Origin of the sequence: Olivibacter ginsenosidimutans (assembly GCF_039542865.1) — a bacterium.
Taxonomy (GTDB): domain Bacteria; phylum Bacteroidota; class Bacteroidia; order Sphingobacteriales; family Sphingobacteriaceae; genus Olivibacter; species Olivibacter ginsenosidimutans.
The window spans coordinates 173014-288356 of sequence record NZ_BAABIQ010000003.1 but is presented as its reverse complement, the minus strand read 5'-3'; the positions used below and the strand labels follow the sequence as shown (position 1 = coordinate 288356).

The following is a 115343-nucleotide window of genomic DNA, read 5'->3' as shown; positions in this document are numbered from 1 at the left end:
CAAAACGGACAGTTTGCATTCGCCATTAATAAGAATGTAACGCTTCTTTTGAAAACAAGCGCTGTGGGGTATAAAGGAGAGACAAGGGAAATTGCATTTAACACGAGTAAAAATGCACCGCTTAAAATCACGTTGTACGCTGATGTTATCCATTTAGAAGAAGTGTCCATAACTTCATCGAAAAATGTGTTTGAGCAACAAGCTGATCGTTTGGTGGTTAACGTTAATCAAATCCCTTCTGCATCTGGACTTTCAATCTTCGAGTTGCTAAAAAGAATTCCAGGTCTTTTAGTTTCGGACGATAAGATAGCGTTGGCCGGTACGGGAAGCGCGACCATCCTGATCAACGGCAGGGAGTCTAGATACGATAATGTCTCACAAGCGTTGAAGGGACTGAATGCGGCCAATGTTGAAAAAGTGGAAATAATCTCACACCCGGGAGCTAATTACGAAGCGGCTGGAGGAAGTATCATTAATATTATAACAAAGCGAAAGAAAGCCGATGGTTGGAGCGGAAGCTTAAATATGTTGGGAGGAACTGGTATCTATAATAAAAGAAGAGACAAGGTAGATCGAAACTTTAATACGATTAGCCCCTCTATCACTCTAAATTATAGTACCGATAAGGTAAGCTTGTATGGCTACTATAGTTATTTTTATAGTAATGTATTTGACCACAAAGCATTTGAACGAACGATAGACTCCATTTCGTTTTATCAACATTCCTATACGCCTTGGCATGCGAACAACCACCTTGTGACGTTCGGCGGGGATATCTATTTGACAAAAAGGAATACAATTCGTGTCGGTCTCAGTACACTCAATAGGGCAATAAGCAAGGAAAGCAATAATGTAACGGATGAACTGTTCGCTAATAGCGGTGCCAAAATCAGCTCGTTCAGCAGTTTAATCGATTTGAATGAAAAGCAGCAAAATACGACCGTAACGGTTGGCTGGCAATTGGATGTAGATACTGTGGGTGGGAAATTGTCTGCTGATGTGGAGTACTCCACATTTAAGATTAATAGCACAGGTGAGTACGATAACGTGCTCGATATGGGTGAGCATTATGTTAATCATCAATCGATCAGAAACCCGGTTGAGCTCTTTGTTGCCAAAACAGACTTCAAAAGAAGCGTATTTGCAGATTATGCTTTAGCAATAGGTGCAAAGACCAGTTATGCAACGATAGACAACGGCCTTCGTTTTTGGAGAAATGGTGTGATAGACAGCGAGACGAGTACAGACTTTGCCTATAAAGAAAACATCAATGCGGCCTACCTGTCCCTGGAAAGACGTTTTAAATTCGCAGAAGTGAAGTTGGGCGTACGTGCAGAGCAAACCAGGGCGACAGGAAATGAAAAAGGGACGGAGGTATTGGATCGAGATTATCTGCAATTGTTTCCTTCCTTATTTATTAAAAAAGATATTTCTAAGAAGTTTGGAACGGTATTTCAATACAGCAAACGTGTTAATCGACCAAGTTATCAGCAGCAAAACCCTTTTATACGGTACATTGATTCGCTAACCTATACGAAGGGAAATCCACTGTTGCAACCGGAGACGGCAAATCAATACCAACTTGCGCTGACATTTAGGAACCAGCCATTTTTTATGCTCTCCTACAATAACCGAAAAGATGTCATTTTTCAAAATGCACCCCAGCAAATCGGAAATATTACCTATACGATGCCGGATAATCTTGGAAGATACGAAAACTTTTCAGCGCAATTAAATTTACCCATTAGGTTTATTCCGAATACCGAAGGGTATATCAGCAATCAAATCATGTCCAATCGATATCGGGCGCATTATTTAAACGGCGTTTTCGATCAACAACGATGGAATGTTCTTTCCTTCCTACAGCTTGCTTACCGGTTCGATCGAAAATGGGTGTTTGAAGCATCTGGATATTATATCAGTACATCCTTGAATGAATTTGCATTGATCGAAAGTAAGGGCAGTTTGAATTTGAGCCTACAACGTACCGTATTGGGAGGAAAAGGAAAAATCAACTTAAATGCAAATGATATCCTTTATACCGACAAAACCCGCGCCCGGATTCATTATCAGGATATCGACATTACCTTGAGACAACGAATAGAAAGTAGGAATTTCAGGCTTTCGTTTACCTATAATTTTGGTGGAAAGGATGGAAAAACACCTCGTAAAGAAGTGGAGAAATCGGAAGAATACAATCGTGTTAAAACGGACTAGTTATGCGTAAAAAAGGAAAGATTATTCATCGGATTTTCATCATTTGGTATATGTTAGTCTTTTGGACATCCAAAGGAATAGCACAGCAAGTGGCAGACGAAAACTTTAACTATCCGATTTCTGTCCCGGTATACCCGATAGGCAGCGGTCCTCTAATCATCTTTGATGAAGCGCATCATAACGCCTCCACATTGAGGGGAGCCTATGCCGCTTTTGGTAAACTGCTCACAAGTGACGGCTATCAAGTAGTGAGCAGCAGAGAAAAGGTGACTATCGAGCGTTTAAGAGAAGCGAAGATCTACGTAACTGTAAATGCAATGTATGATATGGAAGACTGGAACCTACCAGCGAGGTCAGCTTTCTCCCAAGACGAGATCAATGCACTTTCCAATTGGGTAGCTAATGGGGGAAGCTTATTTCTTGTGACGGATCATATGCCATGTGGTGCGGCTGTCAATGATCTAGCGGGAAGATTCGGAATAAACATCATCAATGGTTTCGCTATTCGAAAGGATAGGTTGCCGGAGATATTTTCAAAGAAGCGAAAAACACTTATCCCAAATGAGATTACCGATCCTCGGGGCAAAGAGATCGACAGTATCATGTGTTGGGGAGGTACGGGTTTTATTGTTCCTTCAAATGCACACGTTATTTCATCATTAGGAGACGATTACAACATTTATCTTCCAAACAATGTTGCTCAAATAAAAAGGCCTCTACCGGACACGCTCCCCTATATTTCGGGGAGAGGTTTAGTAAACGGTGCATATTTGAATTTTGGTAAGGGTAGAATTGTCGTATTTGGGGATGGAGCACCTTTTTCTGCACAGCTCCAAGGCATTAAAAGTGAGAAAAGAGGTATGAATCATCCTTGGGCCAGACAGAATGCCCAATTTCTGCTCAATATTATGCACTGGTTAGATCGGAAATTATAGCTATGGCAGTGCTTTACAGAAACTTGATATTAATTTGCCTTTCTCATTATTTTTTAGCTTTTTTTTAATCGTATTCATTACTTTTATTCCGGTATACGTTTCACAAACCACAAGCTTTGCAATGGCCAGCTATAGTAACCTATAGCCATTTTGGTACAACAACAACTAATATGTCACACCGTCTATTAAACATTAGCCTTTTCCTGATCATGATGCATAGCATCATTGCACTTCAAGCACAAGAAGCAAAACTACCCACTCCGTGGACTGACAACGTCTTAAACGACTCCTTGCCACTTGCTGAATACCCAAGACCACAGTTGGTCCGGGAGGATTGGTTATCCCTTAATGGTTGGTGGGACTATATCGGCGGAAAAGACAAAGGAGATGCTTCAGCTCCCAATCAACCGCTATCTTTTGAACATGCCGTTGAAAAAATTAAGGTTCCTTATTGCCCTGAATCCATTCTTTCTGGAATTAACCGAAACCAGGAAATCAACATGTGGTACAAACGTGAATTTACGGTGCCAAAACATTGGGAGAAGAAACGATTATTATTGCACTTTGAAGCCGTCGACCATGATGCTACGGTGTTTATTAATGGAAAAAAAGTGGGTCATCATGCGGGAGGATATGATCATTTCACATTCGATATCAGCGACTACCTACAATCGGGTAAAAATGTCATTGTCGTTGCGGTGCGTGACTTGAATGATGGTCAAACACCTTCTGGTAAAAATGGACCACGCGGGGATTATACGTTTACTTCCGGCATATGGCAAAGCGTCTGGTTGGAGCCCGTACAAGAAACATATATCAAGAGTGTTCGTTTGCTACCTGATTTAAAAGAACATTGCCTACATATTATGGTAGATGCTGATCCCAATACCACGGTTATGGCTACGGCCTTTCAACAGCAGAAGCAAGTGGCGGAAGCGCAATCATCTGGAAAGAAAAATTTTCGTTTAACTATTGATCATCCCCAATACTGGACACCCGACACCCCTTTTCTCTACGACCTGAAATTAACGTTACGCGATGCTTCCGGAAAAATAACGGATGAGGTGAGCAGTTATTTTGGTATGCGTGATATTCGGTTGGGTAAAGTAAAAGGCGTAGTACGGCCCTTACTTAATGGAAAATTTGTGATGCAACTCGGCTTGCTTGATCAAGGTTATTGGCCAGATGGTATACTTACAGCGCCAACAGATGAAGCATTGAAATCAGATATACTTTTCACGAAAAAGGCCGGTTTCAATTTAATCCGTAAGCATATGAAAACAGAACCGAGACGTTTTTATTATTGGGCAGACAAAATAGGTTTAATGGTTTGGCAGGATATGCCGGCAATATGGTATCAGGATAAAGATACTACGGTTAACAGGCAACGTTTTCGTCGTGAACTAAAAAGCATGATCGATGAACATTACAATGCACCTAGCATCGTGGCATGGGTACCATTTAATGAAAATTGGGGTGCCTTTGATGTTCGTAACATCACCGATTGGGTAAAACAGTATGATCCTTCCCGTTTAGTGAATGGTAACTCTGGCTTTAATAATAATCCGAGTTATCAAAAAGCCTATGGAGATCCCGGAAATGGCGACTTTGTAGACACTCATCTGTATGCACGTCCTTATAAGCCTGCTATTCCAGATAGTAACCGCGCAGCGTCATTAGGCGAATTTGGCGGTATTGGCTTATTTGTACCCAACCATATGTGGCCGGTATTCAATGACGCTTATGATTATGCCGCAACACCAGCAGCCTTGACAGATCAGTATGTACTATTATTAAGTCAACTAGATCAGTTTATGCGATATAGGGGGCTAAGCGTAGCTATCTACACGCAAACAACTGATGTAGAACATGAAATCAATGGCTTACTAAGCTATGATCGTAAAGTCGAAAAAATGGATATCCCACGGGTTAAAGCAATTAACACCCTATTATTGCAAAATGCCCAAAAACTTAACCAGTAGCACCCAATCTTTTCCCATCATGACTACTAATTTTCCTAAACCTATTTCAAAATTTGATATCTTAGCGGCTTAGTAAATACCAATATGCAATTTGACTTGGTACTCCCTTTTCTATTAAATAAATTAAAGCACGAGCTACCTCCAACATTGAAATACCATAATGTTGCGCATACCGAGGATGTTTTACATGCCGCTCAGGAAATAGCACATGCTGAACAAGTGGCCGGTCAGGATTTAACCGTATTATTAACTGCCGCACTTTTTCATGATACCGGTTTTATGGTTTCAAATGTAAACCATGAACATATTTCCTGCGCTATTGCAGATAGGTATTTACCACAATTTAATTATCCGAATTCAACAATTGGCGATATAAAAACACTCATTATGGCGACGTGTGTCCCGCAAAAACCTCAAGATCATTTACAACAGATTATCTGTGACGCGGATTTAGATTATTTAGGACGTGACGACTTTTTCGCAACAAGTGAAAGACTATATGAAGAAATGTTGGCGCTACATCAGGTTTCATCCAAACGAGATTACATGAACCTACAAATCGCTTTTTTACAAGAACATCATTATTTTACGGATACATCAAAACGCTTACGTAATCCTAAAAAAGAAAAGCACCTCCAAACTATCAAGAAGAACTATTTGAACATCCCATAACAATGAATACAAAATTAACCTCCTTTATCCGTGACAGCTTATATGTTATAGCAGGTATACTGTTCTGTGGTTTTGCACTAAAAGGCTTTTTGGTCCCTAATCGTTTTTTTGACGGTGGCATAACCGGTATCTCCTTGTTGATCCACGAAATTTACCACGTTAATATAGCCTATGTTATTGTGCTGGCAAATCTCCCTCTAATTATCATGGGTGCTTTTCAGGTTAATAAAAAGTTTGCCTTAAAAACATTGCTATGTGCCATATTATTAGGCATCTGCTTATTATACGTGCCTTATCCAACAATAACATCAGACAAGCTATTGGTTTCCATTTTTGGTGGCGTATTTATGGGGGTGGGTATCGGACTTTCCATGCGGGGTGGATGTGCCTTGGATGGCATTGAAGTGCTTGCTTTATATACACTTAAACGAAGCAGTTTTACCATCAGTGAAATTATTTTAGGCATTAACATCGTTATTTTCTTAATCGCAGCCTTACACTTAGGCTTGCCAACAGCGCTATATTCCATTTTAACCTATTATACCGCTTCACGCGCGATTAATTTTGTCATCGAAGGTGTTGAAGAATATACCGCTGTGAATATCATATCCAGTCAGAGCGAATTAGTCAAAGAAAAACTGGTTAAGGAATTGGGAAAAGGAATTACCATATATAAGGGTGAACGGGGATTCTTAAAAGATAACTTTGATCTCAGTTATCCAGTAGATATCGTGTTCACCGTAGTCACTCGCTTCGAAGTGAGAAGAATGAAAAATATGGTGCATCAAATCGATCCTCAGGCATTTATGTATACCCACACTATTAAAGAAGCAGCTGGCGGAATACTGAAGAGGCGCGCTAGGGAGCACTAAAAGCAGCTCCTTACGCTATAACTTCATAAATAGCAACGGGTTTAGCCTTATTTTTTAGGCTCACTGTTCCGAGTTCAGCAAATTCGAAAGATTGCTTAACTTGTTCATAAACATGCTCGGCTACAATAATCTGACCAGCTTTAGCTACCGACTGTAAACGCTGGGCCAAATTTACGGCATCTCCAATAACGGTGTAATCTAGCCGTTTCAACGATGCGGAGCCAATATTTCCTGAGATCATTTCTCCTGAGTTTATACCGATAGAAACCTGTGGTTTAAACAGTTGTTCACCCGAGCGGATCTCTTGCAAACCAACCATATGTTCTTTTACCGCCAAAGCCGCATCAATCGCTCGATCTAAGTGATATTCCCCTCTAAATACAGCCATTACGGCATCTCCCATAAACTTATCAATATGTCCATTATAGGTCATGATTTCCTTCACCACCACATCAAACAAGTTATTGATTAGCTGCACCACCTCATCTGCTGCTACCGTTTCTGTAATGGCAGTAAAGCCACATATATCGATAAATGCCACCGTAGCATCAACCGTCTCGTTAATTAAAAGGCTTTTTTCAAATTCCTGATGCGTCATAAAGTTCAGCACATGCTCATCTACATACATCTTGAGGATATTATTTTCTTTAATAGCCTGTAGTGTATTTTTTATTTGGAGGACATGTTCTAAGGTCTTTTCAATCGTTACATCCAAATCGTCAAAATTAACGGGTTTGCAAACAAAGTCAAAAGCACCCCTATTCATGGCTGTTCGGATGTTTTCCATATCACCATAAGCAGACACCATAACTGCTTTAATAACAGGATTAGCTTCTGGTAATTTCGTAAGTAATGTTAGTCCGTCCATTCCAGGCATGTTGATATCACTTAGGATGACATCAATATCGTCCTCTTTTGTCAGCAAATCCAAGGCCTCTATACCATCTTTTGCAAAAACAAAAGAGTAGGTTTTTTCCCGAATTTTCTTCCGGAATTTTTGCCTGATCAAAAGTTCCAAGTCCGCTTCATCATCAACCACTAATATTTTAGCCATGCTGTTCCAAATTTTTCAATTTCTCTTTCAATAGATTAAAGTCCAATGGCTTCGTTAGAAAATCGTTGGCCCCTAAAGACATCGATTGTCGATAGTTTTCATCATCACCATAGGCGGTGATCATCATCACAAAAGGGGGGACATATTCATGGGTTTGCCTAATATGTTTCAACAATTCCAGTCCATTCATACCCGGCATATTCACATCCGACAGAATTAACACCACTTCGGAATCTTCCGCTGCTAAATAATTAAGGGCTTCTTCCGCAGATAATGCAAAATCAAATAATAACTCGCCGGATTTTATTTCCCTGCGAAAACGCTGCTTAAATAGCGGCTGAATATCTATCTCATCATCAACGACCAATATTTTCATCAAAATAAATTCGTTTTTATATCCCTGTAAGAGGTGTCTCAAATTAGGTTGTCATTTCGAGCAAATGCCGATGTCCAGTCTCAGGCACCGTTGAAATGACGGATAAGTTGAAATATCCTCTTCATCGCCTTATTCGGGTATGGTAATTATAAAATTAGTATATGCTCCTTCTGCTGTGCTTACCTTCATTTCACCCCTATGACCATTGGTAATGATATCATAGCTCATCGATAAACCTAAGCCTGTGCCCTGCCCTGTAGGTTTGGTGGTAAAAAAGGGTTGATATATTTTATCTAAAATATTTCCAGGAATTCCGAGACCATTATCACTGATACTAATTTCTACTGCCTGCCCACCATTAGCCATACGTACACGACGCGTAGTCACGGTTACTTTTGGTTCATAGGAAGATCCCTGCTGTTTCTTTTTCTCGCTTACTGCATAAAACGCGTTATTAAATAGATTCAAAAATACACGACCTAAGTCTTGCGGCACCACCGCTACCCGACCTAGATCAGGATCAAAATGTGTTTCCATCAGTGCGTTAAAGCTTTTATCTTTTGCCCTTAAACCGTGGTAACTCAACCGTAGATATTCATCAGCCAACGCATTGATATCTATTTCCTCTTTTTTACCGGTATTACTCCTCGAATGTTGCAGCATGCTTTTAACAATACCATCTGCACGTTTTCCATGGAAGCTTATTTTCTCTAAATTTTGTGTTAAATCACTCAAAATATCCTGTGTGTCTTCCTGAATATCGGTGGGTAACTCACGTAAAGGACCTTCCTTTAACTCTTCCAAAAGTTCTACACTAACTTCCGAGAAGTTGTTCACAAAATTCAATGGATTTTGAATCTCATGGGCAATGCCTGCGGTAAGTTCTCCCAAAGAAGCCATTTTTTCTGATTGGATTAATTGTGCTTGCGTATTTTTGAGTTCATCAAGGGCAACTTGTAATTCTTCCTTCTGCTGAACAAGTTCTGCGGTGCGCTGGGCCACTTCTTTCTCCAAATCAATTTTCATGGCAGCCATAATCCGATTTTGGGCTTCTTCCTGTTCCCTCCTCTTCCGTTCTTTCGCCAATGCCTTCCCTTGGTTATGTGCCATTAACCACATTGCGCCAAACCATAGTACACTAAATGATAGGGCATTATCAAAGTAATCCTCATACTTGTCATAGAACGTAGGTGTCACTTCCTCCAACAAACTGGCAATAAATGATAAGGCAGCGTAAGGCAGCATACCATAAACCATTCCCTTAGCGACATGCAATGCTGGCCGCTTAAACACCAGTACCATCAGTGCAACTAAATAGACTTGCGCGAACAAGGTCACGAAATAGCTGTGAACAACGATCTCAAGTATCAGAAAAGCGATACTCAAGTACATACCGAACGTTAAATATCGTGGTAAGCTATCGTTTACTTGTTGAACATTTACCCTCTTTTTTAAAGTAAGTATTAAGAGCAATGCAAATACCGACGCTAAAGTCATTTTGTTAAAATTTATCTTTGTCCTTAGGTAACGTTACTAAATGACGGTCAAACATAGATAAATTACCCATCAAATGCAACAAGGGTTTAGGCAACAACAATTTCAAGGTTCACCTGTTATTATTGAGAAATAAGTAATTGCGGACAATAAATCAATAACAGTATGCTAGAAAGATTTGCAAAATGGGCTGAGGAAATTGATCGTGAGTGGACGGGATACTCCACTACATACGACAAAGAGGCTTTTATTGTATACGACAGCCTAAAAAATGAGGTAGCACGCGTAGATTTTAATGACGGACGATACGACGTTTCGGGTACAGATGTTCCTCTGGTAGAAAAGTTAACGGCCATCACGCAGCACCGCCACTAAGTCGGTGCTGCATGATCAGCTATTTTGCCAATTTTATGGTTAACGTGAAGGGTCCATTATAGGGATCACCTGCCATTTGGTTTTCACTGATGACTAAACGATATTTCCCAGTCTGTTTCAGATCATAACTCATATCCATGCCAAATGGGCCATCAGCCGTATTATCGGGCATAAAAATTTGTGCGATCCGAACGTTACCGTTTGTTTCGTCTGGTTTTACGCTCGCCTGAAGCTTTCCTGGTTTTGGCACATCAAAGGAAAATACGATGTGCTTTCCCTTTTCCATCATTCCTTTCTGTTCCACTGCGCCATTCACTAAGGTCAATGGTATACTATCTTGAGTAGCCACTGCAGTGCCGGTATCGGTTTCTGCTACAGTAGTATCGGTATCCATTTGTGTTGTATCGGCAGTTGTATTTTGCTGTTGTTGATTATTGGAATTGCACGCTCCACAAAACAGCACAACCGTGCCCACGGTGTAAAAAAACGATTTTAAATACATATGTTTCTTAAATATATTCCGTTTAAAAACAACCGTTTTTACGCATTGTTTTTTTTTATTTCACCATTTGCATATCAACAAAAGTTTATCTAAGTTTGCCAGCACATTTGAAAATGGGGGTTTAGCTCAGCTGGCTAGAGCGCTTGCATGGCATGCAAGAGGTCACCGGTTCGACTCCGGTAATCTCCACAACCTATTGGCAAGTTACGAAGCCTCTTCTAAGAGGCTTTTTATCTTTTATAACATCCCAACTCCACTAACAGCGATCAAACCAATTGAACGGGCCCAACAAGTCCCATGGAAAACAATGGCTGTTTGGTTGTCCAACGCCTAGTAACAGGATTATCTTGGAGCGACTTGGCATAGTTTCCTAAAACCGTTGTAATTTTTATCTTGATCGTATTCTTACCTATTTTCAGCGAACCGTTAAGATCATATCGATGCTGACCGTGCCACTTGCACCCTAAAGGTATACCATTGAGCTCAACTTCAGAGATACCTCGTATTTTTCCTAAATCGAAATAGTTGTACGTCTTTACTTCTTTAATTTCCAGCTCTTTTTCATACCATATCATCCCCGCAAAAGACTGCAATTCCTGATCATCCTTAAAATCAATCAGCTGCTTTAGTTCCATGCTTTTTGTGGATCCGTCTACTTTCTGCAAGGTTAGCTGCCAAGGCCCCGTGATCGGATACGGAACAGCAATAGAGGCTTTCTTTATCGCATAAGATTCTCCCTCTTGATCAGCATCCGTAAATACAAACAATTTTGATTCAGCGGGATCAAGATCAATTCTGAGACGCTGATTGCTTACCGGATACTTGTACCGATTACCGGTCTCTGGATCCCAAAGCCAAGCAACTTTATGCTGTACGTTAAAGGTAGCTGTACAAACATGCGCTTGTTCTAAATGGTAGTTGCTGATAAAAAAAATATCTGCATCCGCAGTTTTATAATAAATTTGGCTGACATGTGCCACGGGCGAATCAAATTCAATGTAAGAAGGCAATCGATAGTTCGTGTGCACTTCCCTATACCAAGCCAAAATATCTTCCTGCGGTGCAGGGCATTTGTTAACATTTTTTGGAAAATTAGTTTGTAACGCTTCCATTGCTGTCACCACCTGCTTATCCTGTGCCGAATGTTGGTGTCTTCCTGGCGATTGACGTGGCTTTTTGCCAATAAAGAGGATTGTTCCTCCTACTGCCGCAAATCGTCTCAGACATTCAACACTTTCGGGCATGATCGTTTCTACTTCAGGCATGAGCAATACCTGATAATGTCGATCACCATAAGACATGTTACGATTTAAAAACCGGCTTTGTTGTAAAATCTGTTCATCAATATAGTCACATCCTCCACCATGCTGATGAATAGCCTCCCATAAATTAAATGCATAAGGCGGATAAACAATTTGCGGCCATTGCTGATATTGTAAACCAAACGTCGACCACATATCTGCCATGGGGAAAAGGATGGCTATGTTTGCCTGCAATGCTGCCTGCTGAAAAACAGCCGATAATCTTGCTTTGTAATCTATCCAGGTTCTCAAATAGGGCCACCACGGATTCCTTTCGTTAAAAAATGTACCATAACGTACCCAACCTGGAAAAGGAATATCTGGCGGACTGTAATTAAATCCGTGTAATATGGAATGCGTAACTCCCGAAAGATTACTCTGATCGCCCGTCACCTTAATTTCTTCTAAGGTGGCGTTAAAAACGTGGGCTGTATTAGTGATTTCTTCGCAGCTCACGATCTTTTTTCCGGTTAAGCGCGCTGCCGATGAAACAAATTTGTTAACCGGTCGATATCCTCTGCCTTTCGAAAAACTATTCGGTTGCAAATCGGTGCCCACATCGGGGTTAAGCCATGTTTCACATTCAGGAATATCAACAGACATGCTAGATTGCAATGGATAATATTCACGGCCATAAGCTTGAACCCTAGATTGCACACCGTTCTCCCGACACCACGCTGTAAAAGTCGACAAGAAGCGCTCATGAAAAAGCTCTAACCGTGTTATTTCAAAGTCATAACGAACACGGTTGATCTCTTCTTTTGCCGATGCGGAAAAGCGGGTAACCGTATCATCTTCTATTATTTGACCGCCATTATAGGTACTTGCCCGATTAATCTTGAATAAAATATACGGTAAATAGGGTTCCAAATCGTATCCTCTTCGTTGTTTAAACGCTGTTAATAGATCATCGCACCAGTTCGATCCACGCAATTCTAAGCTGTCGATAAATACCGATCTAAAATGGTCACCCATCCGACCAATCTTGGATGTCAGGGCATCAGACATGTTATTCAAATATTTTCTTACGGCAGCTTGATTATAGTGATTCAAAACCGGACCTGATGCCCCTGGAGCACCATGGGTGACAGCGGTATAGCCCGTTAGTTTTACCAAGTAATACAGTACATGCTCACCAGTAGGCAAATCAAGGGTTATTACTTCTTCGTTAAGCTTACTGTTCAAATCTGTACCGGCTTGAAACGTTTCTAGTTCAGCTGGAGCAAGACGGAGGCAAAATAGTTCTTTTATACCTTTTTTATAGGTAACCAAGGCTTCCATTTCTGCTAAGAGTTCGCTTTGCTTTATAGTATATTGGCCTGGCCCCTTCAATTTTTTGGTACCAACAGTCAGCAATTGTATCTGTTCGTCCCGCTCTAAAAAAGTTCCTCCGAAAGGCCAGCCCGAACCTACGATAATGTCACAAGTTATCTCCCGCTCTTTGGCTGCTCGTAAGGTTGTATGGAGCAAATTCAGCCATTCATCACTCAGCCATGCACAAGAGGGGTATCCATGAGCGTCATTTTCCTCCGGAAAGGCTATCGAATTGATTTCCACTCCGCCAATACCTTTATCTTTCAACAGGTCCAATTCCCGTACAAGCTCTTTTTCCGTTAAACGTAGTCCATTCCACCACCAACGCACAAAGGGTTTCGCCATATGTGGAGGATGTTTGAATTGTGCATACAATTGTTGTACGGCTAATGATTTGGGATATTTGCCAAATTGCCATGAAACAGGAACACAAAATCCCAAAGAAAGCATAGAGCTGGCTTTTACAAATGTTCTTCTATCCATAATAAATTTCTGATCAATTCGATTGACATTCTTTTTTTTAGTATTACGCGTTGCATTTCTACGATATCGCACCGTACTTAATGACCACAGGACCCAATAAACCTGAAGGCAATAGCGGATCATCTGGTTTAAAAACAATATTGGTATTGGTCAGGCGCTGCTCCTTAGGTAAAGCAGCATCGCCAATTAAACGATTGGGCCACTGATTGATCACTTCAATCGCTAATTCATTTCGTCCTGATCTTACCACGGTACTAATATCTACCTGCCAAGGCGCCGTCCAAATGACGCCTAAGTCTTTTCCGTTTACCCAAACCTGTGCTATATTTTTTACGACACCTAAGTCCAATAATAAGGTTTCGTTCGTTTTCCGTACTTTCAAATCAAATTCCGCTACGTAACTTGCTTTACCCGAATAATATTTAATTCCTTTATCTGCATGTTTACTCCAATCGATTAAGGTATCAAACACGATATGCTTAGGTCCTCCCCAAGCGGGATCAAAGGCAACTTGCCAAGGACCATTAATGGACGTTAAGGTTGATAATCTTTCCCTACCTTGCCACAGCCAGGCCTTACCACTTAGTTTTGCCCGGTTGTTGACCTTAGGAAAGACTACAAAAATCGACTGAAAAGCTTCCAACACAAAGGGTATCGCTGTCCTAGCTGCCCTTTTTTTAAATGATGGTTGCGCGAGCTGTCCGCTCACCGGATCCCATAATTCTGGGTTACAGTCTTGCACACGGAATAGTACTTCAACTTGTGCCTGCTGATTTTTTCGATTGGTTAGGAAATAAATCTCGGCTGCTGCTGTTGTTCGATGAATATAATCCAACCATACATCTGTACCTTGATATTCCACATCTGGCATTACCCCATCTTGTTGCAACACCTCCCGAATGCTTTCACCATAAATTATACGCCCCTTACCATAGCTTCGGCGTGTCATCTGTTTTCCATCCACTGCTCCCCAAACTTCCGCGCCGATGGCTTGTATTGCCTCATCACAGGTCGGATAATGAAATAAGCCCGTATCACGTTCAGGAGCCTGCCCAATAACGGTGGCCCCATCAGCCACTAATGCTTTTATTTTTTTTGCCACAGCCAACGGCATCCGCTTATCGTCGGGTAACACCAATAGCCGATAGCGCATGCCATCGGGTAATACGATCCACCCATCCTTAACCGATAAACGCGTTAACAATACTTCCTCATTGCAAACATCGTAATCGTAACCTTTGCCAAGCGCTGGATCGATATGCTTTTGTTCCACCAAGTTCGGTGCAAGGTCACCGTTATAATACAGCACATCGGCCACAAATTTTCCAGACTGTAATAAATACTGACAACGAGCAATATAGGAAAAGAAGGATGCTGATTTTTCCCACCACGTTACATTGGGATTAAAATGGGTGCCGGCACCATATTCATAACCGGGCTTTCCATCTTTTGGACGAGTGGCTGTAGAAGTATGGATGGCAATACGGTTAATCCCTTCACAATAAGCCCTATCCAGTGCCTGTTTTAGCGAGCCGGGATAATCCAACCAGTGCCGCATCGTGGTGAAGGCTTCCGCAGAAGCCGTTTGCCGCCCGTAAATATGAGCGGCTGAAGCGGTCATCTTCGTCACCTTGTTCTGCCCTTTGTCTAGACGAGAAATACCGTAGGATTTATCATCCGTCAAGGTCGACTGGTCTTCATGATTAGGGCCTAACCAAAACTCGCCCATAGGAAAATCACTACGCCCAAGGTTCTTTAGGCCATCAAGGCAAATAGTCCCTGAGCGACTGGGACCCGCAGCCTCGTTCTGCACCAATAAACCATGTTGATGGCATAAGTTGGCGAAATGGCCATAATGCTCATCTGCCATACAATCAGCAATCGTTTTTCGATAATCATTGAGAAAACGATCCGATATTTCGGCACTGCCGATCATAAAACCCGACAATACTGGTAAATAGGGCTTAGCGTCGTAACCTCTATAGTGCCTAAACTTTTCGAGAATCTTGCCTGTCCAGTTAGGGAAGCCATCTTCAAAGCTGTCATCACAGAAGTAAACGGGCTTTGCACCCACTTTTGCAGCCTCCTCCAAAAAGATTTTTCCTAAATTTTCAAATTGGAGGTCAACTCCTGCTCGGTCAAACCAGTCGATCGACAAACCGTCAGCTTCTGGCTGGGCGATCATCAATCGTGAGCCGGTCATCCGATGCCCAGTACGGACTATCGTCCAATTGCCCGGAGGCACTTCCCATTTTAAAACGCCATCGGCGGATAGGTAGGGGCTTAAATCTATTACCTGCTCTAGCGGTATCGCCTGGTCTCCCGGCTCAATTTTCCATGCTTCTCGTGTCGGAATCATGATATCCGTAGCCAACGCAAAATTACTCGCATCCTTACGGTTTGCCTTAGCTGTGAGGATGTCGCCCCTCCTGCCATTAATCCTATATTGCTCACCGTCCGGTGTCAGTAAGGCGACAACCGATGTGTCCTGATAATCCAACTGTTCCAGTGGCAAATGGAGGTATTCTTTAAAACCTGGCGGATTGAACACATGATCATAACCGTCTGCACTTCCAGGTAAAGGTAACTTAGCGGAGAACTTTTGTGGACCTTTTACGCGAAGCGTACTTTGCAAATACCAGCGTCCAGCATGTTTTGGATCAACCCACGGTCCTCCCATACACCAACCGGAACTCAAATTGATCCCAACCGCGATATCTAGTCTTTTAGCTTCTTTCATGGCATGCCGATATAAGACTTTCCATTCATCGGAAAGAAATTTGGCCCCTTGCGGGAATGGCACACCTCCCAACCCTCCGGCAGAATTTACTAAAAGTACCGCCCCCATTCCTTTTTCCCTAAATTCTTCCAGATCACGGGTGATACCTTCCTCATCCACCAAGCCGTTAAACCACCACCAATAGCAAGAAGATTTATAGGCATCCTGTGGGTTCATAAAGCCACTTAATAGCTCCTCCTTTCCGGTCTCAAATGGTTCGCTTACCAAGGTCCCCCACCAAGGATTCGTTTGGGCTGTTAACGTTAAATGGGCGCTTACGACGGTTCCTGTTTGAATAAATTTTCTACGATTCATAGTATCCTCTCCTATGGCCAAACCACTACGCTAACTGAAAAAGGTTTCAAACTGACTTGAGTAGCTGATAAATGCATTGTCGATGGTGGATTATCACCCGTTGATGTATCGACTTGATAGAGCATTGCGCCCTGTGGCAGGCTGGCGATTTTTAAATCAACCGGCTTGTTACGTTGATTAATCAGCAGAAGCTTTTTTGCTTTGGCTGTTATAAAGCCTTGTGCAGACACTTCCGGAACAGTACTACGGGTAGTAACCAATTGATCCCCCGGTCCGAAATGATCTTTAACCAACTTCAATACCCAATAACGTGCATTAGGTTTGGCATTGGTCCAATTCATCATACTCACATCGGGGAATTGAGTGGGATATCCCACTAGCTGCGATTCGCCAGCTACATCAATCCCAATTTTGGTCAATTCCAAATAAAGATAGGCATACATGGCACCTGCTAAATTCCAGTATTCGTGCGGAATGGACTCTTGATGATCATGACCTGTAAGAATATTGCCTATTTCATTGATTTGTGTAAAAGTCTGTGGCGCCAATCGTTTGCGTATATTTTCGATATACCGAACACGATCTAAGAAAGCATTTGCCTGATCAAAAAAGCTATATTGGTAATAATCCAACTCAATTTTATCTGGAGCCGGTCGACCGTAAAAATGATACGAAACACCTTCTAAAGGCACATCTGCTTGATGGTTTTTAGGATTCAGAAAATATTCAAACCATTCGGGATTGGTTTCGTGAGCTACCGAGATGCCTACAAATTTGGTTGCCGGTGCTATTTTTTTTAACGCCGTGACCACTGCGTCGTAAATTTTAGTATAATATTGTGGTGTCATACGATGTTCCAAATCGGGTTCATTCAGCACTTCCCAATAAGGAAAATCATAATGTAAGCCAGATCTATGAAATTTGCCGAGCTCATCAGTAAAACCTCCTTTGGTATACCAGCTGAATAGGCGCACATAGTAATCGGCCACTTCTTTCAAGGTAGTATCCCGTAATTCCGTTCCTTGATTATATGCCCAAAAAGGTTCGTCTGGATTACTAGGATAGACAACCTTCTCTTTAGTTTTAAACATCCATACGGGTATGGTACTGAAATTCATCACAACAGAATGTCCTCTCTGCGCCTCCATAACGTCTTTCACAATGGGGTCAATGCGACTGAAGTCCCAAAAAGTTTCCGTTGCCGTAGGTGCTTTCAGTTCCGCAACGGCTACTTGCGGATAAGGAAACCAAGGCACAAAACGTACATAATCGGCTCCCATCGCTTGCAAAGCCTGAAAAGTACCCTCATGTATAGGCGAACCTTTTTTCAACATCGGGTTATAGACCACTTGTAAAGTAGGCGTGGTCTTGGATAGGCTTGTTTTCTGATTCCATTGAACGGTAACTGAACGCTCTTGCGCCCAAACTACATTTAAGGTAGCAACGACAATAGCGATCCATCCCAGCATTTGTTTTTCTACACGTTTGCACATACTGATTTCTTTCATAATTTATTGTTTTAAGGTTATACCATAAGATAAGTTCCTGATTCAACGTCATCTCTTAACCATAGGCTGTGTTTGATTTTAACGACCATTATAAGAGGTTAGGATAATCGGAAATAATACCATCTACGCCCATTTTCTTCAGTCGGTCAATCTCTTCCTTGCTATTTACTGTCCAAGGTATAACTTTCATTTTCATCTTATGGCATGCTTCCACAAGCGCTTTGTTTACCAGAGTATAATCGGGGCTATAGATATCCGGCTGGAAGGAGAGTTTTTTAAGATTAGCTTTCAGATCTTTCTGCGAAGCGCCAACGAGATAAGCAACCTTTATTTTACCAGGATAGTCACGGTGTACCGTTTCGAGCATACCAACATCAAATGCCTGAAATATAGCACGCTTAGCGATACCTTTAGCCAAGATGATATCCATCATTTTTTTGACAAAATCAGTACGAAAAGAATCTGTTATCGTATAGGCAGGGCCCGCTTGAATATTATATTGCGGAGATCTTAAATGCTTTTTTTTAGCATACCATTCTGTTGTATCAATAAGTTCTGCAAATCGCGGTATAATGGCAGATATTTTTTTCTGCTCTGGAAATTCAGGATGCGGTTTCATTCCAATATCGTATTTTGCCACCTGCACATAAGTTAAGTTTTCCAACCGGAGTCTCTTTTCTTCCGCTTTGGTTAACGCATGGCCATTCGTATCGAGACCAAAAACGGAAGAAATATAGGGATCATGGGATACAACCAATTGTTTATCTTTGGTTATATACAGGTCCATTTCTAAGGTGCAATCCCAATCTAAGGCATTTTTCATCGCTACTATTGTATTTTCGGGCATAAATCCCCTACCTCCACGATGCGCTTGTTTATCAAATCCATGTTGTGCAAAAACGATTATTGGTGATAATATGACCAATACACTTAACACGCTTTTATGATGTGTTCTTTTCATTTTTCGTTTGGATATTCTTGTGTTTTAACCATATCCTCACAATACCGTGAAGCAACAGGAGGTACCTCCTTAGTATTGTAGATTTATGATGCTAACGGGCCCAAATAAACCCGCTGGCAGTAGTTTTCTGTTTTTCATATCCACTGGCGATTTAATCGTCCAGGTGAATCTTTTAGCTTCTGGTAAATCAGCATCGCCTATCAATCGGTTAGCCCAGGTATTGGTCACCGCAATCTTGACTTCATTTTGCCCCGGCTTCAACGCTTTGCTGATATTTACCCGATAAGGTGCCGTCCACGCCACCCCGCAATTCACGCCGTTAACGTATACTTCGGCTAAATTAGCCACCCTTCCTACATCCAACCATATATTATCCGATGCCGTATTATTTTTCCAGTCAAACTGCTGTGTATACAAGGCAGTCCCCGAATAGTACTTAATTGCCGAATCGGCATGTGTACGCCAATCCTGTAGGGTATTCAATACCACAGGTTGTGCTGGACCGCCATAGGCTGGATCAAAAGTAATTTTCCAAGGTTTGGTTAAATCCATTAGCAATTTGGCGATTGGCCAATTCGTATTTTTTTGGGCAATATGGTCATCATCATGTTTTACCACTACAAACAGAGAACCGTGAGCGTCCAATTGTAAAGGCAATACCGTGCGCCCACCTACTCGTTTCCAAGTACCTGCATCACGAATGGTAGCCGTTAAGGGATCCCATAATTGTGGTGAACCCTCCGACACGCGTAAGGATAGATTTACGATACGTTGTTCTTCCTGTTGATTTGCAACAAAATAAATATCATAATCGGTACTTGCACGATGTGTCCAGGCAATACCCGTAGCCGCACGACCTTTTTGATCGGTACAAATAATGTCACGTTGCATGTTTAACTGATTAAAATTACGATCTTGATAAACGCCAGAAAACACCTTTAAGCCCGATGTAGTGGCCAATTCTCTGATTATTTGCTTAAGGCGACTAGCGTTGTCTTGTAAGCCAGTTATTTGCTGCGGTAACTCGCCGAGAATGATTGTGGCTCCCGATTTAGCGAGCTCCAGCAGCTTTTCGGCAATTTTTACAGACATTATTCCATCAGGCGACAACGATTGTGTTCCAGGAACAACGAGTACACCATAGCTGGCACCATCAGGAAGTTCAATCCGACCATTGTTTACCTTGGCTAAGCGCAATAGTACATCGGGATTAAACGAATCGTAGGCATAACCTCTTAACGGATCTATCCAATTTTCTGGATAGGCCATATTAGCTGAGGCGGGAAATCCCTCACTGATCGTCCGTAACGGAATCCCCTCATTGTTGAGCCGTTCTTTTTCCTGCTCCACCCGTTGCTGCCCCACGATACCGGGAAGTATATTGACCAATTTTTCGGGCAAGACTGCACGTCTTGGTGTTTCTTCACCGGTAAATACCGCAACATCGACAACCGGTCTCCCTTGCTGAAGCATAAACTGACAACGCCGGATATAATCTATACACGCCCGTCCGGGTTTCCACCATGTTTGATCCCGCTGAAAATATACACCAATGCCATCCAATGTCATCCCGGGTTTACGATCCATCCATGGATTATGTGTATTGACATGCATTACATAACGGTTAATGCCCATTGCAAAACTTCTATCCGTTAATGTTTTCAACATGGCGGGGTGTTCGTCCCATAGCAAACGAAGTTCTGTAAATGCTTCGGCCTGGATAATATTTTTACCGTAAACATGGCCGCCTGATACAGCGTCCAAAATATCATTGGGCTTATCGTGCGTAGGGCTGCGATACCAAAATTCGCCCATGGGAATGTCTACTTGATCAAAATACAGCATACCATCACTAACCATGGTTGGTGCCGTTGCCTCAGCACTGAAGCTACAGTCTTTTTCGTGTGCAAGTTTGCTTAAGGTACCGAAAAAATTATCTGTGACCAGCTCCGATATGGTTTGGCGAATGTCGCTCAACACGCGTTCTGACGAGTCGGCACTTTGAATGGGTACGCCGGCCATAACAGGTAAGTAATCCAAAATATCGTAGCCACGCCTTTTTCTAAACTCGGCAGCAAACACAGTCGACCAGTTTTGACTACCGCACTCCCAGCTATCCACATGAAACATACGTATGATTTGCCTTAACTGCATCTCGCTATTTTGTGCCAACGCTTTTGCAAACCATCCGTTAAACTGTACCCTAGCCGCTTCTGGATTAAATTTATCACACTCCAGTCCTGTAGCACCACCAGCAGCAGCGTTTTGATGGCCAGTTGAGGTATGCCCCATTCGCAATATGGTCCATTTTCCCGGCGGAACTTTCCAGTGAAGGCGACCATCGACCGTTACATATTTTGAAATATTCAATAAATGATTACGAGGTACACATAGACGATCAGGCAACTGTTCTTCCGTTGTACGTTTGCTCACCCGCCAAACCGCCCCACTTTTTCCTTCAAACTGGTGAATTTTTGGTTCAGCAGAAAATGTAATTCCCCGCACACTCAACTCAGGTGCCCATTTAGCATAGTCCAGTTCTTCAGAACCGGGTTCAGAACCCGTTTTATCAAAAAGTAAGCGAAAATAACGGGCCTTTATCTGCCCAATACTATATGTCATCGGTTCATCCATATCTTGCCAACCGTGCCGAGGTGCCTCTAGTCTGCCTATTGACTTAAAGTGTTTTCCATCGTTGCTTACAGCTAACACCAGACGCATGGCCTGATAATTTTTATTTGCTCGGATAACCAGTGATCGGGCAGAGAAAGGCTGTTCAAAGGCAAACTGAATCCAGCAGTTCGTTTTACTCGTAAAATCCTTTTGGTTTTCTGTCTCGGCTAAATATTGTACGTCTACTCCCGTACTGCTGGTAATTTTCGGAATTGCCTGTAAGGCCTCTTCTCCTTGTACCGGTGAAGGGTAGGCATATACTGCGATATCCCGGTAATAGTTCTGGTATGCTTTCGGAGTGCTTAATACAACATCAACATCTCCTTCGTTAACCTCTGTTTTTGTCCATACCACACGTTGCATAGACCATTCGGGGGTAATCCAAGGGCCTCCCGCAAGCGCCCAACCATCGCAAGATGTCATCGCTAATTTTATACCAACGCGCGCTGCTTCTGCGATAGCAAAGCGAACCATTTCCCACCATTCTGTGGAAAGCGGCACAATAGGCGGGCTAATGTAAGGAGGATCAGCCGTTCCCCGAACGGTCATTAAATATGCACCTCCTATGCCCTGGGCTTTCATGGCTTCGAGATCAGCCTTAATCCCTTCCCGAGTTACGGCAGAACGCATCCAGTACCAGTACACCCAAGGCTTAGCCTCTTCCGGAGGTTCATGAAAACCTTGAGTCAAATCGGCAAAAGAAGGCGATTGTGCATACACGAATTGTTGTCCGCATAGCCCATATACCGACAATAGATAAAGGAGAATTAAACGCTTTATATCCATTATTGAATCTAAATCTTCCGGCTAATATCCTGGATTCTGTGTTAATTCAGGGTTCAATTCTCTTTCAGACTGCGGAATAGGATAAAGCAAGCGGAATGCTGTGACCTGAAACGACGTTGGCGGCAAATACGAATACTTTTGCTTCATCACTTCGCCAAAGGCCGATAGGATTTCAATGGTTTTTCCAGATCGTAATAAATCAAACCATCGGTGGTTCTCAAAAGCCAACTCTACCCGGCGTTCATGGAGAATAATCGTCTTCAGTCGTTCTGGATCCGTTTCCTGAATAGCTGCCTTACCAGCACCAAAAGCACGATCCCTTACTTGATTGAGATACGTCAATGCCTCTTGCGCTTTACCTTGTGCATTCAAAGTTTCTGCCAGCAACAACAAGGCATCAGCATAACGATAAACTGGCCAGTTATCATCTGTATTGTTCGCCGTTGTATGCGGATTAAGGTATTTTTTAATATAGGGTACACCTATTTTTCCTTCGGCTGGGGTATAATCTACAACACTTTTGTTTGCAGATATTGTGAACACATTACTTGCATTATAGGTCCCTTCAGCAATACCGATAGACGCATCCAATCGTTTATCGCCTGATTCGTATGCGGCAATCATATCATCTGTTGGTGTATTCCAGCCGCCAGTACCCGTATTGTTCGTAGCAACACCTGTTATCATTTCCGTATTGGTACTTCTTGGCAAGAACTGGTAAATGAAATTACTCTGCTGTCCACCTTGGGCACCTTCCCGATATTGTACTTCAAATATAGACTCCCGACTATTCTTGTTAGCTGTAGAAAAAACATCAGCATAATTAGCCAGCAATTGATAGCCCATTTCAGGCAGGGTTTTCAATAAGGTTTCGGCTTCACTATAGCGTTTTTGTGTGACATAAACTTCAGCTAGCAATAGCGTTGCTGATCCCTTTGTTGCGGCACCACTTTGCGGAAAACCTGCTGGTACTGCCAGTTCTTCTATCGCAGCAGATGCATCGGCAATGATCTGATTATACACTTCAGCCGCTGGCGAACGTGGCAAAAAAGCATCCTCAGCTACTTTAGTTTCTTTTAGGTACAGCGGAACATCACCAAAATAACGTACTAATCGAAAATAATTAAAAGCCCGTAAAAATTTAGCCTGCCCGTCAATGTCTTTACGTGCTGCTTCATCAATATTGGCCAATGGTAGCCGTTCAATCACAATATTAGCTCTTGAAATCCCTTTATAACAATGGAAATAAACCGCATTGGTATACGAATCATTCGTTGGATCAGTGAAATTGGCAATATTCTCTCGGTATTGATTGGCTGTACCCCGGTCTACGTCATTATACTGGTAATGGGTATTGTCTGTCCGCATTTCCGCCGTAAAATAATCGTTTGTCATTAAATCACGTAGCGGTTGATAGGCAGCAGCTAGTGCTTGCCTAAATTGATCTTCGGTTTGATAAAAGGTATTCCCCGATTGGGTGTCCTCAGGCGACAAATCGATAAAGCTTTCTTTGCAAGATGCCAAAATGAAGCACGATAGACAAAACAGATAATATATCTTTTTCATGGTTTTATTCTTATAATGTTCTATTATTTGAATGAAGTATTAATCCCTATGGCGAATGTACGGGGTATTGGATAAGCATTCTCATCAACACCGATACCATTGGTTGCGTCTAAACTATTTAAATTGATCTCCGGACTCATACCGGAATAGCCTGTGATCACAAAAGCTTGCTGAACCGAAGCATAAACCCTTAAGTTCTTTAATAAGAGCTTATTCTTAAGCGGAACGGTATAACCTAAAGAAATATTTTTCACGGTTAAGTAAGAACCATTTTCTACCCATTGGGTATTAACCGACCGACCGATAGCCGTTGTATTGCTTAACGTACGTGGGTAAATTCCTGAGCCCGGATTTTCTTCCGAACGCCAATGGTCTGACGCCGCTGCTATGAGATTTCGGGAGCCATCCATATTGGTTAAATAAGCCCATTTCACCGCATTCAATAATTTGCCACCAACAGAACCGGCAATAGAAATGCTTAAATCAAATTTTTTATAGCGGAAATTATTGGTAAAGCCAAACAAAAAATCGGGTGTGGGGTCACCAATAAAGGTACGATCATAATTATCGTCCACTACGCCGTCTGGCACGCCATCCGGACCAGAAATATCCCGCATTTTTAGCGTACCAACGGCAGAGTAATTGTTGCCCGATACATAATGGGCAGAATTCGCCAAATCGGCCTCATCTTGATAAAGGCCTTCGTAAACAAATCCATAAAACTCACCTAAATGATGCCCTTCCTGATTGCGAAAATAGTCGGAAGTCACCGTATTATTACGACGGATAAACCCAGGACTTACCAAGGATTTGATAAGGTTTCGATCAAAGGAAATATTAAAACTTGACGTCCATTCCAGTTGCCCACCGGTTAAGTTCGTTGTATTGACGCCAAATTCGTGACCCCAAAATTCGAAAACACCGATATTATATTTTATATTGGAAAAACCAGACGCCTGGGGCAGAGGCCTATCTTGGATCATACCATCAGTTATTTTATGATAATAATCGTAGGTAAAAGCGATTCGATTGTTTAATACCGTTAAATCTAACCCAATGTCAAATTGCTTATTCCGTTCCCACCGTAAGTCGGAATTTCCTAAATTTCCAATCGTATTTCCGGGAACCAAACCACCATTCAGCACATAATCATACTGGCCTAATGTGGCGATATGTACATAATTTGCGAAATCATTATTACCGGTAATACCATAGCTCATCCGAAGCTTCAGTAAATCAATGGCACCAAAGCGCTCCATAAACCGCTCATCACTGATGACCCATCCTGCTGATATCGATGGGAAATAACCATATTTCTCATTTATGCCAAAACGAGAAGAACCATCCCGTCTAACCGCTCCTGATAATAGGTATTTCCCCTTATAATTATAGTTTAAGCGCGCAATCGCCGAGAGCAAGGAATACTGCGTAGCATTACTGCTACCGCCGCTAATTTCGGTAGCCGCGCTAAGCCATTCTACATCATCACTAGGAAAATTTATCCCTGTAAGTGTATTGCTTTCCTGATCGAATTTCTGTACAGAATAACCAATCAGCGCCTCAATATGATGATCATTAAAAAACGTTTTGGTATATTGTAAATTAGCCTCTGCTGTCCAGGAATAATTATCCACCGAACTGCTGGTTCCTGAAGCAATACCAGACATGATAGCCGTAGAGGGTACAAAATAATTCCGCGTTTCAGCACCTTTATCGATGCCTAAATTGGTGTGTAAGGTCAGCCCCTCTATAAAATCATAATCCAAAAATGCATTGCCTAAAATACGAGTCGTTTTATAATCATCTTTAATTTGGGTGAATTGCGCATAAGGATTGAGATCGGTAACCATTCCCGGTGTATTTACATTAAGCGGCAGACTACCATCAGGGTTTACTGGCGGGGTAATCGGGCTAGCTTCGATCGCTTTTTGAAACAAGCCTCCAACACCGTCGGTACTTAATCGGTTATTATGGTCAATGCGATAGCTTGGCGCTACGTTAAACCCCATTCTCAATTGGTTACGTTCGCCCAACCGGAGTTCCTGATTCAGACGCAAGGAAAAAAGTCGCGTACCATTATTAATGATAACTCCTTGTTGTTCCTGATAACCGGCCATTACAGCAGAAGAAGATTTTTCGCCCCCAGAAATAATGGAAAGATCATAATTCTGGGTAGGTGCTGTTCGGGTCAGCACATCAAACCAATTCGTCCCATCACCATACTGTTCCGGATGTTGATAAACAGGATCTAATGTTCCTGTAAAGTTTTCATATTTTACCTGATCTTCATAGCGATCTTTCATAAACTGCGCAAACTCGCGGGCTGTCATCATACGAGGCACCTTATTCATGGGGATTTTCTGCACGCCATAGCTTCCGTTAAACGTAATACTGGATTCGCCCGACTTAGCGTGCTTCGTCGTAATGAGGATGACGCCATTAGCTGCCCTAGAACCGTATAGCGCCGTAGCAGAGGCATCCTTCAAAACGGTAAATGTTTCTATTTCCGATGGATTAATATTATTGATACTCCCCGTAATCGGCATACCATCGATCACAAATAAGGGCTGGTTTCCAGAAAATAAAGAAGCCGCACCTCTAATGCGAAAGGCCATACCTCTACCGGGTTGCCCACTGCTTTGCGAAATCTGTACCCCGGCAACTTTTCCCTGTAATTGTTGCGCAAATTGTCCTACCGGCATATCTTGTAAAGCGGTAGCACTAACCTCTGCTATAGAGCCCGTAACATCCCGTTTACGTTGCTTGCCATAAGCCACTTCCACCTCTTTTAACTGCACACTTCCATTCAATAAGATATCCAGCTCCTGTACTCCTCCTGCTGTTATTTTGATATTGGGATGCACTGATCGCTCATATCCTACATAACTGGCTATGATGGTATAAACTCCTGGAGCAGCACGAAGGGAATAGTTTCCCTTGGCGTCAGTTTTCACACCGATTGACGTCCCTGAAATCATAATCGAAGCTTCAGATAAAGGTCCCGATTGATCGCTGACTTTTCCTTTTAAGACACCAGTAGTTTCCTGGGAAAACACCGATAAACTACTCAATAGCATTCCGACGAACAAGAGATGAAAAAAGCTGCCTTGTCGCACAAATTGGTTGATTCTTTTTTTCATTTTAAAATGTTTGTTTTTTTAATAACAATGAAGGTTGCCTAGACTTTTACTTTTATACTTTTCTTCGTTGAAGGAGCGCTTGCTTTTGCTTCCATCAGATCATTTGTTTATGACCATCCGGTTATCCAGAACATTCAGTAAATCTACTGTATGCCCATATACATCAGAATTTCTTTATACGTTTTGCCATTATTTGTTAGTTTATATCGGTCAATCAACGAATTGGATAGGATAAAAGTAAGCGCTAGATTGGTAATGCCCGTCATGTACTGTCATGGTATTTTTAAACAAAAACAAATATATTTTAACAATATTAAATACAGTTTAACACATTATTAAACCTATTTAAATTTTTTATTAAACAGATTTAACACAAAATCAATCGCGAAAAAGGACGATTAGCGCGGATAATCACTTATATATGGGTAAAAAAACGTAAAATCGGAGCGAAAATTTGAGTACATTAGTGTAGTAAAATTTATTTAAAAATAATTTTAAATAAATTTTAATTTAACACAAGAGAAAAAAAAGCTAACTCGTGTATAAATAGGAGATGTTATTGCACCCAAAGCGCGCATATTAATGCGTTGTGAGCGGAGAGCTCACGCTGTTGCAATGTCTTCGGCTTATGTAAAGTTTGTGTTTTCAACCACCACGGTGGCCGCACCTAATAATTGTATTTCTTGTGAGGTATTGGAAACGGTAATGGAGGTTTGTTCTGCCAATCGGGGAATACAAAATTCATTAATAGCTTGATGAACCGGGGCAAGCCAAATTTTCCCAGCAGATGCCCCTCGCCCACTAAGAACGATGCGCTCTGGGTTCATAATATGAATCAGCGTAGCCAAGCCTTTTCCAATCATAAAACCACCTTCCGCTAATAAAGAGATTGCAAGTGGATCTCCACTCCTTGCCGCAGCAAGCAAGTGTTCTCCTGCTAAAGCAGATTCATCTTTAAACAACTGTTCTAGTTTAGACTTCGCTCCGAAAGACATCTCCCTATGGGCCTTGTCTACTAAAACCAACAAAGAAGCATCAACCTCTAGACACCCTCTTTTACCGCAGGAACAAAGGTTATTACTATTCGCCAACGGAATATGGCTGAATTCACCGGCATATCCATTATGGCCGCTAAATAGCATGCCATCTACAATCATTCCAAGGCCAATTCCCCAGCCGATATTGACGATCATAACATCCTTATACCCTTTCGCAGCACCAAATTTAAGTTCCGCCATAGCTATGGCACGAGAGTCATTATCGATATAAACGGGTATAGCCAATAACTCACTTAAATGGTTGGGCAAATTGGCAATATCCGGAAAAAAGGTGTGATTTATCCCTTCCTTCACGTTATATACTCCTGGCATAGCAATACCGATACCCAGAATTTCTTCCTTAGACAACTGCGCAATTTGTATGGCTTGTTGCAAGAAACCGACCAAATGATCAATAGCCGTTCGACTATCGGCTAGATCCAATGGAAAAGAATTTACGGGGACAATCAGCTCATTCAGCAAGTTGTATGCTCCTATTCGAACTTCCAATTGGTCTACCGCTGCAACTAAAATGCAGGTCCGCTTTTCTTTATTTAGAAGATACGTTATCGGGCGTCTTCCTCCGGTTGAAGGGGCCAAACCGTGTTCTTTAATATATCCTTCTTCCAATAAGGCGTTTATCGCAGAAGATACGACCGGTAAACTTTTATGAGTATGGGCACAAACATCGGCAAGTGACAAAGGTCCTTGATAATATAATTGCTTTAAGATGGCTTTTCTTAAATACTGTTGTTTTAAAAACTTAGCAGTCAACGTTGGTTAGATTTATGTAAATGACAACCTAAAATAAGCAATAAATAAGCTACTTTGCAAATTTACTTATTGCAATCAGTGCTTATCATTCAATCGCCTTGCCAAAAACACAATCTGCTATAAATGAATAAGAACCACAATGAAAGAAATACGCCAACTGTCCGTTAACGAACAGCTTTGTTCATTAATGAACAATACTTTCTTCAACTAACTGATGAAGCCCAAGCACTTCGCTGCTTTTCTTACGGGTTTCACCTGCCAATTTTGCGTCCTTTGCAAGAGACCGTCCATAAGAAGGAATCATTTCTTTAAACTTCCTTTCCCATTTTTCAGTTTTCACCTGATCGGGAAAACATTTCTGCAATAATTTAAGCATAATGGAAACGGAGGTTGACGCCCCTGGAGAAGCACCTAAAAGGGCTGATAATGACCCATCTGCGCTACTGACCACCTCTGTACCGAATTCCAAAATTCCTCCGTGTACGGGGTCCTTCTTAATCACTTGTACGCGCTGTCCAGCAATTTCGAGCTCCCAATCGGCTTTATTCGCCATTGGTACATATTCCTTTAAGGCATCAATACGATCATCCGGCGATTGACGCACCTGATCGATTAAATATTTGGTTAATTTCAAGTTATCCAAGCCTGCAGCCAACATGGGTCGGATATTATTTATTTTTATGGATGCTGGTAAATCCAGCCAAGAGCCATTTTTTAAAAATTTCGTAGAAAAACCAGCATAAGGGCCAAATAATAGTGCTTTTTTGCCATCTATTATTCGTGTATCAAGATGCGGGACAGACATGGGCGGTGAACCCACGGCAGCTTTTCCGTAAACCTTTGCTTCGTGTTTTGCGATCACATCCGGATTTACACAACGCAACCACTGCCCACTCACCGGAAAGCCTCCAAATCCTTTTCCTTCCTTAATATCTGATTTTTCGAGCAACGGCAATGCTCCTCCTCCTGCACCTATAAACACAAATTTCGCAATTAGGGTGCGCTTGTGCTTCGTGGTGCTGTTCCGTACTTCTATTTTCCATCTTCCGTCTGGCAAGCGTTCCAGATCACGCACTTCATGGGCCAACCTTAACTTGAAATGAGGTTGTTTCCGCAAAAAATCAAACAAACAACGACTTAAAGCGCCAAAATTCACATCAGTACCAATATCCATTTTAGTAGCTGCAACAGGCTGTCCAGAAGCTCGACCTTCCATCACGAGTGGAATCCATTGCTGAAGCAAGGCATGATCTTCCGAATACTCCATACCTTTAAAAAGATGGTGCTGCTGCATAGCCTCATACCGCTTTCTTAAGTAGCTCACATTTTCATCCCCCCAAACAAAACTCATATGTGGAACGCTGCGAATGAACTGTGACGGATCTTTAAGCACCCCTTCTTCCACCAAGTGTGCCCAAAATTCCTTTGAAACTTCAAATTGTTCAGCTATACTGATCGCTTTATCAATAGCCACTGAACCATCCGGTAACTGAGGGGTATAATTTAACTCGCATAAGGCCGAATGGCCAGTACCAGCATTATTCCATGCATCAGAACTTTCCGCGGCAACCTCGTCTAAGCGTTCAAAAACTTCTATGCTCGCATTTGGCAATAGCTGGTTTAACATGATGCCCAAGGTGGCGCTCATTATTCCCGCACCTATTAAAACAGCATCCCTTTCCTGAGTGGTGTTTTTGTTACTTTTAGTCATTTCAATCTGTGAGTTTGCAAAAATAACACCACGAAATGATTTTCTCTAAAAAAATGATTAAAAGAAAAGAATTATTGACATATAAAATACAAATAATATCTACCAAAAGCAGTGATTTATTCTTTTATGCCAAAAACTTATCGATTTAAACAAAATGTAAAAAGGTAGATCGCCTAGCTCGTCCGGCCTTCCTTTAATACTTCTCTGGATATCACCATCTTTTGTATTTCTGATGTCCCCTCCCCAATGGTGCATAATTTAGCATCACGATAAAATTTCTCTACCGGAAAATCTTTGGTATATCCATATCCACCAAAAATCTGTAACGCGTCTGTGGCTACGCGAACAGCTACTTCTGAGGCATAATATTTAGCCATAGCTGAAACCTTCGTTACGGGCAGACCTTTATTTTTTAAATCAGAAGCTCGTCTAATCAATAGTTCTGCGGCCTCTACTTCCGTTGCCATATCGGCTATCTTGAAGGAAATACCTTGAAAGTTGGCAATCGGCTGCCCAAATTGATGTCTTTCTTTGCTATATTTTATTGCGGCGTCTAAGGCTCCCTTCGCGATACCTAGAGCCAATGCTCCGATAGAAATCCTTCCCCCATCCAATACATACATCGCTTGCTTAAACCCCTCTCCTTCCTTTCCCAACAAATTGGCTTGAGGCACTTCCACTTGATCTAGTATGAGTTCAGTAGTTTCTGAAGCACGCATGCCCAGTTTATTTTCTTTTTTGCCAGCAGAAAAGCCCACCGCACTCTTTTCTATAATAAATGCAGACACCCCAGCAGATTCATGTTTATTTCCTGTACGAGCCATAACGATGGCTAAATCACCACTCTTACCATGGGTAATCCAGTTTTTTGTGCCGTTGATAACGTAAGACCTTCCTGTTTTTACGGCTGTGGTGTTCATTCCTAATGCATCCGAACCCGTATTGGCTTCCGTCAAAGCCCATGCGCCAATCCATTCTCCACTGGCCAATTTAGGTAGATACTTCGCTTTTTGCTCCTCATTACCGAAAGCCAATATATGGCCCGTGCAAAGCGAATTATGCGCAGCGAATGAAAGTCCTATGCCTCCGCAAATGCGCGCAATTTCAACAATGATATCCACATATTCCTGATAACCTAAACCCGCACCTCCATACGTTTGCGGAACCAATACCCCCATTAATCCTAATTCGCCCAGCTGTTTAAACAATTCTTTCGGAAAAAACTGTTGCTCATCCCAATCCATTATATAGGGCTGTATGTGCTGCCGAGCAAAATTGCGTACCATTTCCCTCATTAAGATCCGATCTTCGGAATCAGCATAAAATATTTCTTGATCAATTGACATGGTAATCTATAATATGGTTCTATACAATAATAGCCAAATTATATCTTAAAAAAGAATATAAAAACCATATTTATATCGAAGTTGTTTAAAGTTATTTTGAACATGCTTGCTGATAGTAAAAGAAGGTTTATATTCATAAACTTTGTGTTATTATAGCTGACTTACCTGGCGCTCCATACCTTTCCGTCGCTTGCCGCGACAGGGCCTTCCTTTTTTTTTCCGCAAAAAAAGGAAGCAAAAAAACTCTTCGCTTCAAAATTTACAGCAACGCCGGTGCCTCCCACTACAAGATGTAAATTTTGGAGGCGAATGAATCCGAAGGCCAACAGTAAGTACTTTAAACCGGACGTACCAACCTAACACTTTTCCCTATAGCTTACATCCATATTATGCTTGCTACCTGCTTGGCAGGGAATCTCCGTTCTGCTAAAATATCGCCTAGGAACCGTCCATGTTTAAAATTTCATTTAATCACATAAGAAAATGTAAATTTTATAACATGGTAAGCTCCATCCAGCCGATGGGAAAAATTATTTACGGATGAAATTTGCTGTTGCAGGTTGATGCACTACCCTTGTAGCAAAGTTCCAAGCGATGAGTTTATTCACCACTTGTCCACTTTAAAAAGTGTTCATGAACTCCCTTCGGTCGGTTTTGGATACTTTTTGCGGACCGCGAAGCAGCATGAGTGCCAATAAAAACAAACACTAAACGAATAAAAAAGTATCACATCATTAAAAAATATTATCTAAAACAAACCTTCTTTTTCTATGCAAATAAAAGTTTAAACAAGCTCATCATAACAAAATGGTTTTCAGTATAAATTTAGCTTTTTTCTTTAACGGAAATACTTATCTTCGTTTTTTATAAAAGTGTATCAGATAGTTTTGCCTAAACGATATTTCCTAGGTGAAAGCTGTTATGTGCATATCCATTTTATCATGCAGGTAGATTCCACCATATGAAAAGACTTCTGTTCCATTTCCTGTGCTTAGTTGGCCCCATACTTTTATCCATTTCTCCAATTGACAGCCAAGCGCAGCAATCTATTTTTTTCAAATTGAATCTTCAGCAAGGAGAAAAATATCAATTTAATATGCATACCAAACAAAAGGTACAGCAAGAAATGATGGGTAATGCGATGACCATAAATCAAGATATCGAAGTAGAATACCTCTATGATATTTTAGAAAACAATCAACAGGGTTTGCATATTAAAACAACCTACCAACGATTGGCGATGCATATGGAATTGCCACAAAAGACACTAGATTACGATTCAAAGCATGTAAATGACGAGAACAATCCCTTAAATAAATTGGGAAAAATGATGGGAAAAAGCTTTGATGTGTATATTAGTCCGGAAGGCAAAGTGACGAAAGTAGAAGGCTTACGCGCCATCATAGACAGCATCGGTAGTGACGCAGCCACTCAACAGGTGTTGGCACAACAATTTAGCGATTCTGCTTTTATCCATATGATGGACGCATCATTAAATATTTATCCAAATAAAAAGATACGTGTTGGAGAATCCTGGCAAAAAAACGTTTCTATGCCCACCGGAGGCATGATGGATATGTCTTTACAAAGCACCTATACCTTAAATAACATCGTTAATGACCAAGCACATATTCAGGTCCGATCTGATATTAAATTATCCCCCTTGGCTTCAAATGAAGTAACAAATAACATGGAATTTAATTTAACAGGTAAGCAAACTGGCGAACTTCAAACAGATATCCAAAGTGGCTTAGTTTCTTCTGGAAGCCTCCATCAGGAAATTAATGGAAACCTATCCGCTCAAGGGTTTAAAATTCCAATGACTATTATATCCGATATTACCACTACCGGCAAAAAACGATAAATATCAATAGCCGATCAGGGAAATAAGTTGCTCACTATAGGGCAATAATTGTTCTTTCCCATTTAAAAAATCCAGACTAATGATAAAACAATATCCAGCTATCGTGCCCTTTAATTTTTTCACCAATTCACTAGCCGCAGCCACTGTTCCTCCGGTGGCTAAGAGATCATCATGAATCAATACTCGACTTCCGGGTTCAAATGCATCAGCATGTATCTCCATAGTCGCATACCCATATTCCAATGCATAGGATTGCTGAATGGTTTGTGCAGGTAGCTTTCCCTGTTTTCGAATGGGGACAAAGGGAACACCGAGCTTATTTGCTAACATTAACCCAAATAAAAAACCTCTGCTTTCAATACCTGCAACGACATCAATGGATAGATCTTGTAAACGGATCATGAATGCATCGAGTATAGCGTCACAAAGCGATGGATCTTTTAAGATTGGGGTGATATCTTTAAAAATAATACCTGGTTTAGGAAAATCTACGATGTCTCGTACAGCCGTCTTAAGTAAGTGTTCAATCATCATGGAGGGTTAAATATGGGGCGATTTTACGCAAATAATCTTCATCAATCAACACGATCTGCAATAAATCTTCCAGCTGTTTAAAATGTCCATGTTGTAAACGGTATCCAACAATTCGTTTTGCATACTTGAAACCAATATAGGGATGTTTACCTAATTGTTCAATAGTAGCTGTATTAAGGTTAAGCATTGCTACCGTTGGTTCAACCAATTGGATGTGGGGCAAAAAAGCCTGATACCGCACCGAATCCATCCCGTATACCTCTAGTAGCTGCGCTGTTTTGTAAAAACCACCTAATAATTTTCGATAGCGTATTATACGGGAAGCGAACACAGGGCCAATGCCGGGCAGTTCCGTTAAGGCCGCACTATCCGCAACATTCAGATCAATGACCAGAATCGATTTTGCAGGTCTGGATGATCGTTCCACCATGCTCTGCCGAGGTTTTGAAACGTGTATCGTATCCAGCGGCTGTATTGACTTATTAAATTGCTTCCGCTCTTTTTGTTCTTGAGGAATAACGATAAACGGTGCTAGCCGTTCATAGTCGGTAGCGGAAATGGTATACAACTTTTTGAAATCTTCTTTTTTATAAAATCGCCCACCCTTACGTTCATAATTCTTGATATTCTTGATCTGCTGGCTCGTAAGTCCCAAACTTATCCAATCCGTTTCAGACAAGCCATTTGGGTTGAAAGAAAAATAGCTGGGAGATGTGTGCATCAACTTTTCATCGGCAACTAATCTTTCAAAAACAATTGGATCAGGCTTATCTAAATAGCCGTAAATAGGCGGCAAAAGCCAGACAAAAAGCATTAAAACCAATAGAACCGATATACCGTTTAGTTCTCTCCGGCTAAAACCAAAATATTTACGTAAGCGATACCACATGGCTTAGGCAATCTTTTTACCAAAGCAATAGTAAATCGGTACACCGATGAGTACAATTAGCAAACCCGGCCAAGTAAAGGTAGGTTGATAAATCAGCAGGCCTATACATATCGTTAATGCAGCCAATACGTATAAAATGGGCAATACCGGATAACCAAAAGCTTTGTAAGGTCTGGGAATATCAGGTCGTTTTTTACGTAGAATAAAAATACCAATGATCGTTAGTGCATAAAAAATAAGTACAACAAAAATGATATAATTCAGCAAATCCCCATATTTACCTGTAAGACATAACGCAGATGCCCAGATACACTGCGCCCACAATCCCCAGCTCGGCACCTTGAAACTGTTTAGCATCCCTGCGCGTTTAAAAAACAGGCCGTCATTAGCCATGGTATAATAAACCCTTGCCCCAGAGAGGATCAATCCGTTATCACACCCAAAGGTTGACACCATAATCATGATGGCAATAATCTTGGCACCGATATCTCCGAAGATCGTTTGGGAGGCAACAACCGCCACACGATCGGCCGGAGCAAAAGCAATATCGTGTATTGTTGTCGTAGCAAGATACATAACATTCGTAGAAACGTAGATCAGCGTAACAATCAGCGTACCTAAAAACAAGCTTAAGCCAATATTCCGTTCGGGTTTTCTGATTTCACCAGCAATGAACGTTACATTATTCCACGCATCACTGGAAAAAAGTGATCCAACCATCGCCGATACCAAGGCAGCAAAAAGGGCTGCGCCACCAATAGGAATAAAGGCATGCTCCTGCGCACTCCAGCTTTTTGGTGTCCAGGCATCCGTCCAATTAAGGTTCCAGACTTCCGTATGGAAGGCCGTAACCAAACCCAATACCGTTAATCCTCCTAGCGAAAGAATCTTGACAATGGTGAAAACGGTTTGCAAGATCTTTCCATTTTTGACACCCCTGGTGTTAAACCACGTAAGGACCACAATAACTGCGATCGCTAACAGCTGCGCTGCATTCAATTGAAACACCCCTTGTTGCCAAAGAATATGCTCATCGCTTACTACCGGAAACAGATACGCTGCAAACTTAGCAAAGGCCACTCCCACCGCCGCGATTGTGCCCGTTTGAATGACGGCAAACAATGCCCAGCCATAGAGAAATGCAACTAAACGGTTATAGGCCTCGCGAAGATAAACGTATTGGCCGCCAGCGTTTGGAAACATTGCCGAGAGCTCGCCATAGCTTAAAGCAGCTGTTAAGGTAACCAATCCGGTGAGTAGCCAAATGATCAACAGCCAACCGGCGCTTCCTACATACCGCACGATATCGGCACTAACAATAAAAATCCCAGAGCCTATCATGGAGCCAACAACTAACATGGTGCCGTCTAGCAGTCCCAACTCCTTTTTCATCTGAACTTCTGGTTGATTTGTCATAAGCGGGCTTGATGGTAAAGAAAACGAATGTATAAAAATAAACCGAAAAATCAGCAGAAAACACCCGTCACCAAAACATTTTATCACTTTTAACTAAAATAAATTTGATTATATCAATAACCCTCATTATTTTGGCATGAACCATTATAAAAAAATGGCTATTGGATAAATTATTTGAAAGACAACTCGACTGAACTACGTTTCGATCGATACGACATACTCATCTTTTAGATAAAAACCAATGTCATAAAATAAAATAAACCCTTAACAATAAAAACGCAAACGAAGAATTATGGACTTTCTACACAGCAATCTCATTTACCTCATTCCGGTGTTTGGTATCATTGGCATATTAATTATGTTGGCAAAATCAAGTTGGGTAAGCAAGCAAGATGCCGGGGATACCAATATGCAAGAATTAGCGGGCCATATTGCCAATGGCGCGATGGCATTTCTTAAAGCAGAATGGAAAATACTTTCCTATTTTGTTGTCATTGCAGGCGTATTATTGGCATGGTCTGGCACTCTTAGTCCATATTCCAGTTGGGTAATTGCGCTATCGTTTATTATCGGCGCCGTAACTTCTGCTTTTGCAGGCTACATTGGCATGCGCATCGCCACCAAGGCGAATGTACGCACAACCCAAGCAGCACGTACCAGTTTGGCTAAAGCACTAAAAGTTTCCTTCACTGGAGGCACGGTTATGGGACTGGGCGTTGCTGGATTGGCGGTATTCGGCTTAGGCACTTTGTTTATCCTATTTTATCACCTATATGTTATCAGCACCAATGGTGAGATCAATGGCCTGGAAATGGAAAGAGCACTAGAAGTATTGGCTGGCTTTTCTTTGGGAGCAGAATCTATTGCCTTATTTGCACGTGTAGGCGGAGGGATCTATACCAAAGCAGCGGATGTTGGCGCTGATTTGGTAGGTAAGGTAGAAGCAGGTATACCAGAAGATGACGTACGTAATCCGGCCACCATCGCTGATAATGTTGGAGACAACGTTGGGGATGTGGCGGGCATGGGTGCCGATTTATTCGGCTCCTATGTGGCTACCATTCTGGCCACAATGGTTTTGGGAAGGGAAATCGTTTCTAATGATAATTTTGGTGGCATTGCGCCCATATTACTTCCCATGCTAATTGCTGGCTTAGGCTTGATCTTTTCCATTATTGGTGCTTCTTTGGTTAAGATTACCAACGAACAGGGAAGCGTACAAAAAGCACTCAATTTGGGTAATTGGACTTCGATTATTTTAACGGCAATTGCTTCCTTTTTCGCAGTAAAATGGTTATTACCGGAGACCATGAATATTAGGGGATTTGAATTTACCAAGACGGATACTTATCTAGCAATTGTTGTCGGACTGGTTGTTGGTGCACTCATGAGCATTATTACCGAATATTATACTGCTATGGGTAAACGCCCTGTGCAATCTATTGTACAACAGTCAATCACTGGGCATGCCACGAATATCATCGGTGGTTTAGCCGTGGGTATGGAGTCTACCGTGTTGCCCATATTGGTGTTGGCTTCGGGCATTTATGGTTCCTACCATTTCGCTGGACTCTATGGTGTGGCTATAGCAGCCGCTGGAATGATGGCAACTACTGCAATGCAATTAGCCATTGATGCCTTTGGACCTATTGCCGATAACGCCGGAGGGATTGCTGAAATGAGCCAGTTACCGGAAGAAGTTAGGGGCCGTACCGATAACTTAGATGCTGTTGGTAATACCACTGCTGCTACCGGTAAAGGTTTCGCCATTGCATCTGCTGCCTTAACATCCTTAGCCTTATTCGCCGCCTTTGTTGGTGTCGCTGGTATCGACAGCATTGATATTTATCATGCCAACGTGTTGGCTGGACTATTTGTTGGCGGTATGATCCCATTTATTTTCTCCGCACTGTGTATCTCAGCGGTGGGACGTGCCGCAATGGATATGGTGCAGGAAGTAAGAAGACAATTTCGGGAGATTCCGGGCATTATGGAGTATCAAGCAAAACCGGAATATAGTAAATGTGTTGAGATTTCTACCAAAGCATCTATTCGAGAAATGATGCTTCCGGGCGCTATTGCGCTGATTGTACCCATTATTGTTGGTTTCGGTTTTGGCCCGGAAGTGCTCGGCGGACTATTAGCGGGCGTTACCGTATCGGGTGTATTGATGGGCATGTTTCAATCCAATGCTGGCGGAGCTTGGGATAATGCTAAAAAATCATTCGAAAAAGGTGCTAAAATTAACGGCGAAATCTATTATAAAAAATCAGAACCGCACAAAGCTTCCGTTACTGGCGATACGGTTGGCGATCCATTTAAAGATACTTCAGGTCCATCGATGAACATCTTAATCAAATTAATGTCTATTGTATCCTTAATTATCGCACCCCATATCAATGCACACCAGTCCGAACCCAACCAAACGAAGAACATTCCTAAAACGGAACAGTTTCAACAGCAGCGGACGAATCAAAAGGCTAGTTATATCCAAAAAGAACGGGCATATACAACTACAAAGGCGCTAAATTAATAGCGCCTTCTTTATTTATCAAATAAAAATTGTAGGTTTGGTTTTCTTTTGCTAAAAGAAAACATTATTTCATTCAAAAAATGATTAAAATTCACATGCCACATACGCTTATCAAACAAAAAGTGGTTATTTTTTAAATAAATTCAAATCAAAACCACCAAAACAAAATTACCTACTATGTTTTACAAGAAATCGATCCCATTACTTATTAAAGAAGCACAAGAAAGTGGAGAAGGAACCCTAAAACGCACCTTAGGCAGTTATCATTTGGTAGCGTTAGGCATTGGAGCTATTATAGGAGCCGGCTTATTCTCCCTTACAGGAATTGCTGCTGCAGACAATGCCGGGCCAGCGGTTATTCTATCCTTCATCGTTGCTGCTATCGGCTGTGGCTTCGCTGGCTTGTGTTACGCAGAATTCGCCTCGATGATCCCTGTAGCAGGAAGTGCTTATACCTACTCTTACGCAACCATGGGAGAATTTGTTGCCTGGGTCATTGGATGGGATTTGGTGTTAGAATATGCGTTGGGTGCCTCCACCGTAGCTGTCAGCTGGTCACAATATTTTGCTCAGTTTTTGGAGGAGCTTGGCGTTCATATCCCTGCGCAATTCCTGCACGGCCCTTGGGAAGGTGGTATGATTAATTTACCGGCGATCTTTATTACCTGTCTGCTTTCCTTATTGTTGATCAAAGGGACACAAGACTCCTCCTTTGTTAATAATATTTTAGTCATTGTCAAGGTAGCTGTTGTCCTTATTTTTATAGCATTAGGCTGGAGCTTTATCAACCCTGCCAACCATAGTCCTTTTATTCCCGAGAATATCGGCGAAACAGCACTTAAACAAGGAAAAATAGGATTTTTCGATTTCTTCACCGGACCAGAGTTTGGGCACTTCGGATTAAGTGGCGTATTGAGGGGTGCTGGTGTGGTATTCTTTGCTTTTATTGGTTTCGATGCCGTAAGTACCGCAGCCCAAGAGGCTAAAAACCCGCAAAAGGGAATGCCTATCGGTATCATTGGCTCATTGGTCATCTGCACACTCTTATATGTGTTATTTTCTTATGTATTAACCGGATTAGAAAATTATACTGCCTTTAAAGGGGATGCTAAACCGGTTGCTACTGCTTTTGCACAAACAGGTTATACCTTTCTGAATATGGCACTTATGATTGCTATTTTAGCCGGGTATACCTCCGTTATTTTAGTGATGCTTTTAGGTCAAAGTCGGGTTTTTTATACCATGAGCAAGGATGGTTTATTGCCCAAGTTCTTTTCCGATTTATCTAAAAACCAAACACCCTGGAAGACCAATGTGCTGTTTATGATTTTTGGAAGTATTTTCTCTGGACTAGTACCCATTTCAGATTTAGGTCATATGGTGAGTATCGGAACCTTGTTTGCGTTTACGCTGGTATGCATTGGCGTGCTTATTCTTAGAAAAAAAGAACCGCAGTTAGAACGTCCTTTCAAAACACCTTGGGTACCCTTCGTACCCATCATGGGTATTATCATTTGTGTGACCATGATGGCCGGATTACCTAAAGAAAGTTGGGAACGTTTAGCCATTTGGATGATCATAGGCATCGTTATTTACTTTGCTTATAGCAAATCGCATAGTTTGATCCGCAATGCTGTTCAAAAAGACGTAAAACCGGAGTAAATCTTTACAGGCATATAAAACCGGAAGGGGCTTCGCGCCCCTTTTTTTAATAGCCAACTTTGGATATCCGAGCGTTTTTACTAATTTGGCAATCGCATATTAATTTAATACCGTAGCCCATATGTTCTTCAACTTCAAGGAAATTGCATCCATAACGATGATTCTTTTCGCAATCATCGACATCTTGGGCTCCATTCCCGTCATTATCGATTTACGCCAGAAAGCAGGTAAGATTGAGTCTGGAAAAGCGAGTATCGTTGCATTAGTGCTGATGATCGCTTTTTTGTTTGTAGGAGAAAGCATGCTCAAGCTCATTGGGATCGATATCGCTTCCTTTGCCATCGCAGGCTCGCTGGTTATCTTCTTTATTGCTATGGAAATGGTACTTGGCGTTAGTTTTTTCAAAGACGATTCTTTCGAAACAGCCTCCATCGTACCATTGGCTTTTCCCCTTATTGCCGGCGCAGGTACCATGACCACCATCCTATCCTTAAAATCAGAATACGCAACACAAAATATCATCGTTGGTATTCTAATCAATATTGCAATTATCTATATCGTTTTAAAAAACACCTACCGCCTCGAAAAAATTCTCGGCCGAACGGGTCTCGCCGTATTGCGTAAAGCTTTTGGTGTTATCCTGCTGGCAATTGCCATTAAACTGTTCAGGAGTAATACCGGGTTGTAATTAGCCAATCGTTCAATTAGCCAATTAGCTAATTATCGTATTGGCTAATTAACCAATTTTATTTGTATATTTACAGGAATACAAAATTTTATATGGAATTATACTACTCATTTTCTGTACTTATTGTCTTATCTGCCATTTTTTCCTACTTGAATGAACGCTTTTTAAAGCTTCCTTCAACCATAGGCGTTATGGTCATTGCGTTATTGGTTTCCTTAGGGCTTATCCTTACCGATAAACTATTTCCCCATACCTTTCAGGAGTTTTCCAGGTTTATTTCGTCTGTCGATTTTACAGAAGTACTCATGGGAGCGATGCTTAACTTTCTTCTCTTCGCTGGTGCTATCCATATTCGACTAAGCGACTTGAAAGAACAAAAGGCACCGGTAATCATCTTTTCAACAGTGAGTGTCATCATATCCACCTTTGTGGTAGGTTTTTTATTTTATCACCTCCTACAAGCATTACATATGGAAATTCCTTTTATCCAGTGTTTGCTTTTTGGTGCCCTCATCTCTCCTACCGATCCAATAGCTGTTCTCGGTATATTAAAACAAGCTGGGGTTCCCAAATCGCTCGAAACAAAAGTTGCTGGTGAATCGCTATTTAATGATGGTATTGCGGTTGTTGTATTCGTCATATTGCTCAGCTTGGCTCAAGGCAAGGATGTCGATCTATCTTTTGGAAATATTTCGTGGCTACTGGCTAAGGAAGCCTTGGGTGGTATTGGTCTCGGACTCCTATTAGGTTATATCGCTTCAAAAGCAATCGGTAGAATAGATAACTATAAAATTGAAGTGTTAATTACCTTAGCGGTAGTGATGGGTGGGCATTTAGTGGCCACCAGTGTACATATGTCTGGCCCATTGGCTATGGTTTCCGCGGGATTAGTTATTGGAAATTACGGAAGGGCATTCGCATTGAGTGAAGTCTCGAAAGAGTATCTAGATAAGTTTTGGGAGTTAATCGATGAAATCATGAATGCGATATTGTTTTTAATCATTGGCTTTGAGCTGATTATTATCAATAACATAAGCGACTACTGGCTGATTGGGATTATTAGTATACTGCTGGTTTTATTTGCCCGTTTGGTATCCATTTGGCTTCCGGTAAATGTTATACCGATGAAAACCAAATTCAATAAAGCAACCATTACGATTTTAGTATGGGGTGGCTTGAGAGGAGGAGTATCCGTTGCCTTGGCTTTATCCATTGATAACCATCTGCATAAAGATTTACTACTGGCTACGACCTATTACGTGGTATTATTCTCTATCTTAGTACAGGGCTTAACTATTGGTAAATTAACCAATAAAGCAAAACAGATTGCAGCAAATACGGTTAAAGCCTAATTTTTCTTTTTTCCCGCAAAAAAGAAACAAAAAGCTCGTCGCTTCAAAATTTACAGGAACGCTGGTGCATCCCACTGCATCTTGTAAATTTTGGAGGCGACAATTTTTGGCGACCAACAGCAGGTGCTTTTAATCAAACATGTCGTATTATCTGTCTTTTCAATAATTGGCACCATAATTTATACTTTCCATTTGCTTGGTAGAACATCTCCGTTCTGTTTAAAATATCGCATAGGAACCGTCCATGTTTAAAATTTCATTTAATCACATAAGAAAATGTAAATTTTATAACATGGTAAGCTCCATCCAGCCGATGGGAAAAATTATTTACGGATGAAATTTGCGGTATGCACGATGCTGCACTACCCTTGCAGCAAAGTTCCAAGCGATGAGTCTTTGATTAATTTTTCATGATGCGTTTGCTTTTAAAGGTATTCAAGCTACTTCGTGGTCTGCGGAAGAAAGTAATATAAAAAGCTTAAGGTGCTAATAGCCGGGCAACAAACATTGTATCTGCACGATGTTCATAGCCCTTAAGCAATTCCATTTGCGCGACGCGCAATCCTATAGACTCCAAATAGGCTACCTGCTCCTCGTTCTCGTTAGCAAAGATCGAGCAGGTAATATAAATTAAGGGTGCATTGGGTTTGAGATAACGCACCACTTGACGAAGGATGCTTCGCTGTAATTCCACAAAATAGGCGAGTTTCTGCTGATCAAACAGTTGCATCATTTCGGGTGTTCTTCCCCATGTTCCTGATCCAGAGCAGGGAATATCCATAATAATCCCGTCAAACCGTTCATTCCCTAGAATGACTGACGGATCTTTCGTTAAGTCGATTAGCTTTCTTCGATAATGTTTAATACCAGCCTGATCAAACCGCTCATCAAGATTACGTAAAATACTGTTTCTGATATCGCTCACCAGTAACTTCACTCCCGGAAAAGTTTGCCATAATAACAAAGATTTCCCTCCGGAAGCAGCACAGGCATCCCACCAAGATTCGCCATCATGAGCTTTAAAATAATGAGCCGTTTGCTGCGAAGAAAGATCTTGCACCTGAATCTTACCTACTAATTCGGGATATTGACTCATATTGGTACCATTTGGTAAAGCAATAGTCGTTGGGCTAATCTCTTGATAGGTTAATTGATGCTTGTCCAACTGTTGCCGTACCTCCTTTATGTATGGTGGCGAAATTCGAATAAAAAGATCCGGTTGCTGAAGCAAACTTTCCAAGAATAAGGAAATGGCTAAGGCGGGTGAGGCTAACCGTACCAAGGGGAAAATATGGTCAAGCTCAAAACCGTAGTCCTGTGCCAAGCGATCGATTTTTACCGATAAAGGAGCATCCAATGTTGTACGTAACGCCGGTGCCTGCACGCTGACCAGGTCACTCTCCTTACTACACAGGTACTCGGCCAATGTCAAACGCTCCACCGTAGGCAAATCGGCAAGCGCTTTTCCTATACGGAAATAATGGTATGACCAACGGGATAAGGTACGCCGATCGTTGGCACCCATTTGGCGGTTTTCTTTAAAAAAATGCGTTAGAAACTTTGCCAACGGTTGCTTGAGGTCATAATCGGCCAGAAGACGCTCAAAACTACGTAATTGCTGTGTAATCCGTTTTGGGTTCATGAATTAGGGTAGTGGCCGATACGCTCTTCTGTTGAACCGTAATAGGCGCACGCTATTATTGACATAGCCCGTGGTTGGATTAAAAACAAATGCAAAACCGATGGCTACGCCTTTATGTTTTTCTTTAACCAAGTGTTCTACATAATCTTTGGGATACTTTGCCAATAGTTTCGCAAAAAACACACCCGTATCATACCCTTTATACGCAAACTCTGATGGAGCGACATTAAACGCCTTAACATAATTTGCCCGGAAAACACCCGTAGCGGTACTGTTTTCATCGACATAATAGGAAGAGCTGATGCAGGTATTTAACGTTTCCAAGTGATCCGGATTCAAGTCTAGCTTATTCCAATTGGGATGCCCAATCAGGGTGATGTCATAACTTTGTTCCGTTTTTAAGCGTGCAAGATCTGCTAATAATGGTGCAACAAAAAACTGATTGGTAGATGCATTGATCACTACATTTTTACCTATAGCACCCAAGCTTGTTTCCATATCTCCTAATTCATTAATTTCAACATAATGAACATTCAATTGGTCTAAAACAGCCTTAAGGGGATCCAATAATTTCCGGCTATCCTCGTCATTATTATTGAAGATGACGACATGATCGGCTGCGCTACCATATTGTTTGGCCACATAATGACCAATAACGTCAGCATGTACCGCGATGGTTGGCGTTACCGTAACCAGATTATTGACTTGATTGCCGACCGGACTGCTTGCCGCTAAAGGTGAAATCTGCAACTTACCCGACAAGTTTGCCCGTCCACTAAACGCATTGATCTCGGTAGGGAATACTGGTCCGACAACAATTTGGGCTGCGCTAATGTTGGTATCCACAGCAATCTTCTGCACTTCCAATATATTATCGCGGGTATCCAAGACATGAAGTTTAAAATTATCTCCTGCCTTGGCCACTTGGTCAAGCCCCAACTTAAATCCTTGATAAAAATCCAAGGCTAGGGCAGAACGTTCCACATCTCGACTATTTGGAAGCGAGTCGATCACCTTGTCTAGCTGAAAAGGCAATAACAAGGCAATATTATTGAATTGAATAGGAGCTTTTGCTTCTTTTTTCTCTTCCGGCTTTTCCTCTTTCTTAGTCGGACTTTCTTTGCTCGGCTCCTTTGGTCCTTTCCCGCCTGGACGAAGTATTTTAGGTGCACAAGCGCCTAAAAAACCACAAAGAAACAGAACGGCTAATAACTTACTCCCACTCGATAGTAGCCGGTGGTTTTGAACTAATATCATAAACAACTCGGTTTATCCCTTTTACGTGATTAATAATTTCATTCGAGATTTTTGCCAACAGCTCATACGGTAAATGGATCCAATCTGCCGTCATCCCATCTAATGATCCCACTGCCCGAAGTGCAATGACATATTCATACGTCCGCTCATCCCCCATCACACCTACGGATTGTACCGGTAAGAAAATGGCCCCTGCTTGCCAAACCTTATTATACCAGCCCGATTCACGCAAGTTACGAATGTAAATATCGTCTGCTTGCTGTAAAATATGTACTTTTTCGGCGGTTATTTCGCCCAAAATTCGGATACCTAAACCTGGTCCCGGAAAGGGATGTCTACCTAAAATCAAGGGATCAATCCCTAAAGCAGCACCCACCCGACGTACTTCATCTTTAAATAAGGTATTTAAGGGTTCTACCACCTTAAGTTTCATAAAATCTGGCAAACCACCGACGTTATGATGTGACTTAATGGTTGCTGATGGTCCCTTTACAGAAACCGATTCGATTACGTCAGGATAAATGGTTCCTTGTCCAAGCCATTTCACCTCTACGCCTGCAGGTAGCTCCTGCTGTACGGCATGTGCGGCCTCATCAAACACATCAATAAAAGAAGCACCAATAACTTTGCGTTTGCGCTCTGGATCAGTTATTCCTTTTAATTGACCATAAAAGCGTTCTTTAGCGTCTATCCCTTTAATATTGAGCCCCATGTGCTTGTAGGAGTCCAATACTTGCTCAAATTCATGTTTACGCAACAAACCATTATCTACAAAAATGCAGTGTAAGTTCTTCCCGATAGCCTGATGTAAAAGCACCGCAGCAACGGAAGAATCCACCCCTCCTGAAAGCGCTAAAATGACATGATCATTTTTTACTAGCTCGCGTAATGCGGCTATAGTCGTTTCAATAAACGTATCGGGTGTCCAATCCTGTTGACATCCGCAGATATGGATAACGAAATTCTTGATCAATTGTTGTCCATCCAAGCTATGCGTAACCTCCGGATGAAATTGAATACCATACGTTTGCGAGTCCTTAATGTGATATGCGGCCACCTGAACTTTATCGGTACTCGCGATAATCTCAAAACCTTCGGGCACGTATTTAATCGTATCGCCATGCGACATCCATACTTGCGCGTCTAACGGAATCCCTTTCAGTAAAGCATTTTCTTGATTGACAAATAACAAATTTGCCCGCCCGTATTCACGGATTTCTGAAGGACTCACTTCGCCACCCGAGTGCTGTGCGATATACTGTGCACCATAACATACACCTAATACTGGGATCTTTCCATGGAATTGTTGAAGGTCTATTTGGGGTGCATCAGCCTGCCTGACAGAGTAAGGGCTGCCGGAAAGAATGACTCCTTTTACCGATGCATCAAACGAAGGAAGGTGATTAAAGGGATGTATTTCACAATATACATTTAACTCTCTGACCCGGCGAGCGATCAACTGTGTGTACTGCGATCCAAAGTCAAGAATAATGATTTTTTCTTGCATGGGCCAAACTTAGATAAATTGCCTTTTATATGCAAATAACATTGAAGGCATATAAAAGAAAATTTTATCGATCTCTCACCGGCCTTTAAAAAACAAATCATTTCGGTGAAACGTAGGGATTTTTTTTACTTTCTTCCGAAGAATTCACAAAACCGACCGTAGAAAACTATCCATCGGTGAGGGATATGAAATCCACATTTCAACCCTTCAACCGATGGACATGCATCTTAATGCGTTTACTTTTCAAAAACCGGTTTCGGAGCTCCCATTTGCGGACTTCCTCCCTCAACATAAGGCCAGCCTTCCTCATCCCATTTGATCTGGCTCATCATCAAGAAACGATCCCATTGACCGGGAGACGAAGCCAATTCAAAACCGTGGTACAACATCCAGTCGTTACCCGCATCATCCTGCACAATCTGGGAATTATGTCCATTACCGACAAAACGGCTATTGTTATCGATCAATGTTTCAAAGTGATTATCCAGCAAGGATTCGCCTCGTTTGTTAACGTAGGGACCAAACAAAGATTCCGATCGTCCGTATACTACATGATAGGTACTCTTCGCTCCTTCACAGCAGGTTCCTGTTGATCCAAAGTAGTAATAATACTTACCCTTTTTATAGACGTAAGAGCCTTCATATGCAGACCCGACCAGTTGTTTTTTTGCTGCACCGGGTTTTATTGACAGACCATCATCGCTCAGTTCAATGATATATATTCCATTAAAACTACCCCATATCAGGTACTTCTTTCCGCCATCTTCCATATAGGCCTGGTCAATGGAATTTTTCACACCGATACTCTGGCTGTCAAACATTTTACCTAAATCCTGGAACGGTCCCAATGGTGAATCCGAAACGGCCACACCGATTCCCGCCTTCCACTCTCCTCCCCAGGTACTCATAGCATAATAAAGCACGTACTTCCCATCGATATAATTGATCTCTGGAGCCCATACCGCTCCATCTTCTACAAAGTGCGGACGGGTGTCATCTGTAAACGCATTTCCAGCTTGCCGCCAATCAACCAGATCTTTCGATTTCCATATAGGCACATTACCGGCCGTTGCATAAACATAAAACCAGCCATCATCTGCGTGAATAACGGTCGGATCCGCTAAGGCTACCCGCACCAATGGATTATCAAAGGTTTGCTTTTTTTCTTCTTTTTTCTCCGTATCCGGATTTTTCTGCTGCTTGCTACAATCGGAAAACAATAGCAATAAAACCATTAAACTAGCATACATATTGATCAACATATCGTATTAGATTAATAGATGATTCGATTACCATCCTGGATTTTGGACCAAAGATGGTGTTTTATTTAATTCGCCCTGTGGTATCGGCCACAAGTAATGTTTCTGTTTATCGAACACACGTTTTTTCATAAACGTACGGACATAAAACGCATCGTCTGTTAAGGAATTTCCTTTGTCTATGCTCATCCGATAGAAATCACCTCCATCGGTTTCTGCTGCAATCTTCCAGCGCCTAGTATCAAAATAGCGGTGTGTTTCCATCGCCAATTCTATCCTACGTTCATGTCGGATCTTCTCGCGCATTTGATCTTGAGAAAGTCCTGTAGGTAGGTTCGGTAATCCTGCGCGATTGCGAATGGCATTTACACGTGAATAGACCATCCCCGTAGGTCCTTCGGCCTCGTTCAATGCCTCTGCATGATTCAGGTACAGTTCACCCAGCCTAAAATAAATCCAGGTTTTATTGGTATATATGTTCTGGGGGATATTAACATCCTCATCGGAAAACTTACGGACAAGGTATCCGGTTACCGAATGATCAACGGCATTTCCACCCCTACCGTCTCTACCACTGTTCCAAAATTCGATACGCCGCGTACGCCAATACGCTCCGCTAAAATGAATCGATGCGTAAAAGCGTGGTTCACGCCGGGCATACATATTCCGGGTATCTGTTAGGTACCAACCTTTGGGATGATCTTGTGTAGCGTATCCCGTTTCCACGTATCCCGAGCGCTCGTTTATGATCGGTTTTCCACCAGCTTCATAGCCCACTATAGGTGTTTCCCCATTTTCCATTTCATAGGCATCCACCAGTTCCTGTGTTGGGCAATAGCCGCCATATCCGCCCATACCATTCGGTGTTGAGGCTCCTTCCGACTCTTTATAAGCGCCCATATTTCGGGCAAAAAGCACTTCGCTATTGTAGTTTTTCATAAAGATATCATGGTAATTCGCCACAGGATCGGCATTTTCTTGATAGAGCTTATAACCAGCCGCCTCCGCCGTAGTAATCGCCTCTTCTGCAGCATTTGCCGCAACCGTCCAACGCGCTGGATCCGCTGTACCGCTATATAGATTTTCCCCGTCTACATTCACAAATGATTTATAATCCGGATTACCATTCCACAACGGACTAGCCCAATACAGCAATACACGCGATTTTAATGCCAAAGCCGATGATTTGCAGGGTCTTCCCAGCTGATCTTTTGTGATACGATCCGGCAACAACGAAGCAGCAACATCGCACTCTGCGGCGATGAATTGCGCAACTTCATCAATTGGACGTTGTTTAATAATACCAAAATCTTCGTCTTGTGTATATGCCCGATCCACAATGGGAATAGCGCCGTGCGTGCGTGCTAATAAAAAATGAAAAAATGCACGTAAGAAAGTTGCCTCACCAATCCAGCGTTGCTTGGCCGCCTCATCCATTGGGGTATTCGGTATTTGTTCCAGAAATATATTGGCCTTTCTTAAACCTTCCCAATTAAAATTCCAGATATTATTGTCAATGTTATTCGGATTCCACGCACCCGTATTCATGGTATTACCAAAAGCACCCGACCAAGTGATTTCCATATCGTCCGATGCACCAACAAACGGGTTTCTATGGTACCATTGATGAAAACCAAGCTCCTCTGGGAGATTAAAATAAACGGAGGTTAAAAAACGTTCGGCATATTGCCTTTCCGCAAATACCTCCTCTAAAGTCATGTCTTCAGTGGGTACCTTATCCAAAAAATGCTTTTGGCATCCCGAAAGAATGAATAGGAATAGTATGATGGTGAGATATCTCATGTTGATGATATTAAATGTTTTTGTTTTCTATTTAAAATTTACCTGCAAGCCGAGATTTAGGGTTCGTTGCATCGGGTAAAAGCCAGACCCATTATCTTGTTCCGGATCCATGATCTTGACTTTATCCCAGGTATATAAGTTAATTCCGTTGACAAAAAAGCGAACGGATTTCATCCCAAATCGTCCTACTTTTTCCTGTGACAGCGTATAGCCAAGCTCCATGTTCTTCAAGCGCAGATAGCTTCCATCTACCATCCACAGCGTAGATCGTACGGTATTATTGGGATTGTCTACCGTAATTACGCCGGGATATTTTCCGTCTGGCGTTTCGGGAGTCCACCGATTATCATAGTACAGACGTTGAACGTTATACGACCCAACCCCTTGTTGAAAAGGATACATCGTTGCTCCTTCCAAAAAGACACTGGTTTTGGCGGCACCTGTAAAGAAAACACTTGCATCAAAACCTTTCCAAGCCACCGTTCCGCCAAAACCAAACATGATTTGTGGTGTTCGGGACAAACCTATGGCCATACGATCATTATCGTCAATCACATTATCGCCATTCAGGTCTTTGTATTTAATATCACCAGGTTGTGGTGCCCGCCCCAGTTTTTGTTCCGGACTATCATTGATTTCCTCCCAGCTTTGGAAAATTCCTAGTGCCGTATAGCCAAAAGGCTGATCAATAGGGTGCCCTTTGGCCGAAAGCCATGGGTAGCGTTGTGTCGCCTCATCATTTTCGACAATTTCGTTCTTTGAATACGTAAAATTACCCCTAAACGAATAATAGAAGCCATTATCACGGGCTTGCTTAATTTCAAGCTGTCCATCTATCCCTTTGTTTTTTGCTTTCCCTAAATTGCCATAAGGAACGACCCAAGGATAAAACCCGGTTACTGTTGGTATGGTACCTCGTTGAATGAGGATACCATCACGTTTTTCACGAAAAGCATCCACCTGCAAGGAAATTACCCCGTTAAACAGTTCGGCATCTAAACCGATATTGGACTTCGTCGAGACCTCCCAGGTTACGTCTTTCAGTCCGATATACGCCTCATCAATGCCGGGCTTGCTAATCATAGCCTCACCGAAACTATACGATTGAGCGGAGGTGGTGTTCATCCGGGTTAAGAACAGGAAACGTTGGCCAATCTGGTCGTTTCCGACCTGACCATAAGAACCCCTTATTTTTAGGTTGTTCACGACGTTTTTTACTCCCCAAAAAGATTCATTCGACAAAATCCAGCCGGCAGAAACGGAAGGGAAAAAGCCAAAGCGCTGGCCTTTCGGAAAATTCTCCGATCCATTATAGCCTGCATTAAATTCTACCAAATACCGGTCGGCATAACCATAAGTGAAGCGTGAAGCTACCCCCAAGCGTCGAAAAGGTAGGTTATTAATGGGGTCTCCGGCGGTGAGGTCAACGTAATCCCGTTGATTATACATCATCATACCAGACACATGGTGTTTGTCAAATGTCCGATCATAATTGGCAATAAACTCAGCATAGTAGGCCCGGTTTGCCGAATTGCTCGGACTGTATCCCAGAGGAGTAGCTTCCCGGTGTACTGTATACCGATCTTCTCCAGTCGCCGGATCAACACCAGTGTATTGCTTTACTTCAAAGTCCTTTCTTCGGGAAACCTGCGATTGGTACCAATGGTCATACGCAAATCTGCCATTAAGTGATAAGCCCTGGGTAACCACTTTTGATAAATCCCATTTAGCAGCAAACGTTCCCTGCACAGTATTTCTGCTCAATACGGAAAAACCAGACTGCGTAATCGTTGCCCAAGGATTGGACCCTACGTACCACCCATTTCCACCCGGACTACCGTCGGGATTTTGCTTAGGAAAAGCAATAGGCGATATGCGCCGTAAGTTTTCAAAAATCGAAGGCGCTCCGGCCACCGGATAATTGCCCTGCTGAATAATGCCACCAATCCCCATTTCAAAGACGAGGTTGTCCGTGACATTCACATCAATGTTTGCCCGTAGATTATAGCGTTTCAGATTGATGTTGGTATTATACTCATTAGTATCGTCTGTCTTCCAAATACCATTCTGTTCCGTATAACCAGCATTAGTATAATATCGAATAATATTGTTTCCTCCATTGATACTGAGATTATTGATGCTTTGCCAAGTATGTTTACGCATGATTTCGTCCGTCCAATCCACATTCGGATACAGGTATGGGTCTGAACCGTCTTTGTATTTGCGCAGCTCCTCTTCAGTAAAATGTTCCGGTTGCCCCATATTGCGATAGGCTTCATTCCATAAAGTAGAGTACTCCCCCCCATCAATATATTCAGGCATCCGCAAGGAGGTGTTGATTGCATTTTCAGAACGAAGCGTAACTGTAGGACGACCAACCGTACCTTTCTTGGTCGTAATGAGAATAACACCATTTGCTCCGCGAACCCCATAAACAGCTGTCGCCGATGCATCTTTCAAAACCGAAAAGCTTTCTATTTCCTGCGCATTAATCAAATTCATATCGCGCTCCACCCCATCTACCAGCACCAGCGGACTCCGATTGACCCAGGTAGACAGGCCGCGAATAAAAACTTGCGCTTGGTCATATCCAGGCTCTCCGCTGGTTTGTCTGGTAATAATTCCCGGCAGTCGGCCTGCCAAAGCATTTGCAATACTGGGCTGACTTTGCTGTTCCAATTCTTTCACCGAAACGGTAGAAATGGCACCTGTAAGCGAAACTTTCTTCTGTGTACCAAATCCCACTACCACCACTTCATCCAATTTCTCTTGTTTCGAGTCTTTAGCTAAGGTAAAGGTTTGATTTTTTTGAGAACCAACAACGATCTCTAATGGGAAATAACCCATATAACTAATTTGTAATACTTCTTTTGGATTATTGACTTCCAATATAAAATTCCCGTCAATATCCGCGGTTGTGCCTCTATTTGTCCCTTTCACGCGTATAGATGTTCCCGGTAAAGGCTCTTTATCCTCATTTTCAACTTTGCCTTTTAAAACAAATTGATTTTGACTAACAGTATCATTTAGTTGTGTCTGATCGGTAATACGCTCTATCAATACCCTGTTTTTACGAATAACATAATGCAGCGATTGCCCCTTTAAACATTGGTCCAAAATGGTAGATAGCGATGCATTATCCATGTATAATGTCACTGGAGGTACATCGGAAATATCTTTTTCCAGATACAAAAAATGGTAACCGGTCTGCTTGCGTAAATTAGCAAACACCTCTTTCAAGGTCAGTTTTTCTGCTCTAATACTAGCTTTTTGGGCATATACTTCGGCTCCTGCTTGTGTAATGACAAGGAGGAGGAAAAGAACAGTTATCTTCAGCGTCACGAGTAGTTTAATTAAGACATGATCATTGCTGTTGCATGTGTATGCAATGGTTTTTTTATACATTTGTACAATAGGTTTTAAAATGAATAATCGTTAGCATTAAGAAGCCTTGTCAGCTTAAAGCTGACCACACCAGAAGTGTTCCCGCACTTCTGGTATTTTTAAGGCTAGATGAGATTTACTGTTTGGTATTCTTCCAGTTAATTTGCACCTCCTTTCCATTTTTTGTAAATCGAACCTTTGTGAGTCTTTCCAAATCAGCTAACAATTCATCGAGCTGACTATCCATTGGAAATGTTCCACCAAATTTGGTGGCAGGAATCTGCCCCTCTACTGTTATCCGGATGCCATACCATCGGGCTACGGTACGCATAACGGATATCAAATCTTTATTCTCAAAAACGAAATAACCATCTTTCCAAGCCAGTGCTTGTTCTATGTTTGCTTTGTCACGGTAAATCTTATCTTGCCCAACCCATGCTATGGATTGGTCGCCTGGCTTAAGTTGCACCTTTTTAGTGGAATGGGTGTTCCGGACATTTACTCCACCGGATATCAATGTGGTAATCACCTTGTCATCCGATTGATAGGCAGAAACGTTAAATTGTGTTCCTATCACTTCAATAGTAGCGTCATGAGCAGCAATCCGAAATGGCCGCGCCTTATCTTGCGCTACATCAAAATAGGCTTCCCCTGACAAAACAACCTCACGCTCTTGGCCATTAAACGCCACTGGAAAACGTAAGGTACTTGCTGTATTTAACCAAACTTTTGTTCCGTCAGGCAGCATCAACTGGCATTGCTTACCATTGGGCACCTGTATGGTGTTAAATAAACCTACTTGATTAGTGGGAACCGATTGTTTATGCCCTTCCTCATAAACTAGTCCATCTGCTGTTCGTTTAATAACGACGCCTCCTGATGGTTCCAATACTTGCGCTGACTCGACTTCCAAATCCACCTGCTTTCCATTGGAAAGTGTTAGTATAACGTTATCCTGTGCCATATCAGCTGACTCATTGATCACGAATCGATCGGCCTTCAGGTACTCCCTATTAAATTGATAAAGTATACCTAAACCTAATAGGAGTAGTATAGAAGCCGCTATAGCAAAACGTATACGGCGTTTCAACACCCGACGTTTCGCAAAAATCCGTGCATCAATTCCATTTTTAATCCGGATGCGCATTACTGTTTTTGCCTCTTCACTGTCCCAATCCCATTTCATCATGGGCTTTCGCAGTACTAAGTCTTCCAAAAACCGCTCTTCTTTTTTGGTACAACGATTATGTGCATAACGGTGCAATAACTCCCGTAATTCTGCTCTTTGCATGCTTTCAATAATAGCTTATATATGGTCTTTATAACAAAGAGTAAATAAGCGGGGTTAAAGTAGTAGGTAAGAATAAAAATTTTAACGTTAACACAAGATGTCAACGACGATCAATACCAACAGGTACGGTATATACTCCTCATCTAAGCTTAATTTCAACGCCTTGAGTGCGTTGTTGATCTGTTTCTTTACGGTCAAATCAGAAATCTGTAGCCTATCGGCAATTTCTTTATAAGATAAATGTTCCTTACGGCTTAATAGAAAAACCTCACGCATACGCTCAGGAAGTGCTGATATTGCTCCTTCCAATAATTTGTTCAGCTCTTTTATATCAAATACATCGTCCGCCTGATGTAGCGCTTCGCCATAAAAGGCTACAAATCGCTCGAAGTTCTCTTTCTTCTTTAAATTCTCACGCAAGCGTTTGAAGGCAAAATTTCGCGCCATGATAAACAGATAAGCTTTAGCAGACCTGATTCTATCGAGTGTACTACGCAATTCCCAAAAGGTAACAAAGGTTTCTTGAATGACGTCAGCTACTTCATCTTCATCTTGCAAAATACGAATAACATACTTAAATAGGGATTCCCAATACTTATGATACAAGATTGAAAATGCAGATTCATCCCCTTCCGTTATTTTTTGTAGATAAATAGCGTCGCTTTTTTCTATCATCATCGTAGCACTTTAGGTTTTTATGGTCTACGATTGCAATAATACAAACTTTAGCGAATAAATAAAAGAATTCTTCCCAGTTCTCGGGGGCCGAAATGCACTACTCCACCACGACTCCCATAGCACAGAATTTTTCAATTCTTTTACTAACCAGCTGATCGGTCGGTTTTTTGTTTAATGTTTAACATCATTTTCCCTTTTACCTCGTATTATAGAACAAGTTCTTTTAAATCCCCAAAGGGATACAATGGTTATTCAAGGTGTTTGTGCTGTTTTCATAGTTTAACATTTATAACCAACGATACGTACTTTTTGTCACGATGTGTGCATGTCAGTTTTTTGAACAGATCATACCTTAAAAAATTTTATTCCATATCCTAGTATCGGTTGGAGGTGATTAAGGATTGTCCGGTGCTGAAATCGGCTTAGCGATCGCGGTAATGGCCTTTGGCCGAAACAACGTTGACAGCAATAGTCTCGTCGTTCACCTGATAAATCAAGCGGTGTTTGTGGTCAATGCGCCGGGACCAGTAACCGGCATAGTCATACTTCAGGAGTTCGGGCTGGCCTATGCCTTCATAGGGATGGGTTTCAAGTTCATCCAAGAGGCGTTCCAATTTTTTGAGCAGACTTTTGTTGCCGGCTTTCTTATGAAAGCGGATGTGCTCCAATGCTAGCAGGCTAAGTTCTACCCGATAGCTCATTCTCCGAAAAGCTCTTTCTTAAGTTCAGCGGTGTAAGGCACGGCCTTTCCGGCTTTTATTTCCGCAATGCCTTTGTCCAGTTGAGCCAGGTTTTCCGGATCAAGGAACCACGTATCGCCGCTAGGACTGGGATTCTGATTGGACGACTTTTCCTCCTGATACGAAAGGCCCAACGCATCCAAAACGGCTTTTACAGCCTTTTCTAATTTCTTATTCTTGATATGGACTGTTAGTGTAGTCATTGCCAAAAGTTCCTTTTACAAAATTAGCGATATCGATTGATAAAAGCAAAATGTTATCCCTGCTCATTTCCAGCATATTTATTCCTGCATTCCACCGGGGAATTACCGGTCAGGATGCCGCATAAGAGCCTACTCAACGGTGTATGGACACTACTCCACCACGACTCCCATAGCACAGAATTTTTCAATTCTTTCGCTTACGAGTTTATCGATGCTTTTCTTACTTAATTCGGCAATATCTTTAATAAGCTGTTCTTTGACGGTTTCGGCCATTTTTGCTGGATCACGATGTGCTCCACCAAGGGGTTCAGGAATCACACCGTCAATAAGCCCATTCCCATACATATTTTCTGAAGTCAGTTTAAGACACTCTGCAGCTTTTTCTTTATAATCCCAACTACGCCAAAGAATAGAGGAACACGACTCTGGTGAAATAACAGAATACCACGTATGTTCTAACATATATACTTTATCGCCAATACCGATACCCAAAGCACCGCCAGAAGCGCCTTCGCCAACGATAATGCAAATAATAGGTACTTTAAGCACCGACATTTCGAGCAAATTACGCGCAATGGCTTCACCTTGGCCGCGTTCTTCCGCTTCCAAGCCGGGATAGGCACCCATCGTGTCAATAAAACATACGACTGGCTTTCCAAATTTCTCCGCCATCTTCATTAGGCGCAAGGCTTTCCGGTAGCCTTCCGGATTAGCCATACCAAAATTTCGGTATTGCCGCTCTTTGGTGTTTTTACCTTTTTGATGCCCTATAACCATAATGGTCTGGCCATGAATAGTGGCTAATCCACCCACAATCGCTTTATCGTCCTTAATATTCCGATCCCCATACAGCTCAATAAAATCTTCACAAATCATGCTGATGTAATCTAGGGTCTGCGGCCTATCCGGATGACGTGACATTTGCACCTTTTGCCAGCCGGTAAGATTGCTATAAATCTCTTTACGTGTTTCTTCCAGCTTACCCTGTAGCTCGGATAAGGTGGCCGACATATCTACTTTGGTTTTATCTTCTACCTGATTGACCTTTTCAATTTGCAAGAGCAAATCAGCAATCGGTTTCTCAAAATCAAATGTTGTTTCCATAAAGAAAATTTGGGCAGCTAAGGTACGGATTATTTTTTTATTGAATAACAAATTATGTTCAATTATCGGGCAATTGTATTTGAAAACAAACGTTTTTTTGCTAATTTCGTCCTGTATAAAAGCAATTCCATCCTTGTGTTGCTCAGCCTGATAATTTCCGATATAAAATCCTGCTTTCAACTCCACGTGAAATCCACGTCAAGTCCACCTTTTATCCACGTTACATCCACCTTCCCTTTTACTATCCCTTTATTGCCACCCGTGTTTCCTTGCTTTTCTATAGTACGTAGGTCGTATGAAGTACAGTAGAATAGGACATGGATGGAACATGGGAAAGGGCAAGGGTGCTGTACTATTTTCCATATAATTTCAAACATACCGGTCCGATAAGTCCAGCCGGCTGTAAGGGTGAATTTTTTTCCACAAATCGCCATGGCGTAAAGGTTATCCGGTCTTTTGACGGACGTGGCTCACCGGTCCATACCCAAGATGGAAATTCCTTAAGTTCATAGCCCTTATAGTCGTTTCCCGCATAACGTAATTTAGGAAGCCATTCTAAATCTTCCGGCAATTGTTCATCACCCACCATGCGGTTCCACCAGGTATTGCTTATCTTAACCGTTAACTTATTTTGCCCAGGCTTGAGTAAATGCCCAATAGCGGTGCGAAAAGGGGGTTTCCATAAGGTATCAGCTGGTTTTCCATTGACGTATACCTCCGCAATATGTTTGACTTCTCCCAAATCCAACATAATACCCGATTGAAGCTGTTGCGGGGTAATATGAATTGCCTTCGTGTAAGTGGCCGTACCTGAAAAATACTTAATCCCGAAAGTTTGGTCGTCCGTCCAAGATCCTGGATCAAGCACCGCTTTCGCTGGCGCTCCCCATCCTTTCGGAAAGCGAACTTGCCATTTACCCTTTACCGGTAGATCTTGGGTAAAATGTTCTTCCCGATAGGGGCTTACGTCTGCCGGAACGTCATTTTTTGGTTTAAATAGCACAAATACGGCACCAAAAGGCGACAGCGGAAGCGTTATCTGCGTACGATCTCCATCAACAGTCCATTGCGTGGTACGGTATACCTTGCCTGTTTCGGGATCCCATAACACCGGCACTTTATCTTTTACCCGGAACAGCAGTTCGGCCTGATTACTCGTTTCCGTTTGGTTTGAAATAAAATAAATATCGGTATGATCTACTTTCCGGTGTGTCCAGGCAATGGCATCTTCACCCTCACGCATTCCCGATGCGGTCTCCGGCATTCCTCCCCAAGCTACGGCCTTACCCGATGCCTTCAACACCTGAACATCTGGGGGTGTCATTTCCCTTAATAGCTTTAAAAAGGGAGCCGACCAATGCACGGTCTTCGCTGGATCTTCCCAAAATTCAAATCCCTTCGTACGCGTTTCTAGAAAATACTTTCGTTCGGAATCGAAGGTATCCTGCCAAATCTCCGGCATCCATACCAGTTTACCCTTACCTACTTGATGTGTTGTACTCGTTTTACCGTCCGTATTTCCCCATAATTGCTCGACCAGTTGGCCCACCTGCTTATCTACCTGTGGGTAGTCGCTTAAGCCGGGAGCACGCAAAGGCTTATCTTCGCAAACAATTAGCCCACCTTGCGTGGCTAACTGGAGAAGTTTTGCTAAAATTTTAGGGTCCATTGTACCCTTGGTTTTAGGTAGGAATAGCACTTTATAGCGCGCGCCAGAAGGTAGGCTAAAATAGCCATCCGTATAAGCCATATCCTTAATCAACGTTTCTTCACTTACCAGGTCATAATTATAAAGCTTATGCAAGCCACCTGGCATTGCCCCTTTCCAATTTAACGTTGGCATCAAGCCCACTACATCTGCTACATTGACTCCCTGTTGCAGCATATACTGACAGCGGGATATGTAATTCACCCAAGCCTTTCCTGGTTCCCACCACGTTTGTCCGGGCACAAACATGGTTCCCCAGAAAAACATATTCATCCCCGGGCGCCAATCCATCCCCCAAGGTTGTAAGGCAGTTCCATGCAACACCATTTTATTCAGTCCGTTGCAAAAAGCTAAGTCGCCTACCCGCTTCAGTGCATAAGGATCCATTTTCCAATTACCGTCATTCCAGCGGCCCGTGAACGCTTCGGCAGCGGCAACCTTACGACCATAGGTGTTGGCGGCACTTGCTGCCCAGCGGATTGTGTTCATGCGTTCCGTGCTCACCCAAAACTCTGCCATAGGCACCTGCACCCGTCCGGCCATCCGTACCGGATCAAAGGGCCCGGTATAGGGTTCAGTCATAAACTCCATGCCCAGTGAATCTGCCTTTTTGCTTAAATGAGTAAAGAAATTTTCCGCGAAAAGATCCGTCTGCGTTAAGTACAGGTCATTCTGGAATCGCTGTGTTCGTTCCGCACTGCCTACGATTTGATCCGTTTTATACGTAATTAGCCAAGGACTCGGATCATAGCCTCTGCGTTTTATAAATTCATCCTTAAAGTTGACAGACCATTCCGGATTACCCACCTCCCAACTATCCGCTTCAAAAGCACGAATGGTTTTGCCGACCAGCGCTGGCGAATCCTGTAGATAACGACCAACCATGCCATTGAACATGGCATCAACGGCATCTTTATCCAATTTATCGCACTCGAAACCCTTTCCACCTATGGGTGCCGGACGATTATAAGCGCGGGCATTGCGTATGGCATAACGACGAATAATCCATTTGCCTGAAGGCGCTGCCCACTCCACTTTCCCTTGATGCATCTGCCGACTAAGGTCGATCACCTCACCTGGCGCAATTTCCTTTCGATCGGGAAAAGCAACGGTACTGATGTCCGCTGTATAATCATCATTACCTGGTTGCGGCAAGCTATAGGAATTGATTTTACCCGTTCCTTCCACATGTACTTCACTGAAGGCAATATGTTGTACCGCCTGATCTGGTTTAATCCAAGGTCCGCCGCTATGGCACCAACCTGGTCCACATTGCGTAGATATGGTCAGTCCCAAACGTGCCGATTCCTCGGCTGCGAATTTCCAAGCCTGAAAAAATTCCGGAGTCTGCGAAACAATAGGATTCGGCATATGGTGGTTGCTCCACATCTGGCGGTTATTGGTTTCGCTGCCTACCAGCATAATTAAGGTACCGCTTAAGCCAAATTTTTTGAATTGTTCCAGGTCGGATGTAATTCCCTTCCGGCTCACCATGTCATTCACCCAATCCCAGAAAATCCAAGGACGGTAATCGGCAGACGGCTGTTGAAACTGCCGTAAATCTTGTCCTCGCGCTACCGCCTGCAATAGTATCAATAATAGGATAATCCCTTTCGTTTTCATGACAAAGCGTTTTAGAACAGGTTCGGATAATCGGAAATAATACCATCTACGTCCATTGCTCTTAGTTTTTCAATAGCTGCCTTCGTATTCACCGTCCAGGGAATAATACGAATATGCTGCTCATGGCATTGCTTAACGAGCTCGGGCGTAACCAATGGATAATAAGGACTATAAATATCCGGCACAAAACTTAACTTTTGCAGGTTACTCGTTAAATCCCCTCGCGAAACCAGATAAGATGTTTCGACTTGCTTAGCGTAATCACGATGAACAATCTCCAGCATTCCGGGATCGAACGACTGGATCATCACGCGCGCTTGAATACCCTTTTTCAGGATAATTTTCATCATTGCCTTAATAAAATTCTCACGAAAGGCATTAGTCGCCTCTTTTGCTGGGGATGGCACTTTAGCCTCTATATTATAATGCGGTGCAGGCAAAGCCTTTGCTTTTGCATATGCTTCGACAGAATCGATCAGCTCAGCAAACAAGGGAATATAGGCAGCTATTTTCTTTTGCTGCGGAAATTCGGGATGCGGCCGTAAACCAACATCGTATTGCTTAATTTCGCGGTAATTGAGCCTATTCAGTTTTAGCCTTGCCTCATCTTCCTTTTTTACCGCCCTGCCTTTCGCATCCTGCGCAAATACAGAAGAAATATACGCATCGTGTGATACAATAATTTGTTGATCTTTACTGAAATAAAGATCAAGCTCTACTGTTGTTCCAAGATCAAGCGCATTTTTCATGGCCGCTAGGGTATTTTCAGGCATTAGCCCCCGACCACCACGATGTGCTTGTTTGTCAAAAGATTGTGTTTGGGCCATGCTTAGCAAAGGAACGTGAACCAAAAGCAAAAGAATTATTTTTTTATACACCATCATCATAAAATTTAAGCGTTAGTTAAACCAGAATAACATGAACAATAACAAGGTACATGATTATCCGCTATTGATACACATGTGTCCAAATCCGTGCACGGTAAATGGTATACCCACCTACCGTACGTGAAAAAGAAAAAGCGCCCGTGTTACCATCGTAAAAATCAACTTTGTTTGTTTCGTAGGGGTGATTGGTGGGATCTTGCACTTCCGACACAACATATTTCCCACCAACAGCCTGTTTTCCTACAGACTTAATCAACACATCCGTTCCACCATAGCGATGGGAAACACCCGGTGTTGGTGTAAATGTTTTGGTTAATTTATTAAAACGATAAACACCGGTATGATCTCCATAGATTAATATATGATCGTCATCATAGTCTGGCGCCAAGTCATGCGGAAATTTCAGGTGATCGGCAACACCTGTCGGATTCGTCGGACTTCCATAACGCAACACGGCCCGCATGCTGGTATCTTCTGTAATGCTTGGATTCGTACGCGTTCCACCAATACTATAGGCAAAAAGCCCATGATAGGCTAGTCCGCCAATGAGTATTTCACCACCAACCCACAAACGGTGGTAAATGGTATCGAGCAATAAGGCATGCGGCGCGATGATATCCGCCTGTGCGTAGCTGGCTCCTGTCGGATCAGCTGTATTATAAATTCGCACCCAGTTTCCACGTGGACTTGCAGCGGTACCATCCCCAAAGCCCGCGACGACAATATTCCCATTAGGTAATAGTTCTACGGCGTGATTGTTTGGGTTATCCGCTGTAGGGAAAATATATTCCCATAATTTCTGTCCTTTTACATAAGTACCTTCAGGAATATAGGCTCCTATACCTAGGAAACGCCCACCCTGCACAACAAATGCCGATGTAGCTTTACCCGGAAAACCATTTGTATAATGTAGGCGTGCATCACCGATGCCGTCACCCAATGCCTGAATAGCATTTGCGGAGTAGCCCAGCGCTGTTGTAGGTTTAAACAACCAATTGCATGTCGATGCATCCCAAGTGGTGCTGTTATAATTGTATATTTCTAAGGTCTTATCCGCTGTATTACTAATGGCAATCCATGGCGTCCACGTGTCTTCTGTGCTTGTTGATACCGATGTACTGTCTGTATGAGCCGATAGCATTTCTTCGTTCTCTAAACTCGAACGGCAAGCCCATATGCTGACGATAAGACACCCCAATAAACCAAACGCAATGCGTTTTCTATATCCTATATTATGCATAACTTCTACTTTTTTTGATACTAGCTTAGTTTGTATAACCCGGGTTCTGTGTGAGGGCTGGATTAAGATCACGTTCCGCTTGCGGTATGGGATATAGCATCCGGTAATCCACTACATGGAACGCATCTGTTGGCAAATAATTCAGTTGCTGCTTGAGTTTAGCACCAAAGGTGGTCATCACTTCGATAGCCTTTCCGGTACGCACCAGATCATGCCAACGGTGATTTTCGAAAGCCAGCTCTACCCGTCGTTCATGGGCAATTAATTCCCTTAATGCATCTGGGCCGGTTGCCGTCAAGGCATCTAAGCCGGTTCTAGGCACACGTACCTGATTAATGTAAGTAAGTGCCTCCTGTACATTACCTTGTTCATTTAAGGCTTCCGCTAACAACAATAAAGCGTCGGCATAGCGATAGATAGGCCAATTGTCGTCTGTATTATTGGCACTGCTGTGCGGATGTAGCATTTTTTTAATATACGGTATGCCGATTTTCCCCGTTGGGGCTTGGTATCCAACGACAGACTTGTTGGCCGAAAAAGTAAAAAGCATACTCGCATCATAAACTCCTTCCGCAATCCCAATGGAGGCGTCCAGGCGTTTATCTCCCGGTTCATACGCTGCTATCATATCCTGAGTAGGGTTGTTATATCCCCCGTCACCTACATTGTTGGTTTGGACACCCGTAATGATGGCCGTATTAGTCGATCGCGGCAGAAAGCGGTAAATAAAATTACTTTGCTGCCCATCGGTTACCCCTTGTTGATACTGCACTTCAAAAATCGATTCCTTACTATTCTTATTGGAGGTGGAGAATACCGATGCATAGTCGGGTAACAACTCGTAACCCATCGTAGTTAAATTCCGCAATAAGGTTTCGGCTTCGGGGTATTGATGTTGGGTCATATAAACTTCTGCCAATAGCATCGTTGCAGCACCTTTTGATGCTAGCCCATTCTGCGGAAAGGTAGTCGGAGGTTCCAGTTGATCAATCGCTGCTGTTGCATCCGAAATAATCTGCTGATACACTTCCGCTGCAGGTGTTCGAGGCAAAAACGCATCATCAGCTTTGGTGACTTCATGCAGGGAGAGCGGAACGTCGCCAAAATAGCGCACCAGTTTAAAATAAAAGAATGCCCGTAAGAACTTGGCTTGCCCATCAATATCGCGTTTAGCACTTTCATCTAGGGTAGCTCCTTCCAAATGATCAATGACCACATTCGCCCGTGCAATGCCCGTATAACAAGCATAATACAGGTTAGCGATATAAGAATTCGTTGGATGATCAAGAAAATCGGCTATATTTTCCCGATGAACATAGCCATCACCCCGATTAACGGCATAATTTTCATAATGTGTATTATCCGAACGCATTTCGGCAGTATAAAAATCGACATTCATCAAGCCTCTTAAGGCATTATATGCTGCAATTAACGCTTGTCTAAATTGTTCTTCGGTCTTAAAGAATGTTGCGCTTGAAGGCGAATCCTGTGGTGCCAGCTCAATAAAGCTTTTCTTACAGGAAATGATCAGCGAAGACAAGAAGATCAGCACCCATATGTTTATTTTGATCGTTGTTTTCATCGTTGTGCCTTTAATTATTTAAATGTAGTGGATAAGCCTATGGAAAAGGTTCGCGGTATTGGATAAGCATTACCATCGACGCCGATTCCCTTTGTTGCATCTAAACCATTGGCATTAATCTCCGGGTTCATTCCAGAATAAGCCGACCATACCAGTGCCTGTTGTACCGCAGCATAAATCCGCAGATTTTTCAGCAACAGATCTTGCTTTAGCGGCACCGTATAACCCAATGCAATATTTTTAATCGTTAAGTAGGAACCATTTTCCACCCACTGCGAATTCGGATAACGTCCCAATATAGTGGTATTGGTTGCTGTTCGTGGGTACATACCCGATCCGGGATTTTCTGGCGATCGCCAACGATCCTTAATATCTGCCAGTAAGTTCCTAGCTCCGTCCATATTGGCCAAATGTGTCCATTTGACTACATTTAAGACTTGTCCACCTACCGATCCAGCCATCGATATGCTAAGATCAAAGCGCTTATAGGCAAAGTTGTTGGTAAAACCGAATAGAAAATCGGGTGTTGGATCGCCAATAAACGTACGATCATGCACATCGTCAATGACACCATCTGGCACTCCGTCGGGGCCGGAAATATCTTTCATCTTAATCGTGCCTACATCAGAATGATAATTACCAACATGGTATTGGGCAGATTGGTTGAGATCGTTTTCGTCTTGGTATAAGCCCAAATTGACAAAGCCATAAAATTCACCTAAACGATGTCCCACTTGATTATGAAAATAATCTCCCGTAATAGCTGTATTGGCAACGATATAACCCGGCTCTACCAATGATTTAATGAGGTTACGATCAAAGGAGATGTTGAAACTAGAGTTCCACTTCAAGTTGCCCGTCAAATTCACGGTATTCAGGTTCAATTCATGCCCCCAGAATTCAAAGGCACCCGTATTGTATTGAATGTTGACAAAACCTGACGAACGCGGGATAGGTCTCACTTGAATCATGCCATCACTCAACTTATGGTAATAGTCGTAAGAAAACGTTATCCTGCTATTCCATAAAGAGAGATCAAAACCAATATCAAACTGTTTATTCCGTTCCCAAGCGAGTTCACTATTACCTAAGCTGTTTACCGTATAGCCAGGTGTCAAGGATCCATCTACGATATAATTATAGCTACCCAAGGTAGAAATATGGGTATAGTTGCCTATTTCGTTATTTCCCGTAATCCCATAACTTGCACGCAACTTCAACAAATCTATCTTCTGTTTAAACCCCTCCATGAACGGTTCATCGCTTACTATCCACCCCACCGACATCGAGGGGAAACTGCCGTATTTTCTATCGGCACCAAAGCGGGAAGATCCATCCCGCCGCATGGCCGCAGAAAATAAGTATTTGCCTTTATAGTTATAGTTTAGTCGGCCAATAGCCGATAGCAGGGAATAATCGGTATAGTTACTCGTACCAGCGGTAATCTCGGTCGCTGCGCTTAACCATTCCACATCATCACTTGGGAAAGCTTGTCCTTCCACATTATTGCTCTCTCCTTGGTATTTCTGACCGGAGTATCCCACTAAAGCCTCTATATGGTGATCGTTGATCGACTTATTATACACTAGATTTGCTTCTGCTGTCCACGAATAATTATCGGCGGCGCTACTTGTTCCCGTAGCCATTGAGGTTGAAGAAACGGAGGAAGGCGAGAACCGATTCCGGGTTTCAGCCCCTTTATCAACAGCCAGATTGGTTTTCAATGTTAAGCCTTCCACAAATGCATAATTCAGATAAGCATTTCCCAAAATACGGGTAGTCTTGTAATCATCTTTAGTAAGCATCATCTGCGCATAAGGATTAATATTATACACCATTCCAGCCGTATTGACATTCAACGGATAGGTTCCATCCGGATTTACAGCAGGCACCAGCGGACTGGATTCTACCGCCCATTGAAATAAACCGGCTAGACCATCGGTGCCCAGGCGGTTGTTATGATCAATACGATAGCTAGGTGCCAGGTTAAATCCGATCTGCAGTTGATCCCTACTCCCAAGGCTCAGGTCATGGTTAAGCCGCAAGGAAAAAAGTTTCGTACCGGTATTGACGAGCACCCCTTCTTGTTCCTGATAACCGGCCATGACAGCGGAAGCCGATTTATCCCGTGCCGAAGAAATCATCAGATCATAACGCTGTATGGGCGCTTGTCTGGTGAGTACATCAAACCAGTTTGTCCCTTCTCCATAGCGTTCAGGATTGGCATATACTTCCGGTACAGGTGTTGTTACGTTCTCATATTTAGCTTTATCCGCATACAATTCATTATAAAATTCAGCAAATTCACGCGCATTCATCATTTTCGGAACCTTATCCATGGGAATGGACTGTACGCCATAATTACTGGTAAAATTAATCTTCGCATCGCCGGGCTTCGCATGTTTGGTTGTAATCAAAATAACCCCATTTGCCGCTCGCGAACCATACAACGAGGTAGCCGAGGCATCTTTCAGCACCGTAAATGTTTCAATTTCGGCAGGATTGATATTATTGATACTGCCTGTAATTGGCGTTCCATCAATGACAAACAAGGGTTGATTACCCGCAGATAGAGAAGCAGCACCACGTATCCGAAAGGCCATTCCCCTTCCCGGCTGGCCGCTCACCTGACTGATCTGTACACCCGCCACTTTTCCCTGCAATTGCTGTGAAAATTGCATCACGGGCATATCTTGTAATGCAGAAGCATCCACTTGTGTTATTGCACCGGTTATCTCCCGCTGCCGCTGCTTACCGTAGGAAACCTCTACTTCTTCCAGCTGTGTTCCTCCCTGCATCGTCACATTTAAGGTACGGCCAGCAGTTGTCACCTCTACGTGGGGATAGTTGACCTTCTCATAACCTACATAACTTACCACCACCGTATATACTCCCTCATCTAATTCTAGACGATAGTTACCTTCGGCATCAGATTTCGTACCTATCGAGGTTCCTTCAATCGTAATGGACGCTCCAGGCAGGGGTTCACCCATAGCATCACGCACCTTTCCTTTCAGCTCACCCCGCGTTTGCGCCGCAGGTGTAACCTGAAGCGGTTGTACGACAATCGTTTTATCAATCAGGCTATAGGTTAAAGGCTGACCCGTGAAGCATAAGCGTAAAACGTCTCCTAAAGCAGCTTTTTGAACATCGATCGAAACAGGCTTTGCTTGAGCCAACACTTCATCATCGAAAAGAAATAAATAACCGCTCTGTTTACGAATGTCTCTAAAAACATTGGCGATTGGTTCATTCTTCGTTTTAAGTGTAATTTGTTGAGAAACTGCTACAGCACTAACCTGTACACAAAATACGGTCAGTAAAATAGGTATAAGTTTCATAGTTAAGACAATTGTTTTTGAAAAGGTTCGACAGTGTCGGCCTCTAACTTTGCAGAATAAATTTAAATTCATAATTTCGAGAAGAATTATTCAACATTCTAGTAATTAGCTTTTTGCTTGTTACGTATACCGGTAGTGTTGCCCCACTACCGGTTTTACCAAATAAGCGTGAAGGTGTGACAGGTTATTCGTCCATAGGCTTCCAATTGTTTAAGGTGATACCATAATTTTTGTTCCATCAATCTGAAAATGCACACTACCAGCCAACTCTAACATGCGTAAGACATTCGATAAATTGGTGTTACGGGAGATTAGTCCCGTTAGCTTTTTATTCGAAACATCGGACGTATAGTGTACTTCTACGTTATACCAGCGTTCCATTTGGTGCATAATCGTTCTAAGATCTGTACTGCTAAACTGGAATAAACCGTTCTTCCAGGCAACGGCCTCCTCTAAATCGGCGTTAACTACCTGAATACCTGTTTTATCGATCCGAACCTGTTGACCGGGCGATACGAATGAACTACGTTTTCCATGGCTAACTTTGATCGATCCTTCCAATAGCGTTGTGTTGATAGTATGCTCATTCGGATAAGCCATCACATTAAAATGTGTGCCCAATACTTCAATGGTTGAGGTTTGATTTACGTTTACCCGAAAAGGTTGGTCTTTATTTTTTGCTACTTCAAAATAGGCCTCACCCGTTAACTCCACTTTTCTTTCACTTCCCGAAAATACTGCAGGAAAGCGCAAGGAAGAGGCTGCGTTTAACCAAACTTGGGTGCCATCAGGTAGCTTCACTTGGTATTGCCCGCCATTCGGTGTCATGATTTGGTTGTAGCCGGTATCAGCCTCTCCGGTAATCGATGGTGAAAAAATCAATTGTCCTTGCTGCTTAACCACTTCAAGCCCGCTCTTGCTTTTCACCCGTCCATCCTCAACCCGTTCAATGTCTATCGTTGAACCATCTGCCAACTTAAGGGTTGCCTTGCTTCCTCCCGGAGCAACGTCATTCACCAACTGTTGGCGTACTGCCACGGGTTGACTGGAATGAACCCCCAAAAAATAAACATAAAATCCTGCGATCACCAGCAAACAAGCAATACTAGCAGCAGCCATATATGGCCACCATTTTCTCCGTAATTGCTTCCGTTGCGGCGTGGTCACAATACGTCGGTACAACAAGTGCATATCCTTCGTCGACTCTGTGGATGCTTCAGTTGCATTTAAATTATCCCATGTCTCATCCAATAGAGCAGCGAGCTCCCTTTCATATGCTGGATTGGTCACAAAAGACCGCAATTCCTGAAGTTCTTCTTCACTGCAGGCATTTTCCAGATAGCGCTGATATAGATCATTTAAGCGTTCATTCATCGTCGGCTAAGCTATGTCACGGCAATATTAACCACCTTTTCTTATAAGATGCTTGGCAAAGCATTTCGGCGTAACGAAACTTGAAAAAAAATTTAACAAGGAAAATGACTATACGATACACTGTATCGGTACAGGAAAAGAGATAATAAGAGAACTAAGTCACTATGCTGGCTCAAATAATTGCGTAGAAAACGTAGGGCATGTAACATATGGGTTTTAACCGTAAGCGGAGACAAGGATAAGCGTTCGGCAGCCTGGGCATACTTTAACCCTTCTTCCCGACATAGCAGATACACCTGTCGTTGCTGTGGAGGCAACAATGCAATTGCTTGACGAAGCAATATGGTGGATTCATTAAATAAAATTGCTTCTTCGGTTTGGTTATGTGTTTCTTCCCATGTTGTTTTAAGTTGATTTCCTACGCGCTGTTCTAACTGCCCCCGTCGTAAGACCTGTAAAGCAGCATTTCTGGCTACCACTTTAATGTACGCTTCTACCGCTTCGATTGCTGATGGATTTTCATGTTGCCATAATGTAAGGAAAACATCGTGTACAATTTCCTCGGCTACCTGTTCAGATTTGACAATCTTTAATGCATAACGGTAGATTGGTATACGATACCGATCAAATATAATCCGAAACGCTTGTTCATCTCCAGAAGCTATGCGGATTAAAAGTGCTTTTTCGTCCATTTGAAAATCACTTAGAACAACATCTAAAAAAATGCTATCAGACCATCAAAGGTAAGGTCATGGGATCATGTTAATATTACGCTGATGTTAAGTTTATATTCGAGGTGCAATATACGGATAAAAAAATGGCTCAACCATCCTGTGCTGTACCGTTATTTATTGGCATTTAAGCCCGATCTGGGTTTAACGTGATGCCGGTTCGCATGTTGATGGTCATTGGAAAGCGCTACGGATGTTGCCAAGGTTTTCGATAAGGCCTACTCAATAGTTTTGTCGCTTCCGGATCGTTAACACATATTTTCTTTTGCGCATCGTATAGAAGTGGTCTATTCAACTGCATGGATAAATTAGCTAGGATGCAACTAGCCGTTGAGATATGTCCCTCTTCAATATCGGCAACAGGTAAATGGTCATTTTCAATAGCCGATAAAAGGTTTAGCAGGTGCCGTCGTGTAGCCGGTACGGTGTGCAATTCTATTCGAGGTTCCTGTACATCTTCCGGAAATTCCTCCTTCTCATACACCACATCTTTCACTATACGATCGCCCTTACCTATTGGAATAAATTCATACTTCATGACACTTCCTTTCAGCGTCCCTTTATCGCCATAAATGACAAACGCCCATGGGTATTCGGGATCGGCTGGGTCTCCCCAAGTCCGGTGTTGCCATATACAGCTCAATTCATCGTATTCAAAAATAGCCGTCTGCGTATCGGCAATCGTTGATTTTCCCTCTTTTTGAACGTAGATTCCGCCGGTCGCGCTAATCCGTTTCGGCCATTTAAGTTGCAACAACCAGCGTACCGTATCAAACATATGAACCCCCATATCCCCTGTAATTCCATTTCCATATTCCATAAAGGTTCTCCACCAGCTTCCATGTGGCAAACCATCGTATGGGCGTAAGGGAGCAGGGCCGGTCCATTGTTCATAATCAAGGAAGTCGGGAACAGGTTCCACTGGCGGATTCCCATTCTTCCGCATATGATAATAGCAGCACATTTCTACGTGTGCGATCTTGCCGAGCAGGCCTTTATCGATCACGCGCTCCTTTGCATCTATTAGATGGGGGGTGCTTCTTCGTTGGGTACCTACCTGTACCTTTTTATTGTATTTTCGAGCTGTGCTCAATATAGCTTCCCCTTCGAGTACATCGACGCTAACGGGTTTTTGTAAATAAACATGTGCACCCGATACCATGGCATCGATAGCTTGCCGTGCATGCCAATGGTCTGGAGTACCAATGAGCACCAGATCCAATTGGTGCTCTTGCAGCATTTTCCGGTAATCTCCATACAACTTTGGAACCTTCTTTGAAGCTTGTCGTTCACGAATCAGCTTTCCTGCTTCCTCCAGCCGATTGCTATCCACGTCGCATACCGCAACAACATCCACATCGCTAACCTGCATCAACCTGAAAAGATCGCTTTTCCCATACCAACCTGCTCCAATTAAACCAACCCGTAAGTTCTTGCGTGTACCGGCAAAGGTTAAGCCCTTAGCCTGCAATGCGGATAATGTTAAGGCAGCGCTCGCGCCTTGAATAAATTTTCTACGGTTCAGATTAACGGTAGCCATATTGGTTTATTAATTGTTTTAAGTAATTTCTCTTTATGGGAAACAAAAAAGTGACGATAATGTTCACGATAACATATCGGTCTGGCTAATCATTTTTCATGCTGATTTTGCTTTTTAAGTTTATATTTCGATGAGTTACACAAGTATATATAAAATATAAGTGTAAAACAAACGGTTATTATTTTTAGAGCTTGAACCTATTGCAAGCAATGTTTTGTGTTCTTTTCTGAGCAAAATCGTTGAAACCGAAAACGAGCAAATCTCCTTCTTCAACGTGCATAGCGTACTACTTTACTTCAAACTCATAGATTCCTGCTGAGACATCCTTACCCATCTGGAATTTCAATCGTATTTTTTGTGTAGTAACCGGATTAAACGTGACCTTATTGGCTTTATCTTGTTCGACTAGGTAATCCACATTATTTTTTACGGGTGCCCAGTTACCGTTCTGATCTAGGTACTCGACTTGCCAAGTATCTGGAATCCTACTTCCACCCCAGGGGCGGTCATCCCACCAATAGACACTTGCTTCAGAAATCTGCTCTGGTTTTTCAAATTCATATGCTATCCACTCTTCCGTCCCTTTATTTGGCCATAATGAATAATAAGACACATCCCGATCCGAAGAACGTTTAGGCCAATAACCATCATTGACTTTGGCGAGCGAAGCGTTGGCTTTCTGAGACGACTGTACTTTCGCCTTTGTCGTAATGGTGACGGGTGGCACTGGCAGTGTATATGCTGCAGTTCGCGGAATCCATACTGCCATTTCTCCAGCTCCACGGTTCGCCCAAGAATAATAAGGAATAGCGGTTAATTTTTTTGGCTGCTCGACTAGTTGGTTATGTTCATCACGGAACGTACTTTTGCCTTCCAATTCTAAACTTACGATGCCGTTCAATTTATCGGGTCGAAAACTACTTTTAATTACCGCATCATCTGCAAGCACCGCATTTGACACCTTATTTTCATTATCCGGCCATTCTAGGCAATATACAATAGGACCCCGTTCCAGAGCCACCTTTCCTTTGTCGTCTGCTACTTTTCCGTTGGCAATAGTCCGCTTCACCTCCATTGGAAGATTTATTTCGATCTTATCTCCCTTTTCCCACTTACGCGACAAGACCGCATAACCACTTGCTTTGATTGAGTATTCGATAGCTTGACCGTTTACTTTTATCTCGACAGGCTCTCCTTTAGGCTGTATGTAGGTATATAAATCACTTGGGACGGGGCGATTGATGGCCCAGCCAGGTATCCGGACGAGCACATCAAACTTTCCCGACTTTTCTGGGCTCACATCGATCAAGGTATTACCCTCCCAAGGATAGTTTGATTTTTGAGCGAGGTGAACTTTATTTTGCGGCAAATCAATTGTTGTTTCACTTTCAACGAATAGGTTGATATAAATGTGGTTGTCTTTTTGTGCATAAGCATATCCTGGGATAGAGGGTATAAAACGACAGATATTACTTGGACAACAAGCACAGCCAAACCATTCACTCCGTATGTGCTGTCCTTCCGATGCCAATGGATTGGGGTAAAAGAAACGATCGCCTGAGAGCCCTACTCCAGAAAGCACGCCATTATATAAAGTCCGTTCAATAACATCATAATACTTGGCATCGCCATGCATTAAAAACTGCCGATAATTCCAGTACACATTTCCAATTGCCGCACAGGTTTCACAGTAAGCAGACATATTAGGCAGTTCATAATTATTGCCAAAAGCTTCACCTTCTCCTCTAGCGCCTATACCGCCCGTGACATAGTATTTTTTCTGGACAACATTGTCCCAAATCTTATCAATTGCATCGAGGTACGCCTTATTCCCAGTGAGCGCGGCAACATCTGCCATACCCGAGTACATATAGACCGCCCGGACAGCGTGACCGACGGCCTCGTCCTGCTCAACCACCGGCTTATGGCTTTGCGCATACTCCCCTCGCACACCATTTCCCTTCAAATCCAAAAAATATTTCGCCAAATCCAGATATTCTTTTTTTCCTGTCACCCGGTACATTTTTGCCAATCCCATTTCAACGATTTGGTGTCCGGGCTCATATCTCAATCCGCCAATCAAAAAATCCTTCACCAATAAGTCGGCATTTTTGATGGCAATATCCAACAATGTGCGTTTTCCAGTGGCTTGATAATGGGCAACCGCAGCTTCATAAAGATGCCCTGCATTATAAAGCTCATGGCTCAAATCCGGATCTTTCTCCCATCGTTTTTCACCAACCCAAGAATGCATTTTTCCAGGTTCCGCGGCCGTGCGTGCGGTATACAGGTAACCGTCTGGTTCCTGGGCTTTACCGATGAAATAAATCAGCGAATCCATCTGCTTTTCCAATTCCGCGTTGGGATTGGTTTGAATGGAATAAGCCATTCCTTCAATGATCTTATAGATATCGGTATCATCAAAGGTATACTCTGTATTAAAATATCCTTTCATCAGTCCACCAGCTTTCTTAAAATTATCTACACGACCGGTGGTGTAACATTGTTTTAAGGCAATAGGAATCGTTACTTGCTGATTGATCTGCAGTCGAGGTGCCCAAAACTTGTCCTTGAATTTAACATCGACAAACGATACCGGCTCAATGGGATAATCCAGTTTTTCAGCCTTTTTACTTTGTGCCCAGCCGACGACAAGTAGGCCTGTCGTCATCAGGAGGGTAAGTGCAGTATACCATTTAAATTTATTCATAATTTATACATTAAAAGCTATTGTACCCTTAATATTTCCGGTTGGCGTAAAATCAACACAACTTAAATGTAAAAAAGACACTTATTTAACAGACAACACATCCCACAACAAATAAATCCGAGATCATTTCACACTGCTATTGTTTTTAAGTTTATACCTTGATTACTTTTATACAAGTATAAAGAAAATATAAATGTAAAACAAACATTTATTATTTTATTGAATCGAATCTTTCAGCGGTGATACCGGAAAGTATTTTCCAAATACACGCCATTCATGATCCTGTGCGAAAAAAGATTAAGCCAGAAAAAGGATTGGGTTTTACCCCAGAGAAGCGAGTAATAATCACCGCTACGGACAAACTACTCATTATTAAACTAGACGAAAACTAAAGTAATAAAGCCGTCGGTTTAAAAACGAACCGACGGCTTTATTGTCTATCATCTCTTGTACCGATTCTTTTTCTTCATTCACTTGGTAAACTGTAAAGATAAAATCACCCGTTTATCCGCCAGCTGGCGGATAAACGCCGCTATTCCCAATATTTTGCTGAATTTTACAAATAATCCTTATATTGCGTACCGCTTATAAGCCTTGCGTCTAGCTTTCAAGAACATTCCGGATTTTCTTCGCATCTGCATCGGGTTTGTTTCGTACTTTTTTCGAGGTGACTCCGGGGTGAGTCCGGGTTCTGTCCGGGGTGTCTCCGCGTTTTAAGGGCAAAAACCCGGACTTAATCCGGATAAAGCCTGAAACAACGGTACCTTAACGGCGAAGATGATACCAAGAAGGTACAAAGCTGAAGCGAAGTTGGTATACGTTTAAGGTGAAGGAAGCTAAAAATTAAAAACAACGAAGGTCATTTGTACAATAACCTGTATCATAACAAATTTATAAATAATTATGGCAAAACTAGACAAAAAAGGCAATCCTAAAGGAAAAATAGGTAATGAAATTTACCGTCAACTAAACGGCGAAACGATCGTCCAAAGCAAACCTGGAAAAATTAAACAAACGACGAATACTCAAATCTCCGCTCAAGAATTCGGTTTATGCAGCAACGCGACCAAAATCATCCGCCAAATGGGCAGTTATCTTTTTGAATATACAGACCCCTACCTTTCGGGTAGATTGACTGCCGTGATGCGCCAATGTGTCGCCGCCTTGCCGCAGGACAGCAAGGAGAAAAATTTAAATGATATCGACCCAAGTCCATTTATTGGTTTTCAGTTTAACCCCAAAGGATCTTTTGAAAAGAATCTCTTGCTGATGCCTCAATGTACCGTTCAGCCGGATGGCACCCTAATCGTGCAACTAAATGGCCTGACACCCGAAAAACATATCCCCTTCTTACAGACCAACATACAGCCCTACCCAGGTTCTTTTCTGCGTATCGCCGTACTGGGGCTTGACTACCAAAGAAAGGAGTATCAATTACTGGCAGTAGATGAAATTATATTGGCTAAAGCAAAAATGGACGATGCCACTCTTCCCTATACACATGATGTACATTGGCAATGCCTCAAACAACTGCAGAAAGGGACGTTGGTCTTTGTTTTCCTTTCCCTACATTACTACCAGCTCGACTGGTTGAAACGCCGAAAAACAATGGGTGATAAACACCAGCTTCCAAGCGGTATTTTAACGGCTTTTCGAGTGGATGATGACTTATATGAGCGAAACCGGCAGGTTGCTATCGGCGTTGAACACCAACCCGTCGAGGAAGCCGAATGGTTTTATACGATAAGGCAAGAAAAACAATTTGAAATAAATCGCTTAAAAGACCACCAGCAAAAAAAGGATGCCAAGCGATTGCAGACAAAACAGTTTAGAACATTTCCAAATTAGTTCAAAAGCTTCCAAAAAGGATATGTACGGGCTTTTTTTTCTTAAATTCGTCACGCTTAACGGCTGATAATGAGTACAACGTCTCCAAGAAATCAGATGCGTTAATTTGTGACAGGCCTAAAAGCACGTAATATTCTTACTAAACATATTAGAACATGGCATTTGACATAGAAATGATCAAAGCGGTTTATGCCCGCTACGAAAGTCGCTTAGCAGCGGCCAGAAAGGTAGTAGGCAAACCACTTACCTTAACGGAGAAAATTTTATATGCCCATTTATGGGATGGTGAAGCAAATGAAGCCTATAGTCGAGGAAAATCGTATGTAGATTTTGCTCCCGATCGCGTAGCGATGCAAGATGCAACGGCCCAAATGGCGCTATTGCAATTCATGCAAGCTGGCCGTCCGCAGGTTGCTGTGCCTTCTACTGTTCATTGTGACCACCTGATCCAAGCTAAAGTTGGTGCAGAAACCGACTTGGCTGTGGCTACCGACCAAAATAAAGAAGTGTATGATTTTCTGGCTTCCGTATCCAACAAATACGGCATCGGCTTTTGGAAACCCGGTGCGGGAATTATTCACCAAGTTGTATTAGAAAATTATGCGTTCCCTGGCGGTATGATGATCGGGACAGACTCCCACACACCAAATGCCGGTGGTTTAGGAATGGTTGCTATTGGCGTAGGTGGTGCTGACGCTTGTGATGTGATGGCAGGCCTCCCTTGGGAACTTAAATTTCCAAAATTAATTGGCGTAAAATTAACGGGTAAACTTAACGGTTGGACAGCGGCTAAAGACGTGATCTTAAAAGTAGCTGGTATTTTAACGGTTAAAGGTGGTACAGGAGCTATCGTAGAGTATTTTGGTGAAGGTGCCCGCTCGCTTTCCGCAACAGGTAAAGGGACGATCTGTAATATGGGGGCTGAAATTGGTGCTACCACATCGATCTTTGGCTATGATGAAAAATCAGAGGCTTATCTTCGGGGTACCGATCGTGCCGACATTGCCGACCTAGCCAATACTATTCAAGAACACTTAACCGGCGATGCTGAAGTTTATGCCAATCCGGAACACTATTTTGATCAGGTGATCGAAATTAACTTATCTGAATTGGAACCACATATCAACGGGCCCTTTACGCCAGATTTGGCATGGCCAATCTCTAAATTTGCCGCTGCTGTAAAAGAAAATGGCTGGCCGGAAAAATTAGAAGTAGGCTTAATTGGCTCTTGTACCAATTCGTCTTATGAAGATATCAGCCGAGCAGCTTCTTTAGCCCAACAAGCAGTAGATAAACATTTAGTGGCAAAATCTGAATATACCGTAACCCCCGGTTCTGAGCAAGTGCGTTATACGGTAGAACGTGATGGTTTTTTGGATACCTTTGATAAAATTGGCGGTGTAGTATTAGCCAATGCCTGTGGGCCCTGTATCGGGCAATGGGCGCGTCACGGCGCTGAAAAGAAAGAGCGTAACTCGATCATCACATCTTTTAACCGGAACTTTGCCAAGCGTGCTGATGGTAATCCGAATACCCATTCCTTCGTAGCCTCCCCAGAAATTGTTACGGCAATGGCTATTTCAGGCTCACTATTATTCAACCCCTTAACCGATTCATTAACGAATGATCAAGGCGAACAGGTTAAATTGGATGAACCAAAAGGTTTGGAGTTACCGATCAAAGGTTTTGCTGTAGAAGATGCCGGCTATCAAGCACCTGCGGCTGATGGCAGTAAAGTGGAAGTAATTGTTAGTCCTTCTTCTGATCGTCTACAATTATTGGAACCATTTAAACCATGGGAAGGCACGGACCTCACTGGTTTAAAATTATTGATTAAAGCTAAGGGTAAATGTACCACAGACCATATTTCCATGGCTGGACCGTGGTTAAAATATCGTGGACACTTAGACAATATTTCCAATAATATGCTCATTGGTGCTATCAATTATTTTAATGACAGCGCTGACAGCGTTAAGAATCAATTGACAGGCGAATACGGTCCAGTTCCGGCTACACAACGTGCTTACAAAGCGGCAGGTATCCATACCATTGTTGTTGGTGATGAAAACTATGGCGAAGGCTCTTCTAGAGAACATGCCGCGATGGAACCACGTCATCTTGGTGTTCGCGTCATCTTAGTCAAATCTTTTGCCCGGATACACGAAACGAATCTCAAAAAGCAAGGGATGTTAGCCTTGACGTTTAGCAATCCGTCTGACTATGATTTAATCCAGGAAGACGATACTTTTGATATCTTAGGCTTAACTGACTTTGCTCCAGAGAAGCAATTAACGGTTATCTTGCACCATCAGGATGGAACAACCGACCGTTTCCAAGTAAACCATACGTATAATGCACAACAAATAGAATGGTTTAAAGCCGGAGGCGCATTAAATATTATTCGAAAAAATCAAGCACATAACGCTTAAAAACGACAAAGGCGCCGATTTGTTTGGCGCCTTTGTCGTTTTTAAGCGTTAGGCAATAGGCTTTATGCTCTACGCTTTTTGCTTTAAGCTTTATGCTCTTAAAGCCTCTCTTAACCAAAACTTCATACCAATTTAACCGTCTTATCATTTAAAAAAATAACCTTTGATAAAAAATCATGCATATGGAACGATTGCATATTGAAATTTCGGACAATCAATACCTGATCAGGCTTCAACGGACTGATTTTGATTTAAACAGTCTTTATGCCTTATTAAGAGGTCTGGGAGCAGAGACACCTCTAAGAAAAAGGTTAAGCATGCACGATGGGGATGATATGGTTAAAAGTTATCGGGATAGTGAAGAGCTTGGCGACCGATTCGATTATTTACAGGATAAATAAGTTTAAACGCTTATTATTTTTTATTTTTCCCCGCCAACCTATTTTCCTATCAAAAACTGCCTTGAAAAGCATATTTATCCTCTTTTCTATGCTAATAAAAAATTCCGTAAAACGTTTTTTTTCAGTTTTTGTTTGCCTTCATTTGCATTATTAAAAAATATTGATTTATATTTATACCGAATCCGGGAAACTTAAACTAAGATTTGACAATGGGAGATTTTGACAACAAAGAACGGGAAGAAGTTTTTTCAAAAAAGGTAAGAGCAGGGAAGCGCACCTATTTTTTTGATGTAAAGGCCACTAGATCGAATGATTACTATGTAACCATTACAGAAAGTAAAAAGAGACTGGAAGATGGTGTATTCGTTAAACACAAAATTTTCTTATACAAGGAAGATTTTGAAAAGTTCGCTGAAGGTCTCAGTGAAACAGTCGAGTATATTAAGGCTCATCAGGAAGTAGTGGAGAAACGTTATGAATTTAGCGAAAATGGTATCATCGCCGATGCTAAAAAGGATGACGATTTTTCCTTTTAAAAGACTACTTAATTGATTTAATCAGTTAAGAGCCTCAACCATTTGAGGCTTTTTTTGTTTGTTATTGGCTATCCCACCTAAAATAGGGCAGCTTAGTCAATCATCGCTACGGAAGAAAAAGAACAAATCAATTAGAGCCTGTTTAAATTTGTATAGTTAAATTTTTTATAGGCTCTTATATTTATATTATAAAAGTGAAAGATGCGCTGGAAAGGTAGAAGAGAAAGTGATAATTTCGAAGATAGAAGGGGTATGTCTGGTCGAGGGCTTGCCTTAGGTGGCGGCATAGGAGCAATCGTCATTGCCATCATTGTCAGTTTCTTAGGCGGTGATCCCACTGAAGTACTGCAGCAATTACAGGATAATACCCCTCAACAATCAGCATCAGTTGAATTAAGTGACGAAGAAAAGGAGTTAACCTCTTTTGTACGGGTGGTATTGGGTAGCACAGAAGATATTTGGCAACAGATCCTTCAAGAAAATGGAAAGACGTATCAAGCGCCTAAACTGGTACTTTATCGCGACCAAACCACAACGGCGTGCGGCGCTGGCCTTACAGCGATGGGGCCCTTTTATTGCCCGGCCGACCAAAAGCTCTTCATTGATTTAAGTTTTAACGATGAATTAAAAAATCGCTTTGGTGCCCCTGGTGAATTTGCCATGGCTTATGTGGTAGCCCATGAAGTAGGCCATCATATTCAATACCTAAACGGCACCATGGATAACGTGCAGCGAATGCGCGATCAGCTCAGTGAAAAAGAATACAATCAACTATCCGTCAAGCTCGAATTGCAAGCCGATTTCTTTGCCGGTGTTTGGGCGCATTATGCCAATGAACGGGAACAGCTTCTTGAATCAGGCGACCTTGAAGCGGGACTGAAAGCGGCGAATGCCATAGGCGACGATAAACTACAAATGCAAACCCAAGGTGAAATCGTGCCCGATGCTTTTACCCATGGCACTTCTGCACAACGTGTCTATTGGTTTAAAAAAGGCTATGAAACAGGTGATATCACCCAAGGAGACACGTTTAATCATGATCGTTAGTTATTCGTTATCCGTTCATCGTAATATATGCGCCCGTGAAGCCTCAAAAACACATTATTTTTGCTAAATTTGCGCATGGCACATCAACAGCTCACAAATGAACCGCATATTGCTGCATTCCCTGCCATGCTCAAGGGTAAATGTGCACGTTGCAGGAAAGGAAATATGTTTAAACCGGGCAGCAATAAGATGTATGAAAAATGTGCACATTGTGGCTTAACATTTGAACGTCAACCCGGCTATTTTTATACGGCCATGTATGTGACCTATGCATTTAATGTTGCCGAGATTATTACGTTAGGTGTAGCAACCTATGTTTTATCCAACGGATCAGAAAATCCATGGTTGTACCTTGGAATTATTTTAGTAGGTGTACTACTATTAGGACCACTTAATTATCGATATTCCAGGATCATTCAGATGTATTGGCTTGACCCTACGTTAAAATATCAGCCTGAGTTATCAAAAGATATCGAGCAGGAACCGCTATAAAAAATAGACGTCAATCCTTTCTCGTATTTTTACGAGCCATTCCCAGCACCAAAGCCACAATGGCTAATACCAACAGGATGTAGATCAAATTCCCTACGGCATAAACAAAGGTTCCTGCGGCCCAACCGATAAGTAAGACGACTGCAATAATATAAAATAATGCTCTCATAGTCATGTTAAGTAAAAACTAAAAATTCAAAAGTAAAAAAACGGAAAACCCACATGAGTTGCCAGTTGTATGTTGCGAGCTAATCATCTCATTGGCTAATTTCCTTAAACCTTACGCCTTATATCCTATACCTCAACCCCCTTTCTTATAACGTATAACTCAACACTTATAACTACAAATTTTCCTTTTTGTTTTACCGATATCCCTTGGAATACCAAGCATTTTAGCTAAGTTTGCATCGAGTAAAAACAAGGTTTTATAGGTACCACTAATTTAGTTCCGATGCAACGATCCATCTTATTAAGCGGTCCGAAGTTTCAATTAACCATACAACGCCTTTGTCGGCAATTGATTGAAAATCATCATGATTTTAAGCATTCAGCCCTAATTGGCATACAACCTAGAGGCATTTATCTGGCTAGGCGCATTCGGGAAGAATTGCAAAAAATTTTGCATATCGAACCTATTTTAATGGGTGAGCTCGACAATACTTTTTATCGGGATGACTTTCGCCGCAAAGAAAGCGGTCCGCTAGTACCCAGTGCAACGACTATCAATTTTGTCATCGAAAACAAAAAAGTTATTTTAATTGATGACGTATTGTGGACCGGTAGAACGATTCGCTCTTCCTTAGATGCCATACAGGCTTTCGGCCGACCTGAGAAGGTGGAGTTATTGGTATTAGTGGACCGCCGTTTTTCAAGACACTTGCCTATCCAACCGGATTATATCGGTATACAGGTAGATTCGATTAATTCGCAACGTGTTATTGTAAATTGGCGTGAAACAGATAGCGAAGACCAAATTATTTTATTAACTGAAGAGCAAAATCACCTCATTTGATCGTATACATAAAATGGCAGAAACAGCACAACAGCTAAGTACTGAACACCTTTTGGGCATTAAGGATCTCTCGGTCGAAGATATTAACCTTATTCTCGACACAGCCAAGACATTTAAAGATGTCATCAATCGTCCTATTAAAAAAGTTCCTTCCCTACGGGATATAACCATAGCAAACGTATTTTTTGAAAACTCCACCAGAACCCGACTCTCGTTTGAGCTTGCTGAAAAACGCCTATCGGCTGATGTGATCAATTTTGCAGCATCGTCTTCGTCGGTTAGTAAAGGAGAGACCCTTATTGATACGGTTAATAATATTTTAGCCATGAAAGTGGACATGATTGTGATGCGTCATCCTTATCCCGGTGCTGGTGTTTTTTTAAGCAAACATGTTCGCGCGCAAATCATCAATGCTGGAGACGGTGCCCATGAACATCCAACTCAAGCATTGTTAGATGCGTTCTCCATCCGTGAACAATACGGAGCGGTTGCGGGTAAAAAAGTGGCTATTATAGGTGATATCCTGCACTCACGGGTAGCGCTTTCCAACATTCTTTGCTTACATAAACTAGGGGCAGAGGTTATGGTATGCGGCCCGACAACACTGATCCCCAAGTACATTACGTCTCTTGGAGTCAAAGTAGAGCATAATCTCATCAAAGCACTTCAGTGGTGCGATGTAGCGAATATGTTGCGTATACAACTGGAAAGACAGAATATCAATTATTTCCCTTCATTAAGAGAATATGCTATGCTGTATGGATTAAATAAGGAAATCCTCGACTCACTGGATAACAACATTACGATTATGCATCCCGGTCCTATTAATCGCGGTGTCGAAATCACTAGTGATGTGGCCGACAGCAAACATGCGATCATATTGGATCAAGTAGAAAATGGCGTTGCTGTTCGGATGGCCGTCCTCTATCTACTGGCTGGAAAACGATTGAATGATTAGTCCTAACACGCAAAAATATATCGTGTACACATTATTTAACTATTAATACCGTTATATACTAAGGTTATTAACATTTGTTAGGTAATAGTGTACATAAACTTATAACATCCCATTAATTTAGCATAAAAGAATTTGAACAATATGTTTAATAAATTCACCCGAATTAGTTTACTACTCAGTCTTTTTGCCAGCACTGCAGCTGCACAACAGAGCGCCTGGCAATCCATGAACCAAGCTTATAAAACCGGAATGGAATTGTATGAACGAGGAAAATATGCCTCTGCTTACAATCAGTTAGGTAAAGTAGAAGAAATTCGTACCAATACGACGATACAACAGGATGAAAGCGATCAAATGTCTCAACTAAAGGAAAATGCACGCTTTTATCAAGCAGTTTGTGCACTGGAATTAGGTAATGGAGATGCAGAAAGTCTCTTTCTCAAATTTATTAAAGACCATCCAACGAGTGCAAACACGAAAGCAGCTTATTTTCAGGTTGGACGTTCCTATTTTGGCAAAAAAGATTATGCTAAAGCTATTGAGTGGTTCAATAAATTGGATAATAACAGTTTAAGCGGAAGCGAAAGTACAGAATATCGCTTCAAGTTGGGGTATTCGCTATTTATGACCAACGATTATAAAACGGCTAAACTACTGTTTGAGCGCCTGAAGGACGAACGCGGTGCATATCAGGAAGCATCCATCTACTACTATGCTTACATCAGCTACCTAGATGCAGAGTATGCCGTTGCTCTTCGGGAATTTGAACGCCTAAAAGGTTCAAAAACCTATGAAAGCAGTTATCCCTATTATATCGCTGCCCTGTATTTTATGGATAAACGTTATGACGACGTGCTCGCCTATATTCTCCCCATCATGGAGCGCACCAAACAGGAAAACGAGACGGAAATCTTACGCATTATTGGCGCTACCTATTTTGCTAAAAATGACTTAAAAAAATCAAAGGAATATTACGATAAATTTCAGGCCAGAGATCAAGGAAAAACGCAAAACAATCAGGATGATTACCAAATTGGCTACTTAGCTTACAAAAGCGGCAATTATGAAAAGGCGATTAAAGAACTGGAAAAACTAAGTGATCCTGACGCCTACCTGCAAAGTGGTATGATTATATTGGGCGACTGTTTTATCAAACAAGGAAACAAGGAGAGCGCAAGAAATGCCTTCTTCAAGGCCTCTAAATTGGATTTCGATCCTGCTATGAAAGAGCAAGGACTTTTGAATTATGCAAAATTATCCTATGAATTAGAGTTCCACCAAGTGGCGCTAACGGCTACCCAAGAATACCTAAAGACGTATCCCCGTTCTAAAAATGTTGATGAAGCCAAAACGTTAATGGCGGAGATTTTGTTGAGCACTAAGGATTATCGCGCTGCGGTAGACATGATCGAATCCATCCCCAAACGAACCGAAGCAGCCAACGAAGCTTACCAAAAGGTAACGTATTTCCGCGGGCTGGAATATTATAACGAACGAGCCTTTGAAAATGCGATTTCTATATTCATGCGCTCGGAGCAGAATCCCTATGATCCAGAAATATTGGCATTAGCGACCTATTGGAAAGCAGAAGCCATGTATGAAGTACGAAAATATGGTGAAGCAACCACCAACTTCAGTAAATTCTTACAATTACCGGCAGCAAAAAATACCGATGTTTATAATTATGCGAACTATGCCTTAGCATACGCTGCCTTTCGGAACGATAACTACAGTGTATCGGCAAATTACTTTGCCAAATTCCTGAATAGTGGCGAACCTATTGAACTCAATACGCGGAATGATGCAATTGCTCGCTTGGGTGACTCCTATTTCATGTTAAAAGATTACGGACGGGCAATGGATCAGTACAATAAATTGATGAGCTCGAAGGCTAAAACACAGGATTATGCGCTATTCCAAAGCGGAATTATCCGAGGGCTACAAGGTGACTCCGATGGTAAATTGGCTATCATGACCGATTTGCTAGCGCGATATCCCAATTCTAACTATTCCGATGATGCGAGTTTTGAAATACCTTATACCCTATTTTTAAGGGGAGAGAACGAAGTAGCTATCAAGGGCTTACAAGATATGATCGAAAAATATCCACGCAGTAGTTATGTTCCCCGTGCATTGGTAACCATAGGATTAGTGCAATACAATGAAAATAATAACGATGCAGCCGTAAGCACTTTTCAACGGGTAGTTGAGCAATATCCGACAACAGACGAGGCGAAACAAGCGTTAAAATCCATACAAAACATCTATATCGATAAAGGAGATGCACAAGGATTCTTAAACTACGCCAATACAACCGCCATTGGCAATCTATCAACTGCCGAACAAGATAACGTTACTTTTCAGGTGGCCAATAACTATTTTTCGCGTGGCGATTACCAAGCGGCAATTGAAGCCGTTAACGCCTACTTCGACAAATTCCCGAAACCTATTCAAGAAAAGTTTGCACGCTTTATCCGAGCAGAAAGCTTGTATAAAACCGGACACCCGAAGGAGGCTTTACATGATTTTAATATTATCCTAAATGATTGGACCAGCGCTTATACGGAACGCACGCTACTCAGCGTATCCAGTCTTTTCTTAGAACAAAAGCAATATAATGAGGCCATTGCCCCGCTCAAAAAACTGGAGCTTACGGCAGAATATAAATCCCATTATGGCTTTGCTATTAGCAATTTAATGGTTGCTTATTTCAATATTCATGATTTTGATAATACCTTAATGTATGCAAAATATGTTAAGGAATATGAAAAATCTTCCGCTGAAGATAAGGCGAAAGCAAACTTATATGCTGCAAAAGCCTATATGTTGAAAGGCGATTTAACAACCGCTAGGAAAGAACTGGATGAGGCCGTCAAAACCAGTCAGACCATTGTTGGTGCTGAAGCTAAATACAATATTGGCAAACTACAATACGAAGCGGGTGAGTATAAAGCTGCTCAAACAACAGCTTTTGATTTAATCAAAAACATGCCTTCTTACGACTATTGGGTGGCTAAAAGCTTCATCCTGTTAGCCGATTGCTATGTGAAGTTAAAAGATGAATTCCAAGCAAAGAGTACCTTACAAAGTATCATCGAAAATTATGAGGGCGACGATGACATTATCCCAACAGCAAAAGAACATTTAGAAAAAATAACGGGCAAAAAAGTGGAAAGCAAAAATAAGGCGAAAGACAGTGTAAAGACATCAAGCGATACGACTACCGTAGATAGCTTGACAACAGACAGTCTATCGGCAGATGCTACGGAGGTAGAGCAATAAGTTCCGATTAAACAATGGATTTAAATGCGATCTGAAACAACAAAGAAAACAACTATGCTATTGAATCATTCAATGTTTAAATATACCTTATTAATTGGTCTTGGTTTTTGTTCATTGGCGTCTTTTGCTCAAGAAGAAGAAAAGGAGCAACAAAAAACCGAAAAACAGGAAGACGTGAAAGGTAATCTGGGCGAAATAGATGTCGTCAGAGATTATAAGCCTATTCTTGCGGATGCTGTAAAAATTAGGCAGAGTCCTGATCTAACCAATAACCGAAAGTATCTATCTAAGCTTCATTATACCGTCTTCGACAGAAAGTTGGATATTAATACCGGTACCCATCGCTTGGAAATTAAAGAGATTCCAACGAGTAGACCAGAAGTGCTGACGAACAATTATGCTAAAATAGGCGTTGGAAATTTTAACACTTTATTAGGTGAAGTGTATATTTCTAATGGTGAAGACCAGGCCATGCAAGTGGGTGGTTTCGCCAAATTTCTCAGTCAGAAAGGCAGCGACCTCGACGGACAGAATTTCAACGAACAGAAAATAGGCTTATTCGGCCGGAGCGTCTTAGATCAGATTACGTTGAATGGAGAAATCGGTTTCAACCGCTATGGCACACGCTATTATGGTCTGGCACCTTCCCAACAAGGGCTTACGCCAGATCCGGTAACTCCTCCTCAAGAACAAAATAGTCCTTTAAAGCAACATTATAACGATATCTATATTAAAGGGGAGTTGAACAGTAATGCAACCGATGATCCTGAATTATTAAGCTATTCATTAAAGGCTGATGGCTATCTTTTTGGAAATGCCTTCTCTGCCAAAGAAAATTCGTTTGCACTGAGTGGCAACTTAAATAAAAAAATAAATGCCTTCAATGTGGGCTTAAATGCCTCTGGCGATTTCACCAGTCTGAAGAGTGCCGACCAAAGCACGGGCAATCACATCGCTCGCTTAAATCCATATATTCGTTTCCAGGGCAATAATTATAAAATTACGTTAGGTGCCGCGTTGGTCAGCGAATTTGGTGGTGATGAAAGTAGAAATAACATTTTTCCAGCAGTTGATCTGGATCTGGCCTTGGTGCCTGAATACATCAGTCTATATGCTGGCGTAAAGGGCGATGCCGTTAAAACCTCTTATCGTTCATTGGCTAATGAAAATCCTTATCTTAGCGAAACACCGTTTATCGATACGGCAACTAACAATCTGGTTATTCACAATATGCTCGAAAAAATAAACGCTTATGGTGGTATTAAAGGAAATGCAGGAGCAGCGGTAGGTTATAAAGTTGGCTTATTTTATAAAAAGGTTAGCGACTTGCCTTTGTATGCCATCAATCCTACCAATCCGTCGCGATATGATCTTATTTATGATCGCGGAGAAAAAAATACCATTTACGGATTGGAAGGTGATATTAATGTTCGCGTGTCTGAAGCTTTTAGTTTAGGTGGTAACTTAATTTTCAATGAGTATGACCTTGATCATGAAGCCGAAGCCTGGTTCATTCCTAAATTACGCTTAGCAGCAAATACACGCATTAATATCAGCAAAAAAGTATATATAGACGGCGAGCTCTTCTTTAATGATGCGATGAAAGCAAAAACATATGCGCAATATGAAGGTCTAACGGATATGGACCCAAGTAATGCTGTTACCGTATCGCTGCCTGCGTTTGTTGATATCAGTGCCGGACTGGAGTACCGTGCAACTAAACAAATTGGTGTTTATGTAAGGGGGAATAATTTATTAAATAAGTCTTATCAACGCTTTTTATATTATCCCCGTTTAGGATTTAATGTGATAGGCGGAATAAATGTTTCGTTTTAATTTAATAAATGAATAGATCTTGCTAAGTTTGCGCGCAATTAACAGGTATAGACATGTTTAGTTTAGGCCAATACATCCATCGCTTATTACTCACCCACCTTCAAGTGGGTGTGCCTGGTATTGGCATTTTTAGCAAAAGAAGGTTAGCTGCAACATTTGACGAATCTTCTAATTGCTTTTTGCCTCCTGCACATACCTATACACTTGTTTTGCATGCACCGACGGATAGCTTATTGATCGATTATGTATCTAAAACACACGATTTATCAGCTGAAGAAGCGAGTCGCACTGTTGATACTGTGGTTGAGCAATTGTTGGCTAAAATAGCAGAACAGGGTGAAATAACCCTCGATGAATTGGGTTACTTAAAGGAAGAACAAGGGGATTATCAATTGGTTCCGTTTGATCAGCCAAACACTTGGGGTTTGCAACCCGTGGCCGAACGCGAAACAATGGATGTTCAGCCTAAAGAATCAGCTGTACAGGTAACTGAAGTTATACAGGCAACTGAAGTCGAAACGGTATCGGAGCCTGATCCTTTCCAGACCGAAGAAACAGCCAAAACCAACCGTCGTTGGTTAACGATAGTTCTTGCAGCCGTTGCCGCATGTATTATTATTGCTTTCTACATATGGAATCGGCAGGATAAAGCAAATACCGTTCATACTCCGACAACCGATACGGCGATTAAGTCAACAACAGATACGACAACATTGCATGCAGAAGGCCAGACAACACCTGCGGAAAATACCGCTAGTGCGATTCCTGAAGACACTGCGCTTGTCCGAACCATAACAGCACCCAAGGTCCCTTATTGCATTGTCATCGGTTCATTTAAAAAATTGGATTTAGCAATCAAACAAGCTAGCTATTTTAGGAGCATCGGCATAAAAGCTTATGTGTTGGAAAGTAATATACCCAATAATAGAAAAAAGATATGTATCGGAAGCTACGCCAGCAAAGAAGAAGCGATGAAATACCTGGATGAGGTTAGAGAAAAAATTACTGCTGAGGCATATATTTATCCATAGTATCAAACGTAGATAAAGCTCCTTTGCCATCATCAGCTTGTTTTTATAGCGAAAAAATCGGGAATAAGTTTTATCTTGGTAGCCGATTTTAAAACAAACAGAAACGCAAAAATTATTATTTTATAAAACATGTTTTTATTACAAGTTACAGACACACCCGCAACACTTGATTCCATGCTTGCAACGCCTGGAGCATCTACCGCACCCATAGAAGATTTAAGCCTAATGGATCTCCTGATCAAAGGGGGATGGGTCATGGTTCCTATTGCAATTTTGGCCTTTTTAGGATTGGTTATCTTTATTGAACGGTTTATCACCATAAAAAAAGCTTCCCGCTATGACTCCAACCTGATGATTCAGGTAAAACAAAATATTATGTCCGGTCGTCTAGAAGCTGCTTTAGCTTTATGCCGTAATAGCAATGGCCCCCTAGGCAGTATGTTACAGAAAGGATTAACCCGAATCGGCCGACCAATAAAGGACATCGAAGCTGCTATTGAAAATATAGGTAAATTAGAGGTATCCCGTTTGGAGAAAAACATTAATGTTTTAGGGATTATCGCTGGTATTGCCCCTATGTTGGGATTCGTTGGTACGATCATCGGGGTGATCACTATTTTTCACGAAGTGTCGCTAAAAGGCGTTATTGAAATTGGCACGGTGTCTGGTGGTTTGTACACCAAGATGGTTACATCTGCCTCCGGATTAATTGTTGGTATTGTTGCCTATGTAGGCTACCATATTTTAAATATGATGGTTGACCGATTGATTTTACGCATGGAAACCGATGCCATTGAGTTTATTGATCTGTTAGATGAACCCGGAAGCTAATAATAAGGAGCATTCATGAACTTAAGGAAAAGACATCAAAGACCAGCTGCGGAAGTACATACTTCTGCGTTGAATGATATTATGTTCTTCTTACTGCTCTTCTTTTTATTGGCTTCGGCAGTAGCTAATCCACAAGTGGTGAAGTTATTACTTCCCCGGTCTCAATCGGGCGAACAATCGGTCGCAAAACGTACCATAAGTTTGTCTATTAACAAAGATTTGCAGTACTTTGTAGAAAAAAAGCAGGTTCCTTTAGACCAGCTGATGCCCACACTACAAACGTACGTGCATGAAGGACAGGAATTGACTGTTCTGTTATATGTAGATCGGACAGTGGCCATTGAGGATGTAATAGAAGTAATGGATATCGCCAACAAATTGAAAATCAAACTCGTGTTGGCTACCGAACCCAAAGAGAAGAATTAGGATTTAAGGGGATTTTTAAATGTCCCGTTAATTGGAAAAGTGTGCAATGAACTATCAAAAAGAGGAAAATAATTATCCAAAGGCTTTCGCTATAGCCTCAGGAATATTTGCCGTATTTCTATTGATAAGCTTTTTCTTGATTCTAGGCCAACCCCCTACTGAATTTGGAACAGGTGGCTTAATTGTCAACTATGGCACATCACCGGAGGGTATGGGCGACGATTATATGAGTTTGGATGAACCGTCGATGGATCCTAACGCCAATCAGACTCGACCGGATAAAGTCATACCTAATGAAGAACCAACCCCTGTGGCTTCTCAGGAAAATAACGATAAATCAGTGGTTACCCAAGACGTGGAAGATGCTCCGGAAGTAGTGACGAAAGAGAAGGAAAAGCCAACCACCAATACCCCAACCATTACACCGGAAAAGAAGGAAAGCAAACCTACCGTTAATCCGAACGCATTATATACAGGTAAAAAGAACAATGGTGCCGGTGTAGGCGATGGCACGGGCAGCACACCTGGAAACCAAGGTAGCTTGCAAGGAAATAACATGGCGACGAACTACGGTGAAGGTGGATCTGGTAACGGTTTGGTCGGTTTACCCAACCGTTCTTTTTCTGTAATGCCGCAAATTGAAGATAAGGGACAACTTTCAGGAAGAGTGGCTGTAGAAATTACGGTGGATAAAAATGGTGTTATTACTCGGGCTAGAGCTGGAGCAAAAGGAACGACCTTATCCGATGCGACACTTTGGGAAAAATGTGAAAACGCGGTAAGGAATGCCCGTCTGAATCCGACAAACGCCGGGCCTGATTTCCAATCTGGAATTGTTGTTTTTAACTTTAAAGTGAAGTAAATTCCTTTTTAATCCTGCATGAACTACATCGAGGTATTGGATTATCTATACGGCCGTTTACCTATGTTTACGCGCGATGGCGCTTCAGCATTTAAGAAAGATTTAACCAATACCTTAAAACTATGTGCCGCCTTAGACGACCCACATCGTCAGTTTCGGGCAATCCATGTTGCCGGGACGAACGGTAAAGGAAGTACTTCCCATATGCTAGCGGCTATTTTACAATGTGCCGGCTATCGCACCGGGTTATATACCTCTCCCCACTTACTTGATTTTAGAGAACGTATTCAGATCAATGGTGCCGTAGTTCCGAAAGATTTTGTAGTCGATTTCGTTAATCGGCATCAATCGCTCATAGAGGCTGTACAACCCTCCTTTTTTGAAGTGACGGTAGCAATGGCCTTTGCGTACTTCGCGGCTAAAAAAGTGGACATCGCGGTCATAGAAACCGGCCTAGGTGGTCGTCTGGATTCTACGAATGTTATTCATCCACTGCTATCGCTTATTACCAACATTGGCTACGATCACATGCATATGTTAGGCAATAGCTTAACTGCGATCGCGGGAGAGAAAGCCGGTATTATCAAATGGCATACACCGATTGTGATTAGCGAACGCCAAGACGATATCGATAACCTTTTTATCCAGCGAGCGGCTGAATTGCATGCTCCGATCCACTTTGCCAGCGATGCGTGGCGGATTGAAAAGACGGCAATCGATCCACAATTCCAGTACCTTTCTGCCTATCCGAACGATGAAAAAGCTTCCTTAGGAATGAAATTGGAATTGCAGCTTGATCTTCGTGGAAGTTATCAGCAAAAAAATGTAGCGGGTGTGCTCACCAGTATTCCCCTTTTGCAAAGCGCGGGTTATGCCATCAGCACAATGCAAATACAGCAAGGACTTCGAAATGTTCAACAGTTAACAGGATTAATGGGACGTTGGCAAACCCTAGCCACCCAGCCAACTGTCATTTGCGATACAGGGCATAACGAGGATGGTTGGAAAGAAATTATCAAGAATTTAGCTTATAGCACGTATAGCCAATTGCATTTGGTTATTGGCGTAATGCGGGATAAAGACCTACCCCCTATACTTCAACGTTTACCAAAAGAAGCTATATATTATTTCTGCAATCCCGACTTCGAGCGGGCTTTACCAGCGAAAGAATTGCAAATACAAGCACTTTCTTATCAGTTAGTTGGCAACGCTTATACAAGTATTCCTAATGCCATACAAGCTGCTCAAGCAGCTGCTGCACCAGACGACTTAATTTTTATTGGGGGCAGCACCTTTGTTGTTGCCGATGCACTGCCGCTGTTTATGTAAATAGGGTTATAAGCTATAAGCTGTAGGCTATAAGCTTTATGCCAATAAAACGTACTACTTATAACTTACAACTTATAACTTATAACTAAAAACCTATTTTTCCCTAGACAACGAATAAGGGAAATCACTTTCTTGCGTTCCACGCTGTTTATTCGGTGTATTGCCCATATTAAAATCTAGTACTGCACCTTTTATAAGGTCATCGTGTTTCAAAAAGTTTTTGGTATAAGGTGTACCATTAACCTTTAGTTCTTGAATATAGCGGTTTTCTTGGCCATTATTCGTTGCATGTAAAACGATTTCTTTTCCAGAAGGTAAAATAACTTTCGCTTCTTTGAACAAAGGTGTTCCCAAAACATATTCATCGGTTGCAGGTGCTACCGGATAAAAACCTAAAGCAGAGAAAACATACCAAGCAGAAGTTTGTCCGTTATCTTCATCTCCACAATAACCATCCGGAGTAGCCTGATACATCCTGTTCATTGTTTCACGTATCCAATATTGTGCTTTCCAAGGTTCACCTGCATAATTATACAAATAAATCATATGCTGAATCGGTTGGTTACCATGAGCATAGTTCCCCATATTGGCAATTTGCATTTCCCGAATTTCGTGAATAACCCCACCATAATAGCTATCGTCAAATACAGGAGGTAACTGAAATACCGAATCCATTTTAGTGACAAAGGCTGTTTTTCCTCCCATCAGATCAATTAAACCCTGTACATCATGGAATACTGACCACGTATAATGCCAGCTATTTCCTTCGGTGAACGCATCGCCCCACTTAAAAGGATTGAATGGTTTTTGGAACTTCCCATCTTGGTTTTTGCCCCGCATAAGTCCGGTTTCCTTGTCGAACAGATTTTTGTAATTCAAGCTTCTTTCACGATATAAAGCAATTTCCTTTTTAGGTTTATTTAATTTTTTTGCCAGCTGGTAAATGGCAAAATCATCGTAAGCATATTCAAGTGATCGTGCCACATTTTCATTAATCTTCACATCATAAGGCACATACCCTATCTTTTTATAATAATCGATTCCAGCCCGACCAACAGCAGTTATCGGCCCTGCGTTATTGGCGCCATGCACTAATGCTTCGTATAACGTTTCAATATCGTAACCCCTTAATCCCTTGATATAAGCATCGGCTACCACAGAAGCGGAGTTATTTCCAACCATGATATTACGCAAGCCAGGACTTGCCCACTCAGGCAACCAGCCGCTTTCTTTATATGCATTGATCAAGCCCTCCTGCATTTTCACATTCATTTCAGGATAGACCAAATTCAAGAACGGAAACAGACACCTAAAGGTATCCCAAAAACCTGTATCGGTAAACATATAGCCCGGCAGTACTTTGCCATTGTACGGACTGTAATGCACGACATTGCCTTGCGCATCATACTCAAAAAACATGCGTGGGAACAATAAGGTGCGGTATAGATTGGAATAAAAGGTACGCATTTGATCGATATTTCCACCACCTACAGCTACCCTGCTCATGGCCTTATTCCAAATCGCTTTACCTTCTGTTTTAAGTACATCAAAGTCTTTATCACCAAGCTCCTTTAAATTAAGCTGCGCTTGTTCCGAACTGATAAACGAAGAAGCTACTTTTACATTAACCTGCTCACCGGTCTTCGTTTTAAAGCCAATCACGGCACCAACATGGTCCCCGTTAGATTCCAAAACGTTCGCTTGATAGGCATCTCCATTAAAAATACCGACATGTTCAAAAGGTTTATCAAACTCCAGAACAAAATAGTTTTTGAAATTATCGGGCACTCCACCGCTATTTTTTGTTGAATAACCAATAATTTTATTTTCGTTAGGAAGAATCTTGATATAGGATCCCTTATCAAACGCATCAATTACGATAGATGCACTATCCGTTTTAGGAAAAGTGATCCTAAAACGAGCAGCACGTTCCGTTGGTGTAATTTCTGTAGTAACATCATGGTCTGCAAGATACACACTGTAATAATAAGGTGTTGCGATTTCCGCTTTGTGGGAAAACCAACTCGCTCGGTCATTTTCCTTAAATTTCAAACTACCGGTCACCGGCATTAGGGCAAACTGCCCATAATCATTCATCCAAGGAGAAGGTTGATGTGTCTGTTTAAATCCGCGAATCTTATCCGCATCATATGTGTACATCCATCCGTCGCCCATTTTTCCGGTTTGTGGCGACCAAAAATTCATCCCCCAAGGTCTAGCGATTGCGGGATAGGTATTACCCGTTGAAAGGCTTGGTTTAGACAAAGAGCCAACCAAGGTGCTGACGTAATCAACTGGGCTGTCCACTGCTGTTACTTCCTGTCCAAAAGCAGTCGTATAAAGAAAAATCAACAGTAAGGAAAAATGTTTAAAGTGTTTCATTTGCATATGATAAAGTAAAAATTTAAAAGTAAAAAAGCTTATAGCTTATGGCCTATAGCTTATTGCGAATATATATAAAACATTTGATTCGCTAAAACGTTAAAGCTTTTTATCTAAACCTTTCTAATCTTCAGCTGGAAACTTCTGCAAACGTAAGTTCAAAGAGATTAAAAAATATCGAGCCAGGCGATTATTACGCATGTCAAAAATATCATTCCCCACAATTTCCCTGCGCACACCTGTATTCTTATTGAACAGATCAAAACCCTGTAGCCGTACGGCCAACATATCATTAGCTAAAAAAGCTTTCTCTAAGTATACGTTGAGGAGTGTGGGATTAACGTTAATGGCACTACTATAGCCGGAATTAAAACCCTGCGAAAAATCTACGCTGACCGTCCATTTTCTCGGTAAATAGCCACGTCCCCCAAAACCCAGGCTGAAGGTATTGGCTCCTGCGTCGATAAAAGTAGGAATATTATAGGTAATTTTATTTAAGGTATAACTACTTCTTAGATCTGCCTCAATCAAGTCTTCAATCAAAAAATTCACTTGTAAATTTTGAGAAAAAACCATATTCTTAGCTACGTTCCTGACATCATTGATATAGGTTAGGTTGTTGGTATAATCCATAGAACCGTTTAAATTGAGCGTCAGGACTTTTCCAGCTAAGGGTGCGCTGTAATGGTAAAATCCACGAAAATCGTAATAGCCGTTGGTATTTAAAAATTCCGTTTCCTGTTTGGTACTATTCGGAATGTTGATTCTGTTCGTCACTACCTTATCCTGTATATGTGTAAAAGACAGATTCGTAAATAACGAACTTCCGTTCTGAATGCTAAAATGCCTGTACTGCAAACTTACAATATTCATAAATTCAGGCTTAAGATTAGCATTACCGATCACAATATACTGTGGATTTGAAACGTCTCGTATGGGTTGAATTTGTGTAAATGCCGGTTGATTATTCTGACCACGATAATTCAGTGCCAGATTACTCGTTCTATTGATGCTATACTGCAAACGGGCACTGGGAACAAAATTAAAACTATTAAAACGGGTAGCCACATCACGCGATGGCGTTTTTCCATTCAATTTAGTAGGTTGCAGGGCGAAGCCAAAGGTATATTTTAGCTTGTTTGCATCACCCTGATAATTTACGCCCACTTGGTGGCTTTGGAAAAGATAATCATAATTAATACTCAACGAATCCACTGGTGTTTCTTCTTGGGTATTGCGATCAATATTATACGTATTTCTAGCGTTTGCAATGGAATTTGTTTCGTATTGATAATTAAACTCCAAATAACTCCGTTTAGTAACGGGTTCTGTATAAGATAGGCCCAGCAAAACACTTCGGTTATAACTAAAATTACTTACATTCTGTTTAAACAGGCTATAATCCTTTTGCGGCGTTGTTTTCCCAGAGTCTATGCTCACCGATGTTTCATCAATATAATCGTTCTTATTGCGTTTAAAGTATTCAATTTTAGACGTTATATTAAAATTTCTACCCCTTTTAGCAAAACGGTGGTTATAAAAAATATCCACATCAAAATTTGGATCGGTTGCTACTCCACGGGTATTGTACATCCTCTCTGTAAATAGCCTATTATTGGTAATCGTACTATGGCTTTGGCTATTCAAATTATTTGTATTATAAGATGCTGTAGGGGTAATTTTCAAATAGTTGGCCGTATCAATATTCGCTTCAACTGTCCACGTAATCTTATGCTTGGCATTATCGGTATTCGAATGAACTTCGTCTAGTGAGTTAATGATCCTATTCTGGTAAATACTTTGCAAACCGGTGGTTCCAATGGTTTGATTTTGCCTTTTTGTGAAGATATACCCACCGTAAACGGTAACCCCCTTCGCGAGCTCATCCCGATAGTTAAGTCCGATAGAATGAGCCGTATTAATACCATCTCCCGCATCAATCATACTACTCAAATCCGCTCCGTTCCGATTACCTGCGCCGCTAATATCACCAAAGCTAAATAAACTGGTATTGGTATTGTTTGTTGAACCAAGTATGGAGATCTGCTGGTCACCACGGAATTGGTTAGCTGAAAAGCTTCCAATATACCGACCACGGGTTTTATCATTAACATCTGTTCCCCCTCCTGTTGTCAGCTGTCCGAATGCACCATAATTCCGGTCTTCTTTAATGGTCACGTTCAGTACTTTTTCAGGCTCCGTATTTTTAATACCCGTAATATTGGCCTGATCCCCATAATCATCAATAATCTGAACATTTTCAACAATGTCGGCAGGTAAGTTACGGGTAGCGGTCAATACATCGCCATTAAAAAAATCCTTTCCATTTACCTTAACCCGCGAAATACGTTGACCTTGTGCATCCACATTACCATTACGGTCAACTTGTAATCCAGGCATCTGTTTTATTAATTCTTCCAAGAGTGCACTTTTTCGCACATTATATGCTCTTGCATTATATTGAACGGTGTCTTGTTTAATAACCACTGGAACAACTCCATATACCGCTATTTCTTGTAGTTCTTGCGGTTGTTCTTTCAGGTTCACGGTAACCAGCTCGGTTATTGGCAGTAAGACATTGGAGGTATAATGGCGTTCAAATAGTTGGAAGCCAATCAGACTGAAGGTAAGTTTGAAATCATTGGCAGCTACGTGACTAAAAATAAACCGACCATGTTCATTGGTACTTACCATCATGGTATCTTTCTTCGCATACAAGCGTACCGTAACACCCACTAGAGGTCTGCCTAAGGAATCCTGCACGACACCTCGCACTTCTCTTGTTTGTACTTGTCCGTATGCTCCTGTAGCAAAAGACAAAACGACCAGTATACAAACCCATACTTTATGCATATCCCTATTTAAAGCGATCGAATAAATAAATTTTAGTAACGATGAATATCGCTAAATCTTACCTCAATTCTTCAACACATACAAGCTTTAGTTTATCATTGCCTGTATAAGTCACCTGTTTGCTAGTGAATAGCTGTTTATAGTTCAGTGATTTGGCTATAATGGTGTCTGGCAAAGCGCACGAAATGAAAAAATGCGCAGTTTACTGGCGGTAAATGAGCATTTTTTGAATACGTGCATGAAGCCAGGCTACATCAAAGACAGACACTAGCTAGCGGATTTCAGTGAAATATAGTAAATTTATATGGAAGCAATAAAAAGGGCCATCAATTTTTTTAAATAGATGGCCCTTTGCAATGTAATGATCTGGCCTGACACCAGCATACCTTTTAAATTCAATTATTCGGCATTATACGAAACCTTTGGAATATGTTTGTCTATTTCCCAACGTCCGGTACCTTCTTCTCCGATCACATCAAACATTTCAAGAATCCGACGTGCGACATATTCTTCCTCAATTTGCTCTGCCAAGAACCACTGAATAAATTGAAAAGTAACAAAATCTTTAACTTTAAAGCATTTCTCTGCAATGGTATTGAACTGTGCCGTAACATGCATTTCTTGCTCAAGCGCTAATTCAAAAACACTACGGAAAGATTCAAAATCTTTGGGCACATTTACGATTTCAGGAGAAATAGCTTTACCTCCACGGTCATTAATGTAGTTAAATAACTTAAGCATATGACCACGTTCTTCATCGGCTTGCTTTGCAAAATAACCAGCGCTAAAGTCATAGCCCTGATCGTCACACCAAGAAGACATTGCTAAATAAATAGCTGAAGAATGTGCTTCAACCTTTACTTGCTCATTTAATATCCTTTCTATTTCTTCGTTTAACGAAGTTTTTAATCTCAATAAATCCTTCATATGATTAACCATCTAAATTATATCTCTTTAACGCAAGGAAACCTCAGCGAGGTTGGGCGTTAAATCCTATACAAAGGAACAAAATTAACAGCTAACTTACTTAAAATAAAAGCAATACGTAATGAGTCTAAATTAGTAAAGGTATAGGCTATGAAGTATAGCGTGTTAGGTGAAGGATACGGGCAAGCTAACGTAAAACGGGTCTTGCGCCTTAAAATTTATTGCTTACTGGTGAAATATGTAGACAATCCTTAATAAACCCCGGGAGTTCCATCATAAATTTGGCCCCTTCCATGATTTCCCTGAGGTTAAGCAGCTCATTAAGCGTGAGCACAAAACAACGTTGCGAGCGGAAAGGCATTAGAATGGTATAATCAGCTCTTGGAGATGGGTCATTTAACAGGCTATCCAAATCGATCTCCTCTATCTGTTTTTTGAACTGAATGAAATCTGCCACCTTAAAGGGCGTACAATCTCCCATAAATTCCAGCCAATAGCAATTTTTGTTGCTACACTGCAATACAGCTCCATGTACGGTTCTAAAAACTTCTTCTAAATGAGCAAAACCACAAAGCATAGGTAAACGCAATCCTTCTTATTTTTACGATGCGAATATAAACATTATGTATAATCAGTCCAAATTAATCTATGTAATTTTTTAAGCGAAAAGCATAAAGCTTAAAGCGGAAAGCATAAAGCCTATAGTTTAAAGCTTAAAGCGAAAAGCTTATAGCTTAAGGCTGCAAAGACTAGATAATACCATGCAACGGCCCTCCCTTACGTCCAAGCGCATCAACGCGGCGCTCTATAGCGGGTTCTACCTCCAGTGGAGGGGCATGATGTGGCTTATTTCGGGCATCAATTATTAATGGCCCTTTACAACCCCAATGTTTATGATCTTGGCTACTGCTCACACCATACATGTCATGAGATGGATTGCTTTTAGTGAAGGTGACCCAAACAAAGTTAGCATTGTTTTCACTGGTAAATTCAGCATGGTCACAGATGACCAACAGTGCTAACCCTTCCAAATTCATTGTTTCTAGGGCCGCAGTAAACTGCCTTAGTTCTCGCGCCGCTTCGGTATAGTTCTGGAACATAGAACCATCAACAGCGACCACGCCAGGCATGACTAGTTTACCATGATTGAACGGTCTCGGCAGCTGAAAATCTGGAGGTAAAGTTGTCCAAAGTTTACGTCTGGCCCTACCCACCGCTGCGAAAACTACTTTAGAACCCGCATTAAGGTCCTCACCTGTATAGTCAAGCGTATCTATTGTCGTCTTGGTATAAAAATGGAGATCGTTAACAAAATCTATCCGTTCAAATATGTGGGTAAAAAAAGCAGTAAGGTTATGAATGTTCAATGTAGGATTATCTTCATGGGCGGCTATAAATAGGTATTTGGCTAAACTTAACTGATTTTTCCCCAAAATTTGATTGGCTATAGTCAAAATTTCCTGTGGTCGTTTCCGCTCAAGATAAGGCGTATAACGCTCAGATCCTATTGCAAAAAGTAAAGGATGAACACCCGCTGCATCTACTGCATGAACAGCATGTAAGCCATTAATTTCCTTTGGAATCGCTGGGCCGCTAATTTCATGGATGAGTTGGCCAAAACTGGTATCTTCCTGCGGCGGTCGGCCCACTACTGTAAATGACCATATTGCGTTTCTCCGGTGATAGATTTTGTGGACATGCATCATGGGAAATGGGTGAACGAGACTATAGTAACCGATATGGTCACCAAAGGGGCCTTCTGGTTTATTTTCATTGGGATAAACGGTGCCTGTTAGTACAAAATCAGCATCTGCAGAAATGCAAAAGCCTTCATCGTCATAAAAATACCTGAATCTTCGGTTTCCTAAAGCCCCAGCAAAAGTCAATTCTGAAAGTCCTTCTGGTAAGGGCATCACGGCAGCCAAAGGATGCGCCGGTGGACCTCCAACAAAAACACTCACCTTTAGAGGTTTACCTAATTGATTGGCTTTAGCCTGATGAACACCTATTCCTCGATGTAACTGATAGTGTAAACCGATTTCCTTATCTTGTACATAATCATTCCCAGCTAACTGGATACGATACATCCCTAGATTAGCCTGCATAACACCAGGTTTTGTCACATCTTCGGTATAGACTTGAGGCATGGTAATAAAGGGGCCACCATCCATGGGCCAATTCACGATTTGTGGTAAGGCACTAGGCACCGTTGTTCCATGGGTAATTGGAGCCCTTTTCCCTACCCGCTTGGGTAATGCTGACAGCGCATTGAGGGATATACCAGCATATTTGAATGGATATTTTAGCACCTGAGCGGGATCCATTTTTGCTTCCACCAGCAGCTTCATCTTAGCTAAGGTATCTCGAAACATAAAACGTGAACGATCTAATGTTCCGAAGAGGTTGGACACCGCTGGAAATTTGCTACCTTTTACGTTTTCAAAAAGTAGAGCTGGACCACCGTGCGCATACACACGGAGGTGGATAGCGGCCATTTCCAAATAAGGGTCAACTTCCTCCCTAATTCGTATCAAATGGCCGTTTTGTTCCAAATCATTTACACATTCGGCCAAGCTTGTATATCCCATGTATAGTCCTCTTCTAAAATGCCAAACTTAGCTAAAATGTGTCACATTCTCCTATGAACGTTTGTACAAATTATTGGATGGATTTCCAATAGCGTTCTTATTTATTCATCACGAAGCGAACGAATGGGATTAGCGATAGCAGCTTTGATGGCCTGCGAGCTCACGGTCATTACAGCAAGTATCAAGGCCGTCAGTCCGGCCATTAGGAATAGCTCCCACCCCATCGAGATACGGTAGGTGTACACCTGCAAGAACCGATCCATCGCCCAGTAGGCAATAGGGAAAGCAACGATGCAGGAGATAACAACCAGCCAGGCAAATTCTGTGGAAAGCAATCTGGTAATCGAAAATACAGAAGCTCCCAGTACCTTCCGTACCCCGATTTCTTTTGTGCGATTTTCGGCCATGTATGCAGCAAGTCCAAACAAACCCAAACAAGAAATAAAAATAGTTAGGAAGGCAAATAAGGCGGCCATTGTACCCGTTTGTTCCGATTCTTTGAATTTCTCCGCATAGGCTTTATCGACAAAGTCATAGGAGAAAGGGTAATTCGGATTATAGCGTTTAAAGATGGCTTCCGTCTTTGCAAGAGCCGTAGCCGTTGGCAGAGAAGGGTTAAACTTAATATGCATGATATTAAACCATCCTTTAGCTCCTTCAATGACCATCGGATCAATTGGATCATAAGGTGAGCGCATAATAAAATCTTTGACCACGCCGATCACATGCCATTCAATGCCATTATCGTGAATGATCTGGCCAATAGGATCTTTAAAACCCATGATTTTAACAGCCGACTCATTTAGTAAAATGGCCGTTGAGTCAGTGGGATACTGGCTAAGATCCATGTCCCTTCCTATAATTAAGGAAAGTCCGGCTGTTTTGACTAGATGTTCATCTACACAGAAGCGATCGAAAATGGTTTTATCGCCGACAGGTTTTCCTTCCCATTCCATCGTGCTATTACTCCAACCCTCCGTAATGGGGGAACTGGAACGCGTTACCGATTCGGCAATGCCATTTTGCAATAATTCATTTTTGATTAGATTACTATTTTGGGTTACGTCGCCCTCTTCAAAAATATAGATCAGGTTATTTTTCTCATAACCATTCTCCCTGTCTTTTGCATATTTAATCTGTCTATGAACGACTAGGGTACTGATAATTAAAATAATGGCAATGCTGAATTGAACAACGACCAATATCTTGCGCGAACTGAAGGTTGCTTTTGCTTGTTTAAAGGTCCCCTTTAGTACCTTAACCGGTTGAAATGAGGAAAGGAAGAAAGCGGGATAGCTGCCGGCCAATAAACCTGTAACCAAAATAAAACCGATGGCATTTAGCCAAAAATGAAAATCGCTAAAATTAATCGCCAGACGTCGGCTCACCAGACTACCGAATACTGGCAAAGCCAGCCAGGTGACTGTAATAGCCACGATACCTGCAATGGCAGCCATTAAAATAGACTCACTGAGAAATTGTCCGATCAGCGATTTCCGATAGGCACCCGCTACTTTTCGAATACCCACTTCTTTCGCCCTTTTTTCACTTCTAGCGGTGCTGAGGTTCATAAAATTGATGCAGGCAATAAGTAAGATAAATCCTGCAATGATGGTAAACAGATGGACCATCTCTATGCGGCCACCTACAATCTTTCCATTTTCAAACGTTGATCGCAGCCACCAATCTGGAAGGGCATGTAAGATAACTGCCAAATCATCATTACCAGGTGCATGGCGCTTGGTAATATCCTTAATTTTGTTGCTAAAGCTTGTTGCGTTTGTACCTGGTACCAATTCGATATAGGTTTGAACCGAATTATTACCCCAGTAATTATCGGAATAACCAATTTTCTCCATGTATTTCCATGGAAGTAAGAAGTCGATACCATCAAATCGGGTGTTGCCCGGCATATCCGCTAAGACACCCGAAACGGTTGCCATGTCCACGCTGTCAATTTTAACCGTCTTCCCTAAGGCGTCTTCCTGACCAAATAAACGTTTAGCCAAGCTTTGGGTAATCACAATTTCAGTAGGAGTTCGCAGCACCTGCTCTTTATTACCGGCAAGCAAAGGGAAATCAAACATCTGGAGAAAAGCGGAATCGACAAAAGCACCCGAACCTTTTAGTCTTTTTTCTCCAACAGAAAACAAAAAATGCTGTCCGCCCGAATACCGGCTATAATTCGCTATTTCAGGAAATTCATCTTTTGAGGCCGGCCCCAATGGCTTAGGTGTATAAAACCAAACATTGATTTTATCGTTCCATTTGGCTCGATTTGCCAGCAAAAATAAACGGTCTTTTTTAGCATGAAATAGATCAAAACTTCTTTCATGCTGAACCCAGGATAGGATTAGCATGGCAGCTGTCATGCCAATGACGAGTCCACTGATATTCAATAGCGAATAGGTTTTATTTTTAAGGAGATTGCGCCAAGCGATTTTAAAATAATTTTTTACCATATAGCTTTTTCGTTTTGGTTAGCTATTCGTTGCGAGTGATCTGATATTCTTTTCCGCTTTCAGCAGCATAAATAAAACCATCTTGATAACATGTTGATTATGATTCTCTTAAGGTTAAACGAAGGCAGGTAACTGTCCGAAAACGAACAGTACTTGTTCGTTTTCGGACAATGATGATTAGATTTTAGGAAGGTACCAATCTTAAGCGATCGTGATGGTGCTATCGGCATACACCTCTTGTACAGCATGTAACAACTGTACACCTTCTTCAAAAGGACGTTGGAAGGCTTTTCTTCCCAAGATCAAACCCGTACCACCTGCACGCTTATTGATAACGGCACTTCGGACAGCCTCGGCGAAATCGGAAGCTCCCTTAGATTCTCCACCTGAGTTAATTAAGCCCGCACGTCCCATGTAACCGTTCAATACTTGGTAACGACATAAGTCAATTGGGTGGGAAGAACTTAATTCCGTATACATGCGTGGATCATTCTTGGCAAAATTTATTGTCGTAAACCCACCATTACTTTCCGGCAACTTCTGCTTTAATAGGTCTGCTTGTATAGTTGCGCCGATATGATTTGCCTGACCAGTAATATCCGCTGCGGTCTCGTAATTGATACCGTCTTTTTTATAATCATTATTCCGTGTATAACACCATAATACACAAGCCATTCCTAGCGCGTGGGCATGTTCAAAAGCCTCTGAAACCTCAATCAATTGCCTATTCGACTCTTCCGATCCAAAGTAAATCGTTGCGCCCACGGCCGTTGCCCCTAAATTCCAAGCGTCTTCTACGGAGCCAAACATTACTTGATTGTATTTCGTCGGATACGTTAACAACTCATTATGATTTAATTTGACCAAAAAAGGGATTTTATGTGCGTATTTACGTGAAAGGATGGCCAAATTGCCAAAAGTAGTAGCTACCGCATTACAACCTCCTTCGATAGCCAACCGAATGATGTTTTCGGGATCAAAATACATCGGGTTAGCCGCAAATGAGGCTCCTGCAGTATGTTCAATACCTTGATCAACCGGAAGTATAGACAAATATCCCGTTCCACCAAGTCTACCGTGTTGATAAAGCATCCCGAGCGACTTCAACACTTGCGAATTACGATTGGAGGGTAAAAAAACATCATCGATAAACGTTGGTGAGGGCAAATGCAGGGTATGTTTATCTACTGTTTTACAAACATGGTTTAGTAAATCGTCTGCTTGATCACCTAAGAGATCGTAAAGTTGTGGTAAAGCCATGGTTTAATTTTTTATATTAAGAAACAGTCGAGCGACCAGATAGTTTCGGGAAAAGTGCATCAGCCGATTTATTTTTCTTCAGCTAAATTGCCCATAGTAAAAACGGAAGCATTATCCATATTTAACCGTTTGCACACCAAATCTCTTTAAAAATTCAACCCCTTCGTCTGCTTGCAATCCTTTATATTCAGCGTAAGAGTACTTATAGTGTACTTTTGCGATCCCTGCAGAAAAAATGAGGCGGGCGCAAGGTAAACAGGGGGATAATGTGGTGTATAAGGTAGCGCCTTGTAGTGCAGCACCATTTTTAACCGCGTATAGAATAGCATTCTCTTCCGCATGCAGGGCTAAAGAACAACTACCTTTAGCATCACGGGCACACCCTTCCTCTGGCCATTCTTGATCACAGTTATGTGTACCTGATGGTGGTCCATTATAACCGATCGATATAATGCGCGTATCTTTTGCCAATACCGCACCAACATGTGCTTTAACACAATGCGATCGTTCTGCAAGCTCTAAGGCGAGCTTCATAAAAATCTCATCAAAACTGGGTTTTGTCATTCTTTTGATTGTTACATTTCAAAACTGTTACATCCACGATTAATCCGCTAGGCAAAATATAGATTATATGCCCTTATTAGCATTTCATGCGCCAACAAAAATATAAAATACCTTTATGCAATGTTTAAAAAACAGGAAGGTTTTTTCTACCAAAATCTTGTTTTAATATTTTTTTAGTATAATTGTACCTCAACCAAGTAATGGAAAAGCATGATTGAAGTTATTGCGTCGGGTATCGGTTTGGGTATTGTTTTGTCATTCCTAACCGGGCCTGCATTCTTCGCATTACTAAAAACAAGCATAGAGAAAGGCTTCTATGGAGGTGTCTCATTTGCTTTTGGCGTGTTTACTGCTGATGTTTTATATGTAGCCCTTTCTTTATATGGCTCCTCTTATATCGCTCAAGAAAGAGAAATATTATTTCCTTTAGGCATTATTGGAAGTTTAGTCTTATTGGGTGTAGGCATTCATTATATCCGAAAAAAGGTAACCATCAAACGTACCAAATGTTTGTCTAAACGAGAGCACAGTGGTTATTTTATTAAAGGTTTTGCCATGTGCATCTTTAATCCCACGCTTTTGCTGTATTGGATTAGTGTAACCAGTGGCGTCGTTTCGATCAGCAGCAATTTTGACTTGAAACGAATCATTCCATTTTTTGCCTGTGTATTACTAACCCAATTAGGAATAGATTCGTTAAAGGCGTTCTATGCCGATAAGCTTAGCCATAAAATCGAAGAGTGCACGTTAAATAAAATCAATAAGTTTGCTGGTGCGCTGATTATCGTATTTGCTTTACGGTTAATGTATGAGCTGGTATTCACCCACACCATCATTTGAGCTGTTTTAAGAGTGTAAAGCGAAAAAGCAGCATAAAGCGTAAAGCTTTTAAGGTTATACGTTAGTTTCATTCGCGCACTGCTCTAACAATAGGCTGTATGCTTATTGCTTAAAGCCTAAAGCTTAATGCGAATACCACTAAGCCGAATAGTACGCGCGAATATTTTTCCCTTCCACCCAGTTCATAAATGCCCTGTTAACCACCTTGTTTCCGCCAGGTGTAGGATAATCGCCAGAAAAATACCAATCTCCTTTATTTTTCGGACAAGCAATGTGGAGGTCTTCCAGACGTTGATAAATCACTTCCACTTTAGCCTTAATATCAATTGGGGTTACAATTCGAGCAATTTCCTCTGAGATCTCTTCATATGTAAAGGGCTCATAAATCGCTTTCACATGGTTAGTTATCAATTCATTATCCATATCCAATGATTCTACACATTTTTGGTAAACGTCATCGATCACGTAATTCATGCCATTCTTACGTAAAAGTGATATTGCAGCTTCAAAAGCCACAAATTCCCCCATTCGGGACATGTCAATTCCATAGCAATCAGGATAACGGATTTGTGGTGCAGAAGATACAATAATGATCTTTACGGGATTTAAACGATCCAGGATTTTTAGGATACTTTGTTTTAGCGTGGTTCCCCGTACGATAGAATCATCAATCGCCACTATGGTATCTTTTCCACCTTTTACTACACCATAGGTGGTATCGTAAACGTGCGCTACCATATCTTGCCTATCTGCATCTTGCGTAATAAAAGTGCGCAGTTTAGCATCTTTAATACTCAACTTTTCGAAACGGGGTGCGATATTTAACATCTCCTCCAGTTCTTTATCGGATATTTTATCTGCTCTTTTGAGTAACGTTTCCTTTTGCAACCTGCGCACATAGTCATTAATGCCATCGGTTAGTCCGTAAAACGCCACTTCTGCTGTGTTTGGAATAAATGAGAACACCGTATTTTTGATATCGTGGTTAACTGCATCCAAAATACGTGGGCAAAGCAACCTTCCCAGTTGTTTTCTTTCCTGATAGATCTCCGCATCACTACCGCGCGAAAAGTAAATCCGTTCAAAAGAACAAGATTTCTGTTCTGCAGGTTCACGGAACATTTCTTCAGAGATCGTGCCATCCTTTTTGATAATCAAGGCATGACCTGGCTTTATTTCTTTAATCCGCTCAAACTTTACATTGAATGCCGTCTGAATAGCCGGTCGTTCTGATGTAACCACAACCACTTCATCATCCACGTAATAATATGCTGGTCTGATTCCCGAAGGATCGCGCATAACAAAAGCATCTCCATGGCCAAAAATACCACTAATGGTATAGCCACCATCCCAAGTTTTTGCAGAACGACGGAGAATATTAGCAACATCCAAATTCTTAGCAATAAGCGCACTAATTTCTACATTAGAATAGCCATCCTTTTTAAATTGATCAAAGAGCTCTTGATTTTCGGTATCCAGAAAATGCCCGATCTTCTCCAACACCGTTACCGTATCGGCCTGCTCTTTGGGGTGTTGTCCAAGCTCAAAAAGTTGTTCTAAAAGCTCATCAACATTGGTCATGTTAAAATTGCCTGCAATGACTAAATTACGACTCATCCAGTTGTTCTGCCGTAAAAAAGGATGACAATTTTCGATGCTATTTTTACCATGTGTCCCATAACGTAAATGCCCTAACAGCACTTCGCCTACAAAACTCATATTTTCCTTTAACCAATGCGTATTTTGGTATAATTCCGGCTCGGCTTGTTGTACTGCGGCAAATTTACGTTGCACATATTCAAAAATCTCCGACACCGCATTAGAACCCATAGCCCGATACCTGCTGATGTACCGATTTCCAGGTTTAACATCAAATTTAATGGTTGCAATACCCGCCCCATCCTGTCCGCGGTTATGCTGTTTTTCCATTAATAAATAGAGTTTGTTAATACCGTACAGAGAGGTTCCATACTTCTCTTGGTAATAAGAAAGAGGTTTTAGCAGGCGAATTAACGCAATGCCGCACTCGTGTTTAATTGAGTCACTCATAGTTGGGCTTGAGCATGCAAAATTACCTTTTATAAGTAATTTTACAAAACCATCTGCCGTAAAAATAAACAGGATTATGTAAAATGACATTCTTTCTTTTTTTCCGCAAAAAAGAAACAAAAAACTCACCGCTTCGGTAAAATCATTTGCAAGATAATACTTACAGCTTTTCCCCGTGTTGGCTAATATCCAAGCCTACCTCTTCCTCTTCCAGCGAAACCCTTAATTTACTAATACTATTTGTAATTTTTAATAAAATGAAGGCTACAACAAACGTGTAAGCAACAGAGCCCAGCAATCCTACTATCTGTGCAAAAAACAACGACGTCTCTCCAAAAAACAAACCATTGGTACTGATGGCGGGGTTTACGGCTTTAGAAGCAAAGACACCCGTCAATAACATGCCTACCATACCTCCAACACCATGGCTTGGAAATACATCCAACGTATCATCTACATTAGATCGTGTTGTACGCCATTCTACCAATAGGTTACAAATAATAGCCGTTACCACGCCAATAATGAGTGAATGCGGCACACTGACAAAACCTGCGGCGGGTGTAATAGCCACTAACCCTACCACCACACCAATGGAGACACCTAAAGCTGTAGGTTTCTTCCCTCTGGCGGCATCAAAAAAGATCCAAGCCAACGCCGCTGCTGCAGAAGCCGTCGTTGTTGTCGCCAGTGCAGACGCAGCCAATTCATTTGCACCAAAAGCAGAACCCGCATTAAATCCGAACCAGCCAAACCAAAGCAATCCCATTCCAATTAATACATACGTTACCCGAGCCGGATCGTGACCATTGCTATTCCCTTGTTTGAGAAAAATAGCCGATACAAAAGCAGTAACCCCTGCCGACATATGCACGACTGTACCACCAGCAAAATCCAACACCCCCATGCTAGCCAACAAGCCATCTGGATGCCAAGTAGCATGAGCTAAAGGGGCATATATAAAAATAAAAAACAGGCATACAAATAAGATATAAGAAGTAAAACGAATACGCTCTGCAAAAGCACCCGTTATCAACGCAGGCGTAATGATCGCGAATTTTAATTGATATAAAGCAAAAAGTGACAAGGGTATGGTAGGAGCTCCCGACCAATTAGGTCCATCCAAGACACCTTTAAACATAAAAAAGGTAGTAGGATTTCCAATAATACCATGCCACGATTCTCCAAAAACCAAGCTAAAACCAAAAACGATCCAGATGACAGCCACCAAGCACATACATATAAAGCTTTGCAACATGGTAGAGATAACGTTCTTTTTCCTGACCATTCCGCCATAAAAAAAAGCTAAGCCTGGCGTCATGATGAGCACCAAAGCCGTAGAAGTCAGCATCCACGCGACATCAGCGCCGTTATAGGATACCTTTTCCACATCGTTTGTTGGAATAGAAGGAAAAATCAACGCCAATACGACGATGATCAATAAAAACACAAAAGGGACACTTGATTTCTTAGAATTCATTTAATTAAAAATTGGCAACTTTATAGGTTATGAAATAAAAACACACTACACAAAAACAGCAACAAAAAAAATAAATAACACAAAAACTATTATTTTTTCAATATATTTCGGCAAATATATACAATATTTCAAAATACAAGCAAAAAAATTACATAATCAAACAATAAACAAGTGTTTATTTTCAATAAATACAATAAAAAAATCAGAAATATATCATAAAAATCAAGCAACAAACATTTATTTGGTGTATTTTTTAGAATTACACCTAAAAACACAAAAAAACACTAATCAAATCATTCATCTTAGTATTTTCTTCTCTATCTTTATATCTACTGCTTTTGCGCGTATGCTAGCGGACTTACATGTGTATTACTCAGGGCACTATATGCTTAGAAATATGGAGGAACAAACACTTATAAAAGCGAGCCTTAAACTCCAGAATATGGCTTAAGGGCGCAAAACGTTACACAGAAAATTAGATAATGGTATTGTACTAAAATGCACCCAAGAGAGAAGGATAAAAGCCTAATACAAGACTCATTAAAGATAGCAATATTGCCAGAACAGCCAGACCATTATAGGCCAGTGGAGGAAATTCCCTTTTACGTTCCCGTAAAAATGCATTCAATGGGATTTTAAAGTAAAAAAACAAAGCCATTACGGTAGTTACAGCACCCGTTATGAGCAATAACAACCAAGATAAGGAATGATTATGTTGATAGGCCTCCATAACCGCCGAAAAGGATAATAGCTTAGCAATAAAACCAACGGTTGGAGGTAAACCGGTCAACGATACCATCAAAACCGTCATCGCCACCATGAGCATGGGATATGATTTTCCTAAACCCTGGTATTCTGTCACCGTTGTTATTCCCAAGTGTTCCTCCAGGTAGTCGGCAAACATGAATACACCTACATTCATCATGATGTAAGAGACAAGAAAGAAAAACAATACCGGAAAGGTTTGTTGGCTGATAGCCAGAACGATCATAATGAGAAAGCCTGTATGACCTATGGAAGAGTAGGCCATCATTCGTTTCACTTGACGCTGTCTGATCGCCGCTAAATTTCCCAAAAGCATACTTCCAATAGCAATACCGGCGAGTATATAAAACAATAGCTGCGGTAGCCCAGTTTCCATTACTGTAGACCAAGCGATTACCAATCGCCCCAAGAGCGCAATAGCTCCGATCTTAGGCGCCGTGGACAAAAATGCGGTTACTGGTGTAGGCGCTCCTTGATAAACGTCAGGGCTCCAAAAATGAAAGGGTACAAAAGATAATTTAAAACCGATTCCCGTTAGCACGAAGAAAGTCGCTACGATAAACACAAGGGGCGGCATTTCTAAAAGAGCTGTTAGTTGTGTCCGATCCACAAAGGAAAGCCCCCCACTATAACCATAAAGGAGGGAAAGGCCATAAAGCATCACTGCAGAGCAGACTGTTCCGAACAACACATATTTCATAGCGGCCTCACTCTGCTTACGGTCACGGGCTAAATATCCCACCATGACATATGATCCTACCGAGACCATTTCGATCGTTAGGTATACCATCAGCCAGTTAACAGCTACTGCCATCAAATTTAGCCCAATATGCACGCCTAATAAAATACCCAACAGATCATCTATTCGTTTAGGATGATTCCTTAGTTGTTGGCTATAATAGACAAAAAAGCAAAACAATAGACATGTAAATCCTATCAATAATTTTAACCAGGCACCATTTGTATCGGGTAAAATCATTCCAAAGAAAATAGGTGATGTTGCCGGAAAAGCAATCTGACTATATGCGAACCACCCAGAAAGGAGGATACCTATTACCGTTACCCACCAATTTATCATCGGCTTACCGCGAAAAAGCAAACCGCAACCAATACTTAGTAAAAAAGTAAGGGTCAGGACAAATTCAGGCAACAAGAAAGACAAGCCTCCGATTACGCCATCTAACAACTTACTGATATGTGGTATAAATTCCTTCATAAATTGTGCCGTCTACTGATGTACGTTATTCACCCATTCTATTAGGTTGAGTACGGAAGCATTTATTTTATCAAATGTTAGAGACGGCATAAGTCCGAACAACAAAGCCAAAAGAACCATAGGTGCCAACGCAATCGTTTCCCGCAGATTAAGATCCGTCAATTGCACTTGCCATTGCTCTCCCCCCTTTAATCGGGTATGACCAAAGAACATCCGCTGTAAAGTCCATAAGAAATACGCGGCGCTTAGCAAAATACCTAAAGATCCACAGATTGCCATCCACCGGGGTATTAGACCATTTACTCCCTGCGAATTAAAAGCACCAATGATGGTAAACGCTTCAGCTATAAATGCGGAAAAACCCGGTAATCCAAGAGATGCGAAGAAAGCAATCGCCACAAATGCCGTATATTTTGGCATGAGCATTGCCAGGCCTCGGAAATTGTAAATCATCCGATCGTGCACCCGATCATATAGTACTCCCACTAAAAAGAACAGCATTGCTGACAAGAAACCGTGACTAATCATCTGAAATACAGCACCACTTAATCCCTCAGGTGTAAGCGAGGCGATACCCAATAACACAAAACCCATGTGCGAAACCGAAGAATAAGCCACCAAACGCTTTAAATCTTGCTGAGCTAGCGCATTAAAGGCACCATATAAAATGGAAACCACCCCAATTAAACCTAACCACCAGGCACTGGTTATGGCAATATCTGGGAATATGCTATAACAAATTCGGATAATGCCATAACCACCCACTTTTAACAATATTCCGGCTAAAATGATCGAAACGGGTGTTGGTGCTTCCACGTGTGCATCAGGCAACCAGGTATGTAGGGGAACGACGGGTACTTTAATAGCAAAAGCTACAAAAAGAACAATGAAACCCAACAAACGTGCAGATAGGCCAAACCATTCATAATGACCCGATGGAGAAAAGACAGCACCCGGCACATAATTAGCAGGATTCATCATGCAGAGCAGATTAAAGGTATGGTTACCAGTAAGCGGATTAATAACCGAAAAATACAGTCCCACCATAACCAACAGCATGAATACGGATCCAAATAAGGTATATAAGAAAAATTTAATTGCTGCATATTCCCGCCTTGGCCCGCCCCAAATGCCTATCAGAAAATACAAAGGCAGCAACATGACCTCATAAAAGACATAAAATAAAAAGAAATCAAGTGCGACAAAAACGCCCATGACGGCTGTATTCAACAGTAAGAGCAAGGAGAAGAACCCTTTAAGCCTTTGCTCCATTTTCCATGAGGCGATAACGGCCAACAACATCACCAGAGCCGTTAGCAATAACAGCAAAATAGAAAAACCATCCACTCCAATGAAATAATCCACCTCCAGACTACCCAAACTACCCAAGTGTAGCCGAATCCATGGCACTTGTTCTACAAACTGATAGCCTTCTATCGTATTAACTCCCGGCAGTGTATCATTAAATCCTATATAAAGGTATAGGGATAATACAAGCTGTACCAAACAAGCAGCAGCTGCTATATATTTATAAAGTGCCCTTTGTGAAGCGGGCAATAGTAAAACCATAATAGCTGCCAATAGCGGCAAAAAGATCAAAATTGATAACCAACTCATATTGTGTTTCTCAAAAAAGGCGCTTTTAAAAAAACTGCAGTCCTATTAACAAAACCACTAACAACACCAAAAACATACTCAGCATATAATATTGCACTTTACCCTTTCTAGGCCCCCTCAATATCCCTCCTATTTTAAAAGATAGATTCCCTAAGCCGTTGATCAGTGCATCCACAATATAACAGTCTAACCAGCGCGCTATGTTTCCTAAAGCGCTTATCAGTCCACCCATACTATTTACAAAACCATCAACAACCTTTCGATCAAATGCATATAGTATTTTGGCCAATCCCAAGGTCCCTTTTACGATCGTTCCGTAGACATGATGACCATACCATTGTGCCTCTGAAAATCTGTACCAAGGTCCAGATAAGCTTCTGATCGGATACTTACGCCGTCCATACCAACGCCACGCTACATAAATAAAAATAATACTTAATCCGTTTACCGCTGCTGGAATAACGGTATGGTAAATATTTACCCGCTGCAACGAAGTTGTGGTCGCTAAGCCTCTTAATAGCCAGGCATCCTCAAAAACCAAGGGGTTATACGAATATAAAAAATACAATGATCCGATAGCCAGAAAAACCATAGGATATCGCATACCTTTAGGTGCCTCATGTAGATGAAATTGTTTTCTGAAGGTACGATTTAACCGGAATTTGCCAAAAAACACCTTAAAGACCAAACGAGCAATATAAAAAGCGGTAAGTGCACTGCTAATCAATAAGGAAATCGGTATTATCTTCCAAACTCCTGATTGCCATTCGGACCACTCAAAAGCATAGATTAAAATCGCATCTTTCGAGAGGTATCCGGCTGTTAAGGGCAGTCCGGCTAACGCTAAGGCTGCCACCGCTGTTAATCGAAATGTCCATGGCATGAATTTACGCAATCCGCCCATATTTCGAATATCCTGTGGATCCATATTTAGTCTATGCTGTACTTTTAAATGGCTCATTTCATGAATGACAGCACCAGCTGATAAGAACAGTAAACATTTAAAAAAAGCATGGGTAACTAGATGAAAGATGGCTACTCCGTATTGGCCCAAACCGATAGCCACCATCATAAAGCCCAATTGCGAAATGGTAGAAAAAGCTAAGATTTTCTTCAAATCCTGCTGCGTAACAGCAATAGTTGCCGCCATGAATGCCGTAAATGCACCTATCCCTGCAATAAAAAATAACACCTGGGCATCAAATAGCGGCGAAATCCGAACCAGCATAAAGACACCAGCGGCCACCATGGTGGCCGCATGGATTAAGGAAGACACGGAAGTTGGACCTTCCATCGCATCGGGTAACC

79 protein-coding genes and 1 tRNA gene (2 of these 80 only partly in view) are annotated in these 115343 nt (G+C 41.8%); 28 read left to right on the top strand and 52 right to left on the bottom strand.

All coding sequences use genetic code 11. The annotated features are described in order from the left end of the window. The 5 genes from ABD930_RS02470 to ABD930_RS02450 form a co-directional block, all read left to right on the top strand. A protein-coding gene (locus ABD930_RS02470; protein ID WP_345230101.1) for a TonB-dependent receptor crosses the window boundary here: on the top strand, positions 1 to 2217 show its 3' portion. It extends 165 nt beyond the left edge of the window; 2217 of the gene's 2382 nt are visible here — the last part of the coding sequence; the start codon falls outside the window, past its left edge; the stop codon is at positions 2215 to 2217. A gap of 2 nt (positions 2218 to 2219) precedes the next feature. After that, positions 2220 to 3152, top strand: a complete 933-nt coding sequence (locus ABD930_RS02465) for a hypothetical protein (RefSeq protein ID WP_345230100.1) — start codon at positions 2220 to 2222, stop codon at positions 3150 to 3152. A 209-nt stretch (positions 3153 to 3361) separates the two neighbouring features. Then, on the top strand, positions 3362 to 5134 hold the full coding sequence (locus tag ABD930_RS02460; RefSeq protein ID WP_345230099.1) for a glycoside hydrolase family 2 protein: 1773 nt from the start codon (positions 3362 to 3364) through the stop codon (positions 5132 to 5134). 84 nt (positions 5135 to 5218) lie between these two features. Then, entirely contained in the window at positions 5219 to 5806 is a 588-nt protein-coding gene (locus tag ABD930_RS02455) for an HD domain-containing protein (protein WP_345230098.1), read from the top strand. A 2-nt stretch (positions 5807 to 5808) separates the two neighbouring features. Then, positions 5809 to 6678 carry a YitT family protein gene (locus ABD930_RS02450; RefSeq protein ID WP_345230097.1) on the top strand — a complete coding sequence of 290 codons (870 nt, stop codon included), beginning with the start codon at positions 5809 to 5811 and terminating at the stop codon, positions 6676 to 6678. Positions 6679 to 6688: 10 nt separating this feature from the next. On the opposite strand, the gene ABD930_RS02445 is transcribed toward ABD930_RS02450, so the two are convergent. From ABD930_RS02445 to ABD930_RS02435, 3 genes are all read right to left on the bottom strand, one after another. Further along, positions 6689 to 7732, bottom strand: coding sequence for an adenylate/guanylate cyclase domain-containing protein (locus ABD930_RS02445; RefSeq protein WP_345230096.1), 1044 nt, complete (start codon positions 7730 to 7732; stop codon positions 6689 to 6691). After that, entirely contained in the window at positions 7725 to 8108 is a 384-nt protein-coding gene (locus tag ABD930_RS02440; protein WP_345230299.1) for a response regulator, read from the bottom strand. The genes ABD930_RS02445 and ABD930_RS02440 overlap by 8 nt, the downstream gene beginning before the upstream one ends. Positions 8109 to 8237: 129 nt before the next feature. Further along, entirely contained in the window at positions 8238 to 9605 is a 1368-nt protein-coding gene (locus ABD930_RS02435; protein ID WP_345230095.1) for a sensor histidine kinase, read from the bottom strand. A gap of 162 nt (positions 9606 to 9767) precedes the next feature. Between ABD930_RS02435 and ABD930_RS02430 the strand changes: the two genes are divergently transcribed. Beyond that, positions 9768 to 9977 (top strand): hypothetical protein, encoded by a 210-nt coding sequence (locus ABD930_RS02430; RefSeq protein ID WP_345230094.1) that lies wholly within the window; start codon positions 9768 to 9770, stop codon positions 9975 to 9977. Positions 9978 to 9996: 19 nt separating this feature from the next. Here ABD930_RS02430 and ABD930_RS02425 read toward each other — a convergent pair whose 3' ends face one another. Next, positions 9997 to 10479, bottom strand: coding sequence for a hypothetical protein (locus ABD930_RS02425; RefSeq protein ID WP_345230093.1), 483 nt, complete (start codon positions 10477 to 10479; stop codon positions 9997 to 9999). Positions 10480 to 10594: 115 nt separating this feature from the next. On the opposite strand from ABD930_RS02425, the gene ABD930_RS02420 reads away from it, so the two are divergent. Continuing rightward, positions 10595 to 10668: transfer RNA gene (locus tag ABD930_RS02420), tRNA-Ala, on the top strand. 77 nt (positions 10669 to 10745) lie between these two features. Here ABD930_RS02420 and ABD930_RS02415 read toward each other — a convergent pair. From ABD930_RS02415 to ABD930_RS02365, 11 genes are all read right to left on the bottom strand, one after another. Further along, entirely contained in the window at positions 10746 to 13577 is a 2832-nt protein-coding gene (locus tag ABD930_RS02415; protein WP_345230092.1) for a glycosyl hydrolase, read from the bottom strand. Between the two features lie 58 nt (positions 13578 to 13635). Beyond that, entirely contained in the window at positions 13636 to 16671 is a 3036-nt protein-coding gene (locus ABD930_RS02410) for a glycosyl hydrolase (RefSeq protein WP_345230091.1), read from the bottom strand. A gap of 11 nt (positions 16672 to 16682) precedes the next feature. Then, positions 16683 to 18179, bottom strand: a complete 1497-nt coding sequence (locus ABD930_RS02405) for a glycosyl hydrolase family 39 (protein WP_345230090.1) — start codon at positions 18177 to 18179, stop codon at positions 16683 to 16685. A gap of 88 nt (positions 18180 to 18267) precedes the next feature. Then, positions 18268 to 19140, bottom strand: coding sequence for a glycerophosphodiester phosphodiesterase family protein (locus ABD930_RS02400; protein ID WP_345230089.1), 873 nt, complete (start codon positions 19138 to 19140; stop codon positions 18268 to 18270). 69 nt (positions 19141 to 19209) lie between these two features. Then, positions 19210 to 22599: a glycosyl hydrolase gene (locus ABD930_RS02395; RefSeq protein WP_345230088.1), complete on the bottom strand. Its 3390-nt coding sequence runs from the start codon at positions 22597 to 22599 to the stop codon at positions 19210 to 19212. Between the two features lie 21 nt (positions 22600 to 22620). Next, positions 22621 to 24165, bottom strand: a complete 1545-nt coding sequence (locus ABD930_RS02390) for a RagB/SusD family nutrient uptake outer membrane protein (protein ID WP_345230087.1) — start codon at positions 24163 to 24165, stop codon at positions 22621 to 22623. A 23-nt stretch (positions 24166 to 24188) separates the two neighbouring features. Further along, positions 24189 to 27305, bottom strand: coding sequence for a SusC/RagA family TonB-linked outer membrane protein (locus ABD930_RS02385; RefSeq protein ID WP_345230086.1), 3117 nt, complete (start codon positions 27303 to 27305; stop codon positions 24189 to 24191). Positions 27306 to 27448: 143 nt separating this feature from the next. Further along, on the bottom strand, positions 27449 to 27571 hold the full coding sequence (locus ABD930_RS02380) for a hypothetical protein (RefSeq protein ID WP_345230085.1): 123 nt from the start codon (positions 27569 to 27571) through the stop codon (positions 27449 to 27451). A gap of 360 nt (positions 27572 to 27931) precedes the next feature. Further along, positions 27932 to 29116: an ROK family transcriptional regulator gene (locus ABD930_RS02375; RefSeq protein ID WP_345230084.1), complete on the bottom strand. Its 1185-nt coding sequence runs from the start codon at positions 29114 to 29116 to the stop codon at positions 27932 to 27934. A 184-nt stretch (positions 29117 to 29300) separates the two neighbouring features. Further along, entirely contained in the window at positions 29301 to 30851 is a 1551-nt protein-coding gene (locus ABD930_RS02370; protein WP_425571093.1) for a malate:quinone oxidoreductase, read from the bottom strand. A 149-nt stretch (positions 30852 to 31000) separates the two neighbouring features. Then, positions 31001 to 32173: an acyl-CoA dehydrogenase family protein gene (locus tag ABD930_RS02365; protein ID WP_425571089.1), complete on the bottom strand. Its 1173-nt coding sequence runs from the start codon at positions 32171 to 32173 to the stop codon at positions 31001 to 31003. A 961-nt stretch (positions 32174 to 33134) separates the two neighbouring features. Between ABD930_RS02365 and ABD930_RS02360 the strand changes: the two genes are divergently transcribed. Continuing rightward, positions 33135 to 34037, top strand: a complete 903-nt coding sequence (locus tag ABD930_RS02360; protein WP_345230083.1) for a DUF6263 family protein — start codon at positions 33135 to 33137, stop codon at positions 34035 to 34037. Between the two features lie 3 nt (positions 34038 to 34040). Here the strand turns inward: ABD930_RS02360 and ABD930_RS02355 are convergent, their stop codons facing one another. From ABD930_RS02355 to ABD930_RS02345, 3 genes are read right to left on the bottom strand one after another with little or no spacing between them, the layout of a single operon-like run. Continuing rightward, a complete protein-coding gene (locus ABD930_RS02355; protein WP_345230296.1) occupies positions 34041 to 34568 on the bottom strand; it encodes an adenine phosphoribosyltransferase in 528 nt (175 codons plus the stop codon). Next, entirely contained in the window at positions 34561 to 35460 is a 900-nt protein-coding gene (locus ABD930_RS02350; RefSeq protein ID WP_345230082.1) for a helix-hairpin-helix domain-containing protein, read from the bottom strand. Before ABD930_RS02350 ends, ABD930_RS02355 begins: the two co-directional genes overlap by 8 nt. 3 nt (positions 35461 to 35463) lie before the next feature. Beyond that, a complete protein-coding gene (locus ABD930_RS02345; protein ID WP_345230081.1) occupies positions 35464 to 36876 on the bottom strand; it encodes an APC family permease in 1413 nt (470 codons plus the stop codon). Positions 36877 to 37168: 292 nt separating this feature from the next. Between ABD930_RS02345 and ABD930_RS02340 the strand changes: the two genes are divergently transcribed. The 4 genes from ABD930_RS02340 (at position 37169) to ABD930_RS02325 (ending at position 43111) form a co-directional block, all read left to right on the top strand. Continuing rightward, a complete protein-coding gene (locus ABD930_RS02340; protein WP_345230080.1) occupies positions 37169 to 39409 on the top strand; it encodes a sodium-translocating pyrophosphatase in 2241 nt (746 codons plus the stop codon). A gap of 177 nt (positions 39410 to 39586) precedes the next feature. Next, the gene (locus tag ABD930_RS02335) at positions 39587 to 41071 is read left to right on the top strand and encodes an amino acid permease (RefSeq protein WP_345230079.1); all 1485 of its coding nucleotides are present in this window, start codon (positions 39587 to 39589) and stop codon (positions 41069 to 41071) included. 121 nt (positions 41072 to 41192) lie between these two features. Continuing rightward, entirely contained in the window at positions 41193 to 41759 is a 567-nt protein-coding gene (locus ABD930_RS02330) for a MarC family protein (protein ID WP_345230078.1), read from the top strand. A gap of 92 nt (positions 41760 to 41851) precedes the next feature. After that, positions 41852 to 43111 carry a cation:proton antiporter gene (locus ABD930_RS02325; RefSeq protein ID WP_345230077.1) on the top strand — a complete coding sequence of 420 codons (1260 nt, stop codon included), beginning with the start codon at positions 41852 to 41854 and terminating at the stop codon, positions 43109 to 43111. 478 nt (positions 43112 to 43589) lie between these two features. On the opposite strand, the gene ABD930_RS02320 is transcribed toward ABD930_RS02325, so the two are convergent. The 20 genes from ABD930_RS02320 to ABD930_RS02225 form a co-directional block, all read right to left on the bottom strand. Then, positions 43590 to 44753, bottom strand: coding sequence for an RsmB/NOP family class I SAM-dependent RNA methyltransferase (locus ABD930_RS02320; protein ID WP_345230076.1), 1164 nt, complete (start codon positions 44751 to 44753; stop codon positions 43590 to 43592). Between the two features lie 3 nt (positions 44754 to 44756). Beyond that, positions 44757 to 46010 carry an ABC transporter substrate-binding protein gene (locus tag ABD930_RS02315; RefSeq protein ID WP_345230075.1) on the bottom strand — a complete coding sequence of 418 codons (1254 nt, stop codon included), beginning with the start codon at positions 46008 to 46010 and terminating at the stop codon, positions 44757 to 44759. Continuing rightward, on the bottom strand, positions 45967 to 47517 hold the full coding sequence (guaA, locus tag ABD930_RS02310) for a glutamine-hydrolyzing GMP synthase (RefSeq protein WP_345230074.1): 1551 nt from the start codon (positions 47515 to 47517) through the stop codon (positions 45967 to 45969). The genes ABD930_RS02315 and guaA overlap by 44 nt, the downstream gene beginning before the upstream one ends. A gap of 236 nt (positions 47518 to 47753) precedes the next feature. Beyond that, complete coding sequence (locus ABD930_RS02305) at positions 47754 to 48779, bottom strand: family 43 glycosylhydrolase (RefSeq protein ID WP_345230073.1); 1026 nt, start codon at positions 48777 to 48779, stop codon at positions 47754 to 47756. Positions 48780 to 48806: 27 nt separating this feature from the next. Further along, a complete protein-coding gene (locus tag ABD930_RS02300) occupies positions 48807 to 50579 on the bottom strand; it encodes a RagB/SusD family nutrient uptake outer membrane protein (RefSeq protein WP_345230072.1) in 1773 nt (590 codons plus the stop codon). 27 nt (positions 50580 to 50606) lie between these two features. After that, the gene (locus ABD930_RS02295; RefSeq protein WP_345230071.1) at positions 50607 to 53984 is read right to left on the bottom strand and encodes a TonB-dependent receptor; all 3378 of its coding nucleotides are present in this window, start codon (positions 53982 to 53984) and stop codon (positions 50607 to 50609) included. A gap of 115 nt (positions 53985 to 54099) precedes the next feature. Beyond that, entirely contained in the window at positions 54100 to 55254 is a 1155-nt protein-coding gene (locus ABD930_RS02290; RefSeq protein WP_345230070.1) for a FecR family protein, read from the bottom strand. 87 nt (positions 55255 to 55341) lie between these two features. Next, entirely contained in the window at positions 55342 to 55932 is a 591-nt protein-coding gene (locus ABD930_RS02285) for an RNA polymerase sigma factor (protein WP_345230069.1), read from the bottom strand. 422 nt (positions 55933 to 56354) lie between these two features. After that, positions 56355 to 56633 carry a Txe/YoeB family addiction module toxin gene (locus ABD930_RS02280; RefSeq protein WP_345230068.1) on the bottom strand — a complete coding sequence of 93 codons (279 nt, stop codon included), beginning with the start codon at positions 56631 to 56633 and terminating at the stop codon, positions 56355 to 56357. Next, positions 56630 to 56875: a DUF2683 family protein gene (locus ABD930_RS02275; RefSeq protein ID WP_345230067.1), complete on the bottom strand. Its 246-nt coding sequence runs from the start codon at positions 56873 to 56875 to the stop codon at positions 56630 to 56632. The genes ABD930_RS02280 and ABD930_RS02275 overlap by 4 nt, the downstream gene beginning before the upstream one ends. 150 nt (positions 56876 to 57025) lie before the next feature. Then, positions 57026 to 57979, bottom strand: a complete 954-nt coding sequence (locus ABD930_RS02270; RefSeq protein ID WP_345230066.1) for an acetyl-CoA carboxylase carboxyltransferase subunit alpha — start codon at positions 57977 to 57979, stop codon at positions 57026 to 57028. Between the two features lie 352 nt (positions 57980 to 58331). After that, on the bottom strand, positions 58332 to 61310 hold the full coding sequence (locus ABD930_RS02265) for a glycosyl hydrolase (RefSeq protein ID WP_345230065.1): 2979 nt from the start codon (positions 61308 to 61310) through the stop codon (positions 58332 to 58334). 11 nt (positions 61311 to 61321) lie between these two features. Further along, positions 61322 to 62137: a glycerophosphodiester phosphodiesterase family protein gene (locus ABD930_RS02260; protein ID WP_345230064.1), complete on the bottom strand. Its 816-nt coding sequence runs from the start codon at positions 62135 to 62137 to the stop codon at positions 61322 to 61324. Positions 62138 to 62258: 121 nt separating this feature from the next. Beyond that, the gene (locus ABD930_RS02255) at positions 62259 to 63437 is read right to left on the bottom strand and encodes a hypothetical protein (RefSeq protein WP_345230063.1); all 1179 of its coding nucleotides are present in this window, start codon (positions 63435 to 63437) and stop codon (positions 62259 to 62261) included. Between the two features lie 25 nt (positions 63438 to 63462). Then, a complete protein-coding gene (locus ABD930_RS02250) occupies positions 63463 to 65019 on the bottom strand; it encodes a RagB/SusD family nutrient uptake outer membrane protein (protein ID WP_345230062.1) in 1557 nt (518 codons plus the stop codon). A gap of 14 nt (positions 65020 to 65033) precedes the next feature. Continuing rightward, positions 65034 to 68360, bottom strand: a complete 3327-nt coding sequence (locus tag ABD930_RS02245; RefSeq protein ID WP_345230061.1) for a TonB-dependent receptor — start codon at positions 68358 to 68360, stop codon at positions 65034 to 65036. A 210-nt stretch (positions 68361 to 68570) separates the two neighbouring features. After that, positions 68571 to 69734 (bottom strand): FecR family protein, encoded by a 1164-nt coding sequence (locus ABD930_RS02240; RefSeq protein WP_345230060.1) that lies wholly within the window; start codon positions 69732 to 69734, stop codon positions 68571 to 68573. Between the two features lie 92 nt (positions 69735 to 69826). Next, positions 69827 to 70426, bottom strand: a complete 600-nt coding sequence (locus ABD930_RS02235) for an RNA polymerase sigma factor (protein WP_345230059.1) — start codon at positions 70424 to 70426, stop codon at positions 69827 to 69829. Between the two features lie 226 nt (positions 70427 to 70652). Further along, positions 70653 to 72005 (bottom strand): Gfo/Idh/MocA family protein, encoded by a 1353-nt coding sequence (locus ABD930_RS02230; protein ID WP_345230058.1) that lies wholly within the window; start codon positions 72003 to 72005, stop codon positions 70653 to 70655. A 286-nt stretch (positions 72006 to 72291) separates the two neighbouring features. After that, the gene (locus ABD930_RS02225) at positions 72292 to 74715 is read right to left on the bottom strand and encodes a glycoside hydrolase family 127 protein (protein WP_345230057.1); all 2424 of its coding nucleotides are present in this window, start codon (positions 74713 to 74715) and stop codon (positions 72292 to 72294) included. A 903-nt stretch (positions 74716 to 75618) separates the two neighbouring features. Here ABD930_RS02225 and ABD930_RS02220 point away from each other — a divergent pair. The 6 genes from ABD930_RS02220 to ABD930_RS02195 all read left to right on the top strand — a co-directional run bounded on the left by ABD930_RS02220 (position 75619) and on the right by ABD930_RS02195 (position 81468). Next, the gene (locus tag ABD930_RS02220; protein ID WP_345230056.1) at positions 75619 to 76563 is read left to right on the top strand and encodes a hypothetical protein; all 945 of its coding nucleotides are present in this window, start codon (positions 75619 to 75621) and stop codon (positions 76561 to 76563) included. A 155-nt stretch (positions 76564 to 76718) separates the two neighbouring features. Then, a complete protein-coding gene (locus tag ABD930_RS02215; RefSeq protein WP_345230055.1) occupies positions 76719 to 78992 on the top strand; it encodes an aconitate hydratase in 2274 nt (757 codons plus the stop codon). Between the two features lie 182 nt (positions 78993 to 79174). Next, positions 79175 to 79393, top strand: a complete 219-nt coding sequence (locus ABD930_RS02210) for a hypothetical protein (protein WP_345230054.1) — start codon at positions 79175 to 79177, stop codon at positions 79391 to 79393. A 209-nt stretch (positions 79394 to 79602) separates the two neighbouring features. Further along, entirely contained in the window at positions 79603 to 79929 is a 327-nt protein-coding gene (locus ABD930_RS02205) for a DUF3276 family protein (RefSeq protein ID WP_345230053.1), read from the top strand. Between the two features lie 201 nt (positions 79930 to 80130). Continuing rightward, entirely contained in the window at positions 80131 to 80976 is an 846-nt protein-coding gene (gene ypfJ, locus ABD930_RS02200; RefSeq protein ID WP_345230052.1) for a KPN_02809 family neutral zinc metallopeptidase, read from the top strand. A 75-nt stretch (positions 80977 to 81051) separates the two neighbouring features. After that, positions 81052 to 81468, top strand: coding sequence for a DUF983 domain-containing protein (locus ABD930_RS02195; RefSeq protein ID WP_345230051.1), 417 nt, complete (start codon positions 81052 to 81054; stop codon positions 81466 to 81468). Positions 81469 to 81478: 10 nt separating this feature from the next. Here ABD930_RS02195 and ABD930_RS02190 read toward each other — a convergent pair whose 3' ends face one another. Further along, a complete protein-coding gene (locus tag ABD930_RS02190; protein WP_345230050.1) occupies positions 81479 to 81637 on the bottom strand; it encodes a lmo0937 family membrane protein in 159 nt (52 codons plus the stop codon). Positions 81638 to 81919: 282 nt separating this feature from the next. Between ABD930_RS02190 and pyrR the strand changes: the two genes are divergently transcribed. The 9 genes from pyrR (at position 81920) to ABD930_RS02145 (ending at position 93035) form a co-directional block, all read left to right on the top strand. Next, the gene (gene pyrR / locus ABD930_RS02185; protein WP_345230049.1) at positions 81920 to 82480 is read left to right on the top strand and encodes a bifunctional pyr operon transcriptional regulator/uracil phosphoribosyltransferase PyrR; all 561 of its coding nucleotides are present in this window, start codon (positions 81920 to 81922) and stop codon (positions 82478 to 82480) included. A 13-nt stretch (positions 82481 to 82493) separates the two neighbouring features. Beyond that, positions 82494 to 83438 (top strand): aspartate carbamoyltransferase catalytic subunit, encoded by a 945-nt coding sequence (locus tag ABD930_RS02180; RefSeq protein ID WP_345230048.1) that lies wholly within the window; start codon positions 82494 to 82496, stop codon positions 83436 to 83438. 141 nt (positions 83439 to 83579) lie between these two features. Then, positions 83580 to 86720 carry a tetratricopeptide repeat protein gene (locus tag ABD930_RS02175; protein WP_345230047.1) on the top strand — a complete coding sequence of 1047 codons (3141 nt, stop codon included), beginning with the start codon at positions 83580 to 83582 and terminating at the stop codon, positions 86718 to 86720. 24 nt (positions 86721 to 86744) lie between these two features. After that, a complete protein-coding gene (locus ABD930_RS02170) occupies positions 86745 to 88556 on the top strand; it encodes a TonB-dependent receptor (RefSeq protein WP_345230046.1) in 1812 nt (603 codons plus the stop codon). Positions 88557 to 88609: 53 nt separating this feature from the next. Next, on the top strand, positions 88610 to 89587 hold the full coding sequence (locus ABD930_RS02165) for an HU domain-containing protein (RefSeq protein ID WP_345230045.1): 978 nt from the start codon (positions 88610 to 88612) through the stop codon (positions 89585 to 89587). Positions 89588 to 89716: 129 nt separating this feature from the next. Further along, positions 89717 to 90418 carry a MotA/TolQ/ExbB proton channel family protein gene (locus ABD930_RS02160; protein ID WP_345230044.1) on the top strand — a complete coding sequence of 234 codons (702 nt, stop codon included), beginning with the start codon at positions 89717 to 89719 and terminating at the stop codon, positions 90416 to 90418. 15 nt (positions 90419 to 90433) lie between these two features. Further along, positions 90434 to 90844 (top strand): ExbD/TolR family protein, encoded by a 411-nt coding sequence (locus ABD930_RS02155; RefSeq protein WP_345230043.1) that lies wholly within the window; start codon positions 90434 to 90436, stop codon positions 90842 to 90844. 46 nt (positions 90845 to 90890) lie between these two features. Then, the gene (locus tag ABD930_RS02150) at positions 90891 to 91706 is read left to right on the top strand and encodes an energy transducer TonB (protein ID WP_345230042.1); all 816 of its coding nucleotides are present in this window, start codon (positions 90891 to 90893) and stop codon (positions 91704 to 91706) included. A gap of 18 nt (positions 91707 to 91724) precedes the next feature. Then, positions 91725 to 93035, top strand: a complete 1311-nt coding sequence (locus ABD930_RS02145) for a bifunctional folylpolyglutamate synthase/dihydrofolate synthase (RefSeq protein ID WP_345230041.1) — start codon at positions 91725 to 91727, stop codon at positions 93033 to 93035. 93 nt (positions 93036 to 93128) lie between these two features. Here the strand turns inward: ABD930_RS02145 and ABD930_RS02140 are convergent, their stop codons facing one another. The 8 genes from ABD930_RS02140 to ABD930_RS02105 all read right to left on the bottom strand — a co-directional run bounded on the left by ABD930_RS02140 (position 93129) and on the right by ABD930_RS02105 (position 106071). Beyond that, the gene (locus tag ABD930_RS02140; protein ID WP_425571088.1) at positions 93129 to 95423 is read right to left on the bottom strand and encodes a GH92 family glycosyl hydrolase; all 2295 of its coding nucleotides are present in this window, start codon (positions 95421 to 95423) and stop codon (positions 93129 to 93131) included. A 117-nt stretch (positions 95424 to 95540) separates the two neighbouring features. After that, positions 95541 to 98270 carry an outer membrane beta-barrel protein gene (locus ABD930_RS02135; protein ID WP_345230038.1) on the bottom strand — a complete coding sequence of 910 codons (2730 nt, stop codon included), beginning with the start codon at positions 98268 to 98270 and terminating at the stop codon, positions 95541 to 95543. Between the two features lie 399 nt (positions 98271 to 98669). Then, positions 98670 to 99197: a ferritin gene (locus ABD930_RS02130; protein WP_345230037.1), complete on the bottom strand. Its 528-nt coding sequence runs from the start codon at positions 99195 to 99197 to the stop codon at positions 98670 to 98672. 211 nt (positions 99198 to 99408) lie between these two features. Further along, the gene (locus ABD930_RS02125) at positions 99409 to 99786 is read right to left on the bottom strand and encodes a hypothetical protein (protein WP_345230036.1); all 378 of its coding nucleotides are present in this window, start codon (positions 99784 to 99786) and stop codon (positions 99409 to 99411) included. Positions 99787 to 99946: 160 nt separating this feature from the next. Continuing rightward, the gene (locus ABD930_RS02120; RefSeq protein ID WP_345230035.1) at positions 99947 to 101785 is read right to left on the bottom strand and encodes a UbiD family decarboxylase; all 1839 of its coding nucleotides are present in this window, start codon (positions 101783 to 101785) and stop codon (positions 99947 to 99949) included. A gap of 101 nt (positions 101786 to 101886) precedes the next feature. Continuing rightward, complete coding sequence (locus ABD930_RS02115; RefSeq protein ID WP_345230034.1) at positions 101887 to 104247, bottom strand: ABC transporter permease; 2361 nt, start codon at positions 104245 to 104247, stop codon at positions 101887 to 101889. A 201-nt stretch (positions 104248 to 104448) separates the two neighbouring features. Beyond that, a complete protein-coding gene (locus tag ABD930_RS02110) occupies positions 104449 to 105507 on the bottom strand; it encodes a class I fructose-bisphosphate aldolase (protein WP_345230033.1) in 1059 nt (352 codons plus the stop codon). 111 nt (positions 105508 to 105618) lie between these two features. Further along, positions 105619 to 106071, bottom strand: a complete 453-nt coding sequence (locus ABD930_RS02105) for a deoxycytidylate deaminase (protein WP_345230032.1) — start codon at positions 106069 to 106071, stop codon at positions 105619 to 105621. A gap of 210 nt (positions 106072 to 106281) precedes the next feature. Here ABD930_RS02105 and ABD930_RS02100 point away from each other — a divergent pair, with 210 nt between their 5' ends. Continuing rightward, positions 106282 to 106911, top strand: coding sequence for a LysE family translocator (locus tag ABD930_RS02100; RefSeq protein WP_345230031.1), 630 nt, complete (start codon positions 106282 to 106284; stop codon positions 106909 to 106911). A 138-nt stretch (positions 106912 to 107049) separates the two neighbouring features. On the opposite strand, the gene ABD930_RS02095 is transcribed toward ABD930_RS02100, so the two are convergent. From ABD930_RS02095 to nuoL, 5 genes are all read right to left on the bottom strand, one after another. Beyond that, entirely contained in the window at positions 107050 to 108960 is a 1911-nt protein-coding gene (locus ABD930_RS02095) for an amidophosphoribosyltransferase (RefSeq protein WP_345230030.1), read from the bottom strand. Positions 108961 to 109120: 160 nt separating this feature from the next. Continuing rightward, a complete protein-coding gene (locus ABD930_RS02090; RefSeq protein WP_345230029.1) occupies positions 109121 to 110437 on the bottom strand; it encodes an ammonium transporter in 1317 nt (438 codons plus the stop codon). A 493-nt stretch (positions 110438 to 110930) separates the two neighbouring features. Beyond that, a complete protein-coding gene (locus ABD930_RS02085; RefSeq protein WP_345230028.1) occupies positions 110931 to 112418 on the bottom strand; it encodes an NADH-quinone oxidoreductase subunit N in 1488 nt (495 codons plus the stop codon). Positions 112419 to 112430: 12 nt separating this feature from the next. Continuing rightward, complete coding sequence (locus ABD930_RS02080) at positions 112431 to 114035, bottom strand: complex I subunit 4 family protein (protein ID WP_345230027.1); 1605 nt, start codon at positions 114033 to 114035, stop codon at positions 112431 to 112433. Between the two features lie 25 nt (positions 114036 to 114060). Continuing rightward, positions 114061 to 115343 carry the 3' portion of an NADH-quinone oxidoreductase subunit L gene (nuoL, locus tag ABD930_RS02075; protein WP_345230026.1) on the bottom strand. 727 nt of this gene lie beyond the right edge of the window, so the window shows 1283 of its 2010 coding nt (coding positions 728–2010); the start codon falls outside the window, past its right edge; its stop codon occupies positions 114061 to 114063.

What these genes read in the sequence shown, in the direction of transcription:
- ABD930_RS02385 (WP_345230086.1), bottom strand. Translation starts at nt 27,305, where the DNA reads ATGAAAAAAAGAATCAACCAATTTGTGCGACAAGGCAGCTTTTTTCAT.
- ABD930_RS02365 (WP_425571089.1), bottom strand. Translation starts at nt 32,173, where the DNA reads ATGTCAATTGATCAAGAAATATTTTATGCTGATTCCGAAGATCGGATC.
- ABD930_RS02425 (WP_345230093.1), bottom strand. Translation starts at nt 10,479, where the DNA reads ATGTATTTAAAATCGTTTTTTTACACCGTGGGCACGGTTGTGCTGTTT.
- ABD930_RS02415 (WP_345230092.1), bottom strand. Translation starts at nt 13,577, where the DNA reads ATGGATAGAAGAACATTTGTAAAAGCCAGCTCTATGCTTTCTTTGGGA.
- ABD930_RS02395 (WP_345230088.1), bottom strand. Translation starts at nt 22,599, where the DNA reads ATGGATATAAAGCGTTTAATTCTCCTTTATCTATTGTCGGTATATGGG.
- ABD930_RS02170 (WP_345230046.1), top strand. Translation starts at nt 86,745, where the DNA reads ATGCGATCTGAAACAACAAAGAAAACAACTATGCTATTGAATCATTCA.
- ABD930_RS02305 (WP_345230073.1), bottom strand. Translation starts at nt 48,779, where the DNA reads ATGTTGATCAATATGTATGCTAGTTTAATGGTTTTATTGCTATTGTTT.
- ABD930_RS02210 (WP_345230054.1), top strand. Translation starts at nt 79,175, where the DNA reads ATGGAACGATTGCATATTGAAATTTCGGACAATCAATACCTGATCAGG.
- ABD930_RS02090 (WP_345230029.1), bottom strand. Translation starts at nt 110,437, where the DNA reads ATGAATTCTAAGAAATCAAGTGTCCCTTTTGTGTTTTTATTGATCATC.
- ABD930_RS02295 (WP_345230071.1), bottom strand. Translation starts at nt 53,984, where the DNA reads ATGTATAAAAAAACCATTGCATACACATGCAACAGCAATGATCATGTC.
- ABD930_RS02180 (WP_345230048.1), top strand. Translation starts at nt 82,494, where the DNA reads ATGGCAGAAACAGCACAACAGCTAAGTACTGAACACCTTTTGGGCATT.
- ABD930_RS02085 (WP_345230028.1), bottom strand. Translation starts at nt 112,418, where the DNA reads ATGAAGGAATTTATACCACATATCAGTAAGTTGTTAGATGGCGTAATC.
- ABD930_RS02135 (WP_345230038.1), bottom strand. Translation starts at nt 98,270, where the DNA reads ATGCATAAAGTATGGGTTTGTATACTGGTCGTTTTGTCTTTTGCTACA.
- pyrR (WP_345230049.1), top strand. Translation starts at nt 81,920, where the DNA reads ATGCAACGATCCATCTTATTAAGCGGTCCGAAGTTTCAATTAACCATA.
- ABD930_RS02195 (WP_345230051.1), top strand. Translation starts at nt 81,052, where the DNA reads ATGGCACATCAACAGCTCACAAATGAACCGCATATTGCTGCATTCCCT.
- ABD930_RS02315 (WP_345230075.1), bottom strand. Translation starts at nt 46,010, where the DNA reads ATGATATTAGTTCAAAACCACCGGCTACTATCGAGTGGGAGTAAGTTA.
- ABD930_RS02230 (WP_345230058.1), bottom strand. Translation starts at nt 72,005, where the DNA reads ATGGCTACCGTTAATCTGAACCGTAGAAAATTTATTCAAGGCGCGAGC.
- ABD930_RS02260 (WP_345230064.1), bottom strand. Translation starts at nt 62,137, where the DNA reads ATGGCCCAAACACAATCTTTTGACAAACAAGCACATCGTGGTGGTCGG.
- ABD930_RS02175 (WP_345230047.1), top strand. Translation starts at nt 83,580, where the DNA reads ATGTTTAATAAATTCACCCGAATTAGTTTACTACTCAGTCTTTTTGCC.
- ABD930_RS02255 (WP_345230063.1), bottom strand. Translation starts at nt 63,437, where the DNA reads ATGCATAATATAGGATATAGAAAACGCATTGCGTTTGGTTTATTGGGG.
- ABD930_RS02350 (WP_345230082.1), bottom strand. Translation starts at nt 35,460, where the DNA reads ATGTGGTATCGCTTACGTAAATATTTTGGTTTTAGCCGGAGAGAACTA.
- ABD930_RS02330 (WP_345230078.1), top strand. Translation starts at nt 41,193, where the DNA reads ATGTTCTTCAACTTCAAGGAAATTGCATCCATAACGATGATTCTTTTC.
- ABD930_RS02080 (WP_345230027.1), bottom strand. Translation starts at nt 114,035, where the DNA reads ATGAGTTGGTTATCAATTTTGATCTTTTTGCCGCTATTGGCAGCTATT.
- ABD930_RS02270 (WP_345230066.1), bottom strand. Translation starts at nt 57,979, where the DNA reads ATGGAAACAACATTTGATTTTGAGAAACCGATTGCTGATTTGCTCTTG.
- ABD930_RS02240 (WP_345230060.1), bottom strand. Translation starts at nt 69,734, where the DNA reads ATGAATGAACGCTTAAATGATCTATATCAGCGCTATCTGGAAAATGCC.
- ABD930_RS02345 (WP_345230081.1), bottom strand. Translation starts at nt 36,876, where the DNA reads ATGACAAATCAACCAGAAGTTCAGATGAAAAAGGAGTTGGGACTGCTA.
- ABD930_RS02335 (WP_345230079.1), top strand. Translation starts at nt 39,587, where the DNA reads ATGTTTTACAAGAAATCGATCCCATTACTTATTAAAGAAGCACAAGAA.
- ABD930_RS02455 (WP_345230098.1), top strand. Translation starts at nt 5,219, where the DNA reads ATGCAATTTGACTTGGTACTCCCTTTTCTATTAAATAAATTAAAGCAC.
- ypfJ (WP_345230052.1), top strand. Translation starts at nt 80,131, where the DNA reads ATGCGCTGGAAAGGTAGAAGAGAAAGTGATAATTTCGAAGATAGAAGG.
- ABD930_RS02140 (WP_425571088.1), bottom strand. Translation starts at nt 95,423, where the DNA reads ATGCAAATGAAACACTTTAAACATTTTTCCTTACTGTTGATTTTTCTT.
- ABD930_RS02465 (WP_345230100.1), top strand. Translation starts at nt 2,220, where the DNA reads ATGCGTAAAAAAGGAAAGATTATTCATCGGATTTTCATCATTTGGTAT.
- ABD930_RS02340 (WP_345230080.1), top strand. Translation starts at nt 37,169, where the DNA reads ATGGACTTTCTACACAGCAATCTCATTTACCTCATTCCGGTGTTTGGT.
- ABD930_RS02245 (WP_345230061.1), bottom strand. Translation starts at nt 68,360, where the DNA reads ATGAAACTTATACCTATTTTACTGACCGTATTTTGTGTACAGGTTAGT.
- ABD930_RS02120 (WP_345230035.1), bottom strand. Translation starts at nt 101,785, where the DNA reads ATGGGATATACAAGCTTGGCCGAATGTGTAAATGATTTGGAACAAAAC.
- ABD930_RS02225 (WP_345230057.1), bottom strand. Translation starts at nt 74,715, where the DNA reads ATGAATAAATTTAAATGGTATACTGCACTTACCCTCCTGATGACGACA.
- guaA (WP_345230074.1), bottom strand. Translation starts at nt 47,517, where the DNA reads ATGCAAGAAAAAATCATTATTCTTGACTTTGGATCGCAGTACACACAG.
- ABD930_RS02460 (WP_345230099.1), top strand. Translation starts at nt 3,362, where the DNA reads ATGATGCATAGCATCATTGCACTTCAAGCACAAGAAGCAAAACTACCC.
- ABD930_RS02400 (WP_345230089.1), bottom strand. Translation starts at nt 19,140, where the DNA reads ATGAAAAGAACACATCATAAAAGCGTGTTAAGTGTATTGGTCATATTA.
- ABD930_RS02355 (WP_345230296.1), bottom strand. Translation starts at nt 34,568, where the DNA reads ATGATTGAACACTTACTTAAGACGGCTGTACGAGACATCGTAGATTTT.
- ABD930_RS02290 (WP_345230070.1), bottom strand. Translation starts at nt 55,254, where the DNA reads ATGCAAAGAGCAGAATTACGGGAGTTATTGCACCGTTATGCACATAAT.
- ABD930_RS02110 (WP_345230033.1), bottom strand. Translation starts at nt 105,507, where the DNA reads ATGGCTTTACCACAACTTTACGATCTCTTAGGTGATCAAGCAGACGAT.
- ABD930_RS02145 (WP_345230041.1), top strand. Translation starts at nt 91,725, where the DNA reads ATGAACTACATCGAGGTATTGGATTATCTATACGGCCGTTTACCTATG.
- ABD930_RS02130 (WP_345230037.1), bottom strand. Translation starts at nt 99,197, where the DNA reads ATGAAGGATTTATTGAGATTAAAAACTTCGTTAAACGAAGAAATAGAA.
- ABD930_RS02360 (WP_345230083.1), top strand. Translation starts at nt 33,135, where the DNA reads ATGAAAAGACTTCTGTTCCATTTCCTGTGCTTAGTTGGCCCCATACTT.
- ABD930_RS02165 (WP_345230045.1), top strand. Translation starts at nt 88,610, where the DNA reads ATGTTTAGTTTAGGCCAATACATCCATCGCTTATTACTCACCCACCTT.
- ABD930_RS02115 (WP_345230034.1), bottom strand. Translation starts at nt 104,247, where the DNA reads ATGGTAAAAAATTATTTTAAAATCGCTTGGCGCAATCTCCTTAAAAAT.
- ABD930_RS02300 (WP_345230072.1), bottom strand. Translation starts at nt 50,579, where the DNA reads ATGAGATATCTCACCATCATACTATTCCTATTCATTCTTTCGGGATGC.
- ABD930_RS02445 (WP_345230096.1), bottom strand. Translation starts at nt 7,732, where the DNA reads ATGGCTAAAATATTAGTGGTTGATGATGAAGCGGACTTGGAACTTTTG.
- ABD930_RS02285 (WP_345230069.1), bottom strand. Translation starts at nt 55,932, where the DNA reads ATGATGATAGAAAAAAGCGACGCTATTTATCTACAAAAAATAACGGAA.
- ABD930_RS02105 (WP_345230032.1), bottom strand. Translation starts at nt 106,071, where the DNA reads ATGACAAAACCCAGTTTTGATGAGATTTTTATGAAGCTCGCCTTAGAG.
- ABD930_RS02435 (WP_345230095.1), bottom strand. Translation starts at nt 9,605, where the DNA reads ATGACTTTAGCGTCGGTATTTGCATTGCTCTTAATACTTACTTTAAAA.
- ABD930_RS02160 (WP_345230044.1), top strand. Translation starts at nt 89,717, where the DNA reads ATGTTTTTATTACAAGTTACAGACACACCCGCAACACTTGATTCCATG.
- ABD930_RS02280 (WP_345230068.1), bottom strand. Translation starts at nt 56,633, where the DNA reads ATGAGCTATCGGGTAGAACTTAGCCTGCTAGCATTGGAGCACATCCGC.
- ABD930_RS02215 (WP_345230055.1), top strand. Translation starts at nt 76,719, where the DNA reads ATGGCATTTGACATAGAAATGATCAAAGCGGTTTATGCCCGCTACGAA.
- ABD930_RS02100 (WP_345230031.1), top strand. Translation starts at nt 106,282, where the DNA reads ATGATTGAAGTTATTGCGTCGGGTATCGGTTTGGGTATTGTTTTGTCA.
- ABD930_RS02405 (WP_345230090.1), bottom strand. Translation starts at nt 18,179, where the DNA reads ATGAAAGAAATCAGTATGTGCAAACGTGTAGAAAAACAAATGCTGGGA.
- ABD930_RS02220 (WP_345230056.1), top strand. Translation starts at nt 75,619, where the DNA reads ATGGCAAAACTAGACAAAAAAGGCAATCCTAAAGGAAAAATAGGTAAT.
- ABD930_RS02190 (WP_345230050.1), bottom strand. Translation starts at nt 81,637, where the DNA reads ATGAGAGCATTATTTTATATTATTGCAGTCGTCTTACTTATCGGTTGG.
- ABD930_RS02450 (WP_345230097.1), top strand. Translation starts at nt 5,809, where the DNA reads ATGAATACAAAATTAACCTCCTTTATCCGTGACAGCTTATATGTTATA.
- ABD930_RS02265 (WP_345230065.1), bottom strand. Translation starts at nt 61,310, where the DNA reads ATGAAAACGAAAGGGATTATCCTATTATTGATACTATTGCAGGCGGTA.
- ABD930_RS02325 (WP_345230077.1), top strand. Translation starts at nt 41,852, where the DNA reads ATGGAATTATACTACTCATTTTCTGTACTTATTGTCTTATCTGCCATT.
- ABD930_RS02380 (WP_345230085.1), bottom strand. Translation starts at nt 27,571, where the DNA reads ATGACGGGCATTACCAATCTAGCGCTTACTTTTATCCTATCCAATTCG.
- ABD930_RS02235 (WP_345230059.1), bottom strand. Translation starts at nt 70,426, where the DNA reads ATGGACGAAAAAGCACTTTTAATCCGCATAGCTTCTGGAGATGAACAA.
- ABD930_RS02095 (WP_345230030.1), bottom strand. Translation starts at nt 108,960, where the DNA reads ATGAGTGACTCAATTAAACACGAGTGCGGCATTGCGTTAATTCGCCTG.
- ABD930_RS02430 (WP_345230094.1), top strand. Translation starts at nt 9,768, where the DNA reads ATGCTAGAAAGATTTGCAAAATGGGCTGAGGAAATTGATCGTGAGTGG.
- ABD930_RS02250 (WP_345230062.1), bottom strand. Translation starts at nt 65,019, where the DNA reads ATGAAAACAACGATCAAAATAAACATATGGGTGCTGATCTTCTTGTCT.
- ABD930_RS02155 (WP_345230043.1), top strand. Translation starts at nt 90,434, where the DNA reads ATGAACTTAAGGAAAAGACATCAAAGACCAGCTGCGGAAGTACATACT.
- ABD930_RS02390 (WP_345230087.1), bottom strand. Translation starts at nt 24,165, where the DNA reads ATGAAAAAGATATATTATCTGTTTTGTCTATCGTGCTTCATTTTGGCA.
- ABD930_RS02205 (WP_345230053.1), top strand. Translation starts at nt 79,603, where the DNA reads ATGGGAGATTTTGACAACAAAGAACGGGAAGAAGTTTTTTCAAAAAAG.
- ABD930_RS02440 (WP_345230299.1), bottom strand. Translation starts at nt 8,108, where the DNA reads ATGAAAATATTGGTCGTTGATGATGAGATAGATATTCAGCCGCTATTT.
- ABD930_RS02150 (WP_345230042.1), top strand. Translation starts at nt 90,891, where the DNA reads ATGAACTATCAAAAAGAGGAAAATAATTATCCAAAGGCTTTCGCTATA.
- ABD930_RS02410 (WP_345230091.1), bottom strand. Translation starts at nt 16,671, where the DNA reads ATGAATCGTAGAAAATTTATTCAAACAGGAACCGTCGTAAGCGCCCAT.
- ABD930_RS02275 (WP_345230067.1), bottom strand. Translation starts at nt 56,875, where the DNA reads ATGACTACACTAACAGTCCATATCAAGAATAAGAAATTAGAAAAGGCT.
- ABD930_RS02320 (WP_345230076.1), bottom strand. Translation starts at nt 44,753, where the DNA reads ATGAACCCAAAACGGATTACACAGCAATTACGTAGTTTTGAGCGTCTT.